The following is a 115,343-nucleotide window of genomic DNA, read 5'->3' as shown; positions in this document are numbered from 1 at the left end:
CGCTGGCGATGCCCTGAAACAGGTCGCCATCCGGGACGAAGGCGATGCGTTGCTGCCACGGGCGGTAATTCGGGGTGAAATGAGGATCGATGGGATAATCCGGCCCCAGCAGATCGCGAACGCCCTTTAGCAGTTCGGCCCTCACAATGTCCGGCTGCTTCTGGGCCAGTTCCGTGAATTTCGCTTGGTCGAACAGAACACGCTTGCGAATGATCTTGTGGATCCAGTCCGCGTCCACGCCTTCTTCCCGCAGCGCATCGGCCAACTCGTTCACATTGCGGCCCGGCGTGAAATAGGTGGGGGAGCGTTGCAACAGCGTGACATGCTCGCACTCGCCCGCAATGGCCGGCACCACAGTGGCCGCCGTCGCGCCAGAGCCGATACAGATAACCTTCTTGCCATTGAGGTCTACATCATCAGGCCAGGTTTGCGGATGAATGATCTGTCCCCGGAAGTCCTGCATGCCGTCCCATTCGGGCGTGTACCCCTCCTCATGGTTGTAATAGCCTTGGCACATCCACAGAAAGCCGGCCGTGAAGACCTGCGTGTCACCCGTGTCCGAGCGCTTCGCGGTGACGGTCCAGACCTTGCCCTCGGATGACCAGTCCGCCGAAACGATCCGGTGATTGTACCGGATGTGTTGGTCCAGATCGTTCTCTTCGATGACCTCGCCCATATAGGCGAGGATCTCATGCGCCGCCGCGATGGGCGCGCCTTCCCACGGCTTGAAGCGATAGCCGAATGTATAAAGGTCACTATCGGACCGGATGCCCGGATAGGTGTGCGTGCGCCATGTGCCGCCGAAATCACTCTGCGCTTCCAGCACGCAGAACGACTTTCCCGGAGACTGGTGCCGCATGTGCCAGGCCGCCCCGACACCGGAAATGCCCGCCCCGACAATCAGGACGTCAAAATGCTCTGAGGGCGTGGCGGCAGGTGATGTGGGCATGTTTTCCTCCGGGGTGCCGGGCCATCATTTACGGGCCCTGGTCGATACTGGTTTCACTGAACCAGTTTGTGCCTCTCTTATCACTCGGGAAATACCCGTATTGTAAGGCGTGACCTCGCGGCAGGCGGCACATTGCACGCCATGCCTTCTCATTGCCCCATTCCTGAAGCAATTAACCTGTTGAAAAATCGAATTCGGGTATCTGGAACACATGGCGAAAACACCCAGAAAACCGCCCACAAAGGCAGGCAAGACGACAGGCGCCCGCGCCATAAAGGTGCGACGCTCGCGCTTCGGTTTCCTGAAGACCCGCGCCGGGCGTTATCTGATGCTGGTCCTGCTGATCGCGCTGCTGGCCGGGGCCGGTTGGGCCTTCTGGAAGTGGCGCTCTCTCTATTTCGGCATGCCCAGCCTGCCGCCCGTGGCGGAGCTGTGGGATGCCAAGCGCGAACCCGCCATCGAATTCGTGGATCGCAATGGGAACACGCTGGATGTTCGCGGCCCGCGCTATGGGCGCGCGACCGATGTCAGCCGCCTGCCCGACCATGTACCGCAGGCCTTCATCGCCGCCGAAGACAAACGCTTCTATGAGCATGATGGCGCAGACGACGCGGCCATCGCCCGCGCGGCCTGGTCTAACATGCGCGCCGGAGAGACCGTGTCCGGTGCATCCACCATCACCCAACAGCTGATCAAGAACCTCGTTCTGGACAGCCGCCAGACCATCTCCCGCAAGGCGCAGGAGATGAAACTGGCACGCGAGTTGGAGAAGAAGCTCACAAAAGACGAGATTCTGTCGCTCTATCTGAACAGAGTGTATTTCGGCGCGGGTCTCTACGGTATTGATGCTGCCTCACGCTATTATTTCGGCAAGCCGCCAGAGGAATTGTCGGTGCCGGAGGCCGCCATCCTCGCTGCACTGCCCAAGGCCCCGTCCAAACTTAATTTGCGCGATAATCTGGAAGGCGCCAAATCCCGCCAGCTTTATGTGCTGCAGCAGATGCAGGATCTCGGCTTTATCACACAGGATGAGGTCACCGAGGCCATCGAGACCGATATCACCATCATCGATGCGCCGGATTACGACCCCCAACTCGGCTATGTGATGGATACCGTCGCCGACCGGGTGAAGCTGATGCTACCCCGCCCGCCGGGCGACATGGTGGTGACCTTGTCGATTGATGTCGAGCTGCAGCAGAAGATCCACGCCAAACTGAATGAGCGGATGGAGAAAGATGGTGAAGCCGCCAAGGCGAGCCAGGCCGCTGCGCTCGTGATTGACCGCGAGGGGCGCGTCGTCGCCCTCGTCGGCGGCCGAGACTTTACCGAGTCCGAATTCAACCGCGTCACCCAAGCCAAACGCCAGCCGGGCTCCAGCTTCAAACCATTCGTCTATGCGGCAGCGCTTGAAAGCGGCTTTTCTGCCTATGACGTATTCGAGGACGCGCCGCTCTCCATCGGAAAGTGGAAGCCCGAAAACTATGGCGGCGGTTTCCTTGGCCCGATGACCCTCAGCGAAGCCATGGCCCGCTCCACCAATACCGTCGCTGCAGAGCTGACTCAGGAAGCCAGCGAAGAGAGCGTCATCGGCGTTGCCCGCCGGTTTGGCATCACCACTCCGTTGAAGCCTTTCCCATCCATCGCGCTTGGCAGTCAGGAAGTGTCGCTGTGGGAGATCACCCGCGCCTTCGGCACATTCCAGTCAGGTGGCCTCCGCATGGACCCTTGGCTGATTGAAAAGATCGAGAATTCGCGCGGCGACGTGCTCTATACGCGGCCGGATTACAATCGCGACCGTGTATTCGATCATGAATTGGCAAAAGAGATGAACGGCATGCTGTCGCGTGTGACGAATGCCTCCTTCGGAACCGGCCAGCGCGCCAAATTCGGCAACTGGACCGTCGCGGGCAAGACCGGCACCAGCCAGGACTGGCGCGATGCCTGGTTCATTGGCTTCTCCAATGCCTATGTTGGCGGGGTGTGGATCGGCAATGATGATGACAGCCCGATGGCGAAAGTTTCCGGCGGTGGCCTGCCCGCCGATCTCTGGTCGGACATCATGGAAATCGCACATGCCGGCATGCCACCCGAACCGCTGCTTGGCGCCGAAGTTGGCATGGAGATGAGTGAAGCGGCGGAAGAGCGCATTACGTTCTATCGCGGCATGGCCCAGGCCTTCGCCACGGCGTCCAGCTCCCGAACCGGCAGCGGCGTGCGCGTTATCCGTCAGTAACAGCCGCTATGACGCTGGGCCTTTCCCGCGACCTGCAAACCGCCTAAAGACCGCGCATGTTTGATCCTGTTGTCTACGAAACCTTGATGCTCGCGCTGGAAGATGGCGCCGTGACCCTACCTGAAAACGGGCCGGTCCTGTTCCTGCGCGCGGAAGTGACGCCCTATTTGTCCCAGCTGCCGAAAGACCGGCTGGTCTGCCAGAACAGTTTCAAGCCGGATCATGACGCACTGAAGGCCGCCGGGTTCGAGGTTCTGCCGCCTGAGGCCGAACACTTTCCCGCTGCGCCGCTGACGCTGATCCTGCCACCGCGCCAAAAGGACGAGACGCGCGCCCTGCTCGCCCGCGCCCTGCGGGATGCGCCGGAGGGCGGTACACTTCTCGCCTGCTTGCCAAACACGCTCGGCTCGAAGACCATTGAGAAACTACTCCGCGAAATCGCCGGCGAAACTGAAGCGCTGTCCAAGAACAAGTGCCGCGCCTTCTGGGCCGTGAAAGACAGCAGTCGGATCAACACCGTTCTGATGGACGAATGGATCGCCCTTGATGCGCCGCAGACGATGGAAGGTGGCGTTTCCAGCCGCCCGGGCCTGTTCTCATGGAACAGGATCGATGCGGGCTCCGAATTACTGGCAGACAGTATTCCGGAATACATCAAGGGACGCGGCGCTGACTTTGGCGCAGGGCAAGGATTCCTGACGCGCGAAGTCCTCAATAATTGTCCGCATGTGGAACATATGACGCTGCTGGAAGCCGAGCATCGCGCCCTGCCCTGTATCGCAGAAACGCTGTCCGGCTTTGACAATTGGGACGCGCAATGGGCGGACGCGACGAAAGATGCCGGCACGGCGCTGTACGACTTCGTCGTGATGAACCCACCTTTCCACGTAGGCCGGGCCGACGCAGCATCCCTCGGACAGGATTTCATCCGCGCCGCCGCAAAGGCGCTGAAGACCGGCGGACAACTCTGGCTCGTCGCCAATCGGCACCTGCCCTATGAACAATTACTGGGCGAATGCTTCAAGGCACATGAAATGCTGGAAGACGCTGGTGGCTACAAGATCATCCGCGCGGAGAAACCGAAGCGGAAGCGATGAAGACTGATCGTCAGCTTGCGAAATATCTCGCCAATCTCGGCTATGGCAGCCGCAAGGAAATGGAGGCTGCCATCCAGTCTGGTCGGGTCACGGGGTCAGGCGACAATTTGCGCTTCGACGATGAACCGCTCGATCCTGCGCCGGGCATGGTTCTGATGATGAACAAGCCCGCGGGCTTTACCTGCTCGCGCGCCGACCAGGGCCGACTGGTCTATGAATTACTGCCCCCCCGCTTCCTGCAACGCAGCCCCGCACTTTCGACAGTCGGGCGACTGGACGCCGACACGACCGGGCTTCTCCTGTTCACGGATGATGGCAAATTGCTGCACAGACTGATCTCCCCGAAATCGTCCACCGAGAAGACCTATGAGGCAACACTTGCCCGCCCGCTCGAAGGACACGAAGGTGATTTGTTCGCAAGCGGCACATTGGTGCTGCGTGGCGAAGACAAACCGCTTCTGCCTGCAAAGCTGGACGTAACCGGAGAACGCAGCGCGCGCCTGACCATCACCGAAGGCCGCTATCATCAAGTGCGCCGCATGTTCGCCGCCGCGGGCAACCATGTCGAAACGCTGCACCGGCTGCGCTTCGGTCCGCTCGAACTCGGCGACCTGCCCGAAGGCGAATGGCGCCAGCTGAAACCGGACGAGATTGCAGCGCTGGCACCCTAGCGCGCAGCCCCGGCACACGCTACATCGCAAAAATGGCTCAACCTCCCCTGATCACCCTGAATGATGTTCGCCTGACCTTTGGCGGCAAACCCCTGTTTACCGGGGTCAGCTTTTCGCTGTCCAAAGGAGAGCGCGTCGCGCTGGTCGGCCGCAATGGCGCGGGCAAGTCGACGCTGATGAAGATCATTTCCGAAAGCGTGGAAGCAGACAGCGGAGAAGTCTGGCGCCAACCGGGCATCACCTATGCCGTTGTCGCGCAGGAACCGAGCCTGGCGGGCTATGACACCGTTCTGGATTATGTGGCAGACGGGCTGGAGGCCAGCTATATGGCTGAGGCCGAACTGATGGAGTTCGGCGTCGACGCCAGTGCCGACCCAGCCACGCTATCCGGCGGCCAGCAACGCCGCGCCGCCCTTGCCCGCGCCTTCGCCCGCGATCCCGATGTGATCCTGCTGGACGAGCCGACCAACCATCTTGATGTGCCCATGATCGAGGCGCTGGAAGCGCGCCTGAAGGGCTTCAATGGCGTCGTCTTGCTGGTCAGCCACGACCGTCGGTTCCTGGAGAATGTTTCGACAAACACGCTGTGGCTGCGTCAGGGAAAGGTTCTGAAAAGCCCGGAAGGCTATACAAAGTTCGACGAATGGGCCGAACAGATCGAAGTGGAAGAAGAGCGCCAGCTGCGGCGGATGACCACTCAGTTGAAGGATGAACAGCACTGGCTGGCGCGCGGAGTGACTGGCCGGCGCAAGCGTAACCAGGGCCGCCTTGCAAAGCTGAAACAGATGCGGGTGCAGCACGCCGAAATGCGTGGCGCCCTTCAGGACCGCAAGAGCACAGCCGATCTGTCTGTCAGCTCCGGCGACTCCATGAGCAAGAAGGTCATCGAGGCCAAGGGACTGTCGAAAACGTTCGATACGCCAAACGGTCCCCTTGTGATCGCGGATGATCTCTCCCTGCGCATTCTGCGCGGCGACCGTATCGGGATCATCGGCCCGAATGGCGCGGGAAAGACCACGCTTGTTCGCCTGCTGCTCGGCGAAATCGAGCCAGATGCCGGCAATGTGCGCCTCTCCAAGACGCTGCAGGTGACGTATCAGGACCAGACCCGGGATTCCCTCAACGCGACAGACACTGTGTGGGAGGCCCTCGCCCCGAATGGGGGGGATTCCATCATGGTTCAGGGCAATCAGCGCCATGTCGCGGCGTATGCCAAGGACTTCCTGTTCAAGCCAGAGCAGCTACGCCAGCCGGTTGGCGCGCTTTCGGGCGGGGAGCGCAATCGTCTCGCGCTCGCCATCGGCCTGGCGCAGCCGTCGAACCTGCTTGTTATGGACGAACCGACCAACGATCTCGACATGCAGACCCTTGAGCTGCTGGAGGACATGCTGCTCAATTATGATGGCACACTGATCCTGGTGAGCCATGACCGGGCCTTCCTGGATGCAACGGTGACGAGTTGCCTCTGTCCGGTCGGCGACGGCAGATGGGTCGTGACGGCAGGTGGCTGGAGCGACGCGCAGAACCAGCTGAAGCATTTCCGCAAGTCGGACGCCCCTGTTCAGAAGTCGGAAAAACCGAAAGCAGACAATGCAGTCCGCGCGAAACCGCAGAAAAAGCTTTCATACAAGGATGAGCATCGCCAGAAGGAAATCAATGCGCTGATCCCGAAGCTGCAGCAAGAGATCCGTACGCTGGAAGAGAAGATGAGCGATCCTGATTTCTACACGCGAGACCCAAACGGCTTTGCCAAAGCATCAGACCGGATCGGCGCCGCGCGCGACGAGCTGGACGAAATCGAGATGGAATGGCTGGAAATCGAAGAAAAGCGCGAAGCGCTGGCCGGGTCCTGAACAACCATTCCTTAAGACCGCGCACCTAGTCTCTTCCGCAAGACGGATGGAGTCCTGCCCAATGCGTATCGTGTCTGCCCTGCTGCTTGCTGCCTGCCTGAACCTGCCAGCGATTGGCGACAATCATGACGCCGCTGAAGCCCCGGTTGAGATCGCCAGCGAACAAGCCACGGGCGTTTACCGCTATGGCGCGACCTATGAATTCACGAACACCGCCACGGCCAGCGATTGCCAGAAGCTATGTGACACGCGCAGCGCCTGCGTGGCGTGGAGCTACATGGCCGGGTTTGATGGCGGCGCATCGCGCTGTGAACTGAAACGCGGCGCAGGCAAGGTGGAATACAATCCGCGCGCAACGTCCGGCCTCTCGGCCATGCACGAAAACCAGTTTCAGCCTGTGCTGCAAAACGCGGACGAATTGGAAGGCGGCGCAGACCTCGCCTCTCCGCCGAGCGACAAGCCGGAGCCGCTGGTCGCGACAGATCCGACCTAGAGCAAGCGTTCTTTCGTGGCTGTGAAGCGGATGTCCGGGTTCTTTTCCTGAGCGTAGCCAACATCCCAGGCATTCTTGGCCAGATAAACTGGCGCGTCATCCAGATCCGTTCCGCTGGCGGACTTGTTCTTGTCCAGAAAGGCTTCCAGCACCTTGTCATCATCACAGCTGAGCCAGCGCGCGACATTGTAAGGCGCAGGCTCAAACACGACTTCAAGATTGTACTCGGCGGCAACGCGCTCGGTCATGACCTCGAACTGCAGCTGGCCGACGGCACCGACAATCATGTCAGACCCGATAGCCGGCTTGAACAATTGCGTTACGCCCTCTTCCGCGAGGCTTTCCAGAGCCTTGCGCAAATGCTTTGCTTTCATAGGGTCTTTCACACGCGCGCGGCGCAGCAATTCCGGAGCAAAGTTCGGGATTCCGCCAAACTGGATATCTCCGTTCTCTGACAGGCTGTCGCCCACGCGCAGCTGGCCGTGGTTCGGCACCCCGATCACGTCGCCCGCATAGGCCGTCTCGGCAATCTCGCGGTCCTGCGCCAGGAACATCATCGGATTGTGGATGTTCAGTTGCTTGCCCGCCGTCGTCTTCAGGCGCATGCCCCGCTTGAATTCACCAGAACACAGGCGCAGGAAGGCCACACGGTCGCGATGGTTCGGGTCCATGTTCGCCTGGATCTTGAAGACAAAACCTGAGACCGGCTTGTCAGATGCATGCACGGTGATCGGCTCGCCCTTCTTCTCCGCCTTCTGGTCACGCGGAGGCGGCGCATAGGCGTGAAGCGTACGGAGCAATTCAAGAACACCGAAATGGCGCAAGGCAGACCCGAACACGACCGGTGTCATATGTCCGTCCAGAAAGGATTGTTCGTCAAACTCCGGCAACAGGCTGGTTGCCATTTCTGCGCCCTCGGAAAGTTCCTCGAACACGCTGTCGTCCAGCGCCGCCTTGAGGCTGGCTTCGTCGCCCGCAATACGCTCGGATTCGCCAATCTTCGGCGCCTCGCCCGGTTTGCGATCGAACACGCAGAATTCCTGTTTGTGCAGGTCCATCATCCCGGAAAACCGCTGCCCGCTGGCGGCTGGCCAGTAGAGCGGCGATGTATCCAGTTGCAGCTTGTCCTGGATTTCATCCAGCAGCGCGATCGGGTCCTGTGCCTCGCGGTCCATCTTGTTGATGAAGGTCACAATCGGAATATCGCGCAGGCGGCAGACCTCGAACAGTTTCAGGGTCTGCGGCTCAATCCCCTTCGCGGCGTCCAGCACCATGACGGCGCAGTCTGCGGCTGTCAGCGTGCGATACGTGTCTTCGGAAAAGTCCTCGTGTCCCGGCGTGTCGAGCAGGTTGAAAACAAGACCGTCAAACTCAAACGTCATCACGGAGGCGGAAACCGAAATGCCGCGATCTCGTTCGATCTTCATCCAGTCAGACGTCGTGCGTCGGGCCTGCCCACGCGCAGCGACTTCGCCAGCTGCGCGAATGGCTCCACCTGCCAGCAGCAGGTTTTCCGTCAGCGTCGTCTTACCGGCGTCCGGGTGGGAGATGATGGCAAAGGTGCGCCGGCGGGCGGCTTCCTGTTCATGGGACATGTAATCTGGGCTCTTTCGTGCTGGGCAGAGGCCCTAGCCCATTTGGCGCATCTGTTGAAGCACCAGTATCAGGATCAGGTCAGGCCGCGTTCGGCCAGATCTCGCCCACATTCGGTACCTTGCCTTCGCGGCGGTGGCGATCCCGGAGGGAGGCCAGCACGGTTTCCGGCAGGATGGTCAGCCGCGGCTCTCCGATCATGTCGCCGAATTTCGGGAACAGAACCGCATTTGCGCCGGTCTTGGCGATGATCAGCGCGCCCAGATCCTGAAGCAGCGAATCCTCCAGCGGAATATGCTCTTTCATATGCTCGCTGACCACGCGGCTGGCGAAGTTGAGCGCCTCTCGCGCCCGCATTCCGTAAGGATCCCCACACCCGAGAGACTTCCATCTCCTGGAAAGGTGCATTTCGGGAATTTCGATCTCGGTAATCTGATCGTTCAACAGGAAAAGCATGATGTCGCGCGCCCCAGCTAGCTTATGGCCGGAAGCTGCCCGCACACGGTTAACAAAGGGCTACCTTGTCTTAAGCAATGGATTGAAAAGTTCAGTCCAGCTGTTCCTGAACCGGCTCGGTCAGGAAATGCCGCCCATCGCGATCCTCTATCTCGATGGCCCACAGGTCGCGGTCCCGGTCGCGGGCCTTGCGAACATAGGCGTCAACGTCCGCCTCCTCCGGGCCGATCCCCTGCACGATCAGGTTCAGGAAGACGCGGTCGCCTTCCATGTTTATGCTCGGCGTGTAGACCGCCGCAGTGCCGTCCAGACAGGCGACCTTCACCACAACGTCGCCGCGCTCCTCATCGCCCGATTGCAGCACGAACGCCGCCGCGCCTGCGACCTGCGCCCGGCGAACCAGCGCATCTACCCAGACCTTCGTCGGCAGCCTGTCCATCATCACTCTGCCGCATCCTCCAGCGGCTGAATGTCTGCAGGATTGGCGCGCGGGAGGCTGACCTCGACCTTCGTGCCCTTGTTGGGTGCGGAATCAATCACGACCTGGCCGCCATGCAATTGCGCGAAGGAGTTGACGACCGCGAGGCCGAGCCCTGTTCCCTTGCGTCCCTTGGAATTGCTGCCCTGAGAGAACGGCTCCAGCACGCTGCGAACATCTTCCGGTGACATGCCCGCGCCCTTGTCTGTCACGCTCAGCACAGTGGCATTGCCTTCGTCGCGCGCATCCAGCGTGACAGTGCCGCCTGAAACGGAATACTTGATGGCGTTGGACACAAGGTTCTGCCAGATCTGGCGGACGGCTCTTGCATCGGCCTCGGCCCAGACTTCTCGTGTTGCCTTCAGCTTCAGCTTCACACCTGCCCGCTCGGCCTGATTTTCCAGTTGGCGCAGGACCGATTGCGCAGAGGCAGTCAGATCGACGGGCTCCGGCTCCAGGCGCTGGCGGTCGGCTTCGGCCTTGGCGAGGTCCAGAATGTCTTCGACCAACAGCAACAAATCCTGTCCGCTTTCATGAATGATCTCGGGATAGTCCTTGTAGGGTTCCGGCATCGGCCCGCGGATGCCAGCACGCATCATGTCGGCATAGCCGAGAATGGCGTTTAGCGGCGTTTTCAGATCATGGCCCAGTGAGGCGAAAAAGGCGGTCCGCCCCCTGAGGCGCGCTTCGGCCTCTTCCAGACGCGACCGCGTTTCCAGCGTGCTCGCCCGGACTTCCGTCAGATCGCGCAACACCAGGATCGAGCCCTCATCATGCGCCTCGGCGACGAAGGCCACGTCACGACCATTCTTCAGCGTGATTTCGCCATGCGTGCGTCCATTGGCAGGTTTCAACAGGCTGAGTTCAGACTCGTCCTGCAGCAGGCTGGCCAGCAAGCCCCCCGCCTTGACGCCGTCGAGCCCCAGCATGTCGCCACTCAGGGTTCGGATGCGGCCAAACTCGGATACATCGAGCAGCAGCAGACCGGATTCTTCGGGCAGGCTGAGATCCTGCCGAACGGGGATCACGGCCTCTGGCGCAATTACTGGCAAGGCGGCCTCTTCCTGGCGGGCATGCATGAAACTCCACGCCAGCAGGCCAACCATTACCAGCGCCGCGAAGGCGAGCAGCATGGCAGGCACCTGATACAGGCTGGTGGGGTTTGCCGGCGGCAACAGGCCTATTCGCACCATCACCGCAGCCGCAAGAAACGCAAAGGCGCTGAAAATCGCCGCTTCGGCCGCCATGCCGGGCTTTTCCAGATTCATCGCCGTCAGCGGCGCAATCGCGAACAATATGGTCAGCGGCGACAGCGTCACACCCGTCGCAGAGATCCCCAGCATGGCCAGCAGCGTCCAGCCGATCACCAGAAACGGCCCGACCAGATCGTCTGCCTGAACCCTTTCGTGCAACAGGGTGGCGCCCACAATTCCCGGCAGCGCCGCCATCACCAGACCTGCCAACAGTGCCGAATCAGCTGTGCCACCGATAAGCGCAGCCAGACCCACTCCCCCCGTCAGCACCAGCCAGACGAGATGAATGAACTGTAATCTCTTTCGCGCCAGATCGGGCAAGTCGTTAACACCCCGGTGATATTCGTTAGGCATTCTGCCTGTGTCACGCATGTCTTGCTGTATTTGTAATGTGTCCAGCAGGCAAGGTGAGGTTCCCCATGTGGGGAAGTTCATGCAACAGTGTCGCGTGACGCGTGAGGGAGAATTTGCACATGAAATCCATCAGAATGATCGGTACTGCGGTGATTGCCCTGGGAATGGCAATGGGGGCATCGGCGCAGTCAGCGGACCCGATCTCTGAATCCGCCGCTGTTTACGGGACATACCAATCCGACGTAACCGACGTGAAAGAGAAGCCGTTCGCTTCGGCCAATGACATCGACACGGCCCTGAACACTCTCGGCGGTCACAATCCAGACCAGCTGTCAAAAGGCTGGATCTCCTATTCCGCCCTGATCGCGTCTCAGGATCCTGAATACCGCGCCGCTGTACGCGACATCGAAAGCTATTACGGCTCTGATGTCCTGCTGACCGGCCTGAAGAATGATGTGCGCTATGCCCGCACGCTGAGCGGCGGCGACAATGCGGTCAGCATGTCCCTTGCCGCGACAGAAGCCGACAGCCAGCGACTCAGCGCGACAGCCGCCTACGTCAAGGAACAGGCCTACAGCCTTCAGGGCTCCGGGTGGGCCAAGGCGAAGATCGGCAATTCCGGCGCGAAGGCCAACCGCCTCAACAGCATCCAGACAGTCGGCACTCCTGCTCGCCAGCCCCTGATCTCTGCGTTCGCAGCATCTGACATCGACAGCGTTCTGGCCGGCGCAGGCCGCGTTGGCGCGCCATCGCTCTGGGACAATGTCTCCGGCGCGGCAGACGCCATCCGCTTCCCGGCGGCAGTCACATCCGGCCTCGGCCTGACTCAAAAGAAAAAGGTGAAGTACGGCAAGGAGCCCGTGGCAGACCAGATCGCCACGCTCGCCGCTTACCGCATCCTTGGCGAAACGGCCTCGTCTTCCAGCCAGGTCAATTCTGCAATGGCCGAGCGCGAAACGCGCGGCTGCCTGAACATGGCCAACCTCAACCTGCAGCAATGCGTTGCCGCAGCGAACCAGCAATATGAAGTTCCGTTCTGCATCGGAGAGCACGCGCTTGCCGACGTGGGACAATGCATTGGCGGCGTCTACCAGTAGCCAGTCAACACAAGTCTCTCTCTCGCCCCCGGCGTCCTCAGTGGCCCCGGGGGTTTCTTTTTTGTGAGACATGCCCCATTTGGCGGTCATGACGATTGCAGAAACCGCTGACGATATTCGCGAAGAGTTTTCCTGGCTGGACGATTGGGAAGCGCGCTATGCGCACATCATTGATCTGGGCAAGGCGAACCCGCCGCTTTCCCCGGAAGAGCGCACGGAAGAGACGCGCGTGCGGGGCTGCGCCTCTCAAGTCTGGATGGTGACAGATCTGGCAGACGGCCAGATGACGATCCGCGCCGAGTCGGACGCGATGATTGTGTCCGGCCTGATTGCCTTGCTGATCCGCCTCTATTCCGGCGCAGCGCTGGACGAGATTACCCGCTTCGACGCCAAGGCCCTGCTGGATGAAATCGGGGTCAGCGGCGCATTGACGGCGCAGCGCTCGAACGGGCTTGCCTCGATGCTGGGACGCATCAACAAGGATGCTCAGGCAGGGCTCTCTGCTGCTGGCACCAATTCGTAGGCTCGCGCCAACCGCATCAGCGCCGTCCCCGCTATCGCCCTGACTGTTTCGGCCTCCATGCCCCAACGCACGCACAGGGCTGACTCCGTCGCGCGATCAATGATCAAGTCTTCCAGCTGACGCATACAGACCGTACCCAGATCACTTTCCAGTGCGGCCAGACGCTGCGCGGGAGGAAGCGCCCTCCGCTCTCGCTCGCGCGGGTTCGCCCGCTCACGGCCTGCCCCCATCGGCTGGCTGGCGCGTGTGAACTCATCCTGATAGCGACCGGCAGCGGCTTTCTCTCGCGCCCGCTCCGTTGCTCTCAGCCAGTCATGCGCCAGCCCCCTCGGCTGGCCGGGCACATTTACCTTGTCCAGAGGCGGAGGAACGGCCTGCACCACTGGATCCGGTGACGCGCCGCGCCGCCAGATGATCCGCTCCGGGAAATCTTCCGGCGCACTCAACTGCCCTTCCCTGCGCAAGCGCCCAATGATGTGCGGTGAGACCCAGCCGACAAGCTGGTACCGCGTGTCGCGCCCACGATAGACGCAGAAACTGTCACCTCTGGGAGCCGCAATGCCGCCGCGCCGCAAGATGGGCCGCAATCTGTATTCGGTCAGCAACCTTGTCTGCGCCATGCCTCAGACCTCCACCGGCGCACCATCCAGCACGACCACGCTGGACAGGCCGACGGACAATTGTTCGATCCACAAGTCGAAATCCGGATCGTCCCGGCAATCCTCGATCTGGTTACAACCATGGGCGACCGTCGTGCGATCGCGATTGAAAACGCGGGCCACGCGGCTGAGGCTCATGCCCAGCGCCGTGCGCAGCAAATACATGGCAATCTGCCGGCCCCGCGCCTCGGCCGGCGAGCGGCGCTGGCGGCTGAGGATCGCCTCGGTCTTCAGGCCCAGCGCATACGCCGTCAACGCAGCCGCGAGATAGGCCCTGTCCTCGTCTTTCTGGGGATCGAAATCCTGCATGTCTTTCTCCTGTGATGACAGGCAACAGACTACCCGCTTTCCAGCGGTGTAGGATAACTTTCCTAATTATATACTTGACAAAGCATCGTTGAAATCATAGGTTTTTCTCAACGGAGCCAGTCATGACCAATCTAAATTCCCCAATTTTTCAAAGCGAAGACGCTGCCAGAGAGCATCTTGAAGCCCAGCGCTGGCCCGATGGAGCCGTCTGCCCGCACTGCGGATGCGTCGGGGATAAGCACGTTACTCCGATCAAAGGCGCTCGCGCTCGCCCGTCTGCCGCGCACCCGGAAGGCAAGGAGCGCAAGGGCCTCTACCAGTGCAACGGATGCCGTAGGCAATTCACCGTCACGGTCGGCACCGTCTTCGAGCGCTCCAAGGTTCCGCTTCATAAGTGGCTTCTGGCAACCTACCTGCTGACCTCCTCCAAGAAGGGCATGTCAGCTCACCAGCTGCACCGCACGATTGGCGTTACCTACAAGACCGCGTGGTTCATGTTCCATCGCATCCGCGAAGCCATGAAAGAGGACACCTCCTCTTCTGGTCCGCTGGGTGGCGAGGGCAAGACTGTGGAAGCTGACGAGACCTATTACGGTCAAGTCGATAACCCCCGTAAAACCCGCACCGATGGCACACCCTTCAAGCGCTCAAAGCGTGGCCGTGGTCCTGCTAACAAGCGCGCCGTTGTCTCCCTTGTCGAACGTGGCGGCTCTGTCCGTTCTTTCCATGTGAAGCACGCAACCAAGGCCAGCGTGCGCGAAATCCTCGTCAAGAATGCATCTCGCAAGTCGAAGCTCTATACCGACGAGTCCAAGCTCTACACAGAGACCGGCAAGGAGTTTGCCAAGCATCGCACCGTGCACCACGCCAGCGGCGAGTATGTGCGCGGTGACGTCCACTCCAATACGATTGAGAACTACTTCTCTGTCTTCAAGCGCGGAATGCGCGGGATCTACCAGCATTGCGGCGAGGCTCACCTGCAACGCTACCTGACTGAATTTGACTTCCGTTATAACCGTCGCTCAAAGCTCGGCTTTACCGATGATGACCGTCACAACGAACTGCTCAAAATGATCGCTGGCAAGCGTTTGACCTATCGGCGGCCTGACCAAGCCAGTTTCGCATAAGCAGCGTGTGAGGCGCTTTAAGCGCTGGTACACCAAAAAGAATCGCTTTTAGGTGGGACGCTCCCGAAACCTGTTGACGCAGGCCGGGGGCGTAACAGCAACCGCATGGAGCGCGATTGGCTATGTTCACACCCTTTACTCGCAGAGTCGGGATTCGCCGTCAATTGCCTCCGAACGAGGTAGAAGCGAATGACCAAAACCATTTCCGGAGCCGATTTAGTCGACGCATTTTTTGAAGATGACGGCAGCGCACTTTGGTTTGAATTGGGAAACAAGAGCGGCGAACGAGTTCGCATTGAAATCACTGCCAGTCAGTTCAACGCTATGATGGAGAAATTTGCGGACCTCACTTATCAGGTGAAAGAGGCACAAATAGAATCCATCGACACTCACGCGATGAGTGCGTTGCAGTCCCTCTCTGAGGACGCTCAGTCAGCGGTTGGTGGCGAGTACGTAGTTGTAAGATTTCAAGTTGACCGCAACGGGCTTGCACAGGGTTTCGCAATAACACCTGATCGGGCGCTGAGTCTCTCAGCTCGGATCGAGGAAGTTGCGCGAAAGGCAAGGAAAGCCTCTAGTGAGAGTCGTCACTAGGCTTGTTCTTTGCAGCAGATTTCTGCTCGCGTCCTTTCTTCATCTCTTCATGCGGCTTTGGCTTTGCGTCCATCATCCGCTTGAGGGTTTCGTTGAACTGTTTGTCTTCTTTGGAGTGAGGCATGTTTCCCTCGTATGAGAATTTACACGACGACGACCAGTTACTCTTAGAAGTAGGTCGCTGCCTTGATGTTTGGTCGGTCGTAGAATTAAACTTGGCGGCCATTTTCTCTTATCTATATGTTCCGACATGCGAACCACCCCACGCCCGAGTTGCCATTCGGGCTCCGTTTGATGCAGTGGTATCCTTCGATGCCAGGCTGACAATGCTGGATACAGCGGTTGTAAATAGCCCCATAGCTAACAGCTTAGTCCGCGAACGATGGCCCGCACTCAGTAATCGATTGAGCAAAAAATACAAAAAAAGACACGAGGTTGCTCACTTTAGTATCACGAGAACGAAAAACCCAGATGCACCTGCTACACTGCAGCCGTTCTCGACGTTTACAGCCCATTATCACGAACAGGCTCGAACACCACTGACCCTCGCCAACCTCATCCAGCGTCGTGACTCCTTCTGCCGACTTGCGGATGAAACCGCAGCTTACGTGGATTATCTGCGCTCCCTTCAAGAACACGGTGAAGAAGTTCTCGCAGAAAGAGAGAGTCTGGCGCGGGAGATTCGCGGGACCAACGCCCAGACGCCCAAAGACACCTAACCCCCGCCTCAATCATCTCGGGAGTGATCTCAATTTCATGTACCGGCCTGTCGCCGCTATCTGTAGGGGATTTTGCTTGCTTTGTCATCTATATAATTAGGATAACTTTCCTATCCCGACAAGTTGAAGTCCCGTAATCCTTGGGGATTGCGGTGGGGATGGGCGCAGGAGTTCAGGGGATTGGGCGGTAGATATATCGAATATTTGAAGTGACACAGTCAGCCTATTCAGGCTGACACGAGGAGAGAATCTCCTTCACGTTGAAGCTATCGAAGCTTTTTAGTCGCTGGAGAGCGCGATGCCACAACCCCTTCCAAGAAAGTATGCTGCACAAGTGGTAATCGACCAAGCAGCTGCCCAACGGCAAGAACAGGCTTTGAACGCCGCGAACGCGATATCCCAGTGGTCGAAGTTCGATGCTATGATGCCCGTACTGTACAATAGCTTCCTTCCTTCGGATCCGACACACGCCGCAGTGACGTTTGCTGCGATAAGGAATGCAAAGACTAGGCAGGATACTATACGCAAACTGGGAGAGATCAGTCTTAAAGATCAAAATGACAGGTATGCGCTCGACGCAATTCTGAAAATCTACGAGTCCACGGCAAGAGGACGAGATAAAATCGCCCATCACCTATGGGGAGTTCATAAGGATATTCCAGACGCGATCATTCTTGTGGATCCGAGAGTCATTCGAGACATGAGCACAGCTACGAAGGCGCACGCGACCAACGCGGACTTCACCATTGAAGTAGCTGAAGAATACTTGGAAAAAATGCGGAAAGCCATGATGGTTTGGCGGACGGATGATTTCGCAGATATTACAGCTCGCTCAAGACGCGGCTTTATTCTAACGAACACGTTCTCAATCATGTGCTCCAAGGTCGGTCCACATGCCCCAGATCTGTCTGCCCGCAAGTTACTCTATTCTCAGCCCGAAATATCTGAGCATCTGGCTTCAAAGGTCGCGACGCGGAAGTAAGGAAATTAAGTGACATGCGCAACGCCACGCTCGAGCCACGAGACAGAATTCATTGTAGCCTCTAATCAGGCCGCGATGCCCTGTCCGCCGGTCATGCGGCCCTGCCCGGCTTGCGGCGCATCCTTGCGGGCGCGTGGGCGGACGAGTTCATCATGGCAAAGAACCTGGCTTAGATAGCCATCCGGCCCGGCAAGCGGCAGACGAACCCAGGCGTGTAGCCGGCCGTCTTCCTGCTCGATGACGCCGCCAACCGGTGCGCCGCGCTCCAACGCTGCGGCGAGGCCGAGGCAATAGGCTTCGCCATGCTCGCCCAGAACTTCCTCGATCTGACGACCGCGCGCCTCCATGCCGAAAATCTCGCGCAGGCGAGAGCCGGCAATTCGGAAACGGCCGTTTCCAGCCTGGTCGAACTCGACAATGGAAATACTTGCCAGCATCGAACGGAACTGGCCCGGATCCATCGAATCGCGTCGCACAGAACCGCGCGAATCGCGCAGGCCACACCAATATTCGATCAGCTTTTGCTGCGAATCGGTCACGCCCTTGAACACTTTTGCTTTGGTCATTTCAGTCACCCCCAGGTGATTCGATAGAATCACCTATCGCGCGAGTGGAGTCGCGGATCAAGAGTCTTGGTGAGTTTTTCTTAACCATTCTTGCCAAATGCTTTCATTTCGGATGTGAAACGAAAGTATTCAGCCTTGAATACTATTCGCGCTCAGACTTGCCGAGCCCCATCTTCTTGGCGAGCATTGACCGTTGTCTGGAATAGCCCGGCGCCACCATCGGATAGTCGGGCGGCAAATTCCATTTTTCCCGGTATTCTTCCGGCGTCATGTCGTATTTTGTGCGCAGATGACGCTTCAGGGATTTGAACTTCAGCCCGTCTTCCAGACAAACGAGATAATCCTCCCCGACGGACTTTCGCACCGGAACAGCGGGGCGAGGCGCAACAGGATCGAGTTCCACGGTCCGCAAACCTGCGAGCGCGACGTGCACATCCTTCAGAAGGGCGGGCAAATTCGCCACCTCAATCCGATTGTGGCTGACATAAGCCGCCACGATTTGCGTGGTCAGCATTATGAGGTGGTGCCCGTCTTCTGACGGATTCGCGGTGTCTATCATCACGCGCCCCTTAAGTCATGCTTCTGCAATCAACTTCTCGGGGATAGCGTATTATTACGAGACATTCACGCACAAATCGCAGTATTTATTACAGAATGCGGAATCCCGCACACTGATTGCGCACGCGAATATTCAACCGGTGCCTGATTACCCGGCCGTGATGAAAGACAATAGCAGCACAAATCCGAGCAATATCGCCGTCCAGGTCGCCATGCCTGTGGCCAGACCGCCGCGGGCCAGCTCCCCTCTCGGGCTGAAGGCGGCTTCGATCCTGTTATAGGCGCGCCCGGTCAGCTTGAAGAAGATCGCCGTCAATGCGGGCCCCACCTTCTGCCAGACCGTGCCTGTCCATGTCGCGAGGCCATAGCCAGCCTTGCGATAGGTCCAGTCGCTGTCCAGCACCACGCCCGGCTTTTCAGGCGGGTACCAGCCAAGCCGCTTCAGCATGACAAAGGCGAAGATGGCCAGAACAAGCAACTGCATCTGTGTCAGCACATGATCCAGCGTGAACGGGTGATAGGCCATCGCCTCTTCGCGGTATGGCAACAGATTGTACAGCCACTCATAGCCGAAGCCCGGCACGATAGCTGGTACGCCCACGGCGATACAGATGAAGGCAGCAAGGCCCATCGCCAGCAACATGTTGAAAGGCGCTTCCTTGACGCGCTTGCCGCTATCATGGCCGAAGAAGGCGAAGTACGGGATCTTGATGCCCGAATGCTCCAGCACACCGGCGGAGGCAAACAACAGCATCAGCCAGACCACGGTCAGGCCTTCCTTGCCGACGGCGCTCATGGTCAGCGATTTGGCCGCAAAGCCCGAGAAGAGCGGGAAGGCCGAAATCGACATTGCGCCGATGATGCAGAAGATCGTCGTCCACGGCATGGATTTGTAAAGGCCGCCAAGTTCGGATGCCTTGGTTGTTCCGGTGCGATAGAGCACCGCGCCCATGCTCATGAACAGAAGGCCCTTGTAGATGATATGGCAGAAAGCATGCGCCGCTGCACCGTTCAGCGCGAGCGCATTGCCCACGCCCGCCGTGCCGACACCAATAGCGCAGATCATGAAGCCGACCTGGTTGTTCAGCGAGTAGGCGAGAACCTTGCGCAGGTCATTCTCGATAACGGCGAAGAAGACCGGGAACACCGTCATCACGGCGCCAATCCAGATCAGCGCATCCTGGCCCGGGAACATGCGTGCAAACGCATAGACGGCGAGCTTCGTGGTGAAGGCGGACAACACAACCGCACCCACCACGGTGGCCTTCGGATAGGAATCCTGCAGCCAGTTGTGCAGGAACGGGAACGCCGCCTTGATGCCCAGCGCGATGAAGACAAGCATCGCCCCCGGCTCGTTCAGGCTGGTAAAGGCCGAAATCGAGAGATCGCCGCGAGACTGGTAGACATAGCCAATACCGGCCAGCAGCAGCACACCGGACAGGATCTGCACGCCCAGATACCGCATGGAGGCGAAGTAAGCTGCGCGTGTCCCTGCCCTCAGGATCAGGAACACAGATGTAACCGCCGTCAGTTCCCAGAACACGAACAGAGTCATCATGTCGCCAGAGAAAGTCGCGGCGACCGCAGCGCCCGCATAGGCGATGGACATGCCGTCCTGCAGCCGGTCATCCGTGTGCCACGCATAGATCGCGTTCAGCAGCGCCGCCAGCAGGAAGGCGAGCCCGAAAATGTAGCTGAGATTATCGACCCGGTAGAGCACCATTTCGAGGCCAAGCGCATTGGCCGTCAACAGATTGATGTTCCGATCCGCCAGCGAGACCAGCAGGATCGCCGCAATGGGCGCGGCGATCGTCAGGCCCTGACGAATCCTCCGCATGGGCAGGAACAGCGCCACAAGGCCAACCGCAATCAGCAGCCAACCCGGGTTCAGAAGAGACAGGAGGCCAGTCATCAGAGCTCGTCTCCTTCGTCTGGGTAAGTCGGGGAAGTGTCAGGCGCGGCGGGGACATCCGGGTCAATATCCGCAGGCGGTCCGCCCGGATCGCCATAATAGTCCTCACTGCGACGCAACAGGCGGCCCAGCGGCCAGCCCATCAGAACCACAAAGGCAAATGCCGCAAAGCCCCAGAGTGCGTAGAACCCGGTCGCTTCCGCCATGTGAACATATTCATGCCGGTCCACCGCCAGATCGACCACGATCAGGAAAGCCGACAGGATGCCGACGCCCCAGAAAATGGCGGTGCCGGTGATCTCTGCCTCGGTCCAGCCGAACAGGATTTTCGAGATCGGATGCACCCCGTCTTCGGACGGTGTGTGCAGACGATGCGCAGTCTCAGCAGCCTGTTTCACGAAGCGGCCGCTGGCATCGCGGGTATCATTGGGCGTGTTATCGCTCATGGCTGACCTCCGACGAAGGCAGAAGATGTCGGGTTTTCAAACGCGGGCGACAGGAAGTCCGCCAACGGTCCGACGAGGAAGAACAAGACCACACACAGCGCCGCCGTCAGGACGGGCGCAGCCACGGTAAAGAACGGCGCGCCGCCCGGCCGCTTGAACGGCTTTGGTTCCGGCGTTCCCGGTGCTGGCATCAATGCCAGGATCGGGATGGGCAGAAGATAGGCAATGTTCAGCAGCGACGAGCCAATCAGCACCCACGGCACGAAATCCGTTCCGCGGTCGATGGCCCCCTGCATCAGCTCATACTTCGCCCACGCGCCGGCCATCGGCGGAATGCCGATAATGGACAAGGTGGCAATGAAGAAGGCGATGAAGACCAGCGGCATCTTGCGACCAAGACCCTTCATGTCCGAAATATTGGTCAGGCCAGTGGCGACATAGATGGCACCGGCGCACATGAACAGCGTCATCTTGCCAACTGCGTGCGCCGCAATCTGCAGCGCGCCCCCCATGAACCCGGCCTGCGTGGCCAGCATCGCGCCAAGCGTGATGTAGGAAAGCTGCGCAATCGTCGAATAGGCTAGCCGCGCTTTGAGATTATCCTTCGTCATCGCAACCAGGGACGCGACGATGATGGTGAAGCACGCCACCCACAGCACGAATTCCCGCCCTGGTGTCGCGTTCAGAAGGTCTTCTCCGAAAATGTAGATCGACACTTTCATCACGGTGAAGACACCCGCCTTCACAACGGCAACAGCGTGCAACAAGGCCGATACCGGCGTTGGCGCGACCATCGCGTTCGGCAGCCAGAAATGGAACGGCATCAACGCCGCCTTACCGATACCGAATGCGAACAGGATCAGCAGCGCTGTGGCAACCGCAGGGTCGATGTCATACCCGGCGAGCAACCCGCCCTGCACGAAGTCGAGGTTTTGCCCGGCCAGTGCCCAGGTCCACATCAGCGCCATCAGGAACAGACCGATGGACGTGCCCAGCAGCGTCAGCAAATAGATGCGCCCGCCGCGCTTGGCCGCCGCATCGCCCTTGTGCGCGACCAGCGGATAGGTCGACAGGGTCAACACTTCATAGAAGACGAAGAGCGTGAACAGGTTTGCCGACATCGCAACGCCCATCGCGCCAAAGATAGCGATGGCAAAACAGATGTAGAAGCGTGTCTGGTTCCGCTCTCGATTCCCGCGCATGTAGCCGATGGAATAGAATGAGTTCACGATCCACAGGCCCGATGCGACCAGCGCAAACAGCGCCCCCAGCGGCTCCAGTTTGAACGCGAGGTCCAGCCCCGGCGCGACCTGGCCGATATACAGCTCGGGCACCTGCCCCGCTGAAACTTTTGATGCCAGCGCAATGACGACCCCAAACAGGATGGTCGCGCCGGTCAGGGTTACACCTTCCCGCACATTCGAGAATGCGCCGGTGATGGCAATTCCCGCTGCAATCAGCAGCGGCAGGCACAAAGCGGCCCAGATCAACAGCTCAGAGCTCATCAGAAGGCCTCCAGTCCGAACGCAGCGGCGGCAGCGTCACGCGCCAGGCCGAGCGGCAGTTCGGTCGTGATACCGAAATAGATGTTCGCCAGTGCCAGGATCCAGAGCGGAACCAGCAACAGGATGGGGGCCTCCTTGCGCGATTTGCGCGGGTTGATCGGAGGCCGGAAGAAGATCGCTTCCAGAATACGGCCCATGTAGATCACCGCCAGGAAGCTGGAGAACACAACAAAGACGACAGCCCACCACATGCCCTGATCAAACAGGGCATAGCCAAGCTGCAGCTTGGACTGGAAACCAGCCGTCAGCGGCACGCCGATCAGTGAGAGGCCTGCGATTGCAAAGCCCGTCATGGTCCACGGTGCGGTGCGGCCAAGGCCCGCAAAGTCGCGAATGGTGGTGCCCTGGAAGGTCAGCACAACACCGGCCACCGCCATGAAGAGCGCGCCCTTGATCATGGCGTGGTTCAGCAGGTGGAACAGGCCGGCGCTAACGCCCGCGACGGTGCCCACGGACACGCCAAGGATCATGTAGCCAACCTGCGCAACTGAAGAGTAAGCCAACGTCCGGCGTACATCCGTCTGGAAGACTGCCTGGAAGCTGCATGTGATCATCGCGGCAAGGCCAAGCGGCATCAGCAAGTAAGTGAAGGTTGCCTGCTCGAAGGCGAATTCCGGACGGAACACGGTGAACAGATACCGGATCAGCGCGTACAGCGCGACCTTGGTCGCCGTGGCCGACAGGAACATCGTCACGAAGCTCGGCGAATACGCATAAGCGTTCGGCAACCATTGGTGCAGCGGCCAGACAGCCGCTTTCAGGCCAAGACCAACGATGATGAAGGCAAAGCCCGCCTCAACACTGCGATTGCCTGCCAGCTCTGGCAGCATTTCTGCGATCTGCGCAATGTTCAGCGTACCAGTGGCAGAATAGAGGAAGCCAACGCCGATGATGTAGAAGCTCGCGCCGAGCGTACCCATGATGAGATAGTTGAACGCCGCCGGCAGCGCACGGCGGTCCCGCCCTGCTCCCAGAGCGACGAGCACATAGGTGGAGATCGACGAAATCTCGAGGAAGACGAACAGGTTGAACGCATCGCCCGTGATCGCCACACCGCTAAGGCCCGCGAAGCAGACAAGGAAAGCCGAGTAGAAGAGCGGATGCTTGCGCTCCGGAATCTCGGCTTTCACAGTGGGCCATGAGAAGATCGTCGCCAGCACGCCAATCGCCGCGACCAGCAACAGGATCATCGAGTTCAGCGCATCAACGCGGAGCGTAATGCCAATCGGCACCGGCCAGTTGCCGACATCATAGCCGACCACGCCAACCGGCGACGCCTGTACCTGCCCGACCAGGATCATGGCGCAGAACAGTGCAAATACAGTCGCGAAAATACTGATCAGCCAGGACAGCCGACCGCTTGGCAGAATGGCCAGCAGCGGCGCCAGGAACAACGGCACCATGATGAGCAGCGCAGGCGCGTGCAAAAGCGCCCAGCGCGGCGCCATATCCAGGATCGCTTCGATCATGCCAGCGCCTCTTTCTCAGCTTTTGCCTGTTCGGCTTCCTGCGCGATCGCCGTTTCCATATCGATCTCGCGCACTTCGTCAGCTTCGATCGTGCCATAGGCTTCGCGGATGCGAACGATCAGCGCCAGTCCGACCGAAAGCGTCGCCACGCCCACTACGATCGCCGTCAGCATCAAAACGTGCGGCAGCGGGTTGGAATAGGCATTCGCCAGATCTGCCACGCGGTCGCCACTGGCCGCGGCCGTCAGTGTGGCGTCAAGCGCGGCATGCGCCTCACCCGCATGATCTTCGCCGTGTCCACCACCATGACCGCCCGGCTTGTCCGGATCCATCAGGATCGGTGCCGTGCCCCCGGCAACAATGCCGAGCGTGACATAGAACAGACAGATCGAGGTCTGGAACAGGGACAGGCCGACCAGCCGCTTGATCAGGTTTCCGGAAGCAAACGTGATGTAGAGGCCAATCATCATCAGGCCGATGATTGCCCAGTAGTTTGCGCGTTCAAGAATGAAGAGAAGCATCGGCCTACCAGTCCTCGTCGCGGATTTCGGCCACGCGGCCAGCAAAGGCATAGAAGATCGTCAGCATGGCCCCCGAAACGCCGAACAGTACGCCCAGTTCGATCAGGATGATGCCCACATGCTGGCCATGATGGCCGCCGGGCTCTTCCTGGAAAAGCGCTTGATATTCAAGATACTGTCCGCCCTGAAGCAACGCCCAGAAACCAACACCCGCATACAGCAGCACACCGATGGCGGCGACCGAGCGGGTAAAGGCTGGCGGCACGGCCCGCATGGCGGAGGGAACCCCGAAGACAAGCGCGTAAAGAATGACGCCCACAGCCAGGATCACACCGGCCTGGAAGCCGCCGCCCGGACCGAAATCGCCATGAAACTGAACGTACAGGCCGTACAGGACAATGACCGGGATAAGCGTCTTGGTAATGACGCGCAGGATGACGTGATGGTCGCTCTTCATGAGTCGCTCTCCTCGTCTTCGGCATCAGATTTCGGGGCGTTCTTCGACAGATTCTTGTCTTCGTTGCGGATGGTCTCGGCCAGGGATCGCTCGCCAAAACCCAGCAACAGCGCAACGGCGATACCCGCCACGAACACAACGGTTGTCTCGCCCAACGTATCAAAGCCGCGATAGCTGCCCAGAACTGGCGTAACCACGTTCTCGATGCCGGTATCGTACCAGGCCACACGCAGATAGGTCAGGCCAACGCCCGTATTCGCCGGGGAGTTCGGATCACCCACAGCCGGCAAATCGACCGTTGCATAGATCAGCATGATGCCGGTCGCGATGCAGACGAGCAGTGGCCCGAGCTGGCGTAGCGATTTCTCCGGCTTGGCGGTGCGCGACGTCAGCAGCATGGCGCCAAGCAGAACGGCGGTAGACATGCCCGCGCCAACAGCAGCCTCTGTAAAGCCGACATCCACAGCGTCTACGGCGACGTACCAGACCGCGGAGACAAGCGAATAAATGCCAGACAGCATCACAATGGCAAACAGGCTGCGAAGCCGTGCGATCGCAATGGCCACTACGAAGAGAAGGCCCAGCAGGACAATATTGACCAGCGCGAGGCCGATATCTGGTTCACTCATGGCCATCAGGAATCCAGTCCTTCCTTGTCATGTGTGTCGACAGGCCCGATCAGCGGCTGCAGGCCAGCCGTGTGCGCCGCATTGGCTGCCGCATGCGACGAGGCCGGGCTGGTCAGGTAGATGAAGACGAAGATCGCGACCAACTTGCTGACAACCATCCAGTCCGGCGCCATCAGCGCCATGCCAAACAGAAGCAGCGTCGCGCCTGACGTATCGGTTACACTGGCCGCGTGGAGCCGTGTGTAGAAATCCGGGAACCGCAGGACACCAACCGTGCCCACCACACAGAGCAGCGCGCCGCCCAGGCAAAGCGCTGCGCCGAGCGGAAAGCGCACAACCTGCCACCATTCAGCGATTGATACGACCAAATCAGCCATTGCCACCTCCCTGCCCGCGACGGACCAGCGGCACCTGGAAAGACCGGTACCGGAAGAATTTGAGGATCGCGATCGTCGCTACGAAGTTGATCAGCGCGTAGAGAATGGCGATGTCCAGGAATTGAGGGCGCCCCATCACAAAGCCCAGCAGGCCAAGCGCCAGCACAGTCTTCGTGCCGAACGAGTTCACGGCGAGCACACGGTCATACAGGGTCGGCCCTGCGATCGCGCGGATCAGCAGAAGCAACATCCCGAACAGGACAGCAATCAGGGCGGCGGCGGTCATGCAGGTCTCCTCTTGCCATCTGCGGCCTCGCGGGAGCGGCGGTCCATTTCTGCAAAAGCTTCAGGCTGAGCCGACTGTTCGTACAGCGCATGGACCAGCATCTTGTCGCCCTCAATCTCGACCGTCACCGTGCCCGGCGTCAGCGTGATGGAATTGGCGAACGTCACCTTTGCAAGGTCTGACTCGCAAGCGGTCTTAACCTTCACCAAGGCCGGAGCGATATCGAGATCCGCCTTGAGGCAGGCCTTCACGACGGCCCAGTTGGACTTTGCGATCTCCACCATCAGCCAGGGGAAATACAGCGCGAAGCCGACAATGCGCACATAGGGCGCACCTTCACGGTCAATAATATCAAGCCGATAGGCCAGGATCATACAGACGGCGACAGAAACAGCGCCCAGCGACAACAAGAGAGGAGAGTAATGGCCGGACATGCCCAGCCAGAAGCCAACCAGTGCAACCAGCAACCCCAGAAAGTACGCCACGCGTGCCCCTTTCGCAGATGACCCAATAGGATGAACGCCCTGACCTAAAGGTCTGCGGTCGACTTGAAAAGTGCTTTTCGGACGGTTTTCTGCCCTTACCTGCCAAAAACGAGCCGGACGGTGCGTTGCGGCGAGGAGAAGCTGGCCTCCTCATTCGCCGGGACGTCATCAATCGCCGAGGCGAGCGCGTTTGGCGAGAATGCGGACGACAGCGACCAGTTCCAGTAGCGCAGCGTTGTCTGCGCCTTGGCGACGGTCATGATTTCGAAAATATCGGACACCTTGGCGAATTGCGGGTCGATTTCGCCATCTTCCGTCTGCAGCGGCCGCTTCAGCCCAGCCCACAGGACCGGCAGGAATTCCCTGTTCACGCCTGTTCCCTTGCAGAGCACAGCAATCCCCTCCCCGCCCTTGTCGGTCAGGATCTTCGCTGCGGTCACGGGCTTCAGGCCCGCAAGATAACCGATTTCCTGCGCCAGCTCGGAATCCATCCCGTTCAGCGCCGAGGCGTTGATCGCGTCTTCGAGGCTGTCATACGGACTCTTGTCTATAGCTGCGCGGTTGCGCTGACGGCGTTCGATCAGCTGCAATGCCTTGCGCGTCACGGGATCGGACCAGTTTTCCTCGGCGGCAAGCTCGAACACATCCCGGCACGTGTCGATCACTTCCAACCGGTCGGCAGCGTGACGTTGCAGGATCTTGCGGCGTGTGGCGCTGTCGCTCCACCAGAACATGGCCATGGCCTGGGAAGGCTTGGTCTCCAGCCGCTCAACCAGCAGGTCGCACAGGCTTTCCTCCCCGCGTGAGCGAACGACCAGCTTGTCGATGGCCTGCTCAGGCAGGATCGCCCCGTTGTTCGTCAGCATGTCACGGACCGCCGGGATCTCGGCAAACTCCGCAAGATACTCACACACCGATTCCGGCACCTGCTTGCGCTGGGCGATGATCTGACGGTGCTCCGCTGTGCCGGACATGCAGATTTCCCGCAAATCGCACGCATCAAAGCCTTCATTGCCCTCCAGCACGTGGCGGGCCACCTGAAAGGAACACTGGCCAAGATATCTCAGGACGCGTTTCGGCGCTTCGCGATGCGTCGCCAAACGACGGGCGCACATTTCGCGTTCGGCTTCTTCGGCATGAAACAGGACTTCCAGCAGGATGTCGCCCACCATATGCCGGTCCTGGTGCGCCAGACGCGATGCCGGCATCGACACAAGGTCCAATAAACGCCGGAACAGGGCGTTACGGGCACGCCCGGTCTGTTGCGCCGGCTGGGGTTCCAGTTGATCTTCCATCAGTGCGACCGTCTTCGTTGTAAAGAAAACTGTTGCAGGAAACGGTTAACGGTCTGTGGAAATATATGCGCCGCGTCAGCCCCGGTCTTTTGCGCTCGGGTGTACTACCATCACCAGAAGGCTGCACACGAGCATCAGAATCGCCAGCATGAACAACATGCCGCCATCGGTGGACGTGTTTTGAGGGTCCAGCGAGACAGGCACTTCCCTGCCAAGCCAGGGCGACAGGTGCATGGCCACTGCCCCGCCCAGAATCCCTGCCGACAGGAATGCGCCGAACCGCCGGGTCATTGGCAGGATCAGGAACAGCGCAGCGATCAGCTCAATGATGCCCACAACAACGCGCCCGGTCGGCTCGTACAGGCTGATGCCCGAATTCGTGGCGATGGTCTGGAACACGATGTTCTCGCCCGGCGGATCGAAGAATTTCACCATGCCTTCAGGCGGGTTTGGCAGGGGGTGAATGTTCGCGTGAATGAACATCGCCACCAGAAACAGGGCCAGTGCCCAACTCACGAGATGCCGGAACAAACGCATTCTACATTCCTTTCGCCGGGAGGCCGTTAGGCGGAAGCTAACCATAGCCTCCGGCCGTGGCAACTCAGGCATGCGCGAAGTTAACGTGACATCGCGCTGATCATGTCCTGGCCATCAGACTTGCCCATTCCTGCGTGGCGAATGGTTGCGACTGATAGGAGAACGTCCTCTGATTGAGAATCTCGTCAGCCGCATGGGCCAGCGCACTGTAAGCCGTATTGAGCAGAAGTGGGCCAAGGCTGGCCCGTTTCACGCCCGCCGCTTCCAGGTCAGGAAGGGTAAACGGGAACATGCCGGGAATGGCCAGCACATTGACGGGACGGTCGACGCTTGAGACCACCGTCCGAACGTCGTCGACCGATCTCAGGCCGGGCGCGTAAAGCACATCCGCTCCGGCGTCCTGATAGGCCTGAAGACGGGCGATCGTGTCGGCCAGGTCCGGAATGCCGGTGAAGAAATTCTCCGCCCGTGCGGTCAGTGTGAAATGAAACGGCAGGGCCCGCGCAGCCTCGACCGAGGCGCGCACGCGATCAGCGGCTCTCGCAATCTCATACTGCGGCGCGTCCGGGTTGCGGGTGAAGTCTTCGATAGACCCGCCCACCAGCCCGGCATTCGCACCAAGCCGGATGGTCTCGGCGCAGTCTTCGGGCGTATCTCCGAAACCATTCTCCAGATCCGCACTCAATGGCAGGTCAGTTGCGGACGCCAATCTGGCGATGTGCGCCATCTTCATGTCGCGAGTCACCTGATAGTCTTCCAATCCTTCGGTGGCAGCGAAGCCCGAACTGGTTGTTGCCAGGGCCTTGTACCCAAGACCTGCCAGGATTTTGGCAGATCCCACGTCCCAGGGATTGGGCATCAGAAACATGCCATCCTGTTCGTGCAGGGCTGTAAAACGGGCGGCGCGGTCGGCTTGTGAAATCATAACTGGTCTCCAATGTTCGCCTCCTCCTCAGCATATCTGCGTATGGCGACCCACCCGATTCTTGCGCATCGGTCATGGACATTGGCTCTCAGGTGTCGCACTCCCGGGGGCTTTCCATGTCGGGACCACCTCCATACAGTCCCGCCAATCGTTCCGGAGTGGGCATGTCAGACAAGATGGATGACCTGATTGACGAGATGGCCGAGGACGCGGCCGAAGACATCTCGTCCCCCGTCAGCGGGGTCAGCGGCGCGATCGGCGCCGGCGCATCCCTGCTGGCCACGGCCAATCACTGGCGGGCGCGCCGACTGCGCCGCGGCGTGAAGATCGAACTGCCCGCCTATCTGATGGTCCAGCTCAGCTGGTTCATGGCCTTCGGTCTCCAGATGGTTCTGTTCCCTTACCTGATCACGGGTCAGGAACACCTGCACATGGACGGGCTGGCGCTCGGCCTTGCCAATATGGCCTTGTCGGCACCGTCGGTAATCTTCCTGCTGATCGGCGGCGTCGTGGCGGAGCGCGCAGACGGCAAGCGGCTTTTGATCATCCTGCACCTGCTGGCCGCCGCTCCTGCCCTGTTGCTGGCCTTCGCGGTCTCTCGCGGCGAGCTTTCCTATCCGGCGATGATTGTCTACGGCCTGACCATCGGAACCGTCGGCGCATTCATGATGCCCGCGCGCGATTCGATTGTGAACGAAGTCGTCGAGCGTCGCATGCGTGTCGGCTCCGGTGTGACCCTGCAACTCGGCGTGACGCTCGCCACGATGGCGCAATTCCTTGCTCAGATCGGCGGCTTGATCGTCGGCGGCTATGCCGACAAGCGCACGCTGATGCCGGATTGGCTTGGCGGGTTCGGGATCGGCCCGATCCCTGCGGAACAGCTTCTGGCCATTCAGGGCATGATCCTCGCACTGGGCGCAGGCTTTGCACTGTGGCTTGGACGCGGCAGACAGATCGTGACTGGCGGCAAGGGCATCAAATCCGCACTGGCAGACATCGCAGACGGCTTCCACGCCGTGCGCTCTGACGGAAAACTCTGGGCCATGACGGCGCTGATGTTCGGTGTTGGCATCTTCGTGATCGGCGCGTTTCTTGTCGTGTTGCCGATCGTAAACCGGGATGTGTACGGTTTCGGCTCAGACGGCATCCGGGACATGTTCGTCACCTTCTGGATGGGAGCGTTCGTTTCCTCGGTTGTCCTGTCCATCTTCAAGCGCATCAAGCGTCAGGGCCGCCTGCTGCTGATCGCGCAATTCCTCGCCTCGCTCAGCATCCTCGCCATGATGTGGCGCGTGCCGCACTTTGCCTTTCTCGGCATTGTCTTCATCTGGGGGCTGGCCGCCGGCATCTCCATCGCGATGAGCCGCTCCATCGTGCAGGACGCTGCACCGAAGGAAAAGCTGGCCCGCGTCCTGTCGATCTACCAGTTGGGCTTCATGGCAGGTGCGCCGTTTGGCGCGGCCATCATGGGCGCGCTGGTCGACCTGTTCGGCCCGCAGCGCATCGCTATCGTTCCGGCGGGCGGCATGATCGCACTGATCCTCTGGATGGTCTTCTTCACCCCCGTCTGGAACATGAAAGGCTCCGCCTGGCTGGAGCATCAGGAGCGGAGCTGACGGCTTTGTGTAGATGACACGCCGGTCAAACGCTTTTATCGGAGTGTTGCATGAGCTTCCGTCCCCGCGCCACGGTCCACCTGCCCCATATTGTTGCCAATTGGCAGGCGATTGACCAGCTGCACCCCGGCGCCACAACGGCGGCCGTGGTGAAGGCCAACGGGTATGGGCTCGGCGCGCTGAGAGTATCCGAGACCCTGTCGAAAGCTGGCTGCAGCACGTTCTTCGTCGCCCATATCGAAGAAGGCGTCATGGTCCGCAGAACGCTGGGCGCGGCGCCCCGCATCTTCGTGCTGAACGGCCCCGCCGCCAGAGACTTCCGGTCGTATCGTGAGTCCGGGCTGACACCGGTCCTTTCCAGTGTGGATCAAGTGGATCTCTGGACCCGCAATGGCATCGGCCCGTGCGCGCTGCACTTTGACACCGGCATCAATCGGCTCGGCCTGCCCCCGGCCATGATCGAAACGCAGCTCGATGCCCTGAAAAAGCTGCAACCGGTTCTGGTGATGAGCCATCTGGCCTGCGCGGACGAACCAGATCATCCCCTCAACCAGACTCAGCTCGACCGCTTCACGCAGATCGCGGAGGCTTTCCCGGATACGCCAGCCAGCCTCGCCAATTCCGCAGGCTGCTATCTCGGGCCGGACTATGCATTCGACCTGCTCCGCCCGGGCATCGCGCTGTATGGCGGATCGGACGCCCCAGGCCATGTAGACCTGCAGCCGGGTGTCACGCTGGACGCCCGCATCATCAGCGTGTTCCAGGCCCGTGCCGGAGAGACCGTCGGCTATGGCGCAACCCATACGCTCAAAAAGGACGCCATACTCGCCACGGTTGCGCTCGGCTATGCGGATGGCGTCCCGCGCGCTGGCAGCAATACGCTGATTGGCTATCTGGACGGTTCGCCCTGCCCCGTGCTTGGCAGGGTATCGATGGACCTCATCACGATTGATGTTTCAAAAGCACACGAAGCGGCAAAAACAGGCGCGCGCGTTGAATTCCTCGGCCCGCATGCCAAACTCGAAAATCAAGCGGCGCGCGCTGGCACGCTAGGGTATGAATTGCTTACAGGACTCAGCAACCGTGTCGAACGTTTCTACGTCTAAGCGTGGGGTGCCAAATCCCCTGCAATGGATCGGCGCTGCGGTGCTCGGCTTCTTCGCCGAGATCGGTCGGCTGACCGTATTTGCCAGCCGCGTGAAATTCGCAGCCTTTACCCCGCGCTGGTATCCCGGCCAGGTCTGGCGGCAGGTCGTCAATATCGGCTTCTACTCCCTGCCTGTGGTTGGCCTGTCAGCCGTCTTCATCGGCGCAGCCCTGGCCCTCAACATTTATGAAGGCGGCAGCCGCTATGGCGCGGAACAATTCGTGCCCAGCATTGTCGTGCTCGGCATCACGCGCGAGCTTGGCGCCACGATCACCGGCCTCATGCTGGCCGGGCGCGTGTCTGCTGGCATCTCGGCAGAGATCGGGGCCATGCGCGTCACCGAACAGATCGACGCGCTGGAGACGTTGTCTGCCTCGCCCTACCGCTATCTCTACGCGCCGCGCTTCCTTGCCGCGATCATTGCCCTGCCCCTGCTCGTGCTGGTGGCGGACATCATCGGCATCATGGGGGGCTGGCTGGTCAGCGTCTACGGGCTCGGGTTCGACTCCACCACTTACCTGCGCAACACGCTCGACTTCCTGACCAATGAAGATGTTCTGGTGGGCCTGATCAAGGCGGTCGTCTTCGGCGCGGTGATCGCCATCATGGGCTGTTATCAGGGCGATCGGTCAGAGGCAGGCGCAACCGGCGTCGGCCGCGCAGCGACGCTCTCCATGGTCGGCGCTGCCGTGCTTGTTCTTGCCGCCAACTACCTCATGTCCACCCTGTTCGTGGAGATCGGCCTGTGAGCACGCCCATACTGAGACTCGAGAACGTCCAGAAATCCTTCGGATCGAAACAGGTTCTGAAGGGCGTCGACATCGAAGTGCAGAAGGGCGAAAGCCTCGTCATTCTCGGTGGCTCCGGCTCCGGCAAATCTGTGATGCTGAAGAATGCGCTCGGCCTGATGACGCCGACCGCTGGCAAGATCTTCTTCGACGGGCAGGACGTCACCAAGGCCACCGGCCGCACGCGCGAAAAGATGCGCGCCCGCATTGGCATGCTGTTCCAGTCCGGCGCGCTGTTCGACTCCCTCACCGTCTGGGAGAATGTCGGCTTCCGCCTGCTACAGGTCGACAAGATGCGCCGCAAGGACGCCAAGGAACAAGCCATCGAGACGCTGAAGAAGGTGCGCCTTGGCCCGGATGTGGCCGATCTCTATCCGGCGGAAATCTCCGGCGGCATGCAGAAACGCGTCTCGCTCGCCCGGTCCATCATTTCAAAGCCGGACCTGATTTTCTTCGATGAGCCGACCACCGGGCTTGATCCGATCACGGCAGATGCCATCAATGATCTGATCCTCGAACAGGTGCGCGGCCTCGGCGCGGCGGCGGTCTCGATCACGCATGACATGGCCTCAGCCCGCAAGATTGCCGACAACATCGCCATGCTGTTCGAAGGCAAGATCATCTGGCACGGCCCGGCGAACATCATCGACAATAGCGGCAACGACCATGTCGACCAGTTCGTACACGGACGCGCCGACGGCCCGATCCAGCCCGCGATTTAGGGCTGGCACAACGAACACGGGCAGGTCCACGCACTCCATTCTTGTCATCCCGGAAAACGCACCGCGTTTATCCGGGACCCTTGGCGCTGCCGTTAAAATGGGTCCCGGAAAATGGCTTCACCATTTCCGGGATGACAAGATGTGTTGCTGTGCGCGCGACCGAAAAGAAAGTCCCTAAACGGCTCAAAGCCTGCCCCCCACTTGACCCGCACCTGATCTTCGGGCGCTATCCCGACGCTGTCACGCAGGGGGAGATGCGCCATGATGGACTTTATCAAATATGTCTCGGTGGCGTTTACCGCTGTTTCGCTCGCCTTCACCGGCTGGCTGCAATACGAAAAGTTCCGTCTCGACGGCGAGTGGCACATCGATACCTGTACCGAACAGGCAGATTTGACGCGCTATGAGGGCCTGCATCTCGCTTGGCGCGTCTTCCTGTCAGATGATCCCCTGTCGGCTCCGGTGGTCGGTGATGGCGAAAAGATACAGGAAGCCTTCGCGGCGATCCCCGCCACAGCACGCCATCCTGTGCGTCTGGTCGGCACAAAGGAGATCAACAAGGTGAGCCTGACCGGCCGGTTCGAGGGCCATCGCCGCGCCTCGACCGGACGGTTCGAATTCCAGCCCACCCTGTCGAAGCGCCTCCTGTCTGGATACATCCCCTTCTATCAGCGCAATGTGGATGTGCTGGATGGCAGCTTCGCCTTTACGGCCGGCAATGCACGCGGCCCGGCCCGTGCTGTGCGGCTCGTGAACGGTAAGATACCAGAGGGGATCGCGCCTTTCGCCTGTCTCGGAAAATCCGTCGCCGATCCTCCCCCGCCTGCGGGGGAGGTGGCAGACGGCGAAGCGGTCATGCCCCCTCCGCCCTTCGGGCACCTCCCCCGCGCGCGGGGGAGGATGAACGCAGCCCCTTCCCCCTGCCTGCAAACCCTCATATCTCATTCGGCATGGCCAAGACTGCGACGACTGCCTTTGTGTGCCAATCCTGTGGCGAGGTTCACTCCAAATGGAGTGGCAAGTGCAATGGGTGCGGAGAATGGAACACGCTGGTCGAAGAGACCATCGGTGGCGCGCCGGGCGGGCTCGCCGCGCCGAAGGCCGGCACCAAGCGCTCGTCCAAGGCTGAATTCGTCGCCCTGAACGCCGAAACGGAAACGCCCGCGCGCATCGTGATGGGCGTGGAGGAACTCGACCGCGTCTTCGGCGGGGGCATTGTGCCGTCGTCCGCCACGTTGATCGGCGGCGATCCCGGCATCGGCAAATCGACCCTGCTGCTTCAGGTCGCCGCGCGCCTCGCCCGCAATGGCGTGAAGACGGTCTATGTCTCCGGCGAAGAAGCCGCCGCCCAGATCCAGGAGCGGGCCAAGCGCCTGAAAGTGGCCGAAAGCCCGGTAGACCTCGCGACCGAAACAGATCTGCGCAAGATCCTGTCTGCGCTGAAGGCCGCCAATCCGGACTTTGTGGTGATCGATTCCATCCAGACCATGTGGTCTGACAGTCTGGAAGCCGCGCCCGGCTCGGTCAGCCAGGTTCGCGCCTGCGCGCAGGAGCTGACCCGCTGGGCCAAGAAATCCGGCGCGGCGCTGGTCCTCGTTGGTCACGTTACCAAGGAAGGCAACATTGCCGGCCCGCGCGTGGTGGAACACATGGTCGATGCGGTCTTCTATTTCGAGGGCGAACGCGGCCACCAGTTCCGCATCCTGCGCGCCGTGAAAAACCGGTTCGGCCCGACAGACGAAATCGGCATCTTCGAGATGCACCAATACGGCCTCGCCCCGGCGAAGGAGCCATCGGCCCTGTTCCTGTCCGCTGATGGGGACGCAGAGGGCGGCGCTGCCGTCTTTGCAGCGATGGAAGGCTCGCGCCCCGTACTGGCCGAAGTGCAGGCCCTTGTGGCCAAATCCGCCTATGGCACGCCGCGGCGCAGCGTTGTCGGCTGGGATGGTGGGCGCCTGGCCATGCTGCTGGCCGTGCTGGAGGCGCGCTGCGGCATCAGCCTTGCGGGCATGGATGTCTATCTCTCCGTCGCGGGCGGCTATCGCATCGGCGAACCGGCAGGTGACCTTGGTGCGGCGGCAGCCCTGCTAACCTCGCTTGCCGACATGCCGGTGCCAGAGCGCAGCGTGTTTTTCGGGGAAGTCGCCCTGTCCGGCGCCGTTCGCCCGGTGGCGCGGATGGAACAGCGCCTGAAGGAGGCTGCGCGCCTCGGCTTCACCCATGCCTATGTGCCGGAAGGCAGCCCGACTTCAGTCGATGGCTTGACGATCACCCCGATTAAACGGCTTATCGATCTTGCCCAACTTCTCGCCCCGGACGCCCAGAATGCTTGAGTCCATTACAGCTTTTGATGCCATTGCGGTCGCGGTCATCGTGATTTCCGCCATCATGGCGTTTGCCCGGGGCTTTTTGCGCGAAGTCGCCACGCTGGGCTCGTTTATCGCCGCCCTTGCCGCCGCATACTATGCCCGTCGTTTCTTTGCTGAACCGGTGCGCACGCTGGTGCCGGAAGGGGCAGACCCCGTGCTGGGCGATCTCGCCCTGGTCGTGTTCGCCTTCATCATAGTTTATGTCCTGGTCGCGTGGTTCGGCCAGCGCCTGTCGAAAAACATCCAGGGCGCGGAAGGCATCGGCATGTTCGACCATGTGGCCGGCCTGTTCTTCGGCATCGCACGCGGTGCCATCGCGCTGGTCTTTTTCGCGGTCCTGCTGAATCTGGCACTGGATGAAAGCCGCATCCCGGACTTCATCCTCAATTCCCTGACCTATCCACCGCTCGCCGAAATGGCCGACTATGTGAACGACAATGCGTCAAAAGTCGGAAAAGATGTGCAAGCTGCCCTTCCCTCGGCGGGCAAAACAGGGCAATAGGCCCTCGTCGCAGAACTGTCACTCAGGAGGTGCGTCTCAAATGGTCCTTTTCGATCATGATGACGACAAGCCCCGCGAGGAATGCGGCGTCTTCGGTATCTATGGAAATCATGAGGCCAGCCTGCTGACAGCGCTTGGTCTGCATGCCCTCCAGCATCGCGGGCAAGAAGCCTGCGGCATGATCACCTTTGACGGCAAGCGCTTCCCCTCGGAACGTCATTTGGGCATGGTAGGTGAGCATTTCGGGGGTGATCTCCGAACGCGCCTTCCGGGCCACGCCGCCATCGGTCACAACCGGTATTCCACGCAAGGCCGCACCATGTTGCGGAACGTGCAGCCGATCTTCGCGGATCTCGCCGGCGGCGGGTTCGCGGTGGCGCACAATGGCAACCTGACCAATTCCCGCAAATTGCGCCATGACCTGGTCAAGGACGGTGCGATCTTCCAGTCCACAATGGACACCGAAGTCATCCTGCACCTGGTCGCCCGCAGCACCGGCAAGAACTTCCTCGACCGGCTTGTGGACGCGCTCCAGAAAATCGAAGGCGGCTATGCGCTTGTCGGCCTGACCGGCAAGAAGCTGATCGGCGCCCGTGACCCGGTGGGCCTGCGTCCGCTGATCCTCGGCAAGCTGGGCGAGGCCTATGTGCTGGCGTCCGAAACCTGCGCGCTGGACATTATCGGCGCAGAGTTCGTGCGCGAAGTGGACAATGGCGAAATCGTCGTGATCAGCGACAAGGGTGTCGAATCCTATCGCTTCGCCGCCAAGCGCCCGACCAGCCCGTGCGTCTTCGAATATGTCTATTTCGCCCGTCCGGATTCCATCATGCAGGGCCGCTCCATCTATGAGGTGCGCCGCCGCATGGGCCATCAGCTGGCCGCGGAAACCCCGGCCGAGGCGGATGTGATCGTTCCCGTTCCGGATTCCGGCGTCCCGGCCGCGCTCGGCTTTTCCGAAGCGTCCGGCATCCCCTTCCAGATGGGCATCATCCGGAACCATTATGTCGGACGGACCTTCATCCAGCCGACCCAGACCGGTCGCCAGAGCGCCGTTTCCAAGAAGCACAGCCCGAACCGCGCCGTGCTGGAAGGCAAGCGCGTCATCCTGGTCGATGACTCCATCGTGCGTGGCAACACGTCGAAGAAGATCGTGCAAATGGTACGCGATGCCGGCGCGAAGGAAATCCATTTCCGTTCGGCCAGCCCGCCCATCGTGAACCCGGATTTCTACGGCATCGACATGGCGGCCAAATCCGAACTCTTCGCGGCGATCCACACGCACGAGGAAATGACGAATGAGCTGAAAGTCGACTCGCTCGGCTTCCTCTCCGTGCCCGGTCTCTACAAGGCCATCGGTGAGCCCGAACGCAACGCGATGCAGCCGCAATTTTCAGACCATTGCTTCACGGGTGACTATCCGACCCTGTTGGTCGACAATGAACACGCCGAGTCCGACAAGGAACGCCAGCTCTCCCTGCTGGATGATGCCTAGCGGACCTGTAAAGGCTCCAGAATGACTGACACCCCCCGTCTCATCCTCGTCACCGGCGCGTCCCGTGGCATTGGCCGCGCCGCAGCGCTGGACCTTGCCCGTCAGGGCAACATTGTCATCGCCGTTGCGCGCTCGAAAGCTGCCCTGCAGAAACTGGATGACGAGATTCGCGCGCTCGGCAGCGAAGCCGTCCTTGTGCCGATGGATTTGAAAGACACCAAAGGCATCGAGACCCTCGGCAAGGTGATTGGCGAACGCTTCGGCCGCCTTGACGGGCTGGTCGCAAATGCCGGCATTCTGGGCACGCTCGGCCCGCTGGAGACATGCGGCCCACGCAGCTTCGAGGAAACGATTGCGACGAACCTCAATGCGAATTTCCACCTGATCCGCGCCCTGTCGCCCTGGCTGCACCAGTCAGATGCGCCGCGCGCCGTGTTCGTCACGTCCAGCGTCGCGCGCCACCCGCGCGCCTTCTGGGGCCCGTATCAGGCCGCCAAGGCCGGGCTGGAAGCGCTCGTCATCGGATGGGCGGACGAAAACGAAAACATGAAGCTGCGCGCCAACATCTTCGATCCGGGCGGCACCCGTACCGGCATGCGCGCCGAGGCCATGCCAGGCGAAGACCCGATGACCCTTCCGACCCCGGAAGAGGTGGCCGCCGAAATGGTAAAGCTGGTCAGTCCGGACGAAACCCGCACCGGTGCCTGCGTGGTCTATCGCGAACTGGCCAAGGCAAAAGGCTGATCGCGTGAGCGATCCCAACTATCCTGTCCGTTCTGCCACGCTGGAAGACCTGCCTGCGCTGAAAGCCTGCGAGCAAGGCATCATTGCGGCGGAGCGCCCGTATGATCATACGCTGAAGCCCGATCCGATCAGCTATTATGATCTCGGAGAACTCGTGCAGTCAGACGACGCAGAAGTCGCGGTGATCGAAATTGACGGAAACATCATCGCCACCGGCTACGCCCACAAGCGCCCGTCAAAAGCATATGTCGCGTCAGACCATCACGCCTATCTCGGTTTCATGTTCGTCCACCCGGATCATCGCGGCAGGGGATTGAACCGTGTCCTGATTGATCATCTGACTGAATGGGCTCGCACACGCGGACTGCCGGAACTGCGTCTTGAGGTTTACAGCAATAACGCCCCCGCCCTCCGCGCCTACGAGAAAACCGGCTTCAAGCCCTACATCACCGAGATGCGGCTGAATCTGGATGAACAGTCTTAGGCGGGCGGCACGGTCAGGACAAAACTCTCGCGCCGGGAGATTTCGGAAAACCATTCCACGAGGCCCGGATGCGGCGCGCGCCAGTTCAGGTCCGGCAAGCGGAAGTCGAGATACCCAAGCGCGCAGGCATAACTGATCCGGCCAAGGTCGAAGCTCGCCTCATCCGCCTGGATGTCTTCGGCCATATCGTCCACGCCACGATGAATGGCGGAAATCCACCGCGCCTGCCAGAACTCGGATTGCTGTTCCTCCGGCCTGCGGGATTCCATGACCAGGCTCAGCGCCGCGTCCAGAATGCCATCGCCCAGCGCCTGCGCTTTCAGCACGCTCCAGCGCCGCGCGCCATCCGCCGGCAGCAATGGCTCGCCGCCCGCCTGATGGTCGAGGTATTCACAGATCACCGGACTGTCGAAGAGGTGCGTTCCATCATACAGCTCCAGCGCGGGTATCTTGCTGAGCGGATTGCCAATCCTTGTGCCCGCATTCTCCGCCATCGGATCCGCGCGTACCAACTCGACCGCATCTTGCAAGCCCTGCTCCATGATCAGCACCCGAACCTTTCGGGCATAGGGCGATGTTGCGGAGTAATAGAGCTTCATGGCGTGCGCCTTCAGATACGGAAATGCTTGGAGAGCCTGAGGCCCTGCCCCTGATAGTTGGAGCCCTTGCCCCCATAGAGCCCCTTGGGCTTTGAGGCCATGCCCTCATAGATCAGCTTGGCGACCGGCTGGCCATGCTCCAGAATGAAGGGCACATCGCGCGAGCGCACTTCCAGCACGGCGCGGCTGCCACCGTCATTCATGCCGAAGCCCGGATCGAAAAAGCCGGCATAGTGCGCGCGAAACTCGCCCAGCTCTGGTGCAATCGGCGCCATCTCGGCCGCTTCCATCGCGCCAACCTTCACGGTTTCACGACTGACAAGAATGTAGAATTCTTCCGGGTTCAGAACAATTCGGCCATCGCGTGGCCAGACTGGCTCCCAGAACTGGCTCGCCTCATGCGCCGCAAGGCCCCGCAGGTCCACGATCCCGGAATGGTGCTTGGCACGCCAGCCCACCGGCTGGTCGCCCTTCACTTCCAGGTCAATGGAAACGATTTTCTCTTTCAGGGTCTCCGGCTTCTTCCGCTTGAACCGGATCTGCGCCAGCCGGTCGCCCGGCCGCACCATGATGGGAAAGGTGCGCGGGCTGACCTCCAGATAGAGCGGCCCTGAATAGCCGGTTGGCACTTCGTCAAACGCGCGAGACCGATTGGTGACAAGGCGCGTGAACACGTCGATCCGCCCGGTGGAGCTTTTCGGATTGGCCCGCGCCGCGATGCCCGGCGGCAGGCGCAGCGATTCCATCAGCGGCACGAGATACACGCACCCCGTCTCCAGAACCGCGCCCTCCTTGGTAAGGTCGATCCGGTGCATGTGAATGCCCGGCTCCTGAAGCATTTCGGCGACGGTGCGGTCCTTCCCCGGCAGGAAGCTGGCCCTCAGTCGATAGGCATCCTCGGCCAGACGCAGATCAAGGCTGGCAGGCTGAACCTGTCCCTCGTCCAGAGGCAGGTCAAACCGGATCGCCTCCGCGCGCACCAGCGCCTCGATTTCCTGATCAGACAATACACCCGAATCGTCGGCCATCACTTGCACCCCTTACCTTCTCAGGCATAAGACGCACTTCAGGAAACACAAGGGACCAACCTGACATGGCAGACGCACCGGGCGATAACGCAAAGAAGGGCTGGAAGCCCGCCACACAAGCTGTGCGCGGCGGCCTCATGCGGTCCGAGCATGGCGAGATCTCCGAAGCCCTCTACCTGACCTCCGGGTATTCCTATGACAGCGCCGAACAGGCCATGCGCCGCATGGCGGGCGAAGAGGACGGATTCGTCTACTCCCGCTATGGCAGCCCGACTTGTGAAATGCTGCAGCAGCGCCTCGCCCTGATCGAAGGGGCCGAGACTTGCCGCGTCGCTGCGTCCGGCATGGGGGCGATTTCCACGGCCATCCTCGCCCCGCTGAAGGCAGGTGACCGCGTTGTGGCCGCCACCGCCCTGTTCGGTTCGTGCCGCTGGATCATCGCCAACCAGATGCCGAAATTTGGCATCGAGACGGTGTTCGTCGATGGCGCAGACCTTGAGGCCTGGGAACGTGAGATCGCCAAGGGCTGCCAGCTCGTGCTGATCGAAAGCCCGGCCAATCCCCTGCTGGATGGGGTCGACATCGAAGCCGTGGCCAAACTCTGCAAGGCGACCGGCGCGACGCTGGTCGTCGACAACGTATTTGCCACACCGATCCTTCAGAAACCGCTGGAGCTTGGCGCGGATGTCGTCGTCTACTCAACCACCAAGCATATGGACGGACAGGGCCGCGTCATGGGCGGAGCCATCCTGTGTGATTCTGCGCGGATGGAAGAAATCTATGATCCGTGGCTGCGCCATCTCGGCCCGGCGGCCTCACCGTTCAACGCCTGGGTCGTGCTGAAGGGGCTCGAAACGCTGAAGCTGCGCGTGGACCAGCAGACCCGCAATGCGGCGCGCCTCGCCGATGTGATCGCGGACCATCCGGCCATTGCCGCTGTGCGCTATCCACACCGCGAGGATCATCCGCACTACGAAATCCACAAGCGCCAGATGAGCGCAGGCGGAACGATGATCGCGTTCTCGCTGAAAGGCAGTCAGGCCGAAGCATTCAAATTCCTGAACGCGCTGGAGCTGGTCGATATCTGCAACAATCTCGGCGACACCAAGACCCTGGCCTGCCACCCCTCCTCCACCACACACCGCGCGCTGAGCGATGAGGAGCAGGCTTCAATGGGCCTCGACCGCAGCTGGATCCGCATGTCCGTGGGATTGGAAGATTCTGACGATCTTGTAATGGATTTGACGCGCGCCCTTAACAGTGTGTGAACGAATTGGATTGAATTTTACCTAAATGGGCAGACGGGTTCCTCCTCCACAGTATGAGCATGTAACGGATGGCGTGCGCATTCGCGTTCGCCCGAAATTCATGCACGACGAGTCAGAGCCCGCCCGCGCGCGCTTCATGTGGTCCTATACGGTCGATGTGGAGAATGAGAGCGAACAGACCTGGACCATCGTCCGGCGGCATTGGCGCATTGTCGATGCCGAGGGGCGTCGGCAGGAAGTGGATGGCGACGGCGTGATCGGCCAGACGCCGACGCTCGGCCCTGGTGAACGTTTCAGCTATACATCCGGCGCGCCGCTGGCTGCGCCCTCCGGCATCATGGGGGGCACCTATGATCTGGAAGGCGAGGATGGCCGCGTGCTGATCGCCACCATCCCCATGTTTTCCCTGGACAGCCCGTACGAAACCTCGCTGCCCTCCTGATCCGGCCTAGCCTTTCAGGCCTTCCTTGATCAGTTCGTTCACGCGGTCGCGATTGGCGCCTTCAATGAACTCATTTCCGATGAAGAAGCTTGGCGTCGCTTCCACGCCCAGCGTCCGGGCCAGCTGTTTGGAATCAGCCAGCTTGCGCTGAATATCCATCGACTTCATGTCCGCCCGCATCTTCTGGACGTTCATTCCGACGTCTTCTGCAACCTCGTCGAGCTTGGCTTCGGTCAGGTCGTTATTGTTCTTGATGTCCATCAGCGCGAGATGGAACTCAAGGTACTTGTCCTGCTTGCCTGCGGCCAGCGCGGCGAGGGAAGCTGTCTCGCTGATGCCGCCAAAGATCGGCAATTCCTTGAACACGACGCGCACATTGCCATCATACTCTTTCGGCAAGGCCTGGATCCAGTCGGTGGAGCGTTTGCACCAGCCGCAGCGATAATCGAAGAACTCGACCACGGTGATCTCAGCATCTGCCGGGCCGATCGAATAGTCGCCCGGATTGTTGTAGATCGCATCGAAATTGCTCGCGATGGCCTGTTGCGCCTCCGCTGAGGCAGCCGCTTTCTGTTTGGCTGCCAGCTTGATCAGCGCTTCCTCGATGATCTCCGGATTATCCAGAATGTACTCGCGTACGACCTGTTCCATCGCTTCGCGGTCCGCCGCGGCGGGGGCGGAATTGTCGGCGCAGGCAGTCAACGCAAGGGCGGAGCCAGCGGCCATCATCGAGGTCAGTTTGAAATTCATGCGGAATGCTTCCTGTTCACAGGTCAGAGGGATTTGCCGTCACATATACGGCGTCGGCGCGTCGCGTCCATCCGGCCTGACGCAAAGTTGATCGCTGGCTATTGGGCCGAGAATGAAAGGCGCGGCCCGCGGCGATACATGTCGCGATTGTCGGGATTGTTGGCGTCTGTCACCAGCAGGATGTCGTCTGCGCGGCGATAGTCCGGCGTGCCCGGCTCCAGGCTTTGCACGGCGAAGTGCGCAAACCGGTTGGCACGCACAATATCTCCTACCGCATAGGCAGACTCCGCCGTTGCCAGCTGCGCGTCGGCGCGGCGCCCCTGCTTTTCGTAGGTGATGGCCAATTGGGCCCAGGCGAACGCATTGTTCGGCTCTGCCAGCAGTGCATCGCGCAACGCCTTTTCCGCAGTGTCCACATCGCCCGGCTCATCCCGTGCGTTCAGGGAGCGCGCCAGATTGATGAGCAGCAGCGGCTGGCCCGGCTTCAGCTCCAGCGAGCGGGCATGAGGCGCAACAGATTCTGCAGCCCGGCCACTCTCGAACAGTATCTGGCCTTTCAGCTCCCAGTAATAAGGGTTCTCGGGGTCTTCCTCGACCAGTGTTTCGACCTGTTCCAGCGCGCGATTGATGTCAGACGCCTGCATTGCCGCGATGGCACGGGCATAGCGCGCAGGCTGGCTCTGGTCGCTGGCGGGATACTCCCGCGCCACCTTGTTCGGCGTGTCCAGAAAGCCGATCAGCTTGGCGCGCATCATCTCATACTGGCGCTGCTCAACATCCGTCGGCGGCAAATCCATCAAGCCGGTTTCCTCGGCCAGCATCCGCACATTGCGGATACGGTCAGAGGCCAACGGGTGCGCCCTAAAATATGGATAGCGACGCGCGCTGGACAGCACTTCCTGATAACGGAAATTCTCGAAGAATTCGACGATGCCGCGCGGTGACTGGCCCAGCTGGGTCAGGTATTCCACTGCGGCGGCATCCGCCATCGCCTCTTCAGAACGCGTATGCGTGAAGAAGTTCAGCGCCGCGAATTGCTGCGACGATCCGATCAGCGCTGCACCTGCACCGCCCTCTCCGGCGGCCATTGCCAGAATACCGAGGCCGATGGAAAGCAGCGCCGGACGCATCGCCACGCCAGCAGCGCGCGACCGGCTGACCGAGTGGCCACAGGCGATGTGACACGTCTCATGACCGATCACGCCCTTGATCTGCAGCGAGGAATCCGCCGCGATGATCAGGCCGGTGTGGATATGAATGTTCTGGCCATTCGCCACAAAGGCGTTCAGCGACGGGTCATTGATCAGGTAAAGGCCAACATCATTCGGCTGCAGTCCCGCAACCTCCAGGATCGGATCGGTCCAGTCCCGCAAGGTTTCCTCGATCTCCGCATCGCGGATCAGGCTTTGCGCCGTTGCACTCGCAGCCATCAAGGCGGCCAGGGCAGCCGTTGCAGCCAGTTTCAGGATATTCCGCGCCATTCAGAGCGCCTCCTGTTGATTACATCTACATCCCTGATTTTATGGGACGCATATCCGGATGGCGAGGGATTCCTCGCACTCTAACGGAAATGTCAGGAATCTGCTGACTGGAAGATGAATGTCAATGCGGGGTCCAGCCGGATGCCGATCTCTGCACCAGCCTTCGGCGCTGTCATCCGCGGCACCAGCGCGACCAGCTCCTGTCCCGCACAATCCAGCAGCAATCGGCAGAGCGGCCCGGTCAGCTGGCTGGTCACCACCGTCGCCCGCACAGGCGAGGTTTCGTCCTGAACGACGCCCTCGGGCCTTACGACCAGTTCCGATCCGGCGGGCACGGCCTGCCCCGTCAGGCCCGCAGGCATATCCGGCCCGGAGATGCGACTGACCGGCCCCAGCGCAGCCGCAATCGCGGCGCTGTCCGGTTTCAGGTAAACATCACGCGCCAACCCCTGCTGCAACAGGCGCCCGCCTTGCAGAATGGCAATCGCATCGGAGCTTTCCAGCGCCTCGGTCGGGTCATGCGTCACCAGAAGGGCCGGAATGCCAGCTTCCCGAATGGCTGCCAGCGCCGTGTCGCGTACGCTGCCCCGCAGGGCCGGGTCGAGGCCGGAGAACGGCTCGTCCATCAGGATCGCTGCAGGCTCAGGTGCCAGCGCGCGGGCAATGGCGACGCGCTGCTGCTCCCCGCCGGACAATTCATGCGGATAGGCATCGGCCCGGCCCGTAAGGCCCAGACGCGCCAGCCACTCCGCTGCGATCGTTCTGGCCGCTGCCTTGCCACGGGATTTCAGACCAAAGGCCACATTCTGCGCCGCCGTCAGATGCGGGAACAGAGCGAAATCCTGAAAGATCAGCCCGATGCGGCGCTTCTCGGCCGGCACGGTCTTTCCGGGCGCAGACAACATCTGGTCCCCAAGTCGGATCTCGCCCTCGTCCAGAGGCTCGAGACCGGCAAACAGGCGCAATAGCGTGGACTTGCCCGCGCCCGATCCGCCGAGCAATGCCGTGATCTTTCCCGGCTCCAGATCGAGGCTCACGCCGTTTACAACCGTGGACACGCCATAGCGGCGGGAAACGTTCCGGGCCGTCAGGTGCACGCTCATTCCGCATCCCCCGGACGCGAACGGCTCAGCCGCCAAGACAACAGGATCACGGGCAACAGGCCCGCCAGCGTGATCAGCAGCGAGGGCAGCGCCGCCGCCGCCAGCCGCTCATCCGTGGCATAGGCGTTCGCCCGCACGGACAGGGTATCCCAATTGAACGGCCGCAACATCAAGGTCGCGGGCAGCTCTTTCAGGGACTCAACAAACAGGATCAGCGCACCAGCCATGGCGCCTGATAGCGCGACCGGCAGGTCAACGGAAACCGCCCGGCGCAGCGGCGATGCGCCGAGACTCTCTGCAGCATAGCCCATTGAGGCGGGTGCCCGGCCCAGCGCGGCCACCATTGGTTCGGCGCCAGAAGTGGTGAACCTGCTGGCATAGACCCAAGCCAGCGCAAAAATCGCCCCTGCCCCGGTCAGCGTCAGGCCCAATTGCCCCATCACGATCAGCGCGCCGAGTGCCAGAACCGCGCCCGGAATGGCATAGCCGGTCGACGCCATCAGCCGGGCAAATCCTGCGACCAGGCCGCTCTGGCGAACGGTCAGTGCAATCACCAACGCCAGCACGAAGGCCAGCGCCGCGCCAGAGCCTGCCAGGATCAACGTGTTGAAAAGTGCCCGCCCGATGGGCGCGATGCTGTCGCGGGATTCCATCACCAACCAGACAAGTCGCGACACAGGCAGAACAAAAGCGACAAGGAAGATCAGGCCGCACAAGGCGCTTGCCGCCAAACCCGCGCCGAGCGGCAACCGCGCGCGGGACACTGTGCGCCAACGCGTTGAGCTCTGCTGGCTGCCCGCCCGGCCGCGTGTGTAGCGCTCGGCAAGGATCAGCCCGATCACGATGGCCACAAGCACCAGCGCCAGTCGCGCCGCCGCGGCCGGTTCGCCGAAGCTCTGCCAGGCCCGCACGATGCCGAAGGTCAGCGTCGGCACGCCCAGATACTCTGCCGCGCCATAATCCGCCGCGGCCTCCATCAGGGCGAGCGCGAGACCGGCAGCGATGGCCGGGCGCGCGGCTGGCAGGGCAACCTGCCAGAAACGCCGGAAGCTGCTGGCGCCCAGGCTGCGTGCAGCTTCGAGTGCGCAGACCGATTGCGAGACAAAGGCGGCCCGCGCCGTGAGATAGACATAAGGATACAAGGCACAGGTCAGCACGAAGGCAAGCCCCGGCAGGTTGCGCATATCCGGAAACCAATAGTCCCGCGCCGACAAGCCCGTCACATCCCGGATGGCGACCTGAAACGGCCCCATCAGGCCCATAAGATCTGCATAGGCATAGGCCAGCACATAACCCGGCGCAGCCAGGGGAAGGATGAGCAACCATTCGAACACGCCGCGCCCCGGAAACTGGTACATGGTCACCAGCCAGGCCGCCGGAACAGCCGTGATCAGGATCATGATCCCCGTCAGGGCCAGCATGCCGAGCGTGCCGCCGGTATAGCCGACCAACAGCGTGTCGCGGATATGGCTCCACGCATCGCCGCCACCATTCACCAGTCCGGCAATCAGCGTCACGAAGACCGGCACCGCAATGATCAGGCCCGCCATCAAGGCGGGCCCGTCAACGCTTCTGAACCGAAAGCTTCGAATGTCGCTCAAACTGGTCAAATGAAATCAGTTCCAGCCAGCCCGGTCATAAATGGCTTGTGCCCGTGCCTGATTTTCCCCCAGCGTATTGAGCGGGAAGACACTTTCCTTGAAGTCTGACGGCAAGCGCTCAAGACCGACCGGCATCTCTGCGCCCTCGACCAGCGGGATCTCCTTGGTCTCTGTGGTCAGCAGGAACTGCCCCTCTTCCCCGGACAGCCATTCGATGAACTGGATCGCCGCTTCCTTATGCGGCGCATTGGCGGCAACGCCTGCGCCCGTCACGTTCACGTGCGTGCCCCAGCTATCCTGCTGCGGGAAGGACAACATGGTCTTTTCTACCGTGTTGCGCTGGGTGTCGGAGCCTTGGGTCATACGCACCCAATAATAGTGATTGACGAGCGCGACGGAACACTGACCTGCAGCAATTGCCTCGATCTGGGTTGTGTCACCGCCTTGCGGCTGGCGGGCGAAATTCGCCACAACGCTGCGCGCCCAGGCCGCCGCTGTTTCCTCGCCCAGCCGGTCTACCAGCTCGCCCATCAGGGAGAGATTGTAAATGTTCGTGCTGGAACGCATGCAGACCTCGCCTTCAAAGGCCGCACTCGCAAGGTCGGCATATTCGTCTACTTGGTCGGGCTGAACACGGTCCGGATCGTAAACGATCACGCGCAAGCGCTTGGCGAGGCCGAACCAGTGCCCCTCCGGATCACGGAAATGCTCTGGAATGCGCTCGGACAGCACATCCGAATCCACCGGCTGCATCAGGCCTGCGTCCATGAACCGGTAGAGTGTGCCAGCATCGGACGAAAGAATGACGTCCGCGGGACTGTTGTCCCCCTCATTCTTCATCGCCTCAAGCAATTCGGCCGTACCGGATTCGCGGAATCGGACGCGAATGCCGGTCTCCTCCTCGAATTTCCGGTACATCTCCTTGTCGGAATCATAGTGCCGCGCCGAATATACATTCAGCACGCCCGCAGGCTCTGCCGGCGCAGTGGCCTCTGGCGCAACCGCTGCAGGTTCGGACGGTTCTTCAGTCGGCCCGCCACACGCAGCAACAAACGCGACGGCAGCAGCCAGAGGTGTATACCATTTCATGGAACCTACTTTCCTTCTCGAGCATTGATGGTCCGTTGAAACACACTTGAGAATGGATCGCAACAAAGAGATGCGCGACCTTTTTGCCCGAATTTTGCACATCTGAACGGAAAATCCGAAAGAGTCTCAAAACGGCTATGCTGCGCCGCAATATTTGAGGTAGAAGGGTTTAATACAAACAAACTCCACTTTTGTGGATATAAAGCCTGACGGTTGGGGAAAAAATGAACGACATTGTCTTGGATCTGGACTTGGGATCGCCTGAAGAAGACGCCCTTTTGTCTATCGTGCTGGACTCCTTCATTACCGAACAACTTTCTCACGATCTGGACGAAGCGCCTCAGATGATGGTGCGCACGGCATTCCGCCCCAGCGGACAGATGTGCAAGGAAGTCGTCTTCCAGAGCCGCAAATGGGCAGACGCCTTCAAATCCTACTGGGAAGTCCAGAAAATGCAGGCCAACGCGGCCTGAGCATTCATTTCTGCAATTCTATCGCCTAGATAGCGCGCATGACCTGCGCCGCTGCCAATTCCTCACATCCCCGCATTGCCATTGCAGGCGCAGGCATCATCGGGCTGAGCTGCGCGCTGGAACTTGCCCGGCGCGGCGCATCCGTCACCCTGTTTGATCCGAACCCGCCCGGACGCGGCGCCAGCTGGGCCGCCGCCGGCATGATCGCCCCGGCCTTCGAAGCGGCCAGCGAAGAGGGCGTTCATCCGCGCCTGTTCGATCTTTGCCTTGAAAGCGCAGGTCTCTGGCCGGATTTCGCCGAGCAGCTGGAACGCGAGAGCGGCCAGTCCGTCGGCTATGCGCCCGGCCCTTCCCTCGCTGTCGCCGCAGATGAGGCCACGGCCAAACATCTGGACGGCATTCTGGAAACGCTTCAGGCCCGCGCCCTGCCCGGCGACCGGTTGGACATCGCCGCCGCCCGCGCCATCGAGCCTGCCCTCTCCCCGGATTTGTGCGGTGCCCTGCGGCTCCAGACCGATGGCCATGTGAACAATCGCGCCGTCGTGTCTGCGCTGATCTGCGTCTGCGAGCGCCACCCCGCGATCACACTTGAGAACGCCGCCGCGCCGCTCCACTCCACCGGCAGCACACTGGCCATCGACGGCCATGACCTGTTGCTCGTCACCGCCGGCTGGCAGAGCGCTGCGCTGAAGGTGAGCGAACACGGCAAACAATTCAGCCTCGTGAATTGGGAAACCGCGCTGGACGAGATCGACACGTTTGGCGGGCAGATGCTGTCCGTAGAACGTCGCGCCGACCATCCTGACACGACGCTGCGCGCCGGGCCGATCTATATGGTGCCGCGTGGCCGTGAACTGGTCATTGGCGCCACGATGGAGCCGGGCCGCACTACGGGCATGCCGAACACGGATGATATTGCCGCGCTCCTGTCGCGCGCGGCGACCATCGTGCCCTCGCTGGCCGATGCGCGGATCGCCTCGACCTGGTCCGGCGTTCGCCCCGGTACGCCAGACCTCGCCCCCTTCCTCGGCCGCACGCGCCAGCCGAACATGTTTGTTGCCGCAGGCCACTATCGCAATGGCATCCTGCTCACCCCGATCACCGCCCGCATCATCGCAGACCTGATGCTGGGGGAGACCGCAAATCCCCTCGCAGACGCATTCGCGCCAAACCGGAAATTGCCCGCGCAGGCCTGATTTCCCTTGAACTGCGCGGCGGAATGCGTATGTAGACGCCTCGATCCGCAGAGACACCATCCCGAGATAATTGGAGGCCAGAGACATGGATTACGCAAAGCCCACCGCTTCGCTCTCCCTTTCCATGATGATCCGGCCTGCCCATGTCTTCTCTTCTCACACTCGATTCCCTTTCCCTCACCACGCCTGACGGCACGCCGCTCTTTGACGGGCTGAACCTGTCGCTCGGCCGCGAACGCATTGGCCTTGTCGGGCGCAATAGCTGTGGCAAGTCCACACTGCTGCGCGCGATTGCCGGCGAGGTCACGCCCGCGCGCGGCACGCTGTCCGTACACGCCCGGCTGGGCCGTCTTGCCCAGATTGCCGATGAGTCGCTGACCCTCAGCGAAACCCTCGGGGTGGCAGAAGACCTTGCCCGGCTCGCGCGTCTGGCGGCGGGCGATGGCACACTGGAAGATGCTGAGCTGGCCGACTGGACGCTGGAAGCCCGGCTGGAAGAGACCCTCGCCTCCACCGGCCTGCGCGATATGCCGCTTGATACCCCCATGTCACAGCTCAGCGGCGGCGAACGCACACGCGTGATGATCGCCCGCCTGCTTCTGGAACAGCCGGACATCCTGCTGCTGGACGAACCCACGAACAATCTCGATACGGACGGGCGGCGCGCCATCGCCGACCTGCTCGCCCACTGGCGCGGCGGCGCACTCATCGCCAGTCATGACCGGGACCTGCTGGAACAGGTCGACCGGATCGTGGAACTGACCCCCATCGGCGTCACGATCTTCGGTGGGGGCTGGAGCGCCTTTCGCGAAGCGCGCGACGCAGCCCGCGCCCAGGCCGAGGCAGACCTCACCCGCTCCGCCAGCGCCCTCAAGCGTGCCGAGGCAGACGCTCAACGCGCCCGCGAGAAACAGGACCGGCGGGAAAAGATGGGCCGGGCGACCCGCGCGCGCGGATCCCAGCCAAAGCTCGTGCTGAATGCCCGCGCCGAACGCGCCGAACACACATCTGCCCGCGGCGACCACCTCGCCGGACGCTTGATTGGCGACGCCGCAGACAGTTTCGAGGCCGCCCGCGCAAAGGTCGAGATCACCGCGCCCATCTCGATGGATGTGCCACACGTCGACCTGCCCAATTCGAAAGACATTCTCCGCTTAAAGGACGCCGTCGCCGCCTTCGAAGATCGCCACCTGTTCGGCCCGCTCTCGTTTGAGCTGCGCGGCCCCCGGCGCGTCGCCATCTCCGGCCCCAATGGCTCGGGCAAGTCCACGCTGATGCGGATGATCCTCGGCGAAATCCCCCCCGTCTCCGGCACGGTCGAGACGCTGACGCCGCGCATCGCCCGGCTGGACCAGCATGTCAGCCTTCTGCCGCGGGAAGGCTCCATCCTCGATGCGCTCCACGCCGTGCAGCCGCATCTCAGCCGCAACGCGGCCCATGCCGCGCTCGCCCGCTTTGCCTTCCGCAACGAGGCGGCGCACCAGCCTGTGGCGACGCTTAGCGGCGGCGAACGCCTGCGCGCGGGCCTCGCCGCCATCTTCGCCGCGCCCCAGCCGCCCGAACTCCTCCTGCTGGACGAGCCGACCAACCATCTCGACATGGCCACGATCGAAACCCTCGAAGCCGCCCTCAACGCCTATACCGGCGCCCTCCTCGTCATCAGCCACGACCCCGCCTTCCTGGCGGCCATCGGCATCACGGACCACATTGCGCTCGATTGCTAGAAAGACCCGAATTTCAGACAAAGCGACGCACGCTCCCGACAGGCATGGCCAATTGCCGAAATCAACATTAGATTGATAGCGTTCCTCACGGAGAGAGCCCGGATGACCGATGTTGCGCCACAAGATCTCATCGTTTTCGACGGATATTGCGTTTTCTGTTCGGGCTTCGCACATTTCATGACGCGAAATGACAAGCTCGGACGTTTCCGATTTGTTACAGCTCACTCTCAGACCGGGCAGAACCTCTATCGCAAATACGGTCTCTGTCCGGAAGAGATGGAAACAAACATCGTGATAGTCGATGGCAGCGCATACACTCACATGCGCGCCTTCACAGCCGCTATGAGCGCACTCGGCTGGCCGTGGCGCGCCGCCCGCATTTTGAATTTCTTGCCCGACGGATTCAGCAAGTCGCCCTATCTGCTGATCGCCCGCAACCGGTACAAGCTGGGAAGGCGCACATGCCCTATGCCTTCGCCCGAACTGAAGGCCCGGCTAATTGAGTAAGTGTGTTCTCATCCTGGGTGGATATGGCGTATTCGGAGGAAAACTGGCAAAGGCGCTCTCTGCCGACCCGCGGTTTGAGGTGATCGTCGCAGGCCGGAGCTTTTCGAAGGCTAGCGCTTTTTGCACGGGCACCCCCTGCCGCCCCGCTCAGCTGGACACGCACACGAACGATTTCGCTGACCGGCTTGCCGCCGAGGCCCCTTTCATCGTCGTAGACGCCTCAGGTCCGTTTCAGCGTCGCTGCGATGATCGCTACCCAATCGCACGGGCCGCGTTGGCGGCTGGTGCCCATTACCTCGACTTGTCCGACGACGGAGACTTCACAGCCAATATCTCGATCTTGAACGATCAGGCACGCGAGAAAGCCCTTACTGTCCTGTCGGGCGTATCCAGCGTACCGGCCCTGTCGTCCGCCGCGGTCACGCGGTTGAATTCGGGGATTGAGCAGATTGACCATATTGAAAGCGTCATCCTACCCGGCAATCGCGCCCCCCGCGGTTTGTCGGTCATCCGGGCGATCGCCGGACAGGCCGGGCGCCCAATGCGTATCTGGCAGGCCGGGCAATGGAAAGAGGTTACCGGATGGGGAGACATCACGACCCTGACTCTTTCCCTTCCCGGCGCGCCAACGCTCCGCCGCCGATGGGCCAGCCTGATTGGCGCGCCAGACCTTCAGCTTTTCCCCGCTCATTTCAATGCGCGATCCGTCAGCTTTCGCGCCGGTCTCGACCTGAAACTGATGCATGGCGGGCTCAGCCTTCTCTCACAGCCGGTACGCTGGAAATGGCTGCCCAGCCTGGCGCCGCTCGCCCGGCCGCTGAAATGGGTGGCCGACCGGCTGGAACCGTTCGGGTCGTCGACCGGAGGCATGCGCGTCTCGGTTACGGGCCTAAATGCGAGGCGAGAACCCATTGCGCGTGACTGGACACTGATCGTGGAGGGTGGCGACGGCCCTGCCATTCCGGCCATCCCTGCTGAAATCCTCTGCCGCAAGATCGCCAGCGGAGAAATCGCGCCGGGTGCGCGCCCCTGCCTCGATGAGTTCACCCTGGACGAAGCCGAACATGCCCTGGGTCGACTGCGCGTAACGACGGGACAGACGGAGCGCCCCGCTCCCTTCCTCTTTACGACAATTCTCGGCGACCAATTCAAGCGCCTCCCACCCCCGATCCAACAGCTCCACGCGGTCAGTCACGCCCGGCGCTGGACAGGCCGCGCAAGTATTGTTCGGGGCACCAGCCTGCTGTCGCGCCTTGCAGGGGCCATTGCCGGCTTTCCTCCGGCCGGCAATGATGTCCCCGTCACGGTCAGCATGACCCGCAACGGCGAGGCGGAAACCTGGCAACGAACCTTTGGAACGCACACTTTCCGATCCCAACTGTCTGCCGCATCCCCACCCGGCAGCGGCCGCATGCGCGAGCGCTTTGGCCTGCTCAGCTTCACCATCGCACTCGGCGCCAGGGACACGCAACTCGCCTACCCCGTCACATCAGCCCGCATGCTGGGCGTACCATTGCCCGGTTTCCTGCGCCCGCGCAGCAGCACGCGTGAAACCGTCGACGCTAAGGGCCGCCCCTGCTTCGACGTACGCATCGACCTGCCGCTTGGCGGCCATATTGCAACCTATACAGGCTGGCTGGAGCCGGACGACTGACCACATTGCGCTCGACTGACGCAGGGCCATCGCTGGACGGGCCTGCCTGCCCGGCTTAAGTCTGGGCGACAGGAGGATACCGTCACATGCACCAGATCGCGCCGATGAGTGAAGATCAGGCCGCCATCAAGGCCGCCGTCGAAAAAACGCTCGAACCCTTTGGGGACGAGTATTGGGCGAAGACCGACGAGACCGGCAACTGGCCGGAGGAATTCTGCGACGCCATGGCCGCGGGTGGCTGGCTGGGCATTGCCTTTCCCGAAGAATATGGCGGCGCGGGCCTCGGCCTGACCGAAGCGGCGCTGATGATGCAAACCGTCACGCGCACCGGCGCGGGCTATTCCGGCGCCTCGGCCATCCACCTCAACATTTTCGGGCCGAAGCCGCTGGAGCGGTTCGGCAATCCGGAACAGAAGCGCGAAAACCTGCCCAAGATCATCTCCGGCGAAGAGAAAATGTGCTTTGCCGTGACCGAGCCGAATTCCGGCCTCGACACGTCCAGCCTGGAGACCAAGGCCGAGCGCACGAACACCGGCTACACAATCAATGGCCGCAAGATCTGGACGACCGGGGCCCAGCGCGCCGACAAGATCCTGATCATCGCGCGCACCACGCCCAAGGACCAGTGCGCCAAGCCGTATCTCGGCCTCTCCCTGTTCTACACAGACCTCGACCCGAACAAGATCGAGCGCCAGCCGATCCCGAAAATGGGCCGCAAGGCGGTGGAGTGCAACATGCTCTACATTGACGGTCTGGAAGTGCCGAAAGACCACCTCATCGGCGAGGAAGGCGAAGGCTTCAAATACCTGCTTCAGGGCCTGAACCCTGAGCGCGTCCTGTTCGCCGTGGAATCCATCGGCCTCGGCTTTGCGGCGCTGGAACGCGCGGCGACCTATGCGAAAGAGCGCGTCGTCTTTGGCCGTCCGATTGGGCAGAACCAGGGCATCCAGCATCCACTGGCCAAGGCATGGGCCGAACTGTCGGCCGCCGAAATGCTCGCCTACAAGGCCGCCGGTCTCTATGATGCCGGGCAGGATTGCGGGGCCGAAGCGAACGCCGCGAAATACCTTGGCACCGAAGCCGGCTTCCGCGCCTGCGAGACCGCCGTGCTGACGCATGGCGGCATGGGCTATGCCAAGGAGTACCATGTCGAGCGTATGATGCGCGAAGCCATGCTCGCCCGCATCGCCCCGGTCAGCCGCGAAATGATCCTCAACTTCATCGCCGAACGCGTCCTCGGCCTGCCGAAGAGTTACTGATTGATCCGGGGACACCATCCGGCCTCTCCCCGGCCCTGAACATAGAAAACCCCTGATCTGCCCGGCAGGTCAGGGGTTTTTCTTTGTCCCGTATCCGACAGGCCCTCGCGCTGTGGCAGGCTAAGCGGCATGGACTCGCTGTTTCGCCCCCTTGCAACACCGCTGCCGGCGCATCTGGAACCCTACCGGTTCTGGATCTGGCTGCAGATCGTGATGATCCGCGCCTATGTGCGTGCGGTGCGCGGCAAGGGCGTGCTGTTCAGCATGCTGATCGACCGGCGCGGCAATGTCTATCTCAACTGGATCGAGAAGGACCCGGAGGACCTGACGCCCGATCCGTTCAGCTTCACTCCCTCCAAAGCCTATCAAGCCGCCCTCTCCGGCCCCGAGCCCGCTCATCCCGGCGAAAGCCGGGACCTCCCGCAAATCGCCGCGCCCTCTCCGCGCTGCATCGCGTACATCCCGCGTGTCTTCACGCAGGGCCCCTTGCCCTTGCCGGACACCTGACCGTGCTTCCCATCTCCAGAAAACCCAACCCAAGACCCAAGCGCCCTCACAGGCGTCGCACGTGCGGGTGGCACGCTCGTCTCCCTACAGATCGTCGGCCTTCTTCATGTGTTCGAAGAATTCTTCCTTTGTGTTGGTCCGCGGATAAGGCTCATCCGGGACCGGCACATCGAGGAAGGCGCACAGGGGCGCCCAACCATCCTTGGCCGAATGCACCAGAAGGCGCTCGGTCGGAATGGCGGTCTTCACCGCGGCCTCATGCGCCTCGAAGGCGGCGATGATGCCATCCCGGTCGCGGGCACCGCCCAGGCTGCGCTCCAGCACTTTGGAGACCATCCTGAACCATTCCACCGCGGGCGGCGGCCAGGACGCCTCATCCCAGACCGTGGCCAGGATGGTTTCGGAAATACTGTTGTACCAGCTCTCGGCTGAGCGCGAGGAAAGGATCACTTTGGCGTCCGGATACGCGGCGGCGAGCTCCTGCCAGAAGGCGGCGGTCGGCCAGTCCACCGCCGCGCCATAGCCGGCATAGATCGCCTCGAAATCCGCGCGCCCGGCCAGCGCCTCATTCCAGAGCGGCACCTGCGCATCGCCATTCTCGATCACCTCGATCATGTGGTGGCAAGGCCCGAATCCCAATTGTTCCAGAGCCAGCTTCAAGGACATTGTGCCCGTTCGGCCAAATCCTGCGCTGAAAACCGATAGTGTCATACTGTCCCCTCCCAACTGCCAGAATTGCAGTATGGAGACCGAATTATCACACCCGGCAGGGAGTTGACAGAAGAATCGGAAACGTCCGTTGCAGGCGGGGCTCAGGCCACGTCGCGGCGCGGGACAGGAACCAGGGTGCCCATGCCCTCAAAGCTTTCCTCGCCCGTCAGGTAAGGCAGCATCTTTTCAGCCGTCAGCGGGGTCGAGAAATAAAAGCCCTGCACCAGATGGCATCCAGCCGCACGGACATGCTCCAGCTCCTCGCGCGTCTCCACGCCTTCGGCAACGCAGGCAATCGACAGAGACCGGCACAGACGGCTGATGGTCCGCACAAGGCCGAAGCTCTTGTCATTGCTCTCGATCGAGGACACGAAGCTGCGGTCAATCTTGACGATGTCGAATTCCAGCTCCTGCAGGTATCGCAGGGAAGAAAATCCCGTGCCAAAATCATCAAGCGCGATCTTCACGCCAAGTTCGCGGAACTTCATGAGGTTCTTGTGCACCTCGGTAAAGTCCGTCAACAGGGAGGTCTCGGTCACCTCAATGGAAATCCGCTTGCGCAAGCTTGGGGGCTGGCGGATCAGCATGGAGGCCATCAAATCCGTGCACTGCTGACTGTTCACATCCTGCGCAGACAGGTTCACGGCAATGCAGGCATTGTCCGGCCAGACTTTGAGCTGGGCAATCACCTTGCGGAACACGGCCAGCGTCATTTCCTGGGTCATGCCTGCCTTCTCGGCAATCGGCACGAACTCGCCTGGCGGCACCATGCCGATTTCCGGACTGTCCCAGCGCGCCAGCGCCTCGCACCGGCTGATCGTGCCATCATGCGTATCAATGATGGGCTGGAAGACGAGATGAATTTCACGGTCGAGCCGCGCATTCTTGAAGGCCTGATGGACAAGCACTTCGCGGCGCTTGCTTTCAGCGTGACGGGAGGAGAATTCCACCACCGCTCCGGCCGCCTGCTCTTTCGCGCGGAACAGCGCAAAATCCGCCTGCTCCAGAAGATCCTTGGCCGAGGCAACTTCAAAGCCCCGTGAGGACAGTCCGATCGAAGCCGACACACGGCTTGTATCACCGCTCGGCAGGATGACGGGATGGCCGACCTGCTTCACCAGCTCCTCGGAAAAGTCCAGCACATCCTTACGGCACATATCCCACGGCAGGACATAGGCAAACTCGTCCCCGCCAAGGCGCGCCACCACGCCGCCCCGCCGGGCAACTGCGGTCTTCAGGCGCGCGGCCGTCTCCACAAGCACAGCGTCACCTGCAGAATGTCCGAATACGTCATTCAACGGCTTGAAACCATCGAGATCAACCAGGCCGACAATCGGCATTTCGCCATCCGGGCACCGGTCGAAAAAGAGATTGATCTGTTCAAAGAACCGGCGGCGGTTCGGCAGGCCGGTCAACGTGTCGGACAGCGCCAGGAAGCGATTGGATTCGGCGAGGCCCGATGCGCGCTCATTCTCTGAAACCAGTTCGGAGTGGAGGTTTACGGACTCCACAATCCGCTGCTTGTGGGCATAGGACACTTTGAAGAACACGAGATAGGACACCGCCATCGGCACCACGATAAAACTGTACGACGCCGGATGGGCCAGAACGAACAGAGCGCTGAAGACGAACAAAGTGCCGATCAGGCCGATTGCCACGATGCGCGGGCGCGGCATGGAACACATCATGCCAACCGGGCCGATCAACCCCGTGAACAGGGCCAGCTGTGTCTCGCGAGCCCCTTCCGCATAGGGGAATAGCAGGCAAATCCATCCTCCCAGCACGATGAAAATGGTCACTGAGCCAATTTCCATGGCCCGGAAATCTCTTTTCGCCTTGTCCGGATCGGTGAAATCTGCCTGCGACATCTGCCAGTGACTGATGCGCAGGATACTCCCAACAATAAAGAAGGCGGGAATACCGAGTGTCAGGTAAAGCGGCGCAGCCTCAAGGAAGCACAGGCCCAGTGAAAACGCCGCAACACACAGCATGACATACAGCGCCGGCAGATTCTGGGTGGTCGCCCGAATCTGCTCCATCATCACGGCCTCATCCATGGACCGCGCATTGTGCAGCATGGCGCGATAGTGCTTGATGTCGGAAATTCTTTGCATCGACGATTCACTCTATTGAGCATCGACGCTTAAGCCCTGTTCTATAAAGCCCGGTTTAGGTGACGGAAAATTCCACAGCTTGTCGTTAACGCTACCTTCACAGTGTAAAACCGCGTCAGACTTACGTCTGGCCACTTGCTTTTCCCGGATTCGCTGGCAAAGAGCGAAGCATGACTGACACACTTCCAGACCGCCTCGCCCTAGACCCGGCCAGCAAGTATCACGATGCAGACCTGCTGCAGCGTGAGATCGGCGTACGCTTCAATGGCGTCGAGAAAACCAATGTCGAGGAGTACTGCATCTCCGAAGGCTGGATCCGTGTTGCCGCCGGCAAGGCTGTCGACCGCAAGGGCCGCCCCCTGACGCTGAAGCTGAAGGGCGAAGTGGAAGTGTGGATCAAGGACGAGCCAGAGAGCTGAAGGCCAACTGCTTTCTTCCAGAATTGAATGACTCGGCATAAACCTCTCACCGGGAGGAATTTGTCATGCCATATCTTGTCGCCGGACTGGTCCTGTTCTTCGGGGTCCATCTGTTTTCCGCTTTCCGCAGCCGCGCGCCGGGCAAGGATCTGCGCCAACGGCTCGGCTACGCGCCTTATATGGGCCTCTACAGTCTCGTGGCGATTGCGGGCTTTGTGCTGATCATCATCGGCTATGATCAGGCTCGCTGGATCGGCTCGCTCTATTTCCCGCCGGTCTGGGGCCGGCATGTCACGATGGCGCTGATGCTGCCTGCGATGATCGCCCTAGCCGCGGCCTACCTGCCCGCCGGGCGGATCAAGAAAGCGCTGAAACACCCCATGCTGGTTGCGGTGAAGCTGTGGGCGCTGGGCCATCTGATCGCCAATGGCGAATGGAATTCCGTCGTCCTCTTCACCAGCTTCCTCGCCTATGCCGTGATTGACCGCATCGCCGTCAAGAAGCGTGGGGACAACGGCCCTAACCCCGATGCGCCATCTTCCACACTGGGGGACATCGGCGCGCTCATTATCGGCATCGGGGCCTATCTGGTGTTCGTGTTCCACCTGCACGAATGGCTGATCGGCGTACCGGTCGTGCTGAAGGGCTAGCGGATGGAGGCCCAATGCGCCTGCGGCCAGCTGGTCGTCATCCTGCCCGAAGATGTGACGCCGGCTGTCGTTGCCTGTCATTGCACGGCCTGCCAGCGCCGCTCGGGCTCGCCCTTTGGCGTTGGCGCCTACTACCCCCGCGCCCTGCTCTCCTTCTCGGGCGATAGCCGTGCCTGGACCCGGCAGGCCGACAGCGGCGGCGCTTTCACCACCCATTTCTGCCCGGTCTGCGGCTCCAGCGTTTACTGGACCACGGAGAAGCACCCGGACGCGGTTGGCATTGCTGTCGGGGCCATTGCAGATCCACACTTTCCAGCGCCTGTCCGGTCTGTCTGGGAAGAGACCCGGCATGACTGGGTCGAGATCACCTCCGCCACCCAGCACTTCCCGAAAGGCCGCAGCTGACCGCCCGTCAATGGCAGGCCCGGCGTCCGCCGCTTGCTCGCCGGTCTGAGGCAGGCTAAGTCGCTGGCCATGTCGAAACAAACCCGAATTTCCCGCAAGACCGTCAAGGACATCGCCGCCGCCAAGGGCGGGGAGCCGCTGGTCTGCCTGACCGCCTATGACGCGCCGATGGCCGAGATCATGGACCCGCATGCCGATCTGATCCTGGTAGGCGACAGCCTTGGCATGGTGGTCCACGGCCTGCCCTCCACGGTCGGCGTCACGATGGAAATGATGATCCTGCACGGTCAGGCCGTCATGCGCGGCAGCCAACAGGCCTTCGTGGTCGTGGACATGCCCTTCGGCAGCTATGAGACCAGCGAGGATCAGGCCTTCCTGAATGCCGCGCGGATCATGAAGGAAACCGGCTGTCAGGCCGTGAAGATCGAGAGTGGCGCCTATGCCGCCACCCAGATCGCGCATCTGGTCGAGCGCGGCATTCCGGTGATGGGCCATGTCGGCCTGCGGCCGCAGGCAATCAATGTGGATGGCGGCTTCCGCGCCAAGGGCCGCACCGGCTCTGAACGCGATATCGTGCTGAACGAGGCCCGCGCGGCGGACCGGGCCGGCGCATTTGCCATCGTGATCGAGGGCGTCGCACGGGATCTGGCAGACGAGATCACCGCTGAGGTGAGCTGCCCGACCATTGGCATCGGGGCTTCGGCCAGCTGTGATGGTCAGGTGCTGGTCACACAGGACATGTTGGGCCTGTTCGACTGGGCTCCGAAATTCGTGCGCCGCTATGGTGACCTGCGCACCGACATAGATGCCGCCATTGGCAAGTTCGCCGCCGATGTCCGGTCCCGCGAATTCCCCGGCCAGGCAGAGACCTATTCCCTGCGAAAACCTGATGCCAAACAGCCCTGACACGTTGCAGCTGGACGCAGGCACGTCTAGGTTCCCCCCGAAATCAGATTACCCGATCGGAGCGCCCCGTTGAGCGACATTTTTGACGAAGTCGAAGAAAGCATCCGTCAGGACAAGATGGAAGGCCTGTGGAAACGCTACAGGCCGTTCATCTATGGCGCGGCGGCGCTGCTCGTGGGGGCTGTGGCTCTCAACGAATTTGTCCTGCGCCCGCAAGCCGAACAGGCCCGCAATGAGCGTGCCCTGGCATTCGAAACCGCGCTGAACCTGCTGGAGAACGATCAGTATGTAGAGGCCGAAGCCGCCTTCCGCGAACTGGCCGAAGGCAATGGCAAGATCGCCCCGCTGGCCGCGCAATATCTGGCGCAGACCCAGTATGAAGGGGGCGGAGACGCCACCAGCGCCACGCGCACCCTGTCGGCCGCCGCCGCCGTGGAAGGCAGCCCGTATGAGCGTCTGTCCATCCTTAAGACGGCCTATTTCTCGGTCGATACCCAGTCCATGCAGGATCTGGAAGCGACGCTCGGCAGTCTGGTCGAGGATGAAGGCCCGCTCGGCGCGCTTGCCCGCGAACTGGTCGCCGCCAAGGCCTTCGAGACCGGCGACATCGCCCGTGCCCGCACCGAGTTCAATCGCCTGCGCTTCGACGCAGCCGCCCCGGAAGGCGTGAAGCGCCGTGCCGAGATTGCACTGGCCGCCATTCCGCCTGCTTCTGCTGACGCAGACGAGGTCGACGCAGGCGCCACCGATGCACCGGACGACAGCAGCGCGCCTGCCGAGACCGATTCCGCCGATATTGAGGAGACTGGCCAATGAGGCTTTCCCGCCGTTTTCAGCTGACCGCGACCGCAACCGCCCTTGTTGCCCTGTCGGCTTGCAGCAGCATTCCCTTCTTCGGCAATTCCGGGGACGATGAGAAGGAACAGCTCGACAAGGCTGGCCGCGTCACCATGGTGCTGGCTGAGGAAGCCATCGAAGCATCTCCGGATCTGGCCACCCAGTCCATCGACCTGCCGGAAGCGCAGACACTGACCTCCTGGCCTGAAGCGGGCGGCACGCCTGCCAAGGCGCCCGGTCATGTCATCGCTGCGCAGGACATGAAGGTCGCCTGGCGCACCTCCGTCGGCAAAGGTTCCAGCAACAAATCCGCCGTGACCACGCCGCCCGTGGCCAGCGAAACCGCGATCTTCACGCTGGACGCTGACCAGACGATCTACGCCACAGACATGTCCAACGGCCGGACGCTCTGGAAAAAGGAACTCAAGGGCCTGACCAAGCGCGACAAGACTGCGCTCGGCGGTGGCCTTGCTGTGAATGGCGATACGCTGATCGTTGCGAGCGGCTTTGGCTATATCATGCGCCTCAACGCAGCAGATGGCAGCGAGATCTGGAAACGCGAACTGGGTGTTCCGATGACCGGCGCCCCGACCGTCAAGGATGGCTCGATCTTTGTGGCCTCCAATAATAACGAAGTTTTTGCACTGGATCTCGAAACCGGTGACACCGACTGGAGCGATCAGGCCATCGCGGAAACCGCCCGCGTTCTGGGCAGCCCGAGCCCGGCCGCCATCGAAGACTTCGTGATCGCGCCCTACTCTTCAGGCGAAATCATCGCCTATCTCGCGAACAATGGCCGCCGGCTATGGACCGACGCCATTTCGCAGGCCGGCCGCTTCACGCCGATTTCCGAGATCAACGACATCGGCTCCCGCCCGGTTCTGGCCGGTGGCCTTGTGTTTGCGTCCAGCCAGTCCGGCATTACCGTGGCGATTGACGGGCGCAGCGGCAATCGCGTCTGGGCCAAGCCAATCGGCTCGACCCAGGCCCCTGCCCTGGCATCGCAATACCTGTTCATCATCGGAACCAATGCCCGTCTGGCTGCGCTTGACGCTGGCACGGGCGAAGCCTTCTGGGTAACGGAACTGCGTCAGTACAAGAACGAGAAGAAGAAGAAAAAGCGGATCAGCTATGCCGGGCCGCTACTGGCCTCGGGCCGCGTGCTGATCGTGTCGTCTGATGGCGAGCTGCTGGCCTTTGATCCGCAGACGGGGGAGCAGACCGACTCTCTCGACATCAAGGACACTGTCTATATCGAACCCATCGCCGTTCAGGGGAAACTCTTCCTGCTGACCGACGATGCCAAACTGGTTGCCATTCAGTAGCAGGCCGCGCCGGGCTGGCGCGCCTCGCCTGAAGGCATTGAAGCGGGCTGAGCCATGCCATTGAAACTTGCCATCGTCGGACGCCCCAATGTGGGCAAATCGACCCTGTTCAACCGACTTGTCGGAAAGAAAATCGCGCTGGTCGATGACCAGCCGGGCGTTACGCGTGACCGCAAGCAGGCTGAAGGGTATCTTGCCTCCCTGCCGCTGATCCTGATCGACACGGCGGGCTATGAAACCGCCTATGATGACAGCCTCGAATCCCGCATGCGCCAGCAGACTGAAGCGGCCATTGCCGAGGCGGAACTGGCGCTGTTCCTGATCGATGCCCGCGTTGGCGTGACGCCGGAAGACGAGAATTTCGCGGCCCTGCTCCGCAAGGCAGACATTCCGATTGTGCTGGCCGCGAACAAGGCTGAAGGCAAGCAGGGCGCGGTCGGCGTGATGGATGCCTGGTCGCTGGGGCTTGGTGAGCCGGTCGGCCTGTCCGCAGAACATGGCGAAGGCCTTGCCGAACTGTTCGAGGCAATTCGTCAGGCACTGGGCGAGGAAGCATTCGAGCTGGCCCTGCAGGAAGCCGAACCGGATTACGATCCCCGCGCCGCCGAAGACATCATCGAAAAGCTGGCCCATATCGACATTGACGATCTCAGCGTCTCTGATGACGATCTCGTCGCCGCCATCGAAGCCGCTGACGTCGACATCGAACCAGAGCCCAAGAAGGACGATAAGCCGATCAAGCTGGCGATCGTGGGTCGTCCAAATGCAGGCAAATCGACCCTGATCAACCAGCTCCTGAAATCCGATCGCCTGCTGACAGGCCCTGAAGCCGGGATCACACGTGACTCCATCTCCATTGACTGGGAATGGGAAGGCCGCCGCATTCGCCTCGTCGATACGGCAGGGCTGCGCCGCAAGAACAAGGTTCAGGAACGACTGGAGCGCATGTCGACAGGCGAAACCATCCGGTCCCTGAAATATGCCGACATCATAGCGCTTGTCATGGACGCGCATGAGGCGATGGAAAAGCAGGACCTGCTGATTGCAGACCTCGCCCTGCGCGAAGGGCGCGGCGTTGTGCTGGTGATTTCCAAATGGGACACGGTCAAGAAGCCCGACGAGGCCGCACGCCATATCCGCGATCTGGCCAATCGCCTGATGCCAAACGCCGGCGGCGCTCCGGTAGTGTTTCTCTCCGGCCTGACCGGGAAGCATACGGACAAGCTGATGCCCGCCGTGGCAAAGGTGTATGAAGACTGGACCGCGCGCGTGAAGACCGGCGACCTGAACCGCTGGCTGCGCCATACAATCGAGCGCCACCCACCCCCAAGCGTGCAGGGCAAACGGATCAAGCCGCGTTACATGGCGCAGATGAAGGCGCGGCCGCCGACCTTCGTTCTGATCGCGTCACGCGGCGACCAGATGCCGGAAACCTACAAGCGCTATCTGGTGAACAATCTGCGCGATGCGTTCGACATGCATGGCGTGCCGATCCGCCTGTTCGTGCGTCAGGGCAAGAACCCTTACGCCGACAAGGCTGACGGCGCTCGAAAGCCCCAGCCAAAAGGCCCCTATCGCGGCAAGCCGAAAGCCTAAGCGCATCACACGCATCCGTGACTGGAAACAATACATCCAGCGCCCTAGGCTCTCTGGCGAAATGACAAACGGAGCGTGACATGAACCAGATGCAGGATGTGGTCAAAACCTATTACGGCGAAACGCTGACCTCGTCTTCAGACCTGAAGACTGACGCCTGCACGACAGATGCCCGCCCACCCGCGCACGTATCGGCTGCTCTCGCTGCGGTTCATGATGATGTGGCCGCTCGCTACTACGGGTGCGGCCTCGCCATTCCGGCGGCGCTGGACGGTCTGAAAGTGCTCGATCTCGGCAGCGGCGCCGGGCGCGATGTATTCGCCCTCGCCAAACTCGTCGGTCCGGACGGCCATGTCACCGGCGTCGACATGACGGATGAACAGCTGGACATCGCGCGGTCGCATGAAGACTGGCACGCGGAAAAGTTCGGCTTTGCCGCGCCCAATACGCGGTTCGTGAAAGGCGAGCTTGAGAAGCTGGGCGAACTGGACCTGGCACCGGGCTCCTTCGATCTGATCATCTCCAACTGCGTGATCAATCTCTGCACGGACAAGCCTGAAGTCTTCCGCCAGGCTCATCGCCTGCTCAAGCCGGGTGGCGAACTCTACTTCTCTGATGTGTATGCCGACCGCCGCATCCCGCAGGATTTGGTGAATGACCCCATCCTGTATGGCGAATGCCTGTCCGGAGCGCTGTACTGGGGCGACTACCAGTCCATTGCGCGCGCAGCAGGATTTGCAGATCCGCGAGTCGTGTCTCATCGCCGCCTCGGCATCATCGACCCCGTGCTCAAGGCAAGGGTGGAGCCGATCCGGTTTGCATCCGTCACCGCCCGCCTGATGAAGCTCGACGGTCTGGAGCCAGCCTGTGAGGATTACGGCCAGGCCGTCATCTACAAGGGCGGGATTGAGGGCATGGAAACCGTGTTCCGTCTTGATGCAGAGCACGAGATCGAAGCCGGCCGCGTCTTTCCCGTCTGCGGCAACACACTCGCCATGCTGATGGAAACGCGGTTCGCCCCATATTTCGATGTGGTTGGCCAGGGAGAGACCCATTTCGGCTTGTTTCCGGGCTGCGCAGCGCCGGATGTGTTCGCGGACACACAGGCATCCAGCGGACCTGCGCCCGTAGGCGGGTGCTGCTGACCGGTCCTAGTCCGTTGGATCAACATTTCCGCGCAAGGCCTTGATTTCCCCGCGACGTTTCTTGGCGGCGATGCGGCGTTTGACGCTGCCATAGGTTGGCTTTGTCTTGATACGGCGCTTCGGCTTTCGGCTGGCACGCAGGATCATTTCGGCAAGGCGCTTGCGCGCGGCTTCCCGGTTCAGGGCCTGGCTGCGATGCTCGGACGCCTCCAGCACCAGCCGGCCATCCTTTGTGATGCGATTGGCATAGAGCTTGGCAAACCGCGTCTTCACATCGGGCGGCAGCGATGATGCTTCGACATGCCAGGTCAGCTGGACCGCCGTCGAGACCTTGTTCACGTTCTGCCCGCCCGGCCCTGACGCGCGCACGAACGCCTCCGATACTTCCCAGGCGGGCAGCGTCAGCGTGTCGTTGATACGAATGTCTCCGAACTCGGCCATGGCGTTTCCTTAACATGGTGTTCAGCGAGAGTTCAGCCCCGCACATCTAGGTTCGCTGCATCAGCCCGCAAAACTGCGGGATCAGGCCGCCCCGGACCGGAGGTTCATTCCAGGGCGACAAGTCGGAGACGTAGCCTGCCATGAAACTTTTCAAGACCCTTACCACGCTGGTCGCCGCCACAGCGACGATCGGCCTTCTCGCTGCCCCAGCGGCCTATGCAGATCGCGGTCGCGGTGATCATCATCGCGGGGGTGGATATCATGATGGGGGCCATCGCGGCGGAGATCGCGGACACCGCAATGATCATCACCGCAGGGATTACAATCGCGGCCATCGCAACAACCACCACTACAAAAAAGGCCACCACGCGAAACGGCATCACTACAAGCCTGCACCGCGCCACGCCTATCGTGCCCCGCCGCGCGCGTACCGCCACTATGCTCCGCCACGCCATGCTTATTCGCGATACAGCCGCGCCTATGGCCCGTATTACCGGAAAGGCTACACGCCGCGTTACCATGTCGGCGGCTGGTACCGTCCGCACCAGCACACGGTCTATATTACCGATTACCACACCTATGGGCTCTATGCCCCGCCGCCCGGACATTACTGGGTGCGCGATCATCGCAGTGGCGACGCTGTGCTCGCCTCCGTCGCAACAGGGGCCATCATTGGCCTGGTAGTTGGCGCGCTGGCCTACGACTAGGATTTCCAGCCCTGTCGAAATCAGCAAGCCGCAGCGCCCGGGCCCCCTGCCCGGGCGTTTTTTGTGCGTCACGAAATTGTCTTCCAAAAAAGCCCGGAAGTTAACTTTGTAATGGCGCAAATCATGCTTAACTTTGATTCGTCCGGGATGGTTCTGGACAAAGTTCGTGCCTGTTGCACGCTTGAAAGGAGGTGATTCATGTCGAGAAATAAATTCCGACTTACATCGCCATCCTGCCAGGTCACCTGACCTCACCCGTAAACGATTGTTTTTTAACAGTTATTTCGTTTAATTTGATTGTAAATTTCGCCTATAAATTTGCCGACGAAATTTCGTTTCCCCCTCGTTTCCCAGAAATTTTTAGACCTTTGAGGGCTTCATTGCTGGCATAGTGAGCCACCGGGGTGCCAGATTCTAACGCCAGTGAGGTGAAGACCTTTCTAGCTAAAAAACAATCCACGTGACCGAATTATACGCCGACATTGGAGTAGAGCCTTACAGGTTAATATTGGAAGCAAGTAAATCGGGATCCCAATTTCTGGACGCACTAGATATACTCAAATGCGAGGCTGCCAAAGAACTGAGAAGTGTGTGCTCGCAAACGCACCAGACAAGTCCGATAGTTCTTGAGCCCCTATAGAAAATCCATAGGTAACCGCATTTTGGCAAACCTGCGTCCACCTCAAATTGGTGCATTCAGGATGACAGCCTCACCAGCTACTAAGCCCAAGCGTAGACTGGCTTCAATGTTTTTCTCCGCAGCAGGTGCGTTATACGCACTCCTCTCCAATCAACAAATCCAACGTGTTCGCCGACTTCCTCAGCGTCATTTTTGGAAATGGACCCGCCAAATATTTCATTGATTAAATCCATTTTGTCCTTCTTGGAAACATCGGGAGCACTCAAATAATCACAGAACAACAAATAGAGTTCTGAATCTGTCATTATGGATGATTTGCTGTCGACTAGTTTAGCATGAACTGCGGCATTCATACCCGCGAGTTCGTTGGCGAACATTGCACTGTCTTTGAGAAAGCAAAATTTACATGTGATATAAGAAAAGTATCTAGTGGGTTTTGCCGATGCCAACTCTCCAAGGTAGTCGGCGGCATAACCCGTTTTCAAAAAGTCTGCTCCCAGGTATTCTGCACCGGTTATGAGTAAATTGTAGAGCTCAATATTGCCATCCACATCTTCATCACCTGCTGAATTTTCATATGTTTGTGAGCGGATTATATCATTTAATTCGCTAGTCATCAAATGGGCCAATCGATCATAGTCTTCACGCGCACCGTCGTTATTGAGGCCCTGAACGACTGACACAATTTGGCATATGCTATAGGTTGATCTCACCCTCACATCTAAAGCGCAAATATAGAATGCCACTTCTAGTAGCGACGCCGCCATCTCCAACAATGCGTCTCTCTTCTCATCATCTGCACTTGATGAAATGGCTTCACACAAGTCAGTCAATTGTCGACGAACCACGGATAGAAGCCAACCACTCAATGAGCTGAACTCAACCGAACGAGCACTACAAATAAGTCTGATATCGAGGACACGGCGCCGAAGCTTGCCTGCTGCGCGTTTTATCTCACTCCCATCAGTACTGGAAATTACTCCTTGAACACAGTCACGCATGTAATCAATCAGTTGTTTCAACTCGCTACGTGCTAAACTGATATCGGAGACGAATGGACGAGACGATGTCTTTGTCTTGTTCGAATTGATGAATAACTTGTACTTCTCCAGCTCCCGTTCAATTACTCTTGCGATCTTGTCCAGCATCGGCTGGTCTCTAGCGAAAACGAAATAGTCGTCCACATACCTCCTGATTGAATAGTCTCGCTCGTGCTCCAATGGAGCCAACTGATTTGCGACTTGGCGGTCTATATCTTGGAAAATGATCTCGGCAAAAATTCTCGAACACTCTGGACCAACGACAATGCCGTTGGTCTCATTATAGTTTGTGCGCTGCATAAGCTTATCAAAACGAGCTTCGAACGAGTACGTGTCCTTCTGCTCTTTTGCGAAAGACTTATCCTTGGCGGCCCAAGTAATGCTGTGGGTATAGATGTTAAAAAAGCACCGACTGACATCGAGCTTTCGCATCAAAGAATAACGCTTCTCCAAGCGCCTGAACTCAGCAGATTCGATGAACTTCCCTAGTAAGTTGTATTTACGGTATGTGAAGTAGGACGCGAGATGAGACAGCTCAATTTGACTATCGTCTGAACCCACATGCGGAATTCCAAGTTTCAGAGTGTCCTTGGTCTGATTACCGATTTGGGCATACATTTGGGTTTCTGACACGGGGTGGCGCAACGACATTTCACTGCGATTACAGTAGTCCAACATCGACTGCTTGTAGTTTTCGTAAAACTCAGCAATCTCCATTTGATGGACCGGATGAATAATGCTTAGCGTAGTGGCACTCCCCTTCCCTTTCGATATTCGGTAATTGTACGGGATTGAATGGGAGGAGTTCCTTAACCGGATTTTTTTTAGGGTCGCTTCCACCTTGCTATCGATTTTTACTGATGCGAGTGAAGCGAAAAAATTCTCATTAGAAAAGATAACAGGAACCTCATAAGGCAACGTTTCTGTAAGTAGGCTCTTCCAACCTACGGGATTGTTTCCCGGACTAAGCATTCCGCCATCCTCGATTAATCTCACTAATACGCCTCGGGTAAAATCGCACTCGAATCCGAAGTTCGTATCCTTTGTTGAAAGACAGCCGCTTCATCTGAAGCAATTGCGAAGGAGTGATCCCGCCAGATATCTTTCTCAGCATGGAGTGATAAAACCCATCCAGTTCTTTCAACTCCCTGCTGTCATAGGCAGAACATCTCATGACTGATGATTTGTATTGATATTCTCCGCATAAGGGGTAGTTGAAATATATGCCGGAGAAAACGTTCCGACTGCTTCGAACAAATTCGGCACCCTGTCTTTGCACTCGGAAATTTGCAGACAGATACTTCACGCGATCCTTTAAGAGCCCCCAATCACCTGTTCTAGCATAGTCTTTGAACGACAAAATAACGCGCGATTGAATTTTTTTGAGCTTCCTTTGCGAGATGGATACTCGGACGTGGCGGCTATCGCGATTTCCATTCACTTGTTTCGCAGTAAACTCGTAGCCCAGATAATCCAGACTTCGCCCACCTAAATCTGCCTCCTTTTTCCCCGGAAAACACACTTCGTCCGATTTCTCTGGATTGAAGGTCATTGGCGTTGGTAGGTTATCGAGTAAAAAGCCAGAAACTTCTGATGACTCGCAAGTGGAGAACACGAGTATGTCGTCAGCAAACCGATAATACTTGTAAACCCCCCTAAAATCACGAACGCTTTGATCGAAAGTACGCATTGCCAGTTCCGAAATCAGCGCGCTGAGACCAATTCCCCTAGGCACCCCGTGATCTTTTTCCATGGGACAATGAGTTTCGAAAAATGTCTTCAAATAGGTCCGCACTAATGCCGAACTTGCCGTGTCATAGATCAACCGATCTCGAATAGCAGATATTGGAATGGTCTCGTAGAAAGATGAGATGTCACGTCTAGTCGCATGCATTGGAGTCCCATCAAGAAGAGTCTCCACAACTCCACGTACTATCTTATTTCGATTGGGAGTAACGACACGAAGCCTGTTGCGCAAATGCCTGGAGATCGCTCTGAGCAAAAGCACGGTATTGTAGTCGTTGTAGTAAGCGCAGGATTTCCCACGAATTTGGACCAGCGAGAACTGAGATAAATCTACGCTACCACTCCCGGCGGCGGCTGAAGCGCCAGCAATAATGCTATCGCGGTGCTCTTTTAGGTCGATTCCAAATTTCTGCGAATCGCCTGATCGGATCAAACTTGCCAGCGCCCTTTCGGAAAAAATGTTTCGGCCCGCCAAATGTAACCCCTCTTAAAACAAGCGTCATTTCTATGACTGCCTCACCAAACTTGCAACCAGCCGGAAAACAGAGCATCCCGAAAACGGGAATCAGTTTCTAATCCTCGAGTCTTTCTGGCATCAGAACGTCAGCCACCCGTGACTGTCAGACACCGCTTGAATCGGCTAATTCTTGCGAACAGCACCAAGGCAACAATGACTTCTTTACTTCACCCAAATATCATTTGAGCTGCGATGCAAATCGTGCCTAAATTTACGTGTTGTCGGTGGATTTCGTTTCCCAGTGGTTTCCCAGAAAGGTCGTTACCTAAGTCATTGATGACATTGGGGAATTAAATCGAAGCTTACAATTTTTGTGAGTAACCATTACAGTATGCGCCGATAACGCATTGTAATCAATGACTTTTTTTGAAAGGAGGTGATTCATGTCGAGTGAGAAAACCAGAGGGATCAACAAGTTTATATCCTGTGGTGCCCGGCCGGAGCAGCCTCCTGTCGGCGCATAGAGATATTTGAAGGTATGCTGAAACGCTGCCGAACTTGCTGAGTCCCGAGGACTCACGGAAGCCGCCCCAGAGGGCGGCTTCTTTGATTCTGATATGCCCTGACTGCGCCGGGTTACGTTTTGACCGAAACAGCGCTATCTCACGCTAAACTTCTGAGCGGAGCACCCCATGAACGCGCTGACCCACAAGACCTCTGGCTGGAGCATTGGTACCGGCAAACCCCTGTCGGTGATTGCTGGCCTGAACGTATTGGAAGATGAGGGCCTCGCCCTGGAAATCGGTGGAGAGCTCAAGCGCATCTGCGAGCAGCTGGAGCTGCCCTATGTGTTCAAGGCGAGCTTCGACAAGGCGAACCGCTCTTCCATCAAATCCTATCGTGGCCCCGGCCTTGAGGACGGGTTGCGCACACTGGCCAGCGTGAAGGCAAAGCTGGGCGTGCCAATCTGCACCGACCTTCACGAGCCTGGCCAGGCTGAAGCCGTGGCCGAAATCGCGGACATCGTGCAAATCCCGGCTTTCCTGTGCCGTCAGACCGATCTCGTCGTGGCGACTGCTCAGGCCACTGCTGCCGCCGGCGGTATCGTCCAGGTGAAGAAAGCCCAATTCATCGCGCCGTGGGACACCAAGAATATCGTCTCCAAGATTGGTGAAGCCGCAGATGTCGGCGTAATCCTGTGCGAACGCGGCTCCAGCTTCGGTTACAACAATCTGGTGGTCGACATGCTCGGCATTTCGGAAATGCAGAAACTCGGCTGTCCGGTGACAATCGACGCGACCCACGCTGTCCAGCTGCCGGGCGCAGACCCACGCACCGGAGGGGCCTCGACGGGTGGTCGCCGGGATGGCGTGGCGATCATCGCCAAGTCTGCGATCGCAGCAGGTGCCGACGGCGTGTTCCTTGAGTTCCACACCGATCCCGACAAGGCGCTGTGCGACGGACCGAGCTGCCTGCCTATCTCATCCGCCGAAGGCCTGCTGCGCACGCTGAAAACTCTGCGCGAAGTGGTCAATTCTTGATCCGGGACGCTGTCTCATCAGACCGGGAGGCACTTGCCTCCATTCTTTTCCGCGCCAGTCGGGACGTGTTCCCGCTGGCCGGCATTGAGCGGATCGATAAGACCGAATTCAATCGCCAGACCGAAGGCGAAAGCATACTGGTCGCCGAAGAGGACAATCGTCCGGTCGCATTTGCCAGCATCTGGGACGCCGAACACTTCCTGCACCATTTCTTTGTCGACCCCGACTATCATCGCCGCGGCATTGGCCGGTCTCTGATGGTTGCCACAATGATGAGATATGGCAGCTCGCTATCGCTGAAATGCAACACGGCGAATACACGTGCCCGCGCCTTCTATCGCGCAATGGGCTGGATCGAAACCAATGAGCCCGGCGGGGAGAGCCAAGGCACGGGTAGCTGGATCTGGATCCGCACCCCCGTTGCCGCCGCAGCCCTAGGCCTGTTGCCAGATGAGCAAGACCGATGACGCGCCTGATCGCCTTCAACAAACCCTTCAATGTGTTGTCGCAATTCACCGACAAAGGCACGCTGGCCAGCACCCGCGAGACATTGTCAGACTATCTGGCAGTCCCGCGAGTCTATCCTGCCGGCCGCCTCGACCGAGACAGCGAAGGCCTGCTGTTGCTGACCGATGACGGGAAGCTGCAGGCGCGCATCTCCGATCCGAAGCACAAGATGGCAAAAACCTATTGGGCCCAGGTAGAGGGCGTGCCGGATGACGCAGCGCTGGATGCCCTGCGCAGTGGTGTGGACCTCAATGACGGACGCACCGCGCCAGCAAAAGCGCGTCGTATGGAAGACCCCGCCAATCTCTGGCCCCGCACCCCGCCGATCCGCTATCGAAAATCGGTGCCGGATAGCTGGATCGAACTGACAATCACCGAAGGACGAAACCGCCAGGTCCGGCGCATGACCGCTGCGGTCGGCCACCCCACGCTGCGCCTCATTCGTGTTCAGATCGGTGACTGGACGCTTGGCGATCTCGCCTCCGGGGAGTGGCGCGACATCAAGCCTTGAGCCCTGCACCTTCACAGATGGCATAACTCAGATTAGCAAGCGGCACTCCACCCCTTCCGGGCCAGCCCCGGCCAAACAGATGGAGCCCGAATATGGACGAGACCCAGCTGCCGGACTGGTTTGCCAACAACGCCCCGGAATGGGCCCTTGAGCCTGCGATTTTCATTGCGAGTGTCTGGAATGATGGCGCCTACGGGCTGACCTATGGCGAAATCACCATCGCTGTGATCATCATCATGATTGCCATGATGGTGCGTGGCCTGTTTGCCCGGATCATGGTGAAGACCGTGATGCGCTTTGCCTCCGGTACGAAATCCGGATTCGACGACGCTCTGGTGAAGTCCATCTCGACCCCGCTGAAAATCGTTCCTGTCATCATCGGCATCTACATAGCGCTACAGGTGACCAACATATCCGGCGAAGCCGAAGTCTACGCCACGCGCATTCTGCGCTCGATCATCACACTCGCCGTGTTCTGGACCCTGTCTCGCGCCGTCCATGCGTTTGAGTTCCTGTTCCGCGGCCTCCGGTCTGCCCTGTCGCCCGCCGCAGTCGACTGGATGGTGAAAGCATTGCAGATCATCCTGATCGTGCTGGGCCTTGGCGCCGTAGCTGAGCAATGGGGCATCCAGATCGCGCCGCTCCTGGCAGGCCTTGGGGTGCTCGGCATCGCCGTCGGCCTCGGCGCGCAGGATTTGTTCAAGAACCTGATTTCCGGCCTGCTCATCATTTCCGAGAAACGCTTCATTCCCGGCGAGTGGATTCAGGTGGATGGCGTGGTTGAGGGCACGGTCGAGAAGATCAATTTCCGCTCAACACTGGTGCGCCGCTTCGACAAGAGTCCGGTCTTTGTGCCCAACAGCGCGCTGTCAGACGCCGCCGTCACCAATTTCTCCCGCATGACCCACCGCCGCATCAAATGGGTGGTCGGCGTTGAATACCGCACCACGGTCGACCAGCTGAAATACATCCGCGATGAGATCGAAGCCTGGCTGTGGAATGATGACCGCTTCGCAAAGCCGCCAGAGGCGGCCCTGTTCGTGCGCGTCGACAGCTTCAACTCCAGCTCGATCGACTTCCTGATCTATGCCTTCACCCACACCAAGAACTGGGGCGAATGGCTGGAGATCAAGGAAGAGTTCGCGGTCGCCGTGATGGAGATTATCGACAAGGCCGGCACTGGCTTCGCCTTTCCGAGCCGTACGATCTACCTGCAGGAAACCGATCCACCGGAAATCATGGCCCCACCCGCCCGCAGTGAAAGCGTTGCCCGGGCACAAGCTGCCAAGGCTGGCAAACTGCAGACGATCGGCATCGGCGAAGCCAATGATGATGGCTGATCTGACGTCCGTCTATTTCACCCATACGCCGGGCGCGTTGGTGCGATAGCCAAGGCTGCGATAGGCGGCGTCAATCAGGCTCTGGGCGCGGTCATTCACAAGGATGCCGCTGCCCATCTGGTTCATCGTGTAGCTGAAGGCGAGGCCCGCCTCGGGGTCGGCAAAGCCAATTGAGCCGCCTGCACCAACATGGCCAAAGGCACGATCGCCCATGATGACGCTGGTTCCGGGGCCTGCGTTCAGCGCACGATTGTCCATGGACTTCATGAAACCTGGCCCAAACCGTGTTGGAATGAGTAGCGTGGCGTCGCGCTGTGTCGCCGTTGTGACCATGCTCATCGCCTGCAGTCGGTCATGTGACACCAGCGTACCGTCATTTGTCGCCAGGGGTGTGTACATCGCAACCTGACCGCGAGCGTTCGACAGGCCGCCCCCGCCGCCGATCTCTGCCGCCTGCGATTTACGGTCGTTGAAGTCCCACCCACCATTGTTCATGAAGCTCTTGTGCTGGATCGAATCCGGATCAGTCAGCAGCTTGATCGCGAACTCGGTCGGCTGATCGTCCGGCTTGGGTGCGTAGGGAATGATCGGCGCGATATGAACATCCTCGCTCTCCGGCAGGCCGAGCCAAAACCGCGCGCCGGTTTTCTCAGCGACTTCCTCGCGAAAGAATGTGCCCAGCGACTTGCCAGACACGCGGCGGACCAGTTCGCCGACCGTCCAGCCAAAATTGATCATGTGATAGCCGTTACGTGTTCCCGGCTCCCAGAAGGCTTCCTCGTCTTCCAAGCGCTGGATCATGTAGTCCCAATCGGTGAAGCCACCAGGACGGACCGGATCTCTCAGCGTGGGCAGCGCGCTTTCATGATTCAACATCATGCGCACGGTGGTCTTCTCTTTGCCGTTCCTGGCAAATTCCGGCCAGTATTCAGAGACCAGCGCTTCGGGGTTCAGTTCTCCCCGGTCGATCAGGATATGCGCGCACAGGGCCGTTGCCGCCTTGGAGCAGGAAAAGACGATCGAGATCGTGTCTTCGCGCCACGGGTCATTCGTTTCGGGATTGGCCATGCCGCCCCAGAGATCGACCAGCGTCTCCCCATTCACCGACAGGCAGACCGATGCGCCGACCTCGCCCCGCTCCGCAAAGTTGCGCTCGAACTCTTCCTTCACGGCGGCGAATTTCGGATCGCTCGCTCCGCTGACGGCTGATGTCATCTGGTTTCCTCCCGATTTTGAAGGGGAGGATAACGACGCCACCAGAATGAGAAAGGGCTGCCCCACGGGCAGCCCTTTCAGAAACGTATCGCGTCCGAACGCCTAGGCAGGTTCTTCGGCAGAGCCTTTCTTGGCGGCTGGCTTTTTCTTCTTCGGCTTTTCGGCCACATATTTGAAGGCCAGCTTTTCGTCGTCCGCCTTGTCGATGTCGATATAGACAACACCGCCTTTCTGGAGTTCGCCGAACAGAAGCTCTTCCGCCATCGGTTTCTTGACGTGCTCCTGTATCGTCCGGGCCAGAGGCCGGGCGCCCATGTCCGCGTCAAAGCCACGCTTGGCCAGCCACTCACGGGCAGGCTTGGTAATCTCAATGGAGACGTTGCGATCTTCCAGCTGGACTTCCAGCTGCAGGATGAATTTCTCCACCACGCGGTCAATGATCTCCGGCGTCAGACCACCGAAGGTGATCGTGGCATCGAGACGGTTGCGGAATTCCGGCGTGAACAGACGCTTGAGCGCCTCTTCCTGCTCGTCTTCCTTCTTGCCCCGACCGAAGCCGATGGAATTCTTCGACGCATCCGACGCACCGGCATTGGTGGTCATGATCAGGATGACATTGCGGAAATCGACCTTGCGACCATTCGCATCCGTCAGCGTACCATTGTCCATCACTTGCAGGAGAATGTTGAACAGGTCCGGGTGAGCCTTCTCGATTTCGTCGAGCAGGAGGACGCAGTGCGGATGCTGGTCTACACCATCCGTCAGCAGACCACCTTCATCATAACCGACATAGCCGGGAGGCGCACCGATCAGGCGGGAAACAGTGTGCCGTTCCATGTATTCCGACATGTCGAAGCGCAACATCTCGACCCCCATGATGGAGGAAAGCTGTTTGGCAACCTCGGTCTTGCCGACGCCGGTCGGGCCGGTGAACAGGTAGGAACCAATCGGCTTGTTCGGTTCCCGCAGGCCGGCACGGGCCAGCTTGATGGAAGCCGAAAGTGCCTCGATGGCCTCGCTCTGGCCGTAGACCACGCGCTTGAGATCGGTCTCGAGAGACTTCAGCGCAGCCGCATCATCCGTAGACACTTGTTTAGGGGGGATGCGGGCGATCTTGGCGACCACGGCTTCAATGTCCTTCTGGCCAACGGTCTTCTTGCGCTTGGAGGCGGGCAGCAACCATTGCGTGGCACCGGCCTCGTCAATCACGTCGATGGCCTTGTCCGGCAGTTTGCGGTCGGTGATGTACCGATCTGACAATTCCACGGCGGACTTGATCGCATCATTGGTGTAACGCAGGCCGTGGAAATCCTCGAAACGGGATTTCAGGCCCGTCAGGATCTTGATTGTGTCCGGAACAGTCGGCTCGACCACATCGATCTTGCGGAACCGGCGCGACAGGGCGCGGTCCTTTTCGAAGTGTTGCTTGTATTCCTTGAACGTCGTCGATCCCATGCAGCGCAGGCCACCAGACTGCAGCGCAGGCTTCAGCAGATTTGACGCATCCATTGCGCCGCCAGACGTCGCGCCCGCGCCGATGATGGTGTGGATTTCGTCGATGAACAGGATGGCTTTTTCCTGTTGCTCGAGTTCCTTCATCACGGATTTCAAGCGCTCTTCAAAATCACCGCGATACCGCGTACCCGCCAGCAAGGCACCCATGTCGAGCGACCAGATGATGGCTTCGTCCAGGATTTCCGGCGCTTCGCCATCGACAATCTTCTTGGCCAGGCCTTCGGCAATGGCCGTCTTGCCCACGCCAGGGTCGCCAACGAGGATCGGATTGTTCTTGCTGCGGCGGCAGAGCACCTCGATGCAGCGATTGATTTCCATATCACGGCCGATCAGCGGGTCGATTTTGCCGGAGCGGGCCTTCTCGTTGAGGTCAACGCAATAGGCGTCTAGCGCCTCGTGGCCCTGCTTGACGGGTTCCTCCTCGGAGGTTTCCGCCCCGCGCGGGCTCGACTGACGGGACATGCCCGGCTGTTTCGCGACGCCGTGCGAGATGAAATTGACCGCATCGTAGCGGGTCATGTCCTGCTCCTGCAGGAAGTAGGCAGCGTGGCTTTCACGCTCGGAGAAGATGGACACGAGCACATTCGCGCCGGTCACTTCGTCGCGGCCGGAGCTTTCAACGTGAAGAATGGCGCGCTGCACCACACGCTGGAATGCGGCAGTCGGCTGAACGCGGCCTTCCGCTTCATCAACGGTGAGGCTCGAAAGCTCTTCATCAATGTATCGGCTGAGGTCTGCGCTGAGCGCTTCGATGTCGACCTTGCAGGCGCCCATGACTTCGCGGGCATGCTCATCTTCGGTCAGCGCCAGAAGCAGGTGTTCCAGTGTGGCGTATTCATGATCGCGTTCTGAGGCGAACGTGAGGGCCTTTTCGAGTGCGGTCTCTAAGGAGGGGGACAAACGTGGCAAGTGGCTGGCCTTCCGGAATAAGTGTTTCTAGTCGTCTTTCTCCATGACGCATTGGAGAGGATGTTCATGGCGTTTGGCAAGGTCCAATACCTGCGCGACCTTTGTTTCGGCCACTTCGTAAGTATACACCCCACACAGCCCCACGCCCTTCTGGTGGACATGAAGCATGATACGTGTGGCCTGTTCCCTGGAGCGGTTGAAGAACTGTTCCAGGATGTACACGACGAATTCCATCGGCGTGTAATCATCGTTCAACAGGAGCACACGATAGAGCGACGGCTTTTTCGTGCGCACCCGTGTCTGGGTGGACAGGCCAAAGTTTGTACCATCCTCATCACCGGTCTGCCCGCCCCCCGGTGGGTCGCCCGGACCAGGCTGGTTCAACCGTGCCGGATCCAATTCGGAATGATTCAGGTCGCCGCTCATATGTAACAAGATATACGTTCTTGTCCGACTTTGAAGAGCGGATTGACGGCAAAAACACAAACTGCCTGAAATCAGGTCACCTGCAGGCTGCTGAGAAGCTCATGTACGCGCTTGCGATTAGCCCCCAGATCGCTGTGGCCGATGCGTGATGCCGAATAGATCGCGAGCGTGGATTTTCCCTCGGCAGGCAAGACGGCAATGTTCACATCATCCTTGAACCGGAACAGTTTCGACACAGCGATGAAGTAGATGCGCCCCGCCTGCGCGTCGAGCGACTCCAGGCGCCAATCCTTGCGCATGCCGATCAGGGCCTCGATTCGGCCAAACAGGCTTTCGGGGCTGCAGTCAAAAACCGGCCCGGCCTCATCCGGCTTTGCCTGATCCGCAAAGCCCGCAGGGGCAACAAGATAGGTGTTCGGTGATTTGGGCCGCTCAAGGGCCTTGAAGTCCAGAAAATCGCTCATGGCCAGAATGTAGTCACGTGTCGCCGGAAGTCACAGCGCAATCTGCGCCCTGCCCCGGAAATTCTGCATATCAGGCAAAAAAGAACCGGACCAATCAGGCCCGGCTCAGTACTGTCTACACCACTCTACATTCCGGTCTGTCATCAAACCCGGAAATGCGGAAAGGAGATTATTTTGCGGAGAAGGCCATGAAGGGCTTCGCCGCATCACGCCATGCGGACATGCAGAGTTCTGCCTGTGCGCTCATTTCAGACGTGTAGGCCGAGAACAGGCTCTTGGCGAAACCGGACTGGATTTCCATCGCCTCGCGCGGGTCTTTCGCGCTCGTCATCGACTGAGTCGCCTCGACGCCTTGCTCAAGCGTACGCGCGAAAAAGTCCATGTTGCGTGCACCAATTGTGCGCATCATTTCGGAGGAACTGGCAGCTTGTTCAGCAAACGCCTTGAATCCGCCTTCGGCGTAATCGCCGAACTTGCCTGCAAAACCTGTCATCTGTTCCATGCCTTCATCAATCATTTTCGTAGCGGAATCTGCCACACGTGCTTCCGCTTTCGTCTTGGGAGCCGACTTCGGAGCTGTCTTCTTTGCTGTCGCCATGAGGAGGATCCTTTCACCCTGGATGATCTTACCTAACGTAAAAAATGAGCATTTGCAACATTTTTTGTGCGGTGCAGCATTTTAAATTTTGCACATGTTTTGCACTGGCTCCAGAAAGAGCCGTGAAACGGGATTACGGAATTGTGAGGGAGGGGTCTGTGTTAACATCTGGTCAACTGATTTGCCGGACTCTAAGGTTGATCCCGGGGCTCGGGGTTAACTCATTTCTCGGAGAGAACACGATGCGGCTCGCACAATTTCCTGTTGTCAAAGCACTTGCTCTCGCAGTGACGCTGCTTGTCGCAGGCCTGCATGCTCAAACTGCCTCTGCCGAGAAATACGCATCCATCGTGGTGGACGCCGAAACGCATGAAGTGCTGCACGCCCGGAACGCAGACGAAGCCCGTTACCCGGCCTCCCTCACCAAGGTGATGACGCTCTATATGCTGTTCGACGCGCTGAAAGCGGGCGACGTCTCGCTGGATGAGCGTCTCGTTGTCTCTCGCCACGCAGCGAGCCAGCCCCCATCGAATTTGAAACTGCGCACAGGTTCCACCATCACGGTTCGCGACGCGATCGGCGCGCTGGTCAGCAAATCCGCGAATGACGTTGCTGTCGTCGTGGCCGAGCGTCTGGGCCGCACCGAAAGCCGCTTCGCCCAGCTGATGACGGTGAAGGCCAAATCTCTGGGCATGGAAAACACCCGTTTCAGGAATGCATCCGGCCTGCCGGATTCCCAGCAAATGAGTACGGCGCGGGACCTGGCCATCCTGGCAGACGCGATGCTGACCGACCATGCTGACTATTATCACTATTTCTCGTCCAAGAGCTTCCAGTGGGCCGGCCGCACTTACAAGAACCACAATGAATTGCTCGGAAATGTTGATGGCGTTGACGGCATCAAGACCGGGTACACACGCGCGTCAGGCTTCAATTTGATGACCTCTGCCAAACGTGACGGACGGCGCATCATCGCCATTATGCTGGGCGGCAACACATCCCGGTCCCGGAACTCACATGTCGAAGACCTGGTCGAAGCCGCGTTCACGACACTGAACGACCCTACGCATGACACCCAGCTCGCTTTCGCGGGTGTGCTGATGCCGATCCATCCGGATGCCGCTGCGGAGCCGATGCTGAATGGCAAACCGCTGAGCGTGATCATTGCAGAAGGCAGCGAAGACAATGCCGCCACCCCTGCTCCTACGCTGACGTCGCCAGAGCCAACACCCGAACCGGAAGTGGCCGCCCACGCGAAGCTGGAAACCCCTGTCGAGAACTTTGCGGAGCCAAAAAGCGAGTTCATGAGCGTTGCGGAATATGAAGCGCGCCAAATGAAGCTGGCCAAGTAGGTTCAGCCACTCTTGGAGCCACCTGAATCCCTCCCTTGCCAGCCAAAGCGATGCAATACAGAAGGCTAGGCAAGACTGAGGAGGACCAGACTTGCCCAACGTTTCCGATATTCAGATTGCGCGAAATGTTATCCGCATTGAGCGCGAAGCCCTTGAACGATTGGAATCTTCTATCGATTCCTCAATCGAGAAAGTTGTAGAACTGATCCTGGACACGGACCGTCATGTAATTGTCGCTGGCGTGGGGAAATCCGGACATATCGGCCAGAAGATTGCTGCCAGCCTGGCATCCACCGGGACCCCTTCCTTCTTCCTGCATCCTACGGAAGCCAGTCACGGAGATCTGGGCATGGTAGTCCCGGGCTCGGTGGTCATTGCGATTTCCTATTCCGGGGAAAGTCGCGAACTGGTGGACCTTCTGAGGTATTGCCGTGGCAACAATGTACCGGTGATCGGAATCACCCGCGCGTCCGATTCGACACTTGGCCGCCATTCGGATGTTTCCCTGCTGCTTCCAAACGTCAATGAGGCCTGCCCAAATGGCTTGGCCCCCACATCTTCAACAACGATGTCACTTGCTCTTGGTGATGCGTTGACCGTGGTGCTGATGGAGCGTCGCGGGTTTTCGAGAGAAGATTTTGGTTTCCGTCACCCAGGTGGCAAACTGGGCCGCACACTTCAAACTGCTGCTGATTACGTCGCTGACCAGCACGACAAGTTCCCGAGCGTGCTTTCAAGCATCGGCCTCGAAGATGTGATCAGTGCTATATCTGAGGGCCGCAAAGGCTGCGTGGCTGTGGTCGATGGCGAGGGCAAACTCGTCGGGATGGTAACGGATGGCGATGTCCGTCGCGCTATGCTCAACAAGAATTTGAGCGGGGATGCGGCATCTATCATGACGCCCTCTCCCAGAACGGTAGAGCCTGACGAACGGATGTCCGCTGTCATCAAGCGCCTGACCGAGCATCGCATCTCCAACGCTTTTGTCGTGGAAGACGGACGCCCGATCGGGATTGTCGATATGAAAGACCTTCTTGCCGAAGGTTACATCTGATCAGCCTATTTGGTCAGCTCAAAGCGGATGCTGACTTGCGCTGAATACGTGATCTCACCGCCGGAAATCGGGGTCGAGCTCATATCGGCAGACTCGGCCATCGCAGCCATTCGGCCCATAGGCATGGGCGTTTGTTCAAAGCCACCGCTTTCGGAAATACCCACAATACGGGCGACTTTCATGCCCACGGCATCGGCATAGAGCTCCGCCCGGGCCATCGCATCAGCCACCGCTTTCTGACGCGCCTCATCTTGTGCACCGGATGGGTCATCAAGCGAGAAGCTGAGACCGGAGAAGCGATTGCCGCCCGCTGCGACGAGGCTGTCCAACGTCTCTCCGAGCGTATCAAGATCGGTTACTTTCACTGTCAGCTGGTTCGATGCAGAATATCCCCGCAGAACCTGTTTGCCACTACGGCGGCCGTTCGTGTCCGTTTCTTCCACATAGTCATAGACCGGATTGAGCGAGATGTTGGACGTCTGCATGTCCTTGTCGGCAATGCCCGCAGATTTGAGCGCCAGCAGCATGCTGGTCATGGCATCGGCCTGCGCCTGCATGGCCGCGACGGCAGTATCCGCCTCTTCCTGCACGCCAGCTGTAATGTGGGCCGTGTCGGGTGCGCGCTTGACCTTTGCATTGGCGGTAATGTCGAGCGTTGTTTCAGGCTGGATCGAATTTGGGTGAATGGTCATCTGCTGTGTCCCGCTGGATGCCGATGGCGACGGCATCTGGGCGCAGGCGGGCAAGGCACCGGCCAACGCAAGCGCGCTGGAGGCGATAAACAGGGTCCGGAAATTGCGCATGAAGTCTCCTCGGTTCTGATTCATGTAACCGAGAGCTAACAGCGCATTGTGTCAAACTCGCGTCAGGCGGATTTGCTCTGGCGTTGCGGGTATCCCTCTGGATTGCCGCTCTGCCATGCCCATTGGTCCCGGCACATATCTTCGAGACTGAAACGGGTCTTCCAGCCAAGAAGTTCCAACGCGTACGCCGGATCGGCCCAATAGGCCGGCAGATCACCGGGACGACGATCCACAAACTCCAACGGAATTTCACGTCCGCTCGCCTTTTCGAAGGCTTTGACCACATCCAGAACCGAATAGCCGTTTCCAGAGCCAAGATTTACAGTGAAGCTGTCCGGTGCCTCCATCAGCTTCTCAAGCGCCGCGATATGCGCCTCGGCCAGATCGACGACGTGAATATAGTCTCGCACGCCCGTGCCATCATGCGTGTCATAATCATTGCCGAACACGCTGAGATGCGGACGGCGCCCAACCGCAACCTGAGCAACGAACGGCATCAGATTGTTCGGAATGCCGTTCGGATCTTCACCGATCAGCCCTGTCGGGTGCGCGCCAATCGGATTGAAGTAGCGCAGAATGCCTGCATTGATCCCCGCCCCGGACGCAACAAGGTCATTCAGCATCAGCTCAACGGCATATTTCGTCATGCCATACGGATTGGTCGGGGCGAGCGGATGGCTCTCTGTATAGGGCAATGAGACCGGCGTACCGTAGACCGTCGCAGAGGACGAAAAGACGATATGGTTCACCGCTGCCTTTTTCATGGCTTCCAGCAGGCTCAACGTGCCCTGCACATTGTTGCTGTAGTAATCAAGCGGCTCTGCTGTCGACTCACCAACGGCTTTCAGGCCAGCAAAATGGACAACCGCAACGCAATTGTGATCCTGCATGGCACGGGTCATGGCGTCCGTATCACGTATGTCCGCCTCGATTACAGGCAGGTCATTCGTGCCAGTGATCTGGCAAATGCGATCGACAGCAGCGAGACTCGAATTGACGAAATTATCTACAATAACAGGCGTGTAGCCCCGCTGAAGCAATTCCACGCAAGTGTGAGAGCCAATATATCCCGCGCCACCAGGCACCAGAACATGTCTTGATCGTTCCTGCATGAAGTTCGAAACCCTTATCATGAAGCCGCCGGTTTAGGTATTGCAACCGTTCAATGCAACAAGCCTGCCGAGCAACACGGTGCAGAAACAAATTTGGCAAAGCATTCCACACATTGCCAAGACAGGGAAGCACGCTAAAACGGGCCGCTGGGGCCTGTAGCTCAGTTGGTTAGAGCGGACCGCTCATAACGGTTTGGTCGCGGGTTCAAGTCCTGCCGGGCCCACCATTCCTTCGAATTGCGCCACACAAACGGCGCGCAACTCGCTAGATCATCTCAAGGATCTCATTTCGGAAATACTCAATCGTTGGGCGCAAGCCTTCAGCCAAGGCAATTGTCGGTTCCCAACCAAGTGTCGTCTTCGCACGTGTAATATCTGGCTGGCGCTGACGCGGATCATCCTGTGGGAGTGGCCTGTGGACGAGCTTCGATGTGGAGTTCGTTTGCTCGATAATCTGCTCGGCGAGTTGGCGGATGGTGAACTCCCCCGGATTACCCAGATTGATGGGACCCGTGACATCATCCTCGGTATTCATCAGGCCGATCAATCCGTCGACCAGATTTGAAACGAAGCAGAAGCTGCGCGTCTGTTCGCCATCACCGTAGAGCGTGATGTCCTCACCGCGCAGGGCCTGAACAATGAAGTTTGATACGACGCGACCATCATTCGGGTGCATGCGCGGCCCATATGTGTTGAAGATCCGGGCAATCTTGATCTTCACGCCGTGCTGTCGATGATAGTCGAAAAACAGCGTCTCGGCGCAGCGCTTGCCCTCATCATAGCAGGCGCGCGGACCTAGCGGATTTACATTCCCCCAATAGTCTTCAGTCTGGGGGTGGATTTCCGGATCGCCGTAAACTTCCGACGTCGAGGCTTGAAGGATTTTCGCCCGGGTTCGCTTGGCGAGGCCCAGCATATTGATTGCACCGTGCACACTGGTCTTGGTCGTCTGCACCGGATCAAACTGGTAGTGCACAGGGCTTGCCGGACAGGCCATGTTGTAGATTTGGTCAACTTCGACAAAGAGGGGCACGGTTACATCGTGACGCATGACTTCAAATTTCGGATTGTCGAGCAAATGCGCAACATTGCTGCGGCGGCCCGTGAAGAAATTGTCGACGCAGAGGACTTCCGCCCCGGTTTCAAGCAAACGCTCGCACAAGAAGGAGCCAATGAACCCGGCACCGCCGGTGACGAGAATTCTGGGGACATAATGCATGCCCTATGCGATCCTCGCTTTTCCCTGTCCGGTCAAGGCTCTTGGACACTCTCGCACTGCCTTCGAGACGGCAATCGCGCCCTCAACACCTGCCGCATATTGCTCAAAGTCCTGCTTTCGTGCGGAAATAGTCGAGCGTGCCGCGATGGATCAGCGCGTCCTCTGGCACGGTTTCATGCGCCTCGACGGCGGGCTTGCTTTTCACCTCATCATAGACGCCGCCGAAATCCTTGTAGCAGGCGTCCAGCAGGGCATCGAAACTGTCGATCACGAAATAGGTCTGCTGGAAGTCGTCGATGATATATTTGGTGCGCATGATGCGCTGCAAGTCGAAGGCGACCCGGTTGGGACTGTCATCCTCAAGCGCAAACACGGTCTCGTTCGGGCTTGAGAGAATGCCGGCGCCATAGATGCGCAAATCGCCCGCTTCCCGGATCAAGCCGAATTCGACTGTATACCAGTAGAGCCGCGCGAGATTGTGCAACTGGCCGAGTTGCATGGCGCGCTGGCCGCCCTTGCCATAGGCCTCCATGAAATCGGCGAAGACCGGATTCGCCAGCATCGGCACATGACCGAAAATGTCATGGAAGATGTCCGGTTCCTGGAGATAGTCGAACTCCTTTTCCGGCCGGATGAAAGCCCCTGCCGGGAAGCGGCGATTGGCGAGGTGCTCAAAGAAGATTTCATCGGGCACGAGCTCCGCGACGGGGACCACCCGCCAACCGGTCAGCTTCTTCAGCTTGTCGGAAAGTTCGCCCATATGCGGAATGCCGGCGGCCGACAGTTCCAAGTCCGCCATCGCGGTCAGAGCCGCCTCGCAGGCGCGTCCCTTGGCAATCTCGCGCTGGCGGCGAAACAGCCGGTCCCACCGGTCATGCTCTGCCGCAGAATAGGTTTCCCACGCCTGATCAATGGTGAAATCCGCTGCTCTCGGCGCGTCATGATAGCGGTTCTTTGACGATGTATCATTGCTCATCAGCTCTTCAGACCTGAGTGCAGGCCCTCTCCGAAGACCATTGTTTCATTTGTAACAATCTAGTTAAGCTTGGCTCCTCTGACAATTGGCAACATCGGGCGCGAGATGATGCGAGGCGATTCTATCTGAAGTCAGCAGACCTGCCCCCATATTGCCCTCGTCTGGTCATGTTCATCACCCTCAAATCGCCTGATCCTGAAGATCAAGAGTGATTGAGAGTGGCAGTATCGAAAAACTTAATGATACCCTGCTTGAACACGATTCAGGAAATTTCCCGCTAGGGGACAGATAGACGACAAACGGACGCGAAATTGACAGATCCCGATATGATGCATCCGAACCACTCCGGCCAAACAAATGTCCTCCAACGCACCCAATACCGGAGACCTTTGCCAGGCGACGGAGGGGAGCTTCGCCCCCTTGCCGGCGTCCTGATTTGAGGCGGACTGACTTTGACCACATTACTTGAACAACACCGCGCCACGCGGTATGCGCCGCCAGCTATCTATCCTGTGCGGCACCGATCGTCAGGGATCATTTTGTATCGTCTTGGGTGCAATTCGTACGACCCGCACCCAATGCCGCTGTATGAGTATCAGGGAGTTTCATGAATGGCTGTTGTTCTTAAAGACTTGGGCGTTTGCTATTTTCCTGCGCCAAAAGTCGCCAATACATCAATCAAGCACCTGATGTATGAAGTTGAGCATGGACATTCCTTCGTCGGAGAAAAGGATGAAGTCACCGGCGCTGTCCGGCACATCCACAAGGAATTCTCGACCCCCTTGTTCAAGGAACTGGATCTCAGCGAATACGATCCCTTTCTCCGGTTCGCGGTAATCCGGGATCCTGTCGAGCGCATGTTGTCGGCATGGCGCAACCGGGTTGCGCATCATGGGGAGCTCAGTGAAGGAAAAGTCTCCGTAGAGAAGCTGACCGAAGCCGGCGTGATCGAAAACCCGGACCTGGAAACCTTCATCGACAATCTGGACACATACCGTAGGGTCAAGGGGTCTATCCACACCCATACCGCCCCCCTGGTAGACTTCCTGGGCAAGGACAGCACCTACTACCACCTCATCTTCACAATGGAGAATTCTCACCTCATTGAGGAACTCTTCTATGTGATGACCGGTGTCCGCCGTTCCATGGGGCGCAGCCAGACCGGTGGCCCCAAAGTCAGCACGCAGGACCTGGACGCCGGGCGCATTGAGAAGATCAAGGAGTTTTACGCCGAGGACTATGAGGTCTTTGGGCACCTTTTCGCTTCTGACGGCGCCGGAGTTCCCCACGGCAACTACAAGGCCCGCACCACGCCTAGCCCCAAGAGCCTTCCAAAGGCCCAAAAAAAGCCCGAAAAGAAAGGCGAAAAGGCGAAATTCAGGCCAATGGATGTGGTGGCCGGATATCTGCCCATTACTAAGGAAAATACACCTGAAATACAGTGCCCGGCTTGCGGGCAGAAAAACTGTCATGTTCAGGTGCAATACCCATCAAGGGTGGACAAGTGGGCGGCGCTACGCGTGATGATTTGTGAAAACTGCGGATTGGGTTTCGTACCGGAAATACCATTCGATCTCGAAGCGTATCGTCGCCAGAAGAGTCAGCGCGTGCAGAAACGTGCTGCCAATGTGCCACCGGAAAAGTATTTCGAGACGATCGACCGCGATCAAAGCCGTATCGCACGCCGCGCACGAACCCATGCGTCGCTGCTGAAAAAGTGGGCCGGAAATATCGGCAATTTCCTGGAAATCAATCCCCGGTCTGGCGCCCTCTATCATTATGTGCCCTCGGCCTCAAAATGGGCAGCAGATGTCGATGAGGCCTGCGCGCCCCATCTCGACCATCTGGGCGTGAAACGCTCCACGCTGATGAGTTTGCCGCACGGGACCTATGATGTGGTTGTGGCCGCGCATCTCTTGCAGGAGATGCCGCTCGACCAGGTTCCCGGCTTTCTCGACAGGTGCAGAGATTTGCTGACGCCTGAGGGCCTTTTGCTTGTCGAAGTCCCGGAATGGGGATCGCTCCATAATCGCGTTCCCCCCAAGCATGGCGGGTATGAGCCACATACCAACTTCTTCTCCCCCCAGGCCCTTGTCGGTTTCCTGGAGACAGCAGGCCTCAAAATCCACTATCTCCAAACCCGCGACAAGCTGTTCCCGGTCTCGCCTGATGGAAAAGTCGACTTCGAACAGTGCACAGATCGAAATGCCAAGGATGCGACTCACCTCCTGGCGATTGTCAGCACCAATCCCTCCTCCAGCAAGACATAGGTGAAGCATGTTCCCGCAGTTAATACCGGATGAAAAGGCGATCACCCCGAACGACATGACTGCGGTCATTTGCGTGCGCTTGCACGAGAACAATCCGTGGGTACTCGACCGGCTCCGGAAATTGGCGGGATATTACGACCCGTGTCCTCCAATCCTTATCATCGATTTCGGAAGCGAGGGAGACTACGGCAAACAGGTGGAGGCCGTTTGCACGGAATGTGGCTTCGCCTACCTGCACGAGCCTGACTATGACGTCTTTTCGCTAGCACTGGCCCGGAATGCCGCATGCCAGCTCGTAACCACCGATTTCATATTCTTCACGGATATCGATTTCTTCAGCACCCGTGACATGTTTGCCCAACTGGCACGGACAGCTAATGCGGCCTCCATGAATACAGCGTTCGACGTTATCCTCGACTTTCCGGCATACCACGTCACGGAAGACGAGACCCGGAAGATCGAGGGCGAACCCACCAATGACCGCATGTCTGCGCGTATCGAAAAGATCGGATTCGAATCTCAATACTCCGCATTCGATGAGAAGGTCGAGTTCATTGCCCCGTACTCGAACGTTTTCCTGATCTCCAAGAAGTACTTTACCGTCCTTGGCGGATATCACCCCATTTTCCGCGGGCATGGGTCTGAGGAATTCGAATTCTTCCTACGCGCAGGAATCTACTCATCCTTCTTCAGTATGCCGCCAGACGTCCTGACAGATTGTCATGGGCCTAAAAGGCCGGATTTCTGGACGCACCGCACGTATCGCGGGTTCCGGGATCTCAACCAGCACTTCGCGTCCCGCACAGAGCGCGCCGGATTAAAGGTCTTTCATCTTTGGCACCCCACCAAGACGGTGGGTGACTGGAGATCACATAATGACTGGAAGCGCGGAAAATTCCGGGAAGCCACGGCGGAGTATCTCACGGAATACGCCAACCTCCTGAAAATAGACACGCTGCCAAAGAGAAAAAAAGCCCTGTGCATCTGCAAGACGCCTGACCATTGGGGGTATTTCGTTCCGCTTCGGCTGCATGGTTTTGAACTGATACCTGTCTTTGACGATGATCTGGACACGATCAAACTCATGAATGAGATGATTGTGGAGAAACAGGTCGACGCCCTGGCCGTCTTCAATCCCTACATGAGCAGTCATCAGAACTTCTACACGACTTATCTGATGGCCAAGGATCTTGGCATCGAGACGATCGTCGTAGAGCGGGGCGCCCTGCCGAATACCATCTATTATGCAGAGGACGTGAGTTATACTGCGCCGTCCTTCTCGCAATCCGAGCTGGACAAGATCACGCTTTCGGATAGCGAACGAAAATCCGCGCAGGCATATATTGATCTCCTACGTGAAGGCGAATTGCTTTTGGAAGGCGCCACCCCGCGCGAACTCACCGACCAAAAATATCAGGCCCTGAAAGAGATGACCCGGCCTGTGGTGTTTATTCCTTTGCAGCTCGATGATGACATGGCTGTGACGAAGTTCGTCCGCAACAGTCAGCAATATGACGATTTCGTCGATTCCATCCCGGCCGTCGCCCGTGCCAACCCGAATATCCTGTTCGTGGTCAAGCCGCATCCGCTGTCAAAGCGGACCTACAATTACCAGATGGAAAACATTCTCTTGGCGGACAACAAGGACAATATCCACTCCCTGCTCGACGCCTGTCAGATGGTAATCGTTTACAATTCCGGCGTGGGGCTTTTGTCAGCATGTCAGGGCAAGCCGCTGATCTCCATCGGCAATGCATTCTATAATCTCGAAGGCATTGGCCACTTTGCGGATTCTCTGGAGGATGCCGTCCGTAAGGTCGCCGAGGGCGTCTCGGCGCCAGACATGCCCAAAGTGGAAGACTTGGTCGGCAAGTATCTTTTCCATCGCTACTCCTGGTTCACCGCCAAAGATGACATCCGCGAGTTCGCCCACCGTCAGGCCCATGGATACAAGAAGATCCAAGTCTCCAGATCTGTGATTTCCGGAAAGGCAAAAGACCACGTCTGGGAGAAGGCGCTCCGCCCGCCGAGCAAGCACAGCTATGGATATGCGGCGCTCAACATGTTTCCCGCAGACAAGAAGGCGCGCGCGCAGGCCGCTGCCGAGGCCGCGCTGAACGGCTCACGGCCTCTGGCCCAGCGGCCTTTCCTGTCCCGCACCCTATTAAAGGCGGCTTATATTCCGCTGGAAAGCCGGTTCACGGACTATCAAAAGAAACTCTACAATGAAGCGCCGGAAGAATTGTTCCGCAACTTCAGGAACCCGTTGCTGATTGGATTGGGCCGGGTGGCGGGTGTGCGCTAGTTCCCCGCTTGGTCCCTGCGCGATCAGAGGCCCATTCAGGCCAGGAACGCGTAGCGATAGGTTGCCACTCCTGACCTGCGGCTTTCTACCTGAATCTCATCCGTCTGGACTGAGATGCTTGTACGGTTCGCGTCGCCCGTCGTGCCGGTCAGCGCTATGGTATCACAGTTTGACACGCCGCTGCCCAGATAGATCGGCACCAGCGACAGGGACGGACCGACATCGAACAGAAACACGGCGCTGTGATTCAGGTTCGGAAAGCTGAGGCTGTGGCTCCACAGGAAGAAAATCCCCGAAACTTCCGGCGTCGGCACATTGGTGCTGGTATCCTCGTCCAGAGAGATCGTCCCCCCATGCATGGCCGATACCCGAACGCCTGCAATCTCCTCCGGACACTCAAGCCGCGTCTTCCAGTTCGTCCCGTCCGGGGAGGTCCGAACGGAAAGTCCGTTCACGCCTGACAGGCCGAGTTCTGCGCCACCAATGAAATCGGTCTGGAACAGTATGCATGCCGCATCGCCAGATGTGGCCCGGTTGATCTTCAACCGATGGTCATGCCCATCATGAGTGAACAATGCTGCCTCGGAGGACACGGCAAGACGGTTCGTTTCATCCGGCGCCGCATTGATGCCCAACTGATTGATGTTTTCTGTCATGGCTGGCCGCCATGCCCCGGCACTGAACACATGCAGACTTTGAGTGTCTTCGATCCAGGCGCGCCACCCTTCACGGGGCGCGAGGAACTGCCAACTGCCAGAGTCCCGCAAAGCGAGTTGTCCGTCCTGGCCAGCAAACGCCCCGATCGCGCCATCGGGCACAATCTGGCGATCACCGTCTTCGTTACCTGGCAGCGGCTCCAATTCTGTTGCCGACACCACAGACAGGTGAACCACACTGTCCAGCACGGCGAGTGTCTCGTTTACAGTGATGTGTTTCTGGGCTTGTCCTGGCAGGAGGAATTGAAATCCGAGATTTGGTGAAAAATCGATCATGAAGCTCTCCGGAACTGTTCTGGGTGAGCTTAGCGGTGGGGCCGCGCCGTCGGATCCGGACCTATCTTTCGGTTGCTGACCCTGAGTATCTTCAACACGAAGAACACCTGCCGCGCCGGGGATACTCCCCTTACGCTCCCCGCATCAGCGATGCGAGCAATTCGTCGAATGCGTCGGGAAAATGGCTCAGGGAGAAACTGCGCTGATGGCAATACTGATAGAGAAAGAGTTTTACCCGGCCGATCCAATCGGCATCGGGCTTGCCGTTTGTCACCTTTTCGACCGCAGACATCAGTTCCGACCGGGAACTGACCTGATGCGCTACGGCAGAATAGTCGCTGGCCCCCACTGTGATCACCGGCTTCAGATGCAACAGGGCTTCGACGCCCACGCCTGAATTGACGGTCACCACCCCCTCTGCACGCTCCAGCAAATGATGAATCGCGGTCTGACTCACAAAGACATGAGAGCCGCGATCCTGAAGGCGACTCACGCGTGCGCGCGTGGTGGCGGATTTGTCCAAGGGATGGGACTTGATAACAAGATTGGTGCCGGCCGCCTCGCACGCCCTGACCAGCGTATCCAGCCAGTCATCCATATCCATGGAGGCGAGACTCATCACCGTATCGTCAGGCACCTGCAAGGCGGCGAGCAGGAATCTGTCCGGCAAGGCGTCCTCATCGACCATGCGCTGCTCATATTTGGAAACGCGCTTGTCCACATATTCATGTCTCAATGCCTTGAACGCGGCATCAATCCGTTCACTGGAGATATCAGCCCCTGTTGCCAGGGGATGGCGCTCCTCCCAGCCCGAAAACCCCAAACGGTCGAACCGGAAATATCCAGGCAGCGCGCTTTCCTTGAAATTGAGAAATCGCTGCTCCCTCAGGGCTATGGAATGATAGCTGAGCGTCGGCATGGACGGGCTACCGCTCTGGCGGACATCAAAGATGTTGGTTGCCGCGACGGGATAGAAATAACTGACCTGATTCGCGGCGCGCCGGCTGGCCGCCTTGAAGGCATCGAGAAATGATTCCTGTATCGGGTCGTGGTCCGCCTGACGCCAGTATCCTTCCCCGAGAACTCGCAACCTGCAGGTCGCCGGCAGCGCGTCCTCCACCACGACACAGTCCGAAAAGCTCCCTTCGCAAGGAATGGCCCGCTGGTCTTGTTTCAGGCCGTTCAGTGTGACGAGGTTCAAGATCGCCTCATACCCCTGCACACTCTCCGGAACCAGCACATCTGCAGGATCGAGAAGACCGCGCAATTCCTCTGGCAGGGCCGCAAGTATTTCGGCGACAGCCTCAGTATCTCCCGGAATGAGCGGAAATCCCATTTGCCACATCGCTCGGAAACGGGCCTGCTTGTTTGGCGCAGGCCAGTTGGCCAATGCCTTCAACAATAATTGATGGAACGCGACCCTATCGGTATCCGGGTAACCTAGCGCTGCTGCAATATCCCGCGCGGCGATGAGATGCTCGATGCCCATGTCGGCGCCCTTGCCCAGCGCCTCCCTGATACAGGCAAAGGCACTGCCAAGCTGGTCCATTTTCATGTGGCGCCGCGCAAACCGGTAATAGGGAAGAAAGGCGAGCGTCATGGGCATGTTGGCAAGGCATGCATATGCCGTTTTGTAGTCCTGCGCGTGCAAGCTCTCGTGGAATTGATACTCTGAAAAGTTCAGGGCGTGGCGCGCGCAGAATGCCTCAATGATTGGGCGTCTTGCGGCCAGGTCGTCCTCGGAAATTCCTGCCAATTGGTGTATCAGGCACCTGACATCGGCTGCATGAGCTGACCCGTCCAGAACATGCGGAATCAGCCATTGGCCCAGCGCGGGCTGGTTCCAAACCCGCTGCTCGAGCCGTCCATGACGGCAGAATTGGAGAGTTGCGGCGAACCCCGGCTCTGGCACATCCGGATTGGTCTGCCGGTACAGGTCCGCGTCGAATACATGGCTACGGTGCAGCTCGACTGCTCTGGCGATATCACCCAGTGTTCGCTGCAGTGTCCGGTATTTTTGCATGAAAGACCAACTCAAAACCTGGGCGCAACCGATACCGAATCACCCTCCTGCGGAACTCTTCTTATTTGCATCGCTCCCCTTGCACAAATTCTTCCATGCAGGGCCTGATCATTCCACCGCACTGACAGTTTGCCATGTGGCAGCCTACGACAAGCGGCTGACGATGACAGCCCCTATTGCCTACAGGCTGCAACCTGGTCTACGCCATTACGCTTGTAGGGACGCCAATCTGAACTTTTTGGCCAGATGGGTGCCCCTCGGGGTTAGGGGGACGTAAACTTGCATGAGGAAACTCTGACACGCATGGCCAGTCCCCAATCAGACCCAAAATTCAGCATAATCATCGTGAACTACAACGGTGGAGCGTATCTGCAGGCCGCGCTCGATTCGCTGAAAGATCAAACCGTTCGTGACTTCGAGGTGATCTGCGTGGACAACGCAAGCACCGATGGGTCTGTGGAAGGCTTGGATACGTCCGAACTGCCCTCTTTCGAACTGATTCGGTCAAACGAGAACCTTGGATTCGCCGCAGGAAACAATCGCGCCATCAAGGCCGCGAGGGGCCAGTGGATGTGCCTGCTGAACCCTGACGCAGTTGCCGAACCGCGTTGGCTGGAATCGATTACTGCAGGCATGGAACGCCACCCCACCTGCAATGTCTTCGCATGCGCTCAATTCATGCTGGAGGATCCCGAGCGTCTTGACGGGGCCGGCGACGCTTTCCTTGTCTTCGGTATTCCGTGGCGCGGGGGGTTCGAGCGTCCGGCAACCGAGCTTCCCGGGGAAGGCACCTGCTTCAGTCCATGCGGGGCCAGCGCCATATTCCGGCGCGATACCTTCATGGAGCATGGCGGCTACGATGAACGCTTTTTCTGTTATTGCGAGGACGTAGACCTCGGCTACCGAATGCAACTGGCCGGGGAAGACTGTATTTTCCTTCCGGACGCCCGGATTGCGCACAAAGGCTCCGGCACGTCAGGGGCAGACAGTTATTTCACCACTTATCATGGCAACCGAAACCGCACCTGGGCCTTCTTCAAGAACACACCGCTCTCATTACTGATCCTCACCCTGCCCGGTCATGTCGCCATTCTTGGCTACATCTATTGGCGCAACCGACGCAACCTGCAGCATACCGGCATGCAGGACGGTATCCGTGAAGGCTTGCGTACGGGCTGGCAGATGAGAAAATCCCCGGAATTCAAGGTCAGGAAGCGCACGCGCCCCCTCTTCGGCATGATGGCAGCGATGGCCTTCAACCCCTTCCGTATGGCGCGGCGTAAAGCCCATGTCCGGCCCCTGAGGAACCGCTGATCGCCTGTTTTTCTCAAGGTGTGCGCATTTGTAGCCCGATACATCATCGGGCTTGCGCACATCATCGGGTTCCGACTAGGACAGCATGGCCTGCGAAGTGGCACTACCGCGAGTCCCTCGGACAGGGCAGACAGGGGATCTGCCTGATGCCCTGGAAGGCTCTTCGGTACGAGGTGAGAAACAGAGGTTCTTGATGCCTACATCGACAGTGACAGAGACGCCCCAAATGAAGAGAGGCTCTCTTCAGGAAGCTATTCAGGATATTTTCAGTGGCCTGACCAAGTGGCGCATGTGGAGTGCGCTCGCCTGGCATTATCTGCGCCAGCGATACAAGCGGACCTGGATCGGCATGAGCTGGATCGGCGTCTCCTTCGCCCTGTTCATGATCGCGAAAATCTTCGTATTTGGCGCCATGATGGGCGAGAGCATCTCGTACTACGCCGTCTATCTCACCATGGGCTATCTGATCTTCCGGCTGATTTCCAACGCCGTGACGGGCAGCTCGGGGGTATTTGTGAGTTCGCGGACCTGGATCAGTTCGGAATCCTTGCCGCTCTCCATCTATGTGTTCCAGATGATGATGAACAATTTCATCATCTTCTTCATTACGCTCGTTCCCGCCATCGGGATCTTCGCCTGGTCCGGGCACTACTATCTGAGCGGGCTGCTCTGGTTCCTGCCCTGCCTCTTGGTCTATGCGGTCTGTACCGTGTGCATCGGCCTGTTACTGGGCGTGATCAGCGCACGTTATCGGGACGTGATGCACTTTTCCGCAACGATCATGCAGGTCGCCTACTTCCTGACCCCTGTGCTCTGGATTCCGCCTGAGACTGGCCCCCGCGCCGTCGCGGCAGTGGTCAATCCTTTCTCTCACTATATCGCGATCCTGCGCGAGCCATTACTGGACGGGACCGTTCCGTATTTCAGCTGGCTTGTCGTGCTCGGCTGCACCTGTACGCTGCTGCTGCTCTCCCTTGTTTTCTTCGCCGTCTCCCGGCGCAAGATCATTTTCTGGTTGTAAGCCTCATGGTCTCCATTGTTGCCCAAAATGTCAGTGTTGTTTTTCCGATGGTCGGGTCGGATGTGCGTCATGGCATGAAATTGAAGAAGCAGACCGAGCGGCGTGGCACCCAGCTCGGCGGCAAGATCATTCTCGAAGACAATCGCCCCGCCGGGATCCTGGCCTTGGACCGTCTGAACCTCGTTGCCAAACCGGGCGACCGGATCGGCCTGTTCGGCCCCAACGGTTCCGGCAAGTCCACGGCACTCCGGGTGCTGGGAGGCATCTATCCTCCCACCGCCGGCCATATCGAGGTGAACGGGAAGGTCTCGGCCATGTTCAGCCTCAATCTCGGCGTCAACCAAGAGGCGACCGGGCTCGAGAACATCGAGCTCAAAGGTATTCTTCATGGCCTGAGGCGGGAAGAGATCCGGGAACTGGTGCCTGAGATCGTCGATTTTTCCGAGCTGGGCGACTACATCCACCTGCCCGTGAAGACGTATTCTTCGGGCATGAAGATGCGCCTTCTCTTCTCGATTGCGAGCGCCTTTCGTCCCGACATCCTGCTGCTGGATGAATGGGTCTCCACCGGTGACAAACGCTTCCGCCGGAAAGTCGCGCAACGCATGGAAACCATTTTGGACCAGACGCCGATCGTGATCGTTGCCAGCCACGACCATCGGAGAATTTCAAGCTGGGCAAACAAGATCATCCAGATGAAGCGCGGGCACGCCCAAATGCTTGATCCTGTCGCCTTCTCCGAATGGCAGGCCTGGAAAGAGTGGAAACGCGGCAAGAAGAACAGGAAGAAAAAGAAAGCCTTACAGGACAGCTGATCCTGGGCTTTGCGGCTATTGCCGCGCTTTTTCCTTCAGGCTTACGAGTTTCCGCTTTGCTGCTTTCAGGCTCTCGGGGATGCTCTTGCCCGTCGAGGCTGCCTTCAATTGCAGTTTCGCTTCTTTCAGATGGCGGCGTGCCGCCTTTGGAGCCGATTTCAGCATCTGGACCTCAGCAAGCGCCATTTCAGTCTGCGCTTGCTGGATCTTGAGCTCGTTCTCCATCATGGTGATCAATTGAGACAGTTCAGACGAAAACGCGCAGTCCTGTTCCAGCAGCTCGATGTTCGATGAAGATCCGAACCGGGACCATTTGGGGGTGAGGTCATCCTTTGAAAGATCAGCCCTGCGGGCGATCAGGGCCTTGTTTCCTTTTTCGAAAACGGCGTGGATTTCCTTCGCGAATTTCAGGTCGATTTCCAGACTTTCCGTCGAGTCGATTTCCTGAAAATACCGCTTCCTGTTCCAGCCTGCATCGAACGCGCGGTTTGCATGGGGCACCCTGATCTGATTGGCCATGGCCATCGTCTGGACGCTCAGCTTGGAATTCATGCGGTCGCCCGCCCCGTCCAGTTCGGCATCGGTCCCAGCCAGGCCAAGTATCGTGCCGACGACATCCGGTTGCCGGGTGTATGCATAGACTTGGACTTTGTCTTCTCCGAACACTTCCTCCCAGAGCGAGAGGGTCTCATTATAGTAAAGCGTCTCCTTGCTGGCGATCAGCCTCTTCAGTTTCGGCTTGTTCACTCTCCCGCCATTCCGGCAGAGCGTGGACGCAAGAGATAGCAGAAACTCCACCTGAGGGCGCAGCCAGACGACCACGATAACGTCCTCGAACAGAGGGACCAGGAACTCCTTCAGTCTCGCGATTTCTTCGGAAATTGTGAGACGGTCATACAACCATTCGCTTGAGATCAGACAGGTATGGGCCCCGCGGGCTTTTGCAGTGGCAAGTTCGGCTTCGAATTCGCTCCGCAATGTCGAGCAGAACACAGCATGATCTTCTTCAGTCTTGATATCGTTCATCTTGAAACCCCGTTCGGGACGGGTGGGCAGGCGTGACGCTGTTGCCAGTTTCAGATGATGATTTGCCCCGAGAGAGTGAGGGTACAGGATCCCGTTTTCCAGAAGAGTGCGGCGCGCATCTGAAAACCTTGCCTGCGCAGTCGTCGTGCCGGTTTTCGGGGTACCTATATGTACAATTGCTTTCATAATCTCACTGTTCGTCTTTTCGAATCTAGCTCTGTAATCGCTCGGCGCCAAAATGCAAAACCGGAAGCCGCGCCCGTTCACAAGCGACTCAACTTTCTTCCCCAGTTCCTGCAGCGACAGGAGCATCCATCAAATGAGATTTGCGAAAGAAGCGCAGCAATTTTTGTCAGTGGCACTGAAATGCGAGGCCTGAGTGACAATTTTCTGCCCTTTGACCCTAGCGCCGGACACCTGACCACAGCTAAAGTGGGGGTTCCCGAACGTTCCGAACATGTGTGAAGTGATTTGAATTATTAGCACTTGTCCAGGATCCTTATTCGACAATCCGGTCGGCCGCAGGCCAAAATCCCGCTTCCTTTGGAGATTCCCCCAACATGATGTTTGTAACGCACGGCAAGACCCAGATTGATATCAGTGTCGACAAGCAAGTCGCCAATGAGAGAATTATCCACAGGATCAAGAAGGGTGGTTACGAACAGAGAGAGGCCAAGTTCGCACGACAGGTGATCCAACCCGAAGACCGGATTCTGGAACTCGGCGCGGGCCTCGGATTTATTTCCGCGGCTGTCTGCTCTCAAGTCCAGCCGCAACATTACACAGCTGTTGAAGCCGATGAGCGGCTCATCCCTCACATCCATCGCACGCACGAGCGAAACAAGATCAAAGGCGTGGATGTCATTCAGGGGGCATTCGTCGCAAATCCTGAAATCCTCGAAAAGGGATTCATTGAATTCGGGGTCGCCAAGGCTTTCTGGGGATCGGGTATCGACCGGGCTGGCGGAGACGATGTCATGACCGTGCGCGTTCCTACCCGTGACGTCTCGAAACATATTCGGGACAACAGGATCGACACGCTCATCTCCGACATTGAAGGCGGTGAACTGGATCTTTTCCGTCACCTCGATTTCAGCCCGCTGAAGCGAATCATCATGGAAATCCATCCGAAGGTCTTCGGATTGGAAGGAGTCCGGGAGGTCTTCCAGATTCTGGATCGCAACAACTTTGTCTACGATGCCGACTATTGTGAAGGGTCCGTCGTGACGTTCACCCGCGTCTAGGATCAGCTGCAATTGAAACATGATGTGAATTGAGCGAATCGGCGGCGCGGCGTAGGTCGCGCAGGACGAACCAAATACAGGCCCCACCCATCATGTCCCTTCCCTTCATCGACCTTCAGGCCCAGCGCAAGCGCATCGAGTCCGAAGTCAACACGGCGATCCAGTCGGTCGTTGAAAGCGGCCGCTATGTGCTCGGCCCGGAAGTGACGGAACTGGAAAACCAGCTCGCAGCCTGGTGCGGAGCCTCGCATTCGGTCAGCTGCGCGAATGGCACCGACGCCCTCGCCCTTGCCCTGATGGCATGGGAACTGAAACCGGGCGACGCGGTATTCTGCCCCTCCTTCACCTTTGTTGCGACAGCGCAGGTCGTGCCGTGGCTCGGTGCAGCGCCAGTTTTCGTCGACATTCTGCCAGACACCTACAACATGGACTCGGCGCATCTACGCCAGCAGATCGAGGCGGTGAAAGCCGAGGGCAAGTTGACGCCGAAAGTCGTGATCGCCGTCGACCTGTTCGGCCAGCCGGCCAACTACCCCGAAATCAAGGCCATCTGTGACGAGTTCGGCCTCAAGCTGATTGCCGACACGGCGCAGGGCTATGGCTGCACGCTGAACGGACAACATCCATCAGACTGGGCCGACATTGCCACGACCAGCTTTTTCCCGGCAAAGCCGCTGGGTTGTTACGGCGATGGCGGCGCGATCATCACGAACGATGCCAAGCTCGCCGAGCGCATCGAATCCTTGCGCGTCTATGGCAAAGTTACGCCGACCGATGCCGCCGAGCGCAATTTCCATCATGACCCCAAATACCTCTCCCTGCGCGTCGGTATGAATTCCCGGCTCGACACGATCCAGGCTGCGGTCCTGCTGGAAAAGCTCAAGATCTTCGGTGACGAGATCGAGAAGCGCCAGATTGTGGCGGACCGCTACGCCGAGGGCCTGACCGGACACGTGAAGCGCGTGCCCAGCGTCATCGCGGGTGGCAAGAGCGTATGGGCGCAATATGTCATTGAGCATGACAATCGTGACGGCCTGCAGGCGCATCTTTCCGGTCAGGGCATCCCGACCGCCGTCTATTACCCCGTACCAATCCACGAACAGGATTTCTGCGCCCGCTTCAAACCCGCCGACGGCACCCTCCCCGTCACGGAAGCCGCGAGCAAACACGTCATCGCTCTTCCGATGCACCCCTATCTGGAAGAAGCCGACCAGACACGCGTCATAGATACGATCAGGGCGTTCAACGGGTAACCGACATAGGATGCACTTGTAATCCAAGGCAACGCGCACTTCGCGCGTTGCCTTTTTTTGTATGACATGTTAGCCGCGATACAAACGTATAAAGGATCATTGATATGGCCGAAAACTATCGCGTCGCAGATATTTCCCTTGCAGAGTTTGGCCGCAAGGAAATCGCCATCGCAGAAACGGAAATGCCGGGCCTGATGGCCGCGCGTGAGGAGTTCGGTCCGTCGCAGCCCCTGAAAGGCGCGAAGATCGCCGGCTCGCTGCACATGACCATCCAGACGGCTGTGTTGATCCAGACACTCGAAGCGCTCGGCGCGGACGTCCAGTGGGTGTCGTGCAACATCTATTCGACACAGGACCATGCCGCGGCTGCGATCGCGGCGAATGGCACGCCAGTCTTCGCCTATAAGGGCGAAACGCTGGAGGAGTACTGGGAATTCACTGACCGCATGTTCCATTGGCATGACGGTACCGGCGCCAATCTGATCCTGGATGATGGCGGCGACGCAACCATGTATCTGATCCTCGGCGAGCGCGCCGAATCCGATCCGTCCTTCCTGGAAAAGCCGGGCTCGGAAGAGGAGAAATTCCTGTTCGCTCAGATCAAGAAACGTCTGGCCGCATCGCCCGGCTGGTTTGCCAAGACCAAGGCTGCAATCCGCGGCGTATCCGAGGAAACGACGACCGGTGTGAACCGACTGTACCAGCTTGAGAAGAAGGGCGAACTCCCCTTCCCGGCCATCAACGTCAACGACTCTGTCACCAAGTCGAAATTCGACAACAAATATGGTTGCAAAGAGTCGCTCGTTGACGCGATCCGTCGCGGAACAGATGTCATGATGGCGGGCAAGAAAGCCTTTGTCGCCGGCTATGGCGATGTCGGCAAGGGCTCTGCCGCGTCACTGTCCGGTTCCGGCGCACGTGTTGCCGTCTCCGAAGTCGATCCGATCTGCGCCCTTCAGGCTGCGATGGACGGCTATGAAGTTCTGACCGTGGACGAAGCTGCGCCTAAGTTCGACATCTTCGTCACGGCGACCGGCAACAAGGACATCCTGACCGTCGACCATATGCGCGCGATGAAGGACATGGCCATCGTCTGCAATATCGGCCATTTCGACAATGAAATTCAGGTCGAAGGCCTGCGCAATTTCGAGTGGACGAACATTAAGCCGCAAGTGGACATGATTACCTTCCCGGACGGCAAACGGATCATCCTCCTGTCTGAAGGCCGCCTTGTGAACCTCGGCAATGCCACGGGTCACCCCTCTTTCGTGATGTCGGCCTCCTTCACCAACCAGACTCTCGCCCAGATCGAACTGCATACGCGCGGCGAGCAGTATGAGAACAAGGTCTACACCCTGCCCAAGCACCTCGATGAGAAAGTTGCGATGCTTCATCTGGAAAAGCTGGGCGTACAGTTGACCGAATTGTCCGGCGAGCAGGCCGATTACATCGGCGTGGATGCGGCTGGTCCGTTCAAGCCTGAACATTACCGCTACTAGGTCGAGTCTCCACAGTGTCGCGTTCGCATATCCTGAAGTTTGCCTGTCCGGATCGGGTCGGTCTCGTCGCCGGACTGGCAAAGCTGATGGAGCGTCATGATTGCTTTATTGCCGCGTCGCGGACATTCGGCGATGCGGAAACCGGCCGCTTCTTCGCGCGCCTTGTGTTCCATGGCACATCGGATGCCCTGCCGTCCGGCCTTGAAACCGATCTGGCAACCATGGCCCAGGAACTCTGCGCAGACTGGTCAGTTCATCCGGAAGGCGAAGCTGTCCGCACCCTGCTTATGGTGTCCAAGTCGGAGCATTGCGCAAACACGCTGCTTTATGCGGCCCGCCGGCGCGAACTGCCCATCGACATTGTCGGGATCGTCTCGAACAATGAAACGCTGAGGGACGATTTCGCCCATTGGGGACTGCCTTGGTTCCATGTGCCGGTGACGAAGGAAACCAAACCGGAAGCTGAAGCCCGCCTGTTCGACATTGTGGAGGAAACCGGCGCGGACCTCGTCGTGCTTGCCCGCTACATGCAAGTGCTCAGCGATGAAGCCTGCCGGCGGCTCGAGCTGAAATGCATCAACATCCACCACTCCTTCCTGCCGGGCTTCAAGGGCGCACGCCCCTATCACCAGGCCCATGCGCGCGGTGTAAAAATGATTGGCGCGACGGCCCACTATGTGACGGCAGACCTTGATGAAGGCCCGATCATCACGCAGCTGACGGAAGCAGTCGACCACACATTCAGCCCGGCCGACATGATCGAAAGCGGCCGCCATCTGGAAGGTAACGCTTTGCTTCGTGCCGTGAAGGCGCATGCCGAGCATCGCATTTTCATCAATGCCGGAAAAACAGTCGTTTTTGCCCGCTAGGCAGAACGAAGAACAGAAAGACAGGACCCATGAAACTTGCCAGTCACGAATTCACCAGCGAGAGCGTCTCTGAAGGCCATCCGGACAAGGTCGCAGACCAGATTTCGGATGCGATTGTGGATCTGTTCCTGTCGCGTGATCCAACTTCCAAAGTAGCGGTAGAAACCCTCACGACCACCAATCGCGTCGTTCTGGCCGGCGAAGTTCGCACCAATAATGGCGCCGAGGTCACACATGACGAAATGAACCAGGCTGCGCGCGATGTCGTCAAACGCATCGGGTACGAACAAGATGGCTTTCATTGGGAGAATATGGAAATCGCCAACCATGTTCATGGCCAATCGGTCGAGATCGCTCAAGGCGTTGAGGAAGGCCAGGGCTTGTATGGCGGAGAGGGCGCAGGCGATCAGGGCATCATGTTCGGCTATGCCACAAACGAAACACCGGAACTGATGCCAGCCACTCTGGTGTACTCACATCAGATTCTTCAACGGCTGGCGCAATTACGTCATGACGGCACCCACCCTGAACTGGAGCCAGACGCCAAGAGCCAGGTAACACTTCAATACGAAGGATCGAAGCCGGTTGGCGTGAATGCCCTCGTCGTTTCCCACCAGCACAAGGATAGCGCCACACTGGACCAATTGCGGGAAATCATCCGCCCTGTGATCAAGGACGTCTTACCGGACGGCTGGTTCCCCGCGGAAGACAAATTCTATGTCAACCCGACCGGGCGATTTGTGATTGGCGGACCTGACGGGGATGCGGGCCTGACCGGGCGCAAGATCATTGTTGACACTTATGGCGGTGCGGCCCCGCATGGCGGCGGCGCGTTCTCCGGCAAAGACCCCTCTAAGGTCGACCGTTCCGCGGCCTATGCGACGCGCTACCTCGCCAAGAACATCGTCGCGGCAGGATTGGCTGACCGTTGCACCATTCAGGTCAGCTACGCGATTGGTGTGGCTCAACCCCTCTCCATCTATGTCGACACACACGGAACCGGCAATGTGGACGAAGAACGCATCGCGAAAGCGCTGCGGGAGCTCTTCGACCTGTCCCCCAAGGGAATTCGCACACATCTGAAATTGAACCGGCCAATCTATGGACCATCCGCCGCCTACGGCCACTTTGGTCGCACACCGACGGACGCGGGCGGATTCAGCTGGGAAAAAACAGACCTTGTGGACGATCTCAAGCACCTCACGAACTAGCCGATCTCAGTACGCGACAGTTATCTCATCAATAGTCGCGACACGCTTGCCTTGGCACTGCACTTGAATGTGCTGAGGTAAAGGCTTGCGCGACTGTTGGTAAGCCGCTGTGCCGGGCACGGATGGCCCGCCCTTTGATAGGTCGAGAACCAAAAGCCCCTCTGAGTGTCCGGATTGGGGCGTCAGCATCCAGGACTGGTCATCCGCCACGCGCACCACGACATGCAGCTTGCCGCCAGATGGTTGGCCCGGCCCCGGCATCCTGTTGATCCACGCGGACGTATCTGTAATTTCGGGGCAAGTCGCCCCAAAGAAAGGCAGGGTAGTGCAGCCGGGCAGCATGAAGCATGCGGTTAGAGAGATTACTGCGGCCCTTACCATGGCGTCGACAGCCGCATCCACAGCGCCTCCTGATCTTCCGCACCATAAATGTGGTTTGGTGAAGTCGAAATCACCGCTGCCGCCTCGCCCGACCAGGTATCGGTCAAACCAAATGTATAGCGGGTTTCATAATCGATCTGCCGGCCGCTTGGTGTCAGCTCTGCTTTTACCAGAGTACGGATCAATTGACTGTTCAAATCCACGCCGATTGGAGCATCGAGATTGAGGTGTCCAGATTCCGCGCGCCGAGGTTGCGCCACGATGAGATGCAGCCGCCCGTCGCCCAGCGCACGGTCTGCACCCAATGACCACCGGCTCGTCCAGATGCCTTCGGCGTCAATTCCCGGCAACTCGACACTTGCCATCTCAAGCCCGGACGACACAATCCATCCAGCCCCCGACAGCCAGGCCCCTTCCAATGCATAGGCCGTCATCTCGGTCTGATCCTCTGCACCAAAACGGGCCTGCAGTGATCCACCAAGCGCAGTATTCTCATCCGAGATAAACGATGCCCCTGCGCGCACGGACCATGTCCGCTCATCGCGACCAAACATAAATCCAGACTGGCTACGAGCGCCATGTTCTGCCGAAAAGATGTCCATGACGAGATCATCGCTTATGACGTGACTGAATTTCGCCCACGCACCACCGGTCGAAAACGCATTGCCGACGCCTGGCTCGTTCAACAGGGAAATATCGGGCGCAAGATGGGTCAGCGAGCCACCGCGGCCAAATTCGACCTGGCTCTCACCAAAACTGTAGCGCATCTTGAACGTGGATTGGGGATCTTCCTGATACGGCGCGGTAGGGTCTTCCTTAAGGCGGGCCTGTGCCCAGCTGAAAGACATATTGCCCGCATTCACAGCGTAGGATTCCCCCGCCGCCCAATCCGCTCGCGTATCGAAATTGACCAGGCGCGACCCCAGGGCATCTGTAGGGAAAGCCGCCGCCACACCGTCTGCGTTGAATTGAAATCCGCGTTGGTACTTGTCTTGAAACACAAGCTTGTTGAACGCGCCAGAATTCGACGCCCAGTCCCCGAACGCGCCGCCGCTTGGTGCCACAGCGTCGATCAGACTGACCTTTTCAGAGCCGAAGTCGAGGTTTTGCTGGCCCTGCGGACGAAACGCCTCTTCCAGATTCAAAAGCCCCACACCCGATACACTATCCGTGCCGACGCCGGCGACCTCACCGGTAATGATGTCAGGCGTGCTATCCACATAGTCTGTCGCAGTATCCAGCAAAATCTGGAGCGCGACCTCTGGCTGCGATCTCAAATTCGGGAATGCGTCCAGCAAGAGGGCCAACGAACCCGCCACGTATGGCGCGGCAAAAGATGTACCGGCGATCCGATAATAGTCACCCTCACTATCAGCGTCATTACAGCCCTCAAACTCTCCTACGGCACATGTGGGAAGGTCTGGAAATGCCACATCGTCGTCCGGTCCAGTCGAGATTACACCTTCGCCCGGCGCCAGGAGATAATAGGATTGAGATGCGGTACCAGCGCGGTTGGAGAAGTCCGAGAGCTTTCCATCCGGATCAACCGCCCCGACGGCCACAACTCGCCCCAAGGACGAAGCCTCGCCGGCGATGTAAGCTGGCTCGTTCGGAATCTCACCCTTGGCTTCAGTCGGGTTTCCTTCTTCATCCGTCCCCGCCGGTTCTCCATCGTTACCTGCGGAGATGACCACGAGCGCGCCTGCATTCGCCGCTGCACGAATTGCGTTTTCGAGAGTGGGGTCACTATCAATGTCTCCCCCCAGCGACATGTTGATAATGGTCGCCCCTTGATCCACAGCATACTCAATTGCTGTAACGAGATTTCTGTCGTTGTAGACGCAGTCGTCATCCTCGCCTTCCCGGCCGCAACTGCCCGGCGAATCCGCTCGAATATCCAGAATGGATGACTCATAGGCCGCGCCCTGAATTCCATTCGGCGTGTTATCATCCAGCGAAGAATTGAAATCATCCTGGCGCCGAGCCGCAATAACGCCGGAAACAAGAGTCCCGTGCCCACCAGTGTCGATGTCACCTGGCTGTCGGCGGATGTTGACGCGGTCTCCATTCTCATCAAAGCCGGAACATTCCGTGTCCGCGCAAACGTCATACATTTGCACCACCGCGCCTTCCAGATCTGGATGGTCGGCGTCTGTCCCGGTATCAATGACAGCGATCACCTGCCCCTGCCCCGTTGCACCCAGCGCATACGCCGTCGAAGCCCCGATAATCGGCAACCCAACCGTGGCATTATATTCGCGCGTTTCGAAAGCGGAAGGTTCCGCAATCTGATCCGGAAATGGGTTCGAGGGCGGCGGCGGAGGGGGCGGAGGCGGCGGAGGAGGCGGCAATGGCGTAACAGCGGAGCTTCCACCCCCGCCTCCGCCACCTGCGCACGCGCCTAAAATCACGATGGAAGCGCCCATCATGGTGGAGACCAGAACGGAACGCGAGATGCTCGCGCAAGAATTCGACTTACCTCTCCAAGTCAAACTTAATCCTCCCAAAACGCCCGATGTTTTCATGCCATCGCACCAAGAGAAATAGTTCACCTTAAAGAGAAGAATAGCGCAAATATTTCGTTCAGTTGATCAGGAGAACTCAACCCGTTCCTGCGAGAAGTAAAATAGCGACCTTGTCTCTGCATCGATCGCATCCCCAGGTGCATCCAACAGGGCCTTCATGGCGTGCTTCCGGTCTTTCAAGGCGTGCGCGAAATCTGCTTCAATCAACTGATCAACACCCGTGCGAGTCATCGCATCTCGCACTTCCATATACAGTGTCAGCGATCCCCCCAAGAACATGGACTCGTAGGCGATCTTGCTGGCAATCTTGTCGTGGATGTCTGAATATTGGAATTGCCGCTCCATGACCGATTTACGTTTGCAAATGAAATCGATCTCGTGGCGGTGCTTGGGATGGCGAAGATAGAAATTCTTCAAAGCCATCATTTCCCCATCAATCCGTCCCTGAATATCGTCGGGAAGCGATTCACTCAGAATGATAATGATATCTATGTCGGAGCCTCGAACCATTTCACCGGAGGCTGAGTGCTCTCGCATCTCGTTATGCGCCAGAAAGTATGAAAGGTCGCCCGCGATGAAAGCGCAAAGCTGACTGCGCACTTCCCGCCCCAAGCTTACAAATAATTGCTTCATCACATCTTGGGCCACCCCGATTTTCTCGCGGCTGATCTCCCGGTGCATGTTTGAGAGGGAACCTTGCCGTTCGATCATCTGATAGCGTTGGCCGGGAAGGCCAAAGAGCGTAAAAGAGAGGAAGTCCCGAAGTATCGACGGGCTAAGCCGCACCTGGTCTTCGCGTGTGATGTCAAATCGCAAATAGTAGCTGGCAAAATGGGAGATCAACAAACTCCGGCTACGATTGCAGGCTTGCCAAAGCGCCAGCACAGGAACATCCGGCATATCAAACGACAGTTCCTTGCCGATACGCGGACCCTTTTTTTCCAGAATTCGGGCAATCCGGTCGTCGATTTCTTCAAAGTTTATTGTCACAGGCACATTCGGTCCATTCTGGCAGAAACGCACAATGCGCAAACGCTTACCTCAGCCGAGGATCGACCGCCGCTGCGGTCAGGTCAATACTTGATGCGAACCATTGCACACTGTACGGGAAACAAGGCGCTGTTGACCAAACACATGACGGTCCAATGGCGCTTGCGACAATTGTAATTCTGGAAACGAGCGCTTTGGTAGTTCAGATGGAAGTGATTACCAGAATTCGCAGCTGGCTGTTCGACCACGCCCTCCCCGTCTGGACAGAGAAATGCATGGACAGCCGCTTTGGCGGACCTGTCGAGAGCTTCTCTCTTGATGGAGACCGTCCGTTTACCGATGCATATAAGCGGACATTCGTCGTTGCGCGACAGCTATACGTTATGTCTCATGCCAGCCTGCTCGGTGAGAAAAAGGCAGGCCCACTCGCGGATGCCTTATTTGAGTATTTGAGAAAAGTTTGTTGGCGGGGCCCGGAATCTGGTTGGGTTCACAAGGTCACGCTTGAGGGCGATATTCTCGACCCGACGGCCGATCTCTATGATTTCGCATTCTGCCTATTCGCTCTCAGCTGGTATTACCGGCTGAGTGAAAACACAGATGCTCTGACTCTCGCACACCAGACGCTAGATATTGTGGAGCGAGACTTCGCGCACCCATCCGGAAACGGATATTACAATCAGCTACCCGCCAACCTGCCACGCCAACAGAACCCGCATATGCACCTGATGGAAGGGCTACTCGCCTTTTGGGAAGTGACGAATGATTCACGCGCCAAGGACATGTCGAATGGCCTGGCCACATTGTTTCGACGTCAACTGTTCGACAAGGCAGCTGGCGCCATGCCCGAATTCTTCGATGACTCTTTAAACCCCATTACCTACTCCACTCGCAACCATATTGAAGCCGGCCACCAGTTCGAATGGGCGTGGATATTGGCGCGCCACCAGCAATTATCCGGAGACGATCATACCGACATCGTCCGCACACTGGTTCTGAACGCCGAACGCTTTGGCCTACACGAAACTCGCGGCTGGGTCATGAATTCGAACAAGCTGGATACCAGCTCCCAAGATCGCGGCTCCCGAACGTGGCCAAATTCAGAGCGTATCAAGGGTTGGATTGCATTGCATGAACTAACCGGCGTGTCGCCTTGGCACGCAATTGAGCGAAGCTGCGAAACCTTGTTCGGCGTACATCTTGGCTCCTCTGCACCGCGTGGCATGTGGCTCGACACGGTAGATGAGGATGGCAAACCGACTTGCATCAAGATCCCGACATCGACTCTTTACCACGTGTTTTTGGCGTTTACTGAGGTCTTGCGGGTCGCTGAAAGCAGCGCCCCGCTTTCGTCAAATCAAGATTCAGATTGCAACAGCGACAGCAAATAATCGCGGTACTCGTTCTTGAACTCATTCGCCCGCTCACGCATTTGATCATCAGTGATCAGACTTCTGCGCCAAGCCACCTCTTCAAGACACGCCACCTTTAGCCCTTGCCGCTTTTCCACTGTCTGAACGAACTGGGATGCCTCCAACAGGCTATCGAATGTTCCCGCATCCAACCAGGTTGTTCCCCGCTGCAGGCGCGTGACAGTCAGCTCTCCTCGCTGGAAGTAAGCCTCGTTCACACTTGTAATTTCCAACTCTCCGCGAGCTGAAGGAGTAACTTGCTCTGCGACCTGCACCACGTCTGAACCATAGAAATACAACCCGGGTATAGCCCAGTTGCTTTTTGGCGTCTCAGGCTTTTCTTCCAATGAGACTGGCTTGTCATCACCGTCCAGCTCAACGATTCCAAATCGCTTCGGATCGTTCACTTGGTAAGCCAACACAGCTGCTCCGCGCTTTAGCGCAGCCAAAACCTGAAGCTGCCCGGATAGTCCAGCGCCATAAAAGATATTATCGCCCAACGCCAGCGCACAAGGCTGGCCATCGATAAAATCCCGGCCGATCAGAAAAGCCTCGGCCAAGCCGTTGGGATCATCCTGGATAGCGTAGGAAATCGACACACCCCACTGGCTCCCATCTCGTAACAAGCTTCGGTAAGCCGCGCCATGCTCGGGTGCGCAGATAACCAGAATCTCAGTAATGCCCGCCAGCATGAGTGTGGAGATCGGATAATAAATCAGAGGTTTGTCATAGATCGACAGGAGGTGCTTCGACACCCCCCGTGTCACTGGATGAAGGCGGCTACCCGTCCCTCCCGCCAGAACTATTCCTTTCATGGTGTATCAAACTCCTCGATCAACACGCGCACGGTCTCTTCCAACCCTAATCGCCAGTCTGGCAGCGAAACGCTGAAAACGCGCTCGGTGTCAGACATGTCAAGGCGAGCATTCAGTGGCCTCTGAGCAGGTGTTGGATATGCTCTTGTCGGTATACCACTTACCTCTGCGCAAGGACCATCATGACGCGCGCTAACCTCGAATATCAATCGCGCCATGCTCGCCCTGTCTATCTCGCCAGCTCCAGCAAGGTGATAGATACCCCAATCTTGGAAATCTGCCGTCAGCGCGCAATCCGAAATCGTCACAAGCGCCTCAGCCAATGCGGGCGCATAAGTTGGACAACCGAACTGGTCATTCACGACCGAAATACTCTCCCGCGACCCGGCCAACCCCAACATTGTTGTAACGAAATTGCTGGCGAGGTGAGAAAAAATCCACGACACCCGGACAATTATGGAACGAGCCGCAACAGAACGCACAGCTTCCTCACCATCAAGCTTGCTTTGTCCGTAAACGCCCATTGGGCACGTCACATCAGATGGCAAGTATGGCGTAGGCTTTCTCCCATCGAACACGCAATCGGTGGACAAGTGTATCAAGGGAACGCCGTATGCGTTGCAAAGACCGGCCAATTCACGAGGTCCATCAACATTCAGGGCTCGACAAATATCAGGTTCGGACTCGGCACGATCTACAGCCGTGTACGCCCCTGCGTTGATTATGATTTTCGGACGATGGTATTTCAGCGCTTTTTCCAGTGATTGAGGATCGAGCAAGTCCGCCTCATCGCGACCCGCGCAATACAGGTCATCGATCCCAAGTCCGGCGAATGCCTGGGCCATTTGGCCCGACTTTCCAATCACAAGAATTCTGGTCATGTACCAGAACCCAGTCGCTCGCCCGCATAGACGCGATCTTGCAGCGGTTTCCACCATTGTTCGTTGGAGAGGTACCAATCAACTGTTTCCGCCAGACCAGCTTCGAAGTCACGCGATGGAGCCCACCCAAGCGACATGTTTATTTTCGTTGCATCAATTGCGTACCGATAATCATGTCCAGGGCGGTCGTCGACATATTCAATGAGGCGATTGTGAGGAGCGTTCTCGGGATAACGCTCATCCATCAGGCGGCAAATCGTTTCCACGATCCAGATATTGGTGCGTTCAGCGCCCCCTCCTACACAATAGGTTTCTCCTGGCTCTCCCTTTTGCGCCATGAGCAACAACGCCCGCGCATGATCATCGGCATGCAGCCAGTCCCGAACGTTGAGCCCCTGCCCGTAAACAGGGAGGCTCTGGCCTGACAAGCATTTCAAAATCATCAGAGGAATGAGTTTTTCGGGGAACTGGCGAAGCCCATAATTATTCGAGCAATTCGAAACAATCACAGGCAGCCCGTAGGTGTTGAACCATGCTCGCACCAGATGGTCAGCGCCCGCCTTACTGGCCGAATAGGGGGACGACGGCGCATAGGGCGTCGTCTCACTGAATGTGCCTGTGTCACCCAGAGAGCCAAACACTTCATCTGTCGAGACATGCACAAATCGGAACGCGTCTTTCGCACTATCGGCGAGCCCAGAATGATAATTGCGGGCCGCCTCCAACATGGCGCACGTCCCGGCAACATTGGTTGAAACGAAATTCGCCGGCCCATCTATCGACCGGTCAACATGTGTTTCTGCTGCGAGATGGAAAATCGATCTTGGTGCTGATTTTTCTACAATCTCGGTCATCATCGGAAAGTCGGTGATGTCCGCTTGGATCAATTCAAGGCGCCCATCCATCTCGAGAGATGAGAGTGACTGGCGGTTCCCCGCATAGGTCAGCTTGTCTATGACAACAATCCTGTCGTCAGTCGCCTCTGCCAGATAGTGGCAAAGCGCCGACCCGATAAATCCGGCGCCCCCCGTAACGAGCCAGCTCATCGCTCTTCCTCGTGGATGGATTCAAGCTTCAGGTAGTCTGCAAGGCTAGGCAAAGCCCTATCCTTATCAGACAGTATTCGCGCATGAGGCGGCACCGGCCAATCGATGGCAATCGCCGGATCATCATGCGCAATGCCGTAATCATGCGATGGCGCGTAGTACGCATCGGTTTTGTAAACCACTTCCGTATCGTCCTCGAGCGTACAAAAGCCGTGCGCAAAGCCCCGAGGGATGAACAATTGTGCACCGCTGTCTGCACATAGTTCCACAGACATTGCCCGACCGAAATTCGGCGAGCTTCTCCGAACATCGACCGCGACATCCAGAATTCGCCCTTTCACGCACCTGACGAGCTTCCCCTGTGCGTAGGGGGGCGCCTGGAAATGCAGCCCCCTGATCGTCCCAGCGTCCGCTGATCGGGAATGATTATCCTGCACAAATGGTCCAGCAATTCCGGCCTCGGCAAAAACATCAGCCCGATACGTCTCGGCAAACCATCCACGCGGATCTTCAAACTTTTTTGGAATTACATGAATGACCTGCGGCAGCACGTCATCCTGTTTGAATTCAAAAGGCATCATTCCTCACATACGACTCGCGCTCGCTAATGGGCTATATCACGAACCGCTGTTGTGGCTATTCCACCGTCACAGATTTGGCGAGGTTGCGCGGCTGGTCCACATCAGTCCCTTTCGCCACGGCGACATGATACGCCAGCAACTGGAGTGGCACGGCAGCCAGCACAGGCAAACTTATTTCGTCCCCTTCCGGCATCGGAATAACGTGATCCGCGCGGTTCCCTGCAGCCTTGATACCAGCAGGATCAGAGATCAGGATCACTCGGGCGCCACGCGCTCGTATTTCCTCGACATTGGAAATGGTTTTTTCGAAAAGCTCATCCATGGGCGCGATCACCACAACGGGGACATCTTTTTCGATCAGCGCAATCGGACCATGCTTCAGCTCACCTGCAGCATATCCCTCTGCGTGAATATACGAGACTTCTTTCAGCTTGAGCGCCCCCTCCAAAGCGAGAGGAAAATACCGGCCGCGCCCAAGGAAGAGGACATCACGGCTCTGGGTCAGCGTCTCTGCAATCGCGCGGATTCCGTCTTGTGCTTCGAGCGCTTCGGTCACTTTTCGCGGCAAGGCCAGAAGGCTCTTAACCGCCTGCACTTCCTCGCCCGGCAGCAAATGTCCGCGCGCCTTCGCTGCATTTAGCGCCAAAACCGCCAGCACAGACAGTTGCGCTGTAAACGCTTTCGTTGATGCGACGCCAATCTCAGGCCCGGCATGGGTCGGCACAATGGCAGCAGCTTCCCTGGCGATTGAGCTTTCCGGTACGTTTACGATGGCAACGGCGGGCGTGCCATTCTGACGGCAATAGCGCAGCGCCGCCAGCGTGTCCGCAGTTTCGCCCGATTGGCTGACAAACATGGCTGGGCCCGTCTGCGGCAAGACTGGGTTGCGATAGCGAAACTCCGATGCGATGTCAGTTTCCAGAGCAAGTCTCGCCTTTTGCTCGAACCAGTATTTCGCCGTGTGTGCGGCGTAATAGGCTGTTCCGCATGCAATCGCGACAGCGCGGTCGGCCCCAGCAAACATCTTGTCAGCGACATCACCCAGATTGAGTGTCTGCGTCGCCTGATCAATGTAAGGAAGGATCGAACGCGCCAACGACTCTGGCTGCTCGTGAATTTCCTTCAGCATGAAATGATCATATTCGCCGCGCTCAATCAGACTTTCATTCACAGCAGATTGGACGCGGGGGCGGTTTACACGTTCACCATTCACATTCCGGATGTCGTGGCTGTCAGGTGTCAGGACCACCCAATCCCCCTCTTCCAGATAGGTTACATCGCGTGTGAAGGGCGCGAGCGCGATTGCGTCAGAACCGAGAAACATCTCGCCTTCGCCATATCCCAATACCAACGGACTGCCTTTGCGCGCACCAATCAGGAGATCGGTATCGTCTGCAAAGATTGCGGCAATCGCAAACGCGCCGGATAGCTTCTTGAGGGCGGCCTCGAACGCATCCACCGCGTCCATACCGTCATTCATGTTCTTGTCGATCAGTTGGGCGATGACTTCGCTATCCGTTTCGGATTCAAAGCTGCGACCGTCGGCCTGCAATTCATCGCGCAGCTCACGAAAATTCTCGATGATGCCATTATGGACGATCGCAACTTTCCCCGACATGTGGGGATGCGCATTGATCTCGTTCGGCTGACCATGCGTGGCCCAACGCGTATGGGCAATGCCCATCAGACCATCAATCGGCGCTTCCGCCATAACGGCCTCAAGATTAACGATCTTGCCCTGTGCGCGCCTGCGCTCGACCCTGGGGCCCGCCCGAACTGCGATGCCCGCGCTGTCATAGCCGCGATATTCAAGCCGCTTCAGACCATCCACGAGACGGTTCGCCACTGTTTCGGTGCCAGCGATCGCTACAATTCCGCACATACTTCATCTCCAATCAGACAAAGCGTATTTAGTCCCCCTAAATCAGACGGCATAATGACAGATTATGTAGGAATACGACAATCAGCGACACGATTCAGACCGATCGTGCCTTTTTCCCGACCATTTAGCCCTGCTGATGGATCAAATCATTGAACTCACTCACATTGGGGGCTATCGCCCTGTTCTCGTGACTATATCTGAAAGCCACAGAGTTTTTTCGGCTAAATGATACTTGAAGGAAACTGAACGTTTTGACCAATCTGACCCACCTCGACAGGCTGGAGGCTGAAAGTC

At 58.9% G+C, this 115,343-nt stretch carries 110 protein-coding genes and 1 tRNA gene (1 of these 111 running past the window's edge); 56 read left to right on the top strand and 55 right to left on the bottom strand.

Features of this window, described 5'->3' with window-relative positions:
- On the bottom strand, window positions 1-949 hold the 5' portion of the coding sequence (locus tag HY36_RS17370; RefSeq protein ID WP_051602936.1) for a flavin-containing monooxygenase. 581 nt of this gene lie to the left of the window's left edge; 949 of the gene's 1,530 nt are visible here — the first part of the coding sequence; its start codon is at window positions 947-949; the stop codon falls past the left edge of the window.
- Window positions 950-1,160: 211 nt separating this feature from the next.
- Between HY36_RS17370 and HY36_RS17365 the strand changes: the two genes are divergently transcribed.
- From HY36_RS17365 to HY36_RS17345, 5 genes are all read left to right on the top strand, one after another.
- Entirely contained in the window at window positions 1,161-3,182 is a 2,022-nt protein-coding gene (locus tag HY36_RS17365; protein ID WP_051602935.1) for a transglycosylase domain-containing protein, read from the top strand.
- A gap of 56 nt (window positions 3,183-3,238) precedes the next feature.
- Window positions 3,239-4,279, top strand: a complete 1,041-nt coding sequence (locus HY36_RS17360; protein ID WP_035555698.1) for a methyltransferase — start codon at window positions 3,239-3,241, stop codon at window positions 4,277-4,279.
- Complete coding sequence (locus HY36_RS17355; protein ID WP_035555695.1) at window positions 4,276-4,950, top strand: pseudouridine synthase; 675 nt, start codon at window positions 4,276-4,278, stop codon at window positions 4,948-4,950. Before HY36_RS17360 ends, HY36_RS17355 begins: the two co-directional genes overlap by 4 nt.
- Window positions 4,951-4,973: 23 nt before the next feature.
- Window positions 4,974-6,803 carry an ATP-binding cassette domain-containing protein gene (locus tag HY36_RS17350; RefSeq protein WP_035555779.1) on the top strand — a complete coding sequence of 610 codons (1,830 nt, stop codon included), beginning with the start codon at window positions 4,974-4,976 and terminating at the stop codon, window positions 6,801-6,803.
- A 61-nt stretch (window positions 6,804-6,864) separates the two neighbouring features.
- The gene (locus HY36_RS17345; RefSeq protein ID WP_035555692.1) at window positions 6,865-7,296 is read left to right on the top strand and encodes a PAN domain-containing protein; all 432 of its coding nucleotides are present in this window, start codon (window positions 6,865-6,867) and stop codon (window positions 7,294-7,296) included.
- Here the strand turns inward: HY36_RS17345 and HY36_RS17340 are convergent.
- The 4 genes from HY36_RS17340 to HY36_RS18030 form a co-directional block, all read right to left on the bottom strand.
- The gene (locus tag HY36_RS17340; RefSeq protein ID WP_035555689.1) at window positions 7,293-8,891 is read right to left on the bottom strand and encodes a peptide chain release factor 3; all 1,599 of its coding nucleotides are present in this window, start codon (window positions 8,889-8,891) and stop codon (window positions 7,293-7,295) included. The genes HY36_RS17345 and HY36_RS17340 overlap by 4 nt on opposite strands.
- Window positions 8,892-8,970: 79 nt before the next feature.
- Window positions 8,971-9,345 carry a hypothetical protein gene (locus HY36_RS17335; RefSeq protein WP_155842034.1) on the bottom strand — a complete coding sequence of 125 codons (375 nt, stop codon included), beginning with the start codon at window positions 9,343-9,345 and terminating at the stop codon, window positions 8,971-8,973.
- A 91-nt stretch (window positions 9,346-9,436) separates the two neighbouring features.
- The gene (locus HY36_RS17330) at window positions 9,437-9,787 is read right to left on the bottom strand and encodes a DUF1491 family protein (RefSeq protein WP_241764263.1); all 351 of its coding nucleotides are present in this window, start codon (window positions 9,785-9,787) and stop codon (window positions 9,437-9,439) included.
- Window positions 9,787-11,430 carry a sensor histidine kinase gene (locus HY36_RS18030; protein WP_162176034.1) on the bottom strand — a complete coding sequence of 548 codons (1,644 nt, stop codon included), beginning with the start codon at window positions 11,428-11,430 and terminating at the stop codon, window positions 9,787-9,789. Before HY36_RS18030 ends, HY36_RS17330 begins: the two co-directional genes overlap by 1 nt.
- Window positions 11,431-11,549: 119 nt before the next feature.
- Here HY36_RS18030 and HY36_RS17320 point away from each other — a divergent pair, with 119 nt between their 5' ends.
- The gene (locus HY36_RS17320; protein WP_035555683.1) at window positions 11,550-12,527 is read left to right on the top strand and encodes a hypothetical protein; all 978 of its coding nucleotides are present in this window, start codon (window positions 11,550-11,552) and stop codon (window positions 12,525-12,527) included.
- 88 nt (window positions 12,528-12,615) lie between these two features.
- On the top strand, window positions 12,616-13,050 hold the full coding sequence (locus tag HY36_RS17315) for a SufE family protein (RefSeq protein WP_035555681.1): 435 nt from the start codon (window positions 12,616-12,618) through the stop codon (window positions 13,048-13,050).
- On the opposite strand, the gene HY36_RS17310 is transcribed toward HY36_RS17315, so the two are convergent.
- Window positions 13,014-13,670 (bottom strand): hypothetical protein, encoded by a 657-nt coding sequence (locus tag HY36_RS17310; protein WP_035555678.1) that lies wholly within the window; start codon window positions 13,668-13,670, stop codon window positions 13,014-13,016. The two genes, HY36_RS17315 and HY36_RS17310, sit on opposite strands and share 37 nt — an antisense overlap.
- A gap of 3 nt (window positions 13,671-13,673) precedes the next feature.
- A complete protein-coding gene (locus tag HY36_RS17305; RefSeq protein ID WP_035555675.1) occupies window positions 13,674-14,018 on the bottom strand; it encodes a helix-turn-helix domain-containing protein in 345 nt (114 codons plus the stop codon).
- 122 nt (window positions 14,019-14,140) lie between these two features.
- On the opposite strand from HY36_RS17305, the gene HY36_RS17300 reads away from it, so the two are divergent.
- Both HY36_RS17300 and HY36_RS17295 read left to right on the top strand, forming a co-directional pair.
- Window positions 14,141-15,145 (top strand): IS1595 family transposase, encoded by a 1,005-nt coding sequence (locus HY36_RS17300; RefSeq protein ID WP_035555672.1) that lies wholly within the window; start codon window positions 14,141-14,143, stop codon window positions 15,143-15,145.
- A gap of 189 nt (window positions 15,146-15,334) precedes the next feature.
- The gene (locus HY36_RS17295) at window positions 15,335-15,739 is read left to right on the top strand and encodes a hypothetical protein (RefSeq protein WP_035555669.1); all 405 of its coding nucleotides are present in this window, start codon (window positions 15,335-15,337) and stop codon (window positions 15,737-15,739) included.
- Here HY36_RS17295 and HY36_RS18480 read toward each other — a convergent pair.
- Window positions 15,720-15,863: a hypothetical protein gene (locus HY36_RS18480; RefSeq protein WP_155842032.1), complete on the bottom strand. Its 144-nt coding sequence runs from the start codon at window positions 15,861-15,863 to the stop codon at window positions 15,720-15,722. The two genes, HY36_RS17295 and HY36_RS18480, sit on opposite strands and share 20 nt — an antisense overlap.
- Window positions 15,864-16,065: 202 nt before the next feature.
- Here HY36_RS18480 and HY36_RS17290 point away from each other — a divergent pair, with 202 nt between their 5' ends.
- Entirely contained in the window at window positions 16,066-16,458 is a 393-nt protein-coding gene (locus HY36_RS17290; protein ID WP_162176033.1) for a hypothetical protein, read from the top strand.
- Window positions 16,459-16,756: 298 nt separating this feature from the next.
- On the top strand, window positions 16,757-17,440 hold the full coding sequence (locus HY36_RS17285) for a hypothetical protein (protein ID WP_035555662.1): 684 nt from the start codon (window positions 16,757-16,759) through the stop codon (window positions 17,438-17,440).
- Window positions 17,441-17,505: 65 nt separating this feature from the next.
- On the opposite strand, the gene HY36_RS17280 is transcribed toward HY36_RS17285, so the two are convergent.
- The 15 genes from HY36_RS17280 to HY36_RS17210 form a co-directional block, all read right to left on the bottom strand.
- Entirely contained in the window at window positions 17,506-18,006 is a 501-nt protein-coding gene (locus HY36_RS17280; RefSeq protein ID WP_035555659.1) for a PAS domain-containing protein, read from the bottom strand.
- Between the two features lie 142 nt (window positions 18,007-18,148).
- The gene (locus tag HY36_RS17275) at window positions 18,149-18,565 is read right to left on the bottom strand and encodes a MucR family transcriptional regulator (RefSeq protein ID WP_035555656.1); all 417 of its coding nucleotides are present in this window, start codon (window positions 18,563-18,565) and stop codon (window positions 18,149-18,151) included.
- 147 nt (window positions 18,566-18,712) lie between these two features.
- Window positions 18,713-20,476, bottom strand: coding sequence for a Na(+)/H(+) antiporter subunit D (locus tag HY36_RS17270; protein ID WP_035555653.1), 1,764 nt, complete (start codon window positions 20,474-20,476; stop codon window positions 18,713-18,715).
- Window positions 20,476-20,922 (bottom strand): hypothetical protein, encoded by a 447-nt coding sequence (locus HY36_RS17265; RefSeq protein ID WP_051602933.1) that lies wholly within the window; start codon window positions 20,920-20,922, stop codon window positions 20,476-20,478. The genes HY36_RS17270 and HY36_RS17265 overlap by 1 nt, the downstream gene beginning before the upstream one ends.
- Window positions 20,919-22,427 (bottom strand): proton-conducting transporter membrane subunit, encoded by a 1,509-nt coding sequence (locus HY36_RS17260; RefSeq protein ID WP_035555651.1) that lies wholly within the window; start codon window positions 22,425-22,427, stop codon window positions 20,919-20,921. Before HY36_RS17260 ends, HY36_RS17265 begins: the two co-directional genes overlap by 4 nt.
- Complete coding sequence (locus tag HY36_RS17255; RefSeq protein ID WP_051602932.1) at window positions 22,427-23,956, bottom strand: monovalent cation/H+ antiporter subunit D family protein; 1,530 nt, start codon at window positions 23,954-23,956, stop codon at window positions 22,427-22,429. Before HY36_RS17255 ends, HY36_RS17260 begins: the two co-directional genes overlap by 1 nt.
- Window positions 23,953-24,477 (bottom strand): cation:proton antiporter subunit C, encoded by a 525-nt coding sequence (locus HY36_RS17250; RefSeq protein ID WP_035555648.1) that lies wholly within the window; start codon window positions 24,475-24,477, stop codon window positions 23,953-23,955. Before HY36_RS17250 ends, HY36_RS17255 begins: the two co-directional genes overlap by 4 nt.
- A 4-nt stretch (window positions 24,478-24,481) precedes the next feature.
- Window positions 24,482-24,934 carry a Na(+)/H(+) antiporter subunit B gene (locus HY36_RS17245; protein WP_035555645.1) on the bottom strand — a complete coding sequence of 151 codons (453 nt, stop codon included), beginning with the start codon at window positions 24,932-24,934 and terminating at the stop codon, window positions 24,482-24,484.
- A complete protein-coding gene (locus tag HY36_RS17240) occupies window positions 24,931-25,563 on the bottom strand; it encodes a DUF4040 domain-containing protein (protein WP_051602943.1) in 633 nt (210 codons plus the stop codon). The genes HY36_RS17245 and HY36_RS17240 overlap by 4 nt, the downstream gene beginning before the upstream one ends.
- A 5-nt stretch (window positions 25,564-25,568) precedes the next feature.
- Window positions 25,569-25,940 carry a monovalent cation/H(+) antiporter subunit G gene (gene mnhG / locus HY36_RS17235; protein WP_035555642.1) on the bottom strand — a complete coding sequence of 124 codons (372 nt, stop codon included), beginning with the start codon at window positions 25,938-25,940 and terminating at the stop codon, window positions 25,569-25,571.
- Window positions 25,933-26,226 (bottom strand): monovalent cation/H+ antiporter complex subunit F, encoded by a 294-nt coding sequence (locus HY36_RS17230; RefSeq protein ID WP_035555640.1) that lies wholly within the window; start codon window positions 26,224-26,226, stop codon window positions 25,933-25,935. The genes mnhG and HY36_RS17230 overlap by 8 nt, the downstream gene beginning before the upstream one ends.
- The gene (locus HY36_RS17225; protein WP_035555636.1) at window positions 26,223-26,711 is read right to left on the bottom strand and encodes a Na+/H+ antiporter subunit E; all 489 of its coding nucleotides are present in this window, start codon (window positions 26,709-26,711) and stop codon (window positions 26,223-26,225) included. Before HY36_RS17225 ends, HY36_RS17230 begins: the two co-directional genes overlap by 4 nt.
- A 95-nt stretch (window positions 26,712-26,806) precedes the next feature.
- Window positions 26,807-28,006 carry a DUF2336 domain-containing protein gene (locus HY36_RS17220; RefSeq protein ID WP_035555632.1) on the bottom strand — a complete coding sequence of 400 codons (1,200 nt, stop codon included), beginning with the start codon at window positions 28,004-28,006 and terminating at the stop codon, window positions 26,807-26,809.
- 75 nt (window positions 28,007-28,081) lie between these two features.
- Window positions 28,082-28,543: a DoxX family protein gene (locus HY36_RS17215; protein ID WP_035555629.1), complete on the bottom strand. Its 462-nt coding sequence runs from the start codon at window positions 28,541-28,543 to the stop codon at window positions 28,082-28,084.
- 100 nt (window positions 28,544-28,643) lie between these two features.
- Window positions 28,644-29,468: an isocitrate lyase/PEP mutase family protein gene (locus HY36_RS17210; RefSeq protein ID WP_035555625.1), complete on the bottom strand. Its 825-nt coding sequence runs from the start codon at window positions 29,466-29,468 to the stop codon at window positions 28,644-28,646.
- A gap of 164 nt (window positions 29,469-29,632) precedes the next feature.
- Here HY36_RS17210 and HY36_RS17205 point away from each other — a divergent pair, with 164 nt between their 5' ends.
- The 9 genes from HY36_RS17205 (at window position 29,633) to HY36_RS17160 (ending at window position 39,332) form a co-directional block, all read left to right on the top strand.
- Entirely contained in the window at window positions 29,633-31,084 is a 1,452-nt protein-coding gene (locus tag HY36_RS17205; protein WP_035555622.1) for an MFS transporter, read from the top strand.
- Window positions 31,085-31,134: 50 nt separating this feature from the next.
- Window positions 31,135-32,190, top strand: a complete 1,056-nt coding sequence (alr, locus tag HY36_RS17200) for an alanine racemase (RefSeq protein WP_035555619.1) — start codon at window positions 31,135-31,137, stop codon at window positions 32,188-32,190.
- Entirely contained in the window at window positions 32,168-32,980 is an 813-nt protein-coding gene (locus HY36_RS17195) for an MlaE family ABC transporter permease (protein ID WP_035555617.1), read from the top strand. Before alr ends, HY36_RS17195 begins: the two co-directional genes overlap by 23 nt.
- On the top strand, window positions 32,977-33,741 hold the full coding sequence (locus HY36_RS17190) for an ABC transporter ATP-binding protein (protein WP_027837996.1): 765 nt from the start codon (window positions 32,977-32,979) through the stop codon (window positions 33,739-33,741). The genes HY36_RS17195 and HY36_RS17190 overlap by 4 nt, the downstream gene beginning before the upstream one ends.
- Before the next feature lie 950 nt (window positions 33,742-34,691).
- On the top strand, window positions 34,692-36,074 hold the full coding sequence (gene radA / locus HY36_RS17180) for a DNA repair protein RadA (RefSeq protein WP_035555610.1): 1,383 nt from the start codon (window positions 34,692-34,694) through the stop codon (window positions 36,072-36,074).
- Complete coding sequence (locus HY36_RS17175) at window positions 36,067-36,612, top strand: CvpA family protein (protein ID WP_035555607.1); 546 nt, start codon at window positions 36,067-36,069, stop codon at window positions 36,610-36,612. Before radA ends, HY36_RS17175 begins: the two co-directional genes overlap by 8 nt.
- 40 nt (window positions 36,613-36,652) lie before the next feature.
- Window positions 36,653-38,104, top strand: a complete 1,452-nt coding sequence (gene purF / locus HY36_RS17170; RefSeq protein ID WP_035555604.1) for an amidophosphoribosyltransferase — start codon at window positions 36,653-36,655, stop codon at window positions 38,102-38,104.
- Window positions 38,105-38,125: 21 nt separating this feature from the next.
- Window positions 38,126-38,848 carry an SDR family NAD(P)-dependent oxidoreductase gene (locus HY36_RS17165; protein WP_035555602.1) on the top strand — a complete coding sequence of 241 codons (723 nt, stop codon included), beginning with the start codon at window positions 38,126-38,128 and terminating at the stop codon, window positions 38,846-38,848.
- 4 nt (window positions 38,849-38,852) lie between these two features.
- Window positions 38,853-39,332: a GNAT family N-acetyltransferase gene (locus tag HY36_RS17160; RefSeq protein ID WP_035555599.1), complete on the top strand. Its 480-nt coding sequence runs from the start codon at window positions 38,853-38,855 to the stop codon at window positions 39,330-39,332.
- On the opposite strand, the gene HY36_RS17155 is transcribed toward HY36_RS17160, so the two are convergent.
- Entirely contained in the window at window positions 39,329-39,931 is a 603-nt protein-coding gene (locus HY36_RS17155) for a glutathione S-transferase N-terminal domain-containing protein (RefSeq protein ID WP_035555596.1), read from the bottom strand. The genes HY36_RS17160 and HY36_RS17155 overlap by 4 nt on opposite strands.
- Before the next feature lie 11 nt (window positions 39,932-39,942).
- Window positions 39,943-40,959 (bottom strand): 2'-deoxycytidine 5'-triphosphate deaminase, encoded by a 1,017-nt coding sequence (locus tag HY36_RS17150; RefSeq protein WP_035555593.1) that lies wholly within the window; start codon window positions 40,957-40,959, stop codon window positions 39,943-39,945.
- Between the two features lie 65 nt (window positions 40,960-41,024).
- Here HY36_RS17150 and metZ point away from each other — a divergent pair, with 65 nt between their 5' ends.
- Together metZ and apaG are read left to right on the top strand one after the other, a co-directional pair.
- Window positions 41,025-42,227: an O-succinylhomoserine sulfhydrylase gene (gene metZ / locus HY36_RS17145; protein ID WP_035555591.1), complete on the top strand. Its 1,203-nt coding sequence runs from the start codon at window positions 41,025-41,027 to the stop codon at window positions 42,225-42,227.
- Between the two features lie 25 nt (window positions 42,228-42,252).
- Window positions 42,253-42,669 (top strand): Co2+/Mg2+ efflux protein ApaG, encoded by a 417-nt coding sequence (apaG, locus tag HY36_RS17140; protein ID WP_035555589.1) that lies wholly within the window; start codon window positions 42,253-42,255, stop codon window positions 42,667-42,669.
- A 6-nt stretch (window positions 42,670-42,675) separates the two neighbouring features.
- Here the strand turns inward: apaG and HY36_RS17135 are convergent, their stop codons facing one another.
- The 5 genes from HY36_RS17135 to HY36_RS17115 all read right to left on the bottom strand — a co-directional run bounded on the left by HY36_RS17135 (window position 42,676) and on the right by HY36_RS17115 (window position 48,693).
- On the bottom strand, window positions 42,676-43,419 hold the full coding sequence (locus HY36_RS17135; RefSeq protein WP_035555586.1) for a DsbA family protein: 744 nt from the start codon (window positions 43,417-43,419) through the stop codon (window positions 42,676-42,678).
- Window positions 43,420-43,517: 98 nt separating this feature from the next.
- Window positions 43,518-44,900: a M48 family metalloprotease gene (locus tag HY36_RS17130; RefSeq protein WP_035555583.1), complete on the bottom strand. Its 1,383-nt coding sequence runs from the start codon at window positions 44,898-44,900 to the stop codon at window positions 43,518-43,520.
- Between the two features lie 92 nt (window positions 44,901-44,992).
- Window positions 44,993-46,003 carry an ABC transporter ATP-binding protein gene (locus HY36_RS17125; RefSeq protein ID WP_035555580.1) on the bottom strand — a complete coding sequence of 337 codons (1,011 nt, stop codon included), beginning with the start codon at window positions 46,001-46,003 and terminating at the stop codon, window positions 44,993-44,995.
- Window positions 46,000-47,604 carry an ABC transporter permease gene (locus HY36_RS17120; protein ID WP_241764262.1) on the bottom strand — a complete coding sequence of 535 codons (1,605 nt, stop codon included), beginning with the start codon at window positions 47,602-47,604 and terminating at the stop codon, window positions 46,000-46,002. Before HY36_RS17120 ends, HY36_RS17125 begins: the two co-directional genes overlap by 4 nt.
- Window positions 47,605-47,619: 15 nt before the next feature.
- Window positions 47,620-48,693, bottom strand: a complete 1,074-nt coding sequence (locus HY36_RS17115) for an extracellular solute-binding protein (protein ID WP_035555575.1) — start codon at window positions 48,691-48,693, stop codon at window positions 47,620-47,622.
- 224 nt (window positions 48,694-48,917) lie between these two features.
- On the opposite strand from HY36_RS17115, the gene HY36_RS17110 reads away from it, so the two are divergent.
- The 7 genes from HY36_RS17110 (at window position 48,918) to HY36_RS17080 (ending at window position 56,013) form a co-directional block, all read left to right on the top strand.
- Window positions 48,918-49,166: a hypothetical protein gene (locus HY36_RS17110; protein ID WP_035555572.1), complete on the top strand. Its 249-nt coding sequence runs from the start codon at window positions 48,918-48,920 to the stop codon at window positions 49,164-49,166.
- A gap of 38 nt (window positions 49,167-49,204) precedes the next feature.
- Complete coding sequence (gene thiO, locus HY36_RS17105) at window positions 49,205-50,362, top strand: glycine oxidase ThiO (RefSeq protein ID WP_035555570.1); 1,158 nt, start codon at window positions 49,205-49,207, stop codon at window positions 50,360-50,362.
- Window positions 50,363-50,505: 143 nt separating this feature from the next.
- A complete protein-coding gene (locus HY36_RS17100) occupies window positions 50,506-52,086 on the top strand; it encodes an ABC-F family ATP-binding cassette domain-containing protein (RefSeq protein ID WP_035555567.1) in 1,581 nt (526 codons plus the stop codon).
- Window positions 52,087-52,188: 102 nt separating this feature from the next.
- Window positions 52,189-52,593 carry a thiol-disulfide oxidoreductase DCC family protein gene (locus HY36_RS17095; protein ID WP_035555565.1) on the top strand — a complete coding sequence of 135 codons (405 nt, stop codon included), beginning with the start codon at window positions 52,189-52,191 and terminating at the stop codon, window positions 52,591-52,593.
- Window positions 52,586-54,247 carry an SDR family oxidoreductase gene (locus HY36_RS17090; RefSeq protein ID WP_035555562.1) on the top strand — a complete coding sequence of 554 codons (1,662 nt, stop codon included), beginning with the start codon at window positions 52,586-52,588 and terminating at the stop codon, window positions 54,245-54,247. Before HY36_RS17095 ends, HY36_RS17090 begins: the two co-directional genes overlap by 8 nt.
- An 86-nt stretch (window positions 54,248-54,333) precedes the next feature.
- Window positions 54,334-55,506 carry an acyl-CoA dehydrogenase family protein gene (locus HY36_RS17085; protein WP_206741227.1) on the top strand — a complete coding sequence of 391 codons (1,173 nt, stop codon included), beginning with the start codon at window positions 54,334-54,336 and terminating at the stop codon, window positions 55,504-55,506.
- Window positions 55,507-55,635: 129 nt separating this feature from the next.
- On the top strand, window positions 55,636-56,013 hold the full coding sequence (locus HY36_RS17080) for a hypothetical protein (protein WP_035555559.1): 378 nt from the start codon (window positions 55,636-55,638) through the stop codon (window positions 56,011-56,013).
- Between the two features lie 84 nt (window positions 56,014-56,097).
- Here HY36_RS17080 and HY36_RS17075 read toward each other — a convergent pair whose 3' ends face one another.
- Window positions 56,098-56,724, bottom strand: a complete 627-nt coding sequence (locus HY36_RS17075; RefSeq protein ID WP_035555556.1) for a sulfotransferase family protein — start codon at window positions 56,722-56,724, stop codon at window positions 56,098-56,100.
- A 101-nt stretch (window positions 56,725-56,825) separates the two neighbouring features.
- On the bottom strand, window positions 56,826-58,838 hold the full coding sequence (locus HY36_RS18025) for a putative bifunctional diguanylate cyclase/phosphodiesterase (protein WP_051602930.1): 2,013 nt from the start codon (window positions 58,836-58,838) through the stop codon (window positions 56,826-56,828).
- 170 nt (window positions 58,839-59,008) lie between these two features.
- On the opposite strand from HY36_RS18025, the gene HY36_RS17065 reads away from it, so the two are divergent.
- From HY36_RS17065 to HY36_RS17030, 8 genes are all read left to right on the top strand, one after another.
- Entirely contained in the window at window positions 59,009-59,257 is a 249-nt protein-coding gene (locus HY36_RS17065) for a DUF3297 family protein (RefSeq protein WP_035555553.1), read from the top strand.
- Between the two features lie 65 nt (window positions 59,258-59,322).
- Window positions 59,323-59,907: an NnrU family protein gene (locus HY36_RS17060; protein WP_035555550.1), complete on the top strand. Its 585-nt coding sequence runs from the start codon at window positions 59,323-59,325 to the stop codon at window positions 59,905-59,907.
- 3 nt (window positions 59,908-59,910) lie between these two features.
- On the top strand, window positions 59,911-60,312 hold the full coding sequence (locus HY36_RS17055) for a GFA family protein (RefSeq protein WP_035555547.1): 402 nt from the start codon (window positions 59,911-59,913) through the stop codon (window positions 60,310-60,312).
- Between the two features lie 69 nt (window positions 60,313-60,381).
- Entirely contained in the window at window positions 60,382-61,218 is an 837-nt protein-coding gene (gene panB / locus HY36_RS17050) for a 3-methyl-2-oxobutanoate hydroxymethyltransferase (protein ID WP_035555544.1), read from the top strand.
- Window positions 61,219-61,287: 69 nt separating this feature from the next.
- The gene (locus tag HY36_RS17045; RefSeq protein WP_035555541.1) at window positions 61,288-62,034 is read left to right on the top strand and encodes a hypothetical protein; all 747 of its coding nucleotides are present in this window, start codon (window positions 61,288-61,290) and stop codon (window positions 62,032-62,034) included.
- On the top strand, window positions 62,031-63,380 hold the full coding sequence (locus HY36_RS17040) for a PQQ-like beta-propeller repeat protein (RefSeq protein WP_035555539.1): 1,350 nt from the start codon (window positions 62,031-62,033) through the stop codon (window positions 63,378-63,380). The genes HY36_RS17045 and HY36_RS17040 overlap by 4 nt, the downstream gene beginning before the upstream one ends.
- Before the next feature lie 54 nt (window positions 63,381-63,434).
- Window positions 63,435-64,976 carry a ribosome biogenesis GTPase Der gene (der, locus tag HY36_RS17035; protein ID WP_035555536.1) on the top strand — a complete coding sequence of 514 codons (1,542 nt, stop codon included), beginning with the start codon at window positions 63,435-63,437 and terminating at the stop codon, window positions 64,974-64,976.
- An 89-nt stretch (window positions 64,977-65,065) separates the two neighbouring features.
- A complete protein-coding gene (locus HY36_RS17030) occupies window positions 65,066-66,121 on the top strand; it encodes a methyltransferase domain-containing protein (RefSeq protein WP_035555768.1) in 1,056 nt (351 codons plus the stop codon).
- Window positions 66,122-66,127: 6 nt separating this feature from the next.
- Here the strand turns inward: HY36_RS17030 and arfB are convergent, their stop codons facing one another.
- The gene (gene arfB, locus HY36_RS17025; RefSeq protein WP_035555532.1) at window positions 66,128-66,562 is read right to left on the bottom strand and encodes an alternative ribosome rescue aminoacyl-tRNA hydrolase ArfB; all 435 of its coding nucleotides are present in this window, start codon (window positions 66,560-66,562) and stop codon (window positions 66,128-66,130) included.
- A gap of 140 nt (window positions 66,563-66,702) precedes the next feature.
- On the opposite strand from arfB, the gene HY36_RS18020 reads away from it, so the two are divergent.
- A complete protein-coding gene (locus HY36_RS18020; protein ID WP_051602929.1) occupies window positions 66,703-67,269 on the top strand; it encodes an RcnB family protein in 567 nt (188 codons plus the stop codon).
- A 720-nt stretch (window positions 67,270-67,989) separates the two neighbouring features.
- Here HY36_RS18020 and drt3b read toward each other — a convergent pair.
- A complete protein-coding gene (gene drt3b / locus HY36_RS18015) occupies window positions 67,990-69,921 on the bottom strand; it encodes an antiviral reverse transcriptase Drt3b (RefSeq protein WP_051602928.1) in 1,932 nt (643 codons plus the stop codon).
- Window positions 69,914-71,170 (bottom strand): antiviral reverse transcriptase Drt3a, encoded by a 1,257-nt coding sequence (drt3a, locus tag HY36_RS18275; protein ID WP_081806267.1) that lies wholly within the window; start codon window positions 71,168-71,170, stop codon window positions 69,914-69,916. Before drt3a ends, drt3b begins: the two co-directional genes overlap by 8 nt.
- Window positions 71,171-71,844: 674 nt before the next feature.
- Between drt3a and kdsA the strand changes: the two genes are divergently transcribed.
- The 4 genes from kdsA (at window position 71,845) to HY36_RS16990 (ending at window position 75,051) form a co-directional block, all read left to right on the top strand.
- Window positions 71,845-72,693, top strand: a complete 849-nt coding sequence (gene kdsA, locus HY36_RS17005; RefSeq protein ID WP_035555527.1) for a 3-deoxy-8-phosphooctulonate synthase — start codon at window positions 71,845-71,847, stop codon at window positions 72,691-72,693.
- Entirely contained in the window at window positions 72,690-73,160 is a 471-nt protein-coding gene (locus HY36_RS18010) for a GNAT family N-acetyltransferase (RefSeq protein ID WP_051602927.1), read from the top strand. The genes kdsA and HY36_RS18010 overlap by 4 nt, the downstream gene beginning before the upstream one ends.
- Complete coding sequence (locus HY36_RS16995; protein WP_035555524.1) at window positions 73,157-73,711, top strand: pseudouridine synthase; 555 nt, start codon at window positions 73,157-73,159, stop codon at window positions 73,709-73,711. The genes HY36_RS18010 and HY36_RS16995 overlap by 4 nt, the downstream gene beginning before the upstream one ends.
- Before the next feature lie 92 nt (window positions 73,712-73,803).
- A complete protein-coding gene (locus tag HY36_RS16990) occupies window positions 73,804-75,051 on the top strand; it encodes a mechanosensitive ion channel family protein (protein WP_081806265.1) in 1,248 nt (415 codons plus the stop codon).
- Between the two features lie 12 nt (window positions 75,052-75,063).
- Here the strand turns inward: HY36_RS16990 and HY36_RS16985 are convergent, their stop codons facing one another.
- The 5 genes from HY36_RS16985 to phaP all read right to left on the bottom strand — a co-directional run bounded on the left by HY36_RS16985 (window position 75,064) and on the right by phaP (window position 80,178).
- Complete coding sequence (locus tag HY36_RS16985) at window positions 75,064-76,266, bottom strand: serine hydrolase domain-containing protein (protein ID WP_035555521.1); 1,203 nt, start codon at window positions 76,264-76,266, stop codon at window positions 75,064-75,066.
- Window positions 76,267-76,368: 102 nt separating this feature from the next.
- Window positions 76,369-78,690, bottom strand: a complete 2,322-nt coding sequence (gene clpA, locus HY36_RS16980; protein WP_035555518.1) for an ATP-dependent Clp protease ATP-binding subunit ClpA — start codon at window positions 78,688-78,690, stop codon at window positions 76,369-76,371.
- 27 nt (window positions 78,691-78,717) lie between these two features.
- On the bottom strand, window positions 78,718-79,116 hold the full coding sequence (clpS, locus tag HY36_RS16975; RefSeq protein WP_081806264.1) for an ATP-dependent Clp protease adapter ClpS: 399 nt from the start codon (window positions 79,114-79,116) through the stop codon (window positions 78,718-78,720).
- A 71-nt stretch (window positions 79,117-79,187) separates the two neighbouring features.
- Window positions 79,188-79,580 (bottom strand): DUF1499 domain-containing protein, encoded by a 393-nt coding sequence (locus HY36_RS16970; RefSeq protein WP_051602926.1) that lies wholly within the window; start codon window positions 79,578-79,580, stop codon window positions 79,188-79,190.
- A gap of 169 nt (window positions 79,581-79,749) precedes the next feature.
- Window positions 79,750-80,178: a TIGR01841 family phasin gene (phaP, locus tag HY36_RS16965; RefSeq protein WP_035555515.1), complete on the bottom strand. Its 429-nt coding sequence runs from the start codon at window positions 80,176-80,178 to the stop codon at window positions 79,750-79,752.
- A 242-nt stretch (window positions 80,179-80,420) separates the two neighbouring features.
- Here phaP and HY36_RS16960 point away from each other — a divergent pair, with 242 nt between their 5' ends.
- Both HY36_RS16960 and HY36_RS16955 read left to right on the top strand, forming a co-directional pair.
- The gene (locus HY36_RS16960) at window positions 80,421-81,530 is read left to right on the top strand and encodes a D-alanyl-D-alanine carboxypeptidase family protein (RefSeq protein WP_081806263.1); all 1,110 of its coding nucleotides are present in this window, start codon (window positions 80,421-80,423) and stop codon (window positions 81,528-81,530) included.
- Between the two features lie 91 nt (window positions 81,531-81,621).
- Window positions 81,622-82,584 carry a KpsF/GutQ family sugar-phosphate isomerase gene (locus HY36_RS16955; protein ID WP_035555513.1) on the top strand — a complete coding sequence of 321 codons (963 nt, stop codon included), beginning with the start codon at window positions 81,622-81,624 and terminating at the stop codon, window positions 82,582-82,584.
- Window positions 82,585-82,589: 5 nt separating this feature from the next.
- Here the strand turns inward: HY36_RS16955 and HY36_RS16950 are convergent, their stop codons facing one another.
- Window positions 82,590-83,411, bottom strand: coding sequence for an SIMPL domain-containing protein (locus tag HY36_RS16950; RefSeq protein ID WP_081806262.1), 822 nt, complete (start codon window positions 83,409-83,411; stop codon window positions 82,590-82,592).
- 38 nt (window positions 83,412-83,449) lie between these two features.
- Entirely contained in the window at window positions 83,450-84,499 is a 1,050-nt protein-coding gene (galE, locus tag HY36_RS16945; RefSeq protein WP_035555509.1) for a UDP-glucose 4-epimerase GalE, read from the bottom strand.
- A 150-nt stretch (window positions 84,500-84,649) separates the two neighbouring features.
- On the opposite strand from galE, the gene HY36_RS16940 reads away from it, so the two are divergent.
- A tRNA-Ile gene (locus HY36_RS16940) sits at window positions 84,650-84,726 on the top strand.
- Window positions 84,727-84,764: 38 nt separating this feature from the next.
- Here the strand turns inward: HY36_RS16940 and HY36_RS16935 are convergent.
- Together HY36_RS16935 and phhA are read right to left on the bottom strand one after the other, a co-directional pair.
- The gene (locus HY36_RS16935; protein WP_035555508.1) at window positions 84,765-85,718 is read right to left on the bottom strand and encodes a UDP-glucuronic acid decarboxylase family protein; all 954 of its coding nucleotides are present in this window, start codon (window positions 85,716-85,718) and stop codon (window positions 84,765-84,767) included.
- Between the two features lie 103 nt (window positions 85,719-85,821).
- A complete protein-coding gene (gene phhA, locus HY36_RS16930) occupies window positions 85,822-86,694 on the bottom strand; it encodes a phenylalanine 4-monooxygenase (protein ID WP_035555507.1) in 873 nt (290 codons plus the stop codon).
- Between the two features lie 611 nt (window positions 86,695-87,305).
- Between phhA and HY36_RS18005 the strand changes: the two genes are divergently transcribed.
- Together HY36_RS18005 and HY36_RS16910 are read left to right on the top strand one after the other, a co-directional pair.
- Window positions 87,306-88,964 (top strand): sulfotransferase family 2 domain-containing protein, encoded by a 1,659-nt coding sequence (locus HY36_RS18005; protein WP_051602925.1) that lies wholly within the window; start codon window positions 87,306-87,308, stop codon window positions 88,962-88,964.
- A 7-nt stretch (window positions 88,965-88,971) separates the two neighbouring features.
- Window positions 88,972-91,269, top strand: coding sequence for a hypothetical protein (locus HY36_RS16910; RefSeq protein WP_051602924.1), 2,298 nt, complete (start codon window positions 88,972-88,974; stop codon window positions 91,267-91,269).
- Between the two features lie 35 nt (window positions 91,270-91,304).
- Here the strand turns inward: HY36_RS16910 and HY36_RS16905 are convergent, their stop codons facing one another.
- Both HY36_RS16905 and HY36_RS16900 read right to left on the bottom strand, forming a co-directional pair.
- Window positions 91,305-92,261 carry a DUF2793 domain-containing protein gene (locus HY36_RS16905; protein WP_051602923.1) on the bottom strand — a complete coding sequence of 319 codons (957 nt, stop codon included), beginning with the start codon at window positions 92,259-92,261 and terminating at the stop codon, window positions 91,305-91,307.
- A 130-nt stretch (window positions 92,262-92,391) separates the two neighbouring features.
- Window positions 92,392-94,284 carry a hypothetical protein gene (locus HY36_RS16900; protein ID WP_155842030.1) on the bottom strand — a complete coding sequence of 631 codons (1,893 nt, stop codon included), beginning with the start codon at window positions 94,282-94,284 and terminating at the stop codon, window positions 92,392-92,394.
- A 303-nt stretch (window positions 94,285-94,587) separates the two neighbouring features.
- Between HY36_RS16900 and HY36_RS16895 the strand changes: the two genes are divergently transcribed.
- From HY36_RS16895 to HY36_RS16885, 3 genes are all read left to right on the top strand, one after another.
- Entirely contained in the window at window positions 94,588-95,598 is a 1,011-nt protein-coding gene (locus HY36_RS16895; protein WP_035555498.1) for a glycosyltransferase family 2 protein, read from the top strand.
- 226 nt (window positions 95,599-95,824) lie between these two features.
- The gene (locus HY36_RS18000) at window positions 95,825-96,619 is read left to right on the top strand and encodes an ABC transporter permease (protein ID WP_051602922.1); all 795 of its coding nucleotides are present in this window, start codon (window positions 95,825-95,827) and stop codon (window positions 96,617-96,619) included.
- Window positions 96,620-96,693: 74 nt separating this feature from the next.
- Window positions 96,694-97,434 (top strand): ABC transporter ATP-binding protein, encoded by a 741-nt coding sequence (locus tag HY36_RS16885; protein ID WP_206741226.1) that lies wholly within the window; start codon window positions 96,694-96,696, stop codon window positions 97,432-97,434.
- 15 nt (window positions 97,435-97,449) lie between these two features.
- Here the strand turns inward: HY36_RS16885 and HY36_RS16880 are convergent, their stop codons facing one another.
- The gene (locus tag HY36_RS16880; protein ID WP_155842028.1) at window positions 97,450-98,646 is read right to left on the bottom strand and encodes a hypothetical protein; all 1,197 of its coding nucleotides are present in this window, start codon (window positions 98,644-98,646) and stop codon (window positions 97,450-97,452) included.
- A 374-nt stretch (window positions 98,647-99,020) separates the two neighbouring features.
- Between HY36_RS16880 and HY36_RS16875 the strand changes: the two genes are divergently transcribed.
- The 5 genes from HY36_RS16875 to metK all read left to right on the top strand — a co-directional run bounded on the left by HY36_RS16875 (window position 99,021) and on the right by metK (window position 104,536).
- The gene (locus tag HY36_RS16875; protein WP_035555492.1) at window positions 99,021-99,704 is read left to right on the top strand and encodes an FkbM family methyltransferase; all 684 of its coding nucleotides are present in this window, start codon (window positions 99,021-99,023) and stop codon (window positions 99,702-99,704) included.
- Between the two features lie 92 nt (window positions 99,705-99,796).
- Entirely contained in the window at window positions 99,797-100,957 is a 1,161-nt protein-coding gene (locus tag HY36_RS16870) for a DegT/DnrJ/EryC1/StrS family aminotransferase (protein ID WP_035555490.1), read from the top strand.
- A gap of 104 nt (window positions 100,958-101,061) precedes the next feature.
- Window positions 101,062-102,456, top strand: coding sequence for an adenosylhomocysteinase (gene ahcY / locus HY36_RS16865; protein WP_035555487.1), 1,395 nt, complete (start codon window positions 101,062-101,064; stop codon window positions 102,454-102,456).
- 14 nt (window positions 102,457-102,470) lie between these two features.
- Window positions 102,471-103,325: a formyltetrahydrofolate deformylase gene (locus HY36_RS16860; protein WP_035555483.1), complete on the top strand. Its 855-nt coding sequence runs from the start codon at window positions 102,471-102,473 to the stop codon at window positions 103,323-103,325.
- Between the two features lie 29 nt (window positions 103,326-103,354).
- Window positions 103,355-104,536, top strand: a complete 1,182-nt coding sequence (gene metK / locus HY36_RS16855; protein WP_035555480.1) for a methionine adenosyltransferase — start codon at window positions 103,355-103,357, stop codon at window positions 104,534-104,536.
- A gap of 6 nt (window positions 104,537-104,542) precedes the next feature.
- Here the strand turns inward: metK and HY36_RS16850 are convergent, their stop codons facing one another.
- The 3 genes from HY36_RS16850 to HY36_RS16840 form a co-directional block, all read right to left on the bottom strand.
- The gene (locus HY36_RS16850; protein ID WP_162176032.1) at window positions 104,543-104,938 is read right to left on the bottom strand and encodes a hypothetical protein; all 396 of its coding nucleotides are present in this window, start codon (window positions 104,936-104,938) and stop codon (window positions 104,543-104,545) included.
- Entirely contained in the window at window positions 104,911-107,154 is a 2,244-nt protein-coding gene (locus HY36_RS16845) for a S8 family peptidase (RefSeq protein ID WP_162176031.1), read from the bottom strand. The genes HY36_RS16850 and HY36_RS16845 overlap by 28 nt, the downstream gene beginning before the upstream one ends.
- A gap of 354 nt (window positions 107,155-107,508) precedes the next feature.
- The gene (locus tag HY36_RS16840) at window positions 107,509-108,327 is read right to left on the bottom strand and encodes a hypothetical protein (RefSeq protein WP_155842020.1); all 819 of its coding nucleotides are present in this window, start codon (window positions 108,325-108,327) and stop codon (window positions 107,509-107,511) included.
- Between the two features lie 260 nt (window positions 108,328-108,587).
- Between HY36_RS16840 and HY36_RS16835 the strand changes: the two genes are divergently transcribed.
- Complete coding sequence (locus HY36_RS16835; RefSeq protein WP_035555469.1) at window positions 108,588-109,823, top strand: AGE family epimerase/isomerase; 1,236 nt, start codon at window positions 108,588-108,590, stop codon at window positions 109,821-109,823.
- Here the strand turns inward: HY36_RS16835 and rfbA are convergent.
- The 5 genes from rfbA to glmS are packed head-to-tail and all read right to left on the bottom strand — an operon-like array spanning window position 109,790 to window position 115,049.
- Window positions 109,790-110,659 (bottom strand): glucose-1-phosphate thymidylyltransferase RfbA, encoded by an 870-nt coding sequence (gene rfbA, locus HY36_RS16830; protein WP_035555467.1) that lies wholly within the window; start codon window positions 110,657-110,659, stop codon window positions 109,790-109,792. The genes HY36_RS16835 and rfbA overlap by 34 nt on opposite strands.
- Entirely contained in the window at window positions 110,656-111,540 is an 885-nt protein-coding gene (gene rfbD / locus HY36_RS16825; RefSeq protein WP_035555465.1) for a dTDP-4-dehydrorhamnose reductase, read from the bottom strand. Before rfbD ends, rfbA begins: the two co-directional genes overlap by 4 nt.
- A complete protein-coding gene (gene rfbB / locus HY36_RS16820) occupies window positions 111,537-112,586 on the bottom strand; it encodes a dTDP-glucose 4,6-dehydratase (RefSeq protein ID WP_035555462.1) in 1,050 nt (349 codons plus the stop codon). Before rfbB ends, rfbD begins: the two co-directional genes overlap by 4 nt.
- Window positions 112,583-113,164 (bottom strand): dTDP-4-dehydrorhamnose 3,5-epimerase, encoded by a 582-nt coding sequence (rfbC, locus tag HY36_RS16815; RefSeq protein ID WP_155842038.1) that lies wholly within the window; start codon window positions 113,162-113,164, stop codon window positions 112,583-112,585. Before rfbC ends, rfbB begins: the two co-directional genes overlap by 4 nt.
- A 58-nt stretch (window positions 113,165-113,222) precedes the next feature.
- Window positions 113,223-115,049 (bottom strand): glutamine--fructose-6-phosphate transaminase (isomerizing), encoded by a 1,827-nt coding sequence (gene glmS / locus HY36_RS16810; RefSeq protein WP_035555456.1) that lies wholly within the window; start codon window positions 115,047-115,049, stop codon window positions 113,223-113,225.
- Window positions 115,050-115,343 lie beyond the last annotated feature (294 nt).

The sequence above is a fragment of the Hyphomonas atlantica corrig. genome (genome assembly GCF_000682715.1).
In the GTDB taxonomy this organism is placed as follows: domain Bacteria; phylum Pseudomonadota; class Alphaproteobacteria; order Caulobacterales; family Hyphomonadaceae; genus Hyphomonas; species Hyphomonas atlantica.
The sequence above is the reverse complement of the archived record's forward strand: the minus strand, read 5'-3'. Positions and strand labels throughout refer to the sequence as shown.

Coding starts and splice junctions, on each gene's coding strand:
- HY36_RS17130 (WP_035555583.1), bottom strand. CDS start 44,900: ATGGCGCGGAATATCCTGAAACTGGCTGCAACGGCTGCCCTGGCCGCC.
- metK (WP_035555480.1), top strand. CDS start 103,355: ATGAAACTTGCCAGTCACGAATTCACCAGCGAGAGCGTCTCTGAAGGC.
- kdsA (WP_035555527.1), top strand. CDS start 71,845: ATGAACGCGCTGACCCACAAGACCTCTGGCTGGAGCATTGGTACCGGC.
- HY36_RS17255 (WP_051602932.1), bottom strand. CDS start 23,956: ATGATCGAAGCGATCCTGGATATGGCGCCGCGCTGGGCGCTTTTGCAC.
- HY36_RS18025 (WP_051602930.1), bottom strand. CDS start 58,838: ATGCAAAGAATTTCCGACATCAAGCACTATCGCGCCATGCTGCACAAT.
- clpS (WP_081806264.1), bottom strand. CDS start 79,116: ATGAGCGGCGACCTGAATCATTCCGAATTGGATCCGGCACGGTTGAAC.
- HY36_RS17250 (WP_035555648.1), bottom strand. CDS start 24,477: ATGCTTCTCTTCATTCTTGAACGCGCAAACTACTGGGCAATCATCGGC.
- metZ (WP_035555591.1), top strand. CDS start 41,025: ATGGCAGACGCACCGGGCGATAACGCAAAGAAGGGCTGGAAGCCCGCC.
- HY36_RS17340 (WP_035555689.1), bottom strand. CDS start 8,891: ATGTCCCATGAACAGGAAGCCGCCCGCCGGCGCACCTTTGCCATCATC.
- HY36_RS17175 (WP_035555607.1), top strand. CDS start 36,067: ATGCTTGAGTCCATTACAGCTTTTGATGCCATTGCGGTCGCGGTCATC.
- panB (WP_035555544.1), top strand. CDS start 60,382: ATGTCGAAACAAACCCGAATTTCCCGCAAGACCGTCAAGGACATCGCC.
- purF (WP_035555604.1), top strand. CDS start 36,653: ATGGTCCTTTTCGATCATGATGACGACAAGCCCCGCGAGGAATGCGGC.
- HY36_RS17360 (WP_035555698.1), top strand. CDS start 3,239: ATGTTTGATCCTGTTGTCTACGAAACCTTGATGCTCGCGCTGGAAGAT.
- glmS (WP_035555456.1), bottom strand. CDS start 115,049: ATGTGCGGAATTGTAGCGATCGCTGGCACCGAAACAGTGGCGAACCGT.
- HY36_RS17060 (WP_035555550.1), top strand. CDS start 59,323: ATGCCATATCTTGTCGCCGGACTGGTCCTGTTCTTCGGGGTCCATCTG.
- HY36_RS17055 (WP_035555547.1), top strand. CDS start 59,911: ATGGAGGCCCAATGCGCCTGCGGCCAGCTGGTCGTCATCCTGCCCGAA.
- HY36_RS17115 (WP_035555575.1), bottom strand. CDS start 48,693: ATGAAATGGTATACACCTCTGGCTGCTGCCGTCGCGTTTGTTGCTGCG.
- HY36_RS17080 (WP_035555559.1), top strand. CDS start 55,636: ATGGACTCGCTGTTTCGCCCCCTTGCAACACCGCTGCCGGCGCATCTG.
- HY36_RS17335 (WP_155842034.1), bottom strand. CDS start 9,345: ATGCTTTTCCTGTTGAACGATCAGATTACCGAGATCGAAATTCCCGAA.
- HY36_RS18030 (WP_162176034.1), bottom strand. CDS start 11,430: ATGCCTAACGAATATCACCGGGGTGTTAACGACTTGCCCGATCTGGCG.
- HY36_RS17220 (WP_035555632.1), bottom strand. CDS start 28,006: ATGGAAGATCAACTGGAACCCCAGCCGGCGCAACAGACCGGGCGTGCC.
- HY36_RS16835 (WP_035555469.1), top strand. CDS start 108,588: ATGGCGCTTGCGACAATTGTAATTCTGGAAACGAGCGCTTTGGTAGTT.
- HY36_RS16900 (WP_155842030.1), bottom strand. CDS start 94,284: ATGCAAAAATACCGGACACTGCAGCGAACACTGGGTGATATCGCCAGA.
- HY36_RS17135 (WP_035555586.1), bottom strand. CDS start 43,419: ATGAATTTCAAACTGACCTCGATGATGGCCGCTGGCTCCGCCCTTGCG.
- HY36_RS18000 (WP_051602922.1), top strand. CDS start 95,825: ATGAAGAGAGGCTCTCTTCAGGAAGCTATTCAGGATATTTTCAGTGGC.
- HY36_RS17165 (WP_035555602.1), top strand. CDS start 38,126: ATGACTGACACCCCCCGTCTCATCCTCGTCACCGGCGCGTCCCGTGGC.
- thiO (WP_035555570.1), top strand. CDS start 49,205: ATGACCTGCGCCGCTGCCAATTCCTCACATCCCCGCATTGCCATTGCA.
- HY36_RS17110 (WP_035555572.1), top strand. CDS start 48,918: ATGAACGACATTGTCTTGGATCTGGACTTGGGATCGCCTGAAGAAGAC.
- ahcY (WP_035555487.1), top strand. CDS start 101,062: ATGGCCGAAAACTATCGCGTCGCAGATATTTCCCTTGCAGAGTTTGGC.
- HY36_RS17265 (WP_051602933.1), bottom strand. CDS start 20,922: ATGAGCGATAACACGCCCAATGATACCCGCGATGCCAGCGGCCGCTTC.
- HY36_RS17290 (WP_162176033.1), top strand. CDS start 16,066: ATGCTGGATACAGCGGTTGTAAATAGCCCCATAGCTAACAGCTTAGTC.
- HY36_RS17315 (WP_035555681.1), top strand. CDS start 12,616: ATGACGATTGCAGAAACCGCTGACGATATTCGCGAAGAGTTTTCCTGG.
- HY36_RS17215 (WP_035555629.1), bottom strand. CDS start 28,543: ATGCGTTTGTTCCGGCATCTCGTGAGTTGGGCACTGGCCCTGTTTCTG.
- HY36_RS17305 (WP_035555675.1), bottom strand. CDS start 14,018: ATGCAGGATTTCGATCCCCAGAAAGACGAGGACAGGGCCTATCTCGCG.
- HY36_RS17100 (WP_035555567.1), top strand. CDS start 50,506: ATGTCTTCTCTTCTCACACTCGATTCCCTTTCCCTCACCACGCCTGAC.
- HY36_RS16970 (WP_051602926.1), bottom strand. CDS start 79,580: ATGAGCGATTTTCTGGACTTCAAGGCCCTTGAGCGGCCCAAATCACCG.
- HY36_RS18480 (WP_155842032.1), bottom strand. CDS start 15,863: ATGCCTCACTCCAAAGAAGACAAACAGTTCAACGAAACCCTCAAGCGG.
- phhA (WP_035555507.1), bottom strand. CDS start 86,694: ATGAGCAATGATACATCGTCAAAGAACCGCTATCATGACGCGCCGAGA.
- HY36_RS17245 (WP_035555645.1), bottom strand. CDS start 24,934: ATGAAGAGCGACCATCACGTCATCCTGCGCGTCATTACCAAGACGCTT.
- HY36_RS16895 (WP_035555498.1), top strand. CDS start 94,588: ATGGCCAGTCCCCAATCAGACCCAAAATTCAGCATAATCATCGTGAAC.
- HY36_RS16960 (WP_081806263.1), top strand. CDS start 80,421: ATGCGGCTCGCACAATTTCCTGTTGTCAAAGCACTTGCTCTCGCAGTG.
- HY36_RS16885 (WP_206741226.1), top strand. CDS start 96,694: ATGAAATTGAAGAAGCAGACCGAGCGGCGTGGCACCCAGCTCGGCGGC.
- HY36_RS17240 (WP_051602943.1), bottom strand. CDS start 25,563: ATGAGTGAACCAGATATCGGCCTCGCGCTGGTCAATATTGTCCTGCTG.
- HY36_RS17155 (WP_035555596.1), bottom strand. CDS start 39,931: ATGAAGCTCTATTACTCCGCAACATCGCCCTATGCCCGAAAGGTTCGG.
- HY36_RS17230 (WP_035555640.1), bottom strand. CDS start 26,226: ATGACCGCCGCCGCCCTGATTGCTGTCCTGTTCGGGATGTTGCTTCTG.
- HY36_RS17150 (WP_035555593.1), bottom strand. CDS start 40,959: ATGGCCGACGATTCGGGTGTATTGTCTGATCAGGAAATCGAGGCGCTG.
- HY36_RS16985 (WP_035555521.1), bottom strand. CDS start 76,266: ATGACATCAGCCGTCAGCGGAGCGAGCGATCCGAAATTCGCCGCCGTG.
- HY36_RS16990 (WP_081806265.1), top strand. CDS start 73,804: ATGGACGAGACCCAGCTGCCGGACTGGTTTGCCAACAACGCCCCGGAA.
- HY36_RS17280 (WP_035555659.1), bottom strand. CDS start 18,006: ATGACCAAAGCAAAAGTGTTCAAGGGCGTGACCGATTCGCAGCAAAAG.
- HY36_RS17065 (WP_035555553.1), top strand. CDS start 59,009: ATGACTGACACACTTCCAGACCGCCTCGCCCTAGACCCGGCCAGCAAG.
- HY36_RS17285 (WP_035555662.1), top strand. CDS start 16,757: ATGCCACAACCCCTTCCAAGAAAGTATGCTGCACAAGTGGTAATCGAC.
- HY36_RS17040 (WP_035555539.1), top strand. CDS start 62,031: ATGAGGCTTTCCCGCCGTTTTCAGCTGACCGCGACCGCAACCGCCCTT.
- rfbC (WP_155842038.1), bottom strand. CDS start 113,164: ATGCCTTTTGAATTCAAACAGGATGACGTGCTGCCGCAGGTCATTCAT.
- rfbB (WP_035555462.1), bottom strand. CDS start 112,586: ATGAGCTGGCTCGTTACGGGGGGCGCCGGATTTATCGGGTCGGCGCTT.
- HY36_RS17275 (WP_035555656.1), bottom strand. CDS start 18,565: ATGATAGACACCGCGAATCCGTCAGAAGACGGGCACCACCTCATAATG.
- der (WP_035555536.1), top strand. CDS start 63,435: ATGCCATTGAAACTTGCCATCGTCGGACGCCCCAATGTGGGCAAATCG.
- HY36_RS18005 (WP_051602925.1), top strand. CDS start 87,306: ATGGCTGTTGTTCTTAAAGACTTGGGCGTTTGCTATTTTCCTGCGCCA.
- drt3b (WP_051602928.1), bottom strand. CDS start 69,921: ATGCTTAGTCCGGGAAACAATCCCGTAGGTTGGAAGAGCCTACTTACA.
- HY36_RS17355 (WP_035555695.1), top strand. CDS start 4,276: ATGAAGACTGATCGTCAGCTTGCGAAATATCTCGCCAATCTCGGCTAT.
- phaP (WP_035555515.1), bottom strand. CDS start 80,178: ATGGCGACAGCAAAGAAGACAGCTCCGAAGTCGGCTCCCAAGACGAAA.
- HY36_RS18020 (WP_051602929.1), top strand. CDS start 66,703: ATGAAACTTTTCAAGACCCTTACCACGCTGGTCGCCGCCACAGCGACG.
- HY36_RS16935 (WP_035555508.1), bottom strand. CDS start 85,718: ATGCATTATGTCCCCAGAATTCTCGTCACCGGCGGTGCCGGGTTCATT.
- HY36_RS17095 (WP_035555565.1), top strand. CDS start 52,189: ATGACCGATGTTGCGCCACAAGATCTCATCGTTTTCGACGGATATTGC.
- HY36_RS16875 (WP_035555492.1), top strand. CDS start 99,021: ATGATGTTTGTAACGCACGGCAAGACCCAGATTGATATCAGTGTCGAC.
- HY36_RS16995 (WP_035555524.1), top strand. CDS start 73,157: ATGACGCGCCTGATCGCCTTCAACAAACCCTTCAATGTGTTGTCGCAA.
- galE (WP_035555509.1), bottom strand. CDS start 84,499: ATGCAGGAACGATCAAGACATGTTCTGGTGCCTGGTGGCGCGGGATAT.
- HY36_RS17365 (WP_051602935.1), top strand. CDS start 1,161: ATGGCGAAAACACCCAGAAAACCGCCCACAAAGGCAGGCAAGACGACA.
- HY36_RS16910 (WP_051602924.1), top strand. CDS start 88,972: ATGTTCCCGCAGTTAATACCGGATGAAAAGGCGATCACCCCGAACGAC.
- HY36_RS16950 (WP_081806262.1), bottom strand. CDS start 83,411: ATGAATCAGAACCGAGGAGACTTCATGCGCAATTTCCGGACCCTGTTT.
- HY36_RS17330 (WP_241764263.1), bottom strand. CDS start 9,787: ATGATGGACAGGCTGCCGACGAAGGTCTGGGTAGATGCGCTGGTTCGC.
- HY36_RS17205 (WP_035555622.1), top strand. CDS start 29,633: ATGTCAGACAAGATGGATGACCTGATTGACGAGATGGCCGAGGACGCG.
- apaG (WP_035555589.1), top strand. CDS start 42,253: ATGGGCAGACGGGTTCCTCCTCCACAGTATGAGCATGTAACGGATGGC.
- HY36_RS17030 (WP_035555768.1), top strand. CDS start 65,066: ATGCAGGATGTGGTCAAAACCTATTACGGCGAAACGCTGACCTCGTCT.
- HY36_RS16880 (WP_155842028.1), bottom strand. CDS start 98,646: ATGAAAGCAATTGTACATATAGGTACCCCGAAAACCGGCACGACGACT.
- HY36_RS17085 (WP_206741227.1), top strand. CDS start 54,334: ATGCACCAGATCGCGCCGATGAGTGAAGATCAGGCCGCCATCAAGGCC.
- HY36_RS17075 (WP_035555556.1), bottom strand. CDS start 56,724: ATGACACTATCGGTTTTCAGCGCAGGATTTGGCCGAACGGGCACAATG.
- alr (WP_035555619.1), top strand. CDS start 31,135: ATGAGCTTCCGTCCCCGCGCCACGGTCCACCTGCCCCATATTGTTGCC.
- arfB (WP_035555532.1), bottom strand. CDS start 66,562: ATGGCCGAGTTCGGAGACATTCGTATCAACGACACGCTGACGCTGCCC.
- HY36_RS17310 (WP_035555678.1), bottom strand. CDS start 13,670: ATGGCGCAGACAAGGTTGCTGACCGAATACAGATTGCGGCCCATCTTG.
- HY36_RS16905 (WP_051602923.1), bottom strand. CDS start 92,261: ATGATCGATTTTTCACCAAATCTCGGATTTCAATTCCTCCTGCCAGGA.
- HY36_RS17125 (WP_035555580.1), bottom strand. CDS start 46,003: ATGAGCGTGCACCTGACGGCCCGGAACGTTTCCCGCCGCTATGGCGTG.
- HY36_RS17295 (WP_035555669.1), top strand. CDS start 15,335: ATGACCAAAACCATTTCCGGAGCCGATTTAGTCGACGCATTTTTTGAA.
- HY36_RS17300 (WP_035555672.1), top strand. CDS start 14,141: ATGACCAATCTAAATTCCCCAATTTTTCAAAGCGAAGACGCTGCCAGA.
- HY36_RS17210 (WP_035555625.1), bottom strand. CDS start 29,468: ATGATTTCACAAGCCGACCGCGCCGCCCGTTTTACAGCCCTGCACGAA.
- HY36_RS17270 (WP_035555653.1), bottom strand. CDS start 20,476: ATGACTGGCCTCCTGTCTCTTCTGAACCCGGGTTGGCTGCTGATTGCG.
- rfbD (WP_035555465.1), bottom strand. CDS start 111,540: ATGACCAGAATTCTTGTGATTGGAAAGTCGGGCCAAATGGCCCAGGCA.
- radA (WP_035555610.1), top strand. CDS start 34,692: ATGGCCAAGACTGCGACGACTGCCTTTGTGTGCCAATCCTGTGGCGAG.
- HY36_RS16870 (WP_035555490.1), top strand. CDS start 99,797: ATGTCCCTTCCCTTCATCGACCTTCAGGCCCAGCGCAAGCGCATCGAG.
- HY36_RS17320 (WP_035555683.1), top strand. CDS start 11,550: ATGAAATCCATCAGAATGATCGGTACTGCGGTGATTGCCCTGGGAATG.
- HY36_RS17260 (WP_035555651.1), bottom strand. CDS start 22,427: ATGAGCTCTGAGCTGTTGATCTGGGCCGCTTTGTGCCTGCCGCTGCTG.
- mnhG (WP_035555642.1), bottom strand. CDS start 25,940: ATGGCTGATTTGGTCGTATCAATCGCTGAATGGTGGCAGGTTGTGCGC.
- HY36_RS17345 (WP_035555692.1), top strand. CDS start 6,865: ATGCGTATCGTGTCTGCCCTGCTGCTTGCTGCCTGCCTGAACCTGCCA.
- rfbA (WP_035555467.1), bottom strand. CDS start 110,659: ATGAAAGGAATAGTTCTGGCGGGAGGGACGGGTAGCCGCCTTCATCCA.